A 115,343-nucleotide genomic window follows, 5' to 3' on the forward strand; every position below is an offset into this window, starting at 1 on the left:
AAATTATTTATTTCTGTCTCCTTTTAATCTCTGCTTCTATAGCAAACGCACAAACCAGCACAAGTGCTGCATTTTGAAAAGTTGCCTCGCTGGGAGATCAGCTCTTTGTAAAGCTTACGAAAAACAGGACACGGCGACTTTTTAACGGATTGCTAAAAGCGTTTTTGGAGAAATTCAACACTCTTGATACCACTGCCCGAAGTCGTATGCCCGTTACTATGCAAGTGCATATTACAGCGCGGCGTGTCACGTACGCTTTGATGAATAACAAGTCACAGGCACTGGCAAGTTTAGAAAAAGCAATTAAGGGTGGTTATACTAATTATGCCATATTCAGGAAGACGCTGACCTCAACAACATGCGGAGCGACAAAAATTCAAAGCTATTGTCGGACCGTTAAGAGAGGTGGGCGACTACATTTACATTTTGAAAAAAGCCGGGAAATACAACGAAATGACAATAAACCGCTACCGCAGTTACCTATCAAAAAATAGTAGCAACTCAATCTTATTGCCCTTCACAAAGCGTTTAATTTAGATAGCATAGCTGGCAGCGGTAACGAAGTGTCAAAATCCTAAACCTGTTGCATTGGATACATTACTCTCGTCCCCCACGGCGGTAATCACGACAACCCTACGGTAAAAATGCAATGAACATGATAGCTGTTTGCAAGCGTGACAAGCTGGTTTGAACTGCCGGGGATTGGCGGCTGTTTTAAATGAATGTTACTTGGCTTTGGGTTTCAAATCCGTTTTGTGACATGCCTACCGAAAGATAGCCTAAGCATTGACCCCGATTACCATGTTATCAATGCGGTATATTCTGAAGACGCGAAAAAAGTGGTTATGGATTGACCCAAGAAATGACGCCTATGTAATGAACGAAATAGGGGACTGTTAAGTATTGAAGAAGTTCGAGAACGAATGATTAATGACAAGCCGTTAATCTTGAACCCAGAAGCAAACTGGAACAGGCAGTTTTCAAAAAACCAAACAAAACTATTTGTAACATACATGGCTAAAAACCTGTACATGCTTCAGTGCAACGTTAACAGCGAGTATGACACCGAGACTTACGGCAACAACAAAATAATTACAACAATTACGCTTTTGCCATTAGAATATTTCAAGCAAACGCCTGACCGTTCAGAATATACCAATAAAGAAATCAACGACCTTTATACATTACAAGACTAACAACCCAACTCTGTTTTGGCAGGCACCGTGATAACAGCACGAACGCACAACAGGGGGTTTGCTGCCATGGCGGGGCGATGGAAGTAACTTCAGCTATGTGCAGGCATCAGCAGCAATTCCAGCGTGACGAATAACGCCAAGCAATAAAACTTATCTTCAACAATAAAACAAAATTGGGCTGCGGTTCGGGGCTGACATTCAATGAATGCCGCCACAGCAGCAAGCCTAGTCCGTTGGCAGCAAATTTAACTTAAAACAACAGGCATCGTATAAAACTAATTTTATTTACCATGAAGTCGCTTCTACTTTTTCTTATTCTACCGAACCTAGCCTTAACCCAGACATGGGCTCCAATTGGTGCAAAATGGACTTACACACAAGGTACAATCAATCCCAATTATACAACATTCACAACATTTGAGTCGGTTGCAGATACGGTTATAAATGGACAAAGTTGTAAGATCTTAACAATAATTGAACACTATGGACCTGGTTGGTCTGACACCACACAACAATACACATATTCGGATAACAACCGGGTTTATTTTTATAGTGGCACGAGCTGGTGTTTAATATATGACTTTAATGCACAACAAGGTGATACATTCGTACTGAATTGTTTTCATGGGGCACTCGTCCAGCCAGTAGTAAAAGTTTTATCTGTTGATACAATTACAATTAATGAGCATCAGCGAAAACGCTTTGATTATTTAGTATCCGACTTGCTTATTGGATTTTCTGGATTTGTAATTGAAGGAATCGGTAATACATATGGCATGTTTCCAGTTGTCCATCACACCTTAGGTATTGGACCTTTAAGATGCTATGAAGATAGTATCCTTGGTCTTTATAAAAACCAATATTACTATAGAAATAGGGATTCAGCATGGCACCAGGACTGCAATTTAATTATTACAGGTGTTGACGATCAGACTGCTTCTGAAAATTTGAAAGTGTTCCGAATCCTTTTTTTCGATAATCTTACATTCCAATTCTTAAACAACATACAAACAAGGGTTACTCTTTATGATTTAATGGGAAAGTGTGTTTTAGATCAATATTTACAAACTACGCTACAATAAATACGGAGCTTTTGCCGCGTAGTATCTACTTCTATGAGGTAAGGAGCAATAATGGAACACGAAAAACTGGAATGATTATCAAACAGTGAAAGCGGATAAAATCTGCTGCCAACATCGCATAGACTCTACAACGCCAAGCATCAAAAGTCATTCTCTTTTAATTTTTTTCCGCTAATGAGAAATTAATTTATTAGTTTTGGCTGCTATTGGTTTGGCGGTGCAGCGTCTATGTCAAATCCGTTAGCGGTCATTTATATACAATAATGAAGATTACTACATTTATATTATTTTTGTGCAATATCTGTATTGTAAATTCTCAGAGCACATTGCTTCCATTTGAGAAAAATGATTTATGGGGGTATAAGAATACGAACCACACCATTATCGTTAATCCGATATTTGATGAAGCTTACGCTATTTTTTTGAACGTGGAAGAGTTAAGATAAATGGAAAGTTTGGTTATATTAATTGTAAGGGTAAGGTTGTTATTAAACCTAGCTTTGAATTTGCAGAAGATTTTATCTTTGGTGTTGCTGAGGTAAAGGTGAAAAATAAGAAATTTTATATTAATCGAAACGGTAAAAAACTTAAATCAAGTGAATTAATTAGTTGTGTTCATACTCACCTTGATTCCCCATACTTAATACAAGATAGTCTGTCATTAGGTATTTTCAAGTCTATTTATGAGAAAACTATCGCAAAGCTTTTGCTTTCTGAAGTTGATTCATTATATTTAATTGGTCAAATATTAATAGCAAGGAAAAATAATAAATTTGCTGTGTATGATTTAATGATAAGAGATACAACTCCAATTGCTCATATTCGAAAAACAGAATTTAAATATGATTCTATCAAGTTCTTTAAATGTAATGATAATGATGGAAAACTTCAAGAAAATATTGCTTTAAAGGAAAATTCGTTTTGGGGAATGATACTTTTAAATTTTAAAAATGAAATAATAGAACCAAAATACTTATATATAAGTGGTATTAATGGGCACTACGCATTAGTTGAATTCGAAAACGGAAATTTTGGCTATATAGATATTTATGGAAAGGAATATTTTTATAGAAATGAAAACTTTAACGGCCACTAACATGAGATTAATTCAAGCAGAGCAATTTGGATTTTATGCAATAGAATGTCGTATATTTAGCTTGATATAATTGCTATTGGAAGTCTCTTTAAATGCTCTGCCTGAAATTATCTCAGAACCGTTGGGGTCATTAAAAAATAAATTAAACCATGAATCCAACCGAAAAAAGAAGAGCCGAAAATTTTAAATAATTTCTCATCAATGGGAAATATGGAAGCAAAACAATTTACTACATGGATATAATCAGAAGTAAATTGGCAATTACATTTGTCCAATTTGTTAAAGCATTTTTCACCGCAAGATTTAAATTAAAGCTATCCTAATCCTTTAACATTAGAAGATGCTCCTCCAAAATCATTGGGTGGAAAAGCAAATACATTAACCTGCAAAAAATGCAACAATACACTTGGTAGTCAAATAGATTCTCACCTCCATTACAGACTTAATGAATTGGACAAAAAGAAATTCTTACCAAACAAAGAGGCATAAGTGAAGGTAAAAATTGGCGATGATATTGTTCAAGGAACTGTTCGAGTTGACGAGAATGGAACTATGACGAGATTTCACAGCAATAAAAATAATCACAAAGAAAAATTGGAAGAATTCATAAAAAGAATAGACCCAAACTCAGAAAATCCATTTGTGACGATTGAATTTCCGACAGGAAAAGTAGATTTATTTAAGTTGAAATTCGCTCTATTAAAATCGGCATACCTGCTTGTTTTTGAGAGATTTGGATACCTTTTCATATTAGATATAGTTTTCGATAGATAGAGAAAACAACTGCTAAATCCAGATAGAATAATATACCCAACTAAGTTTTGGTTTGAGCCTCCATATCAAAAAATCACTGTGTGGAGTTCATTTCATCCTTAAAAAAGGGATGGAATCAATATTGGTTATCTTTCCATTAAAGACTGAAAATACAGAGCGGATAATAGCTACGATATTACCATTACCTTTTAATTCGATTGATGATATAATTGATGAATTGAATCGAAGGTTCTTGAAAGATAAAACCTTAAATTTTCAATGTGCAGCATTTGATCCAAAAGCGGATTATCTGACAGAAGCAGAACACATGAAACATACAGAAAATTATAAAGAAAAAGTAAAAATGTACTGCTAACACTGCATAAAACGGCAAGCTTGCCAATGCGACTGTCCTGCGTTCATGCGAAACCGTTACCGGACTACAGTGTTTCACATTACGAATTACCTTGCTCAATTACGAATTACAGAACCAATTGCGAATTTCCTATAAGTCGTTTGTCGGCATTTTTGGCAAACAATGATTATATTATCTTGCATTTGAGTTAGGCTTCAAATTTGAGAACCTGTTGCATTCTATGCTATTCAATAACATGCAAATCGAACAAGCAGCGTTTCTTCAATGAACCAGGTCTTTAAATAGTAGATAAATTTATTTTACTTTAAACTTATCAGGGTATATTATGAATGTAGGCGTAAAATATTCATTATTAGATGTTTAATTACTTAGGTTGTAATAATGAATGTATATTGTACTGGTGATTAACTTCTTTAATTGGTATGAAGATTAAAATATTTATAACTCTAATATTTTGCGCTTGGTCCAAATTATTTTATTGCCAGGAACTAATTCGCGCAATTAAATTTGGTGGTAATGAAACAGTACAAGGCAATTGTGTTGCTGTTGACGACCAAGATAATGTTTATTCTACTGGATTTTTACTGATACGGTTGATTTTGATCCTGGACCTTTGAAATATAATTTGATTGAAGGAAATAGCACTAGTTATAATTTATACATCTCTAAATTAGATTCTTCTGGCAAAGTTATTTGGGCTAAGTCGTTGTTTGCAACAGACCAAAGGAGCTCTTCTGATTTTCTCTCGGCACAGAAAATTTTAATTTCGAATGGATTTTTTATATATAGTAGGAAGATTTACTGGTTCAGTTGATTTTGATCCTGGACCTGGTACCTATTTACTTAATTCAACACTTTACTATCGTTATGATGGATATATTTTGAAGTTTGATCTGGATGGAAATTTTCAGTGGGTGAAACATCTTAAAGGACGTGAAAATAAATCCGTTAATTCTATTGATGCCGACTCAAAAGGAAATTTATATTGTACAGGATTTTTTCAGAAACTATAGATTTTGATTTTGGACCAGGTGTTGCTAATTTGAGACCAACTGATTATGATTCCTATATCTTAAAATTGGCTCCTAATGGAAATTTTATTTGGGTAAAGCAATTAAAAGGGGATCTCTTAGGCAATTCAAGTAGTGCTATAAAAATTGATAATTTAGATAATATTTATATTTTGGGACAATTCTATGGTACAATGGATTTTGATCCAGGTCCATCTTCCTTTAAGTTAAGTCCTAATGGAGATTTAGATGCATACCTAGTAAAACTGGATCCTTCTGGAAATTTTGTTTGGGCAAATACCATTGCCGGACCGGAATTCAGTTTAAGTGAGGACTTAGATATTGATGCCAGTGGATTTATATATTGTATCGGAGTTTTTTTCTGGTTCATTAGATTTTAATTTAGTTAACGGTACAAAAAGATTGAAATCATTTGGGGAACAAGATGTTTTTATTTGTAAATTTAATCCAGATGGAAAAGTATTATGGGCAGATAATTTTGGGAGTCCAATAAATGATTTCGTCAGCGGAATTGCTCTTGATTTGCAAAATGAAATTTTTATTTCAGGTAGCTTCCAAGATATTGCCGATTTTATTCAGCAACTGGGGGTAAATTGTTAAGTTCAAAAGGAACTTATGATTTATATTTATTAAAATTAGATTTTGATGGAAATTATTTATGTGCAAATAGTACCGGGAGTTCAAACTTGGACTTTGCAGGAGAAGTTATTATTGATAAGCAAAATAGTTTATACCTAACTGGAAGCTTTAACGACACTGTCGATTTTGATTTTGGGTTTGATGTTACAGAGCTTATTACAACAGGAAGATATCCAAATCCTGATGCTTTTCTATTAAAATATAAGAATTGTTTTAATAAATTTACTATTGATACCGTTTATGCTTGTGATTCATATACATGGCTAGACGGAGTAACTTATTTTTCTGATAACAATACTTCATTTAAGAATTTTAGAAAAACCACATGTTGTGACAGCACTGTCCAATTAAATCTCAAAATCTATAAATCCGATAGTTCTACCATTCAAAGAACTTCTTGTGATAGTTTTTATTGGAATGGGGTGAAACTTGAAAACTCAGGAAGGTATTACTATACAGGAAGTTCTGTTTTTGGATGTGATAGTGTTATCATATTAGATTTAACCATCTTGCAACCAATACAAACTATTGACAAAGTGAATGCTTGTGATAGTTATACCTGGAATGGGATTATGTATAATAGTTCTGGTAAATATAGTCATCGATTAACAACATCAGAAGGATGTGATTCCATAGCGCATTTAGAATTAGTCGTTAACCAATCTATGCGAGTAGAAATCGAGCATTTTAATTGTGGAACTTATCACTGGAATGGCAATACCTATTTAAAGAGTGGAGATTATCGTTATGATACCATCGGGATCAATGGTTGTGACAGCACAACTATTCTCCATCTGACCATCGACTCCATCATTCGACAACAAGAGAAGATCAGCACATGTAATAATTACAATTGGAATGGCATATTGATTACAACGGATGGAATTTATACTGACACATTCCCAAGTATTAATGGGTGTGACAGCATTATAACGCTCGATATTAAAATCAAACAAGCTACTCAATCAACAAACTATAGCACAAGTTGTGATAGCTTACTATGGAATGGAAATACCTATACACAAAGTGGAACATATAATTACAAAACTCAAAATGTAAATGGTTGCGATAGCGTCGCTACGCTAAACTTAATCATTAATCAATCAACTAATTCAACCACAACGATTACTACATGCGACAGCCTAATGTGGAATAATAAAGTATACAAACAAAGTGGAACTTATCAATATACAACATTGAATGCATCAGGGTGTGATAGCATTGCTGAATTGCAGTTAATCATCTATCCATCAAATCATATTCGCGTTCTACAAACTGCATGTAATTCATATAATTGGAATGGCACTATTTACACACAGTCTGGAACATATATTTATAAGACAATCAGTAGTAAAGGATGTGATAGTATAATCACCATGGATTTAACCATTATCCCATCAAGCATAAAAGATACTTCCATTACCATTTGTGACAGCATCACTTTCCTGAATAACACATTGAGTACAAGCGGAAATTATACATTCATTTTACAAAACACTCAAGGCTGTGATTCTCTAATCCATCTAAATCTGAATATCAATTCCCAACACTTTAGATCCAATGTATCTACTTGTGGATCGTATCAATGGGATGTCAATGGAATCACTTATGATAGTTCAGGAATTTATGTATCAAAATTCATCAATGGTTCAGCTTGTGATTCCATCTATCAATTGGATTTAACCATTCATAAGAATTACGAAATCAGAGAAAAAGCAGAAGTTTGTAAGGAATATTTATGGCCAGTCAATAAAGTATTATACACCCAATCCGGAGATTATATTTACCCTCTTAAAACTAATCATGGTTGCGATTCCATCATTAAATTAAATCTTCTCGTTAACCCTGAATTCCAACATACCGACACAGTAACTACAACTGATGCTTATACTTGGCCGGTCAACCTAAAAGCCTATCCCACATCAGGAACTTATAAAGAAATTTATCAAACACAGAACGGCTGCGATTCGATTCATTTACTTCTCTTATCTATCAGCAAGGATGTATCGATATATTACCCAAATATCATTCAACCCGGTGGAGTGAATACCTATTTTACAATTTATGTATACGGTACAACAGCAACAATTAAATCTTTATCTATCTATGATCGATGGGGCGAACGCATTTGGCAAAAACAGAATTTCCTGCCCAATGAATTACCACAAGGATGGGATGGCAAATACAAAGACCAGGATGTAATGCCGGGAGTTTATGTTTGGCATGCGGAGATTGTACTGCTTGATGGAAGTGTGATTATGGAGAAGGGGGATGTGACGGTGGTGAGGTAATTCAATTACAAATGTTCAATTACTGTTGTCCAATAAAGTTGAAAAACGATTCATAAAAAAATATAAGTAATTGATTATTAAACTAGACTTTTATCAATTTAAAAATATACCCCCTCATTCAAATAAAGTTGGAGCTCTATTTGGATTGAATAATTTCAAGTAATTCATCAATGCATGATCAGGCGATTCTAAAAATTTGAATAAATTAATGTATTGTAAGTTCAATTAATAAGTGCAATTTTTTCAAGTAGCTCTTGATTAGCAGTTACATAATTAAATTTTCTTATAGGTCTGTTGTTTAACATTTTTTCAACATAGCTGACCTGTTTATCGGTTACAAATATAAGATTTGTTTTCTTTGGAAAGTATCTCCTGATTACTCCTATTCTATTTTCGACTGTTCCCTTGTCTTGACTTGTATAGGGCCTAGTAAAATACGTAGACACATTAAACAATTTTGCAATTTCATGATGACGACTAAAAGCCAGGTCATTATCAAAAGTTAAGGTCCGTGGCTTGTACTTGTTTTTCTTTATGCATGATATAATACCTTTCATAACATTTATACTATCCTTACCAGATAACTTTTTTATTCGGGTATGTAAACTAGCCCTATCTGTTAGCACTAATAATGCGGCTTTATGATTTTTGCCCATCATAAGGTCTACTTCTAAGTCACCCAATCGCTTGCGTTTGGATACAATAGATGGCCGTTTTTCTAGTGGCATTCGATTTAGAATAACTCCTCTGTTGTCTTTCCTGTTACTTCGTTTGCGTCGTCTCTTGCAGTGTCTAAGATACTTGTATAGGTCTTTATATTGTCTGTTTTCCTTGGTATTTGAGTGCTTACATTCCCATATCCACCGATAAATTCGTTCATGGCTTACCGCAGTTATGTTGTTCAATTTTGCAGCATTACTTATTAATTCTGGACTCCACTTATCTATTTTAGCTGATTAGCTACTATTGATTTTATCTTATCCGTAAATATTATTCGTTTCGGTTTGTTTTGATGTCGCAATATTGTCTTTCTCTGTGCATTGTTAGCTTTGTAAGTGCCTGCAGTTTGACCTCTTTGGGCAATATTTCTCTTTAATTCTCGACACACCGTAGATGGATGGACATCAATTTTTTCGGCAATTAATTTTTGCTTCATTCCGGCTTCATATAAAGCCTCAATCTGGTATCTTTGCTCAAAGCTGAGCTGGTTGTAATTTTTTGACATAGACAATCCAAAGATTGCACTACTTGGTCAAAAGGAAAAAAGCCCTTAAAAGCTTTTTTTCCTTTTTTTTGGAAAAATTGCACTTATTTGTTGATCTCAGTTAATGATATATTGCAAAAAGGTTACGAGAGCCAAATGCCTGATAAGAATTTAGAATGGGTAACACTTAACGACTTGAATTACCTTTCCCCAAAATGGAAATCATCACCTCAAATTATTAATAAGTCTTATGACGAAAACTTAGGATGTGGGACGGAAAATTTTATACAATTTAAGTGTATGATAGAATCCGAATCAGTCTATTATATCAAAACAACAATTCGATCACAATCAAGTGGAAGTATTAGAAGTTTTTGTTTGTTTCTCTGGAACGATATTATTGAACTAGGGCATAATATGTGCTCGGGAGCATTTGAATTTACCCCTGGTTATAAATATGAGGTAGATTTTACAATTGTTGATTTAATTGGTCAACAAAGTAGATTAGAACAAACAATTGTATTTACAAGCCCCTAAAGAAAAAAATAAACGCACTGTAACAGACTATACACTCTACGCCGCCAGCAATTTTATGATTCTCTTTCAATTTATCTCAACAACGAAAATTATTTTTTACTTTTGGTTGCCAAGCTAATGGCGGTGCAACGTGTGTAGCCAATCCGTTAGCAAACATAAAAAAACAGAGAGCGTAGAGCATTTAGAAAATTTATTTAAATGAAAAGATTTAGTAGAAAAACTAATATTATCGATATGAGTGGCTTCAAGGAATTTATGAAGTCTGATTTTAATTATTTTCTGAGTTACTTCACTGATTGAGACATTTTTTCCATAAGCAAATGAATTTTGGAGAATTAATTAATTCTAATTCATGAAAATTTATATGAATCACAGGACAATATATTTTGGATAAATTTTAATTATCCCAGTTGAAATTTATGATTCGATTTCATTTGTTGAAAGCAAATAGATGTGGTGAAACTAACAAGCAAAGTGGATTTTCCAATTCTTTATTAGTTCAAACTTTTTAACTAAATGCAAACAGGGTGAATGAAAGCTTGGACAATTGAAATCATATCGTTATCAAGAGCTGATCTTGTTTTGAGATAAACTCCGAGACTCAAATGCTTACAACTTTTCTTATTCACATCAAAAATGAACTATCTTTGCAATTTATCTCGATAAAGGGTTTATTTATAAAAATGATACCAGCTAACTATGATATATTCAATTGAATCACCTGACAAAATTGATGCGAAAGAATCTGATTATTTGTATATAAAAGAATCACAAATACCAGACGCAGGTAAAGGCCTATTCACATCCATATTAATTTATAAAAATGAAATTATATCAGTTTTCAAGGGTGAAATATTATCGGTAGAAGAAACTGAAATTAGGGCAAAGAATGGAATGGACAGATATTTTATTAACATGTTGGATGGAACAATTATGGATTCGATGAAGGTAAAATGTTTTGCCAAATACGCAAATGATTCGAAGGGCTTAGTAAAAACAAATTTTAAAATTAATTCTACCATAACTTTGGATGATGATAATAATGTTTGTCTCGTTGCAATTCGCGATATAAATATTGAAGAAGAGATATTCTGTAGTTATGGAAATAAGTATTGGAGAAAATTCATAAAGTAACTCATGCCTGATTTCAACGTTATTACTTTAGACAATGTAAAGATTCCTAAGATAAATAATAGAGTGTTTAGTAAAAACTTTGACTGTGCTTCCACATTCACAAGAAATATTGAAATTAAATATAAAGAAGCGTTAAATCAACTTATTTATCAAATAATTCTTGTTAAGAATTGACAATGGTTAAATTAGTGGTTTAATTTAATTGTTACGAAAGAGTTTGGTAATTTTACAAGGATGACAAAATTATAAAAGGAATTAAAACGTTTGCCAACACAAGCCATAATCCCTTACGGCACATGGCCTAGACCGTTGTTGGCAAGCTTGAAAACAGACGTTTGAACATAATTATTTATAAGACAATTAATTTTCAAGAAATGACAAATAAGATATCAGAGAAAGCACTTTTGGTAATTGCGTTATTTGGATTAATTCCTATTGCCTTAGGGTATGGTTTAATGCCAGAAAAGACATTAACACCTCTTTATGGGTTCGGTGTTGACAACATAAACTTGACTCACATACTGCGAGCTGTTATGGGATTGTATTTCGGACAAGTAATTATTTGGGGGCTGGGAGTTTTTAAAGAGGAATTCAGACGGCCTGCTCTATACTGTTTAGTTGTGTTTATGTTAGGTCTTGCGACAGGCAGAGTTTTGAGTTTTATATTAGATGGAATTCCTCATTGGTTATTAGTTGTTTACTTTATATTAGAATTAATCTTTGGCTTTATAGGACTGAAATTAGTAACAAGGCGGAAAAATCAATAAAGCCAGTCGCTAACATCGCCGAGCCGACAAACGTCAGGTTATGAATAAATAATTGGAAATAAGTAGTAAATATCTTTGCTAGAAAAATACTGATTTGTATATTTATACATTGTGAATCATGTTACCGGAATGCCAAGATTGCAAATGCAAATGACTTCTTTAGAAGATTCAATTGGCCAAGAAAATCCAGTGAGATTTGTGGATACATTTGTTGAGCACTTAGATTTATTAAAGATAGGATTTGAAGTTAAGACTTTAAAGAAAGAAGGGCGTCCAAGTTTTGAATCATTCGTACTTCTAAAAATTTATTTGGTTATCTAAATGAATTGAGAAGAAGCCGTAGTTTAGAAAGTGAATGTTATCGCAACATCGTACATCAATGGTTAACATTATGATTGAGACCAAACTATGATACAATTGCTGATTTCAGAAAAGACAATCCAATAGCACTAAAGAGTGTATTCAAATTGTTTGTTTCATTTCTAAAGGATATAGATTTGATTAGTGGCCAAGTTATTGCAATCGATGGTACAAAGTCAAGAGCACACAACAGTAAAAAGAATAACTACAATCAGAAAAGGATTGATAGACACATAGCCTATATTGAAGAGAAGAGTACCGAGTACATGAATCTACTTGAACAAATCGATGTGAAAGATGATCTAATTCGAGTTTACGATATTCAACAAAAGATGGAGAGACTCAAGAAAAATAAAATTAAGTATGAAATACTACAAGACCAGCTGGTGTCTAATGACGAGCGTCAAATAAGTACTAAAGACCCAGACTCCAGAGCATTGCTAGTGCATGGTCAAGTTGTAGAAATTTGATATAATGTTCGAACTACGGTTGATGACCAACATAAATTAATAATTGCAACCCATACTATTAATCGCAATGACAGGAATGCTCTAACAGATATAGCACTTGAAGCCAAAGAAAATTTGAATGTAGAAAGTTTTGTAGCTGTTTTGGATAAAGGCTATCACATTGGAAGAGAACTACAGCAGTGCAAGGACGCTAATATTGTATCGATCGTTGCACCTTAAGAAATAGTTAATAGCAATTCACATGGAACAACACCAGATTATGTAATGACAAATTTTATTTTCAATCAAGATAGTGATTGCCATACATGTCCACAAGGAAAAACATTAAATACAACAGGTGCATGGTATAAAAATCCAGGGATAAAAATATTAGTTATCAATTTAAAAATTACAGAAGATCAGAATGTAAAACTTGTCCAGTAAAACATTTTTGCACTGGCAGAGCAAGCGGAGGAAGAGAAATAGAAAGAAGTGAATACGCAACAGCAATAGACACTAATAATGCACGCTATAAAGAAAATTCTGCATTGTATCGTAAACGACAGGAGATTAACGAGCATATTTTCGGGACAAAAAAAAAGAAAGTGGGGGTATTATTACACCAATCTGAAGGGACTGGAGAAAGTCAATGAAGAAAATAGTTTGATTATGCTTGTTTACAACATCAAACGAAGTTTTTCCATACTTGGTGTTCCAGAGCTGACCGAAAAGTTAAAAAATTGGGTATCTCCTTACAAGAAAGATTCTATTTTCATATTAAGTTGGCTTGATTTAAGACCTTTAGGCCATTTTATATTTTATCGGACTATTGCGCATTTTAAAAATGCTGCACTTATAACTCCTAAAACTGCATTACATGAGATTATACATCGCATCTTATTAAATTTTGAATGTAAAAAATGGTATTTTTACACTCTGGCGTTGTGGGCAAGCTTGAAAACAGTTGAAAAAAAATCAAAAATGATAAAAACTATATTATTAGTAATTGCAACTGCTGGACTTTTTTCTTGTAAGCAAGCGAATAAATCAACACCAGTAATTGTTGATATAGAAACTGTAAATTCGATAAGAAATTTTGAGTATGCTGATTCTATGGGTAAGCACCTAATCATACAAAACAGTTTGCCGAAAGGCGAAGGATATATTGCTCCAAATGGAAATCAATATTTTAAAGTTATATTTTGGACCAGAATAATTAACGAAACAGATAGCTCTCTTGAATTTAAGATTAACTTTCCTGCAGATTTTTATGAGGTTTCTGAATTGCCTGGTAATCATTACAAAGTATTTATTGCTGACGATACAATGACCATTGATAAAGAACCTTTGAGTAACTATGGTTTTACAGATTTAAAGTCTTTTTTAGATAATAATATTGACAAACCATCATCTTTAAAAAGAACGATAAATCCAAAAGCATCAAGTGGCTTTTATGTTGTAATTCTTAGCCATTCAGCAAACATTACATCTAGTGGTGCATTGAGAACAGGATTTTATTTGAAAGGACAAGATATAATTTATAAAATTTCACGATACGCTGGCAAACCAGAGTTTTCATTAATAAGCGAAAAAGAATTAAACTGTGGGAGTATTAATCTAAAAAATTTGGTACGACAGAAATAAAACAAAGCTAACGTGCAACACGAGGTACGGCGTTATTGGAGTTTGACGAACATTACCTCAAAATTTGATCACTATTGTGCTTCAGTTCGGGCTGGACGTTTTAAATTTGGCTTAAGAATAAAAAATCAGCAATATTGCAATTATTGGGCTTCGGTTATCGGCTGACGGAATTCTAATTCCCCAACAAACGCCAAGCCTTTTTCGTTTGCGGTAATTTATGACGTCACTTAAAAACATAAAAATAAAGCCGGTCGACAAAAGAAACTGGGCCGACTTTGAAGCACTCTTTCAGTCACAAGGTGGCCCCAGCTACTGTTGGTGTATGGCTTGGCGTATGACAAAGGAAGAGTTAAAAGAAAACACTTCGGCTAATAGAAAGAAGTTTATTCAACAGCGAGTAATGGATAAAACACCAATCGGACTTTTGGCATATATGAATACTGAGCCAATTGCATGGTGTTCTGTTGCGCCAAGAGAAACATATCAAAGACTTGGTGGTGATGAGAGTTTTGAAAATGTTTGGTCGATTGCCTGTTTTTATATAAAGAAAGAATTTAGAGATATGGGGCTAATTGACCTGCTAATTGAGAATGCAAAAAAATTCGCGAAAAAAAATGGGGCTAAATATCTGGAGGCTTATCCTGTCGACCCAGACTCTCCAAGTTATAGGTTTATGGGATTTGTAAAGACATTCGAAAAAGTTGATTTCACTTTTTTGAAAAGGGCAGGGACAAGAAGAAATGTAATGATATGCAAACTATAGACAAGAAAACAACGAACCGATAACACGGGTTTTGCGTTAATGGGCGGACAGTGGCAATATAAACATTTGAGCAATTAATGAACGTTGGCACTGGCAGACAGATTACGGTTTCAAAAGCCCACCAATGCAAAGCCCGAAACCGTCAGGTTGAGAAAAAACTCCTAACTAGACTTAATTTATTCGGATACCTCCTTAGAAATTTTCTTATATTGCATTCTAACAGCGTTGGATTTTGGTATTTTCACACTATGCCGTTAGCGGTAATTTTGAAAACTGAAATGAGCCACTTAGAAGAGCAAATAATCGATTATCTTTAATCACTAGAAAAAGCGGTTAACATTTTCGTTTTTCAAGCATGACAAGGATTTCAATCAAATGGTTTATACGTATTGGCCAGTTAAAGTTGTTTTAGGGCATCTTACTTTTTGGCATGAAAGTTTAGCTAGAAATCTAAAGGATGTTGTTTAAAACAGAAAACCTAATCCTCTTAAAGAGACACAATCAGATGTAAATAAAATGAGTGTTGACACAACACGAGATGTTCCTATAAAAGTTCTTTGCAAAGATTGCTTGAATCACAGAAAGTTATTGCAAAACATATTTTTAACACCACTGTTGATGAAATTCCTTATAAAAAAGAGGTTCAAGAAATTATTCACAATTAGAACATTTACAGGTTGTTAATTTGCACATTGAATATCATTTAAGAGATATCACTATTAAACAAAAAAAGGAACATGTCAAGACCAACAAACAAAAAAGACTTATTGACTTTGAGTCATAAGAACTATAAAAGTTTAAATGACTTTGTTGATTCATTCTCTGAAGATGACAAGGACAAAGAATTTCCAAAAGGAACAATGAATCGTAATTTTCGAGATGTACTTGCCCATTTGCATCATTGGCATTTAATGATGATAGAGTGGTACACAATAGGAATGAAGAGAGATAAACCTGAAATGCCAGCAGAAGGATACACATGGAAGACAACTCCTGAACTGAACAGAAAAATTTGGGAAACCTACAGGACAACAGATTTAAAAAAAGTTAGGAAATTGCTTGATAAATCTTTCAAAGATGTTCAGAGTATTATTGAAAAACATTCTAATGATGAGCTTTTTGAAAAGAAAAAATACAAATGGACAGGTACAACTTCTTTGGGAGCATATTTGGTTTCTGCTACCTCAAGTCATTACGATTGGGCGTTAAAACTTATGAAGAAAGCCAAGAATTAAAAACTACCTCTAGCAACAAGCCATGGCGCAATGCGGGCGGACCTGCAAGACTTTTGCAAATTTAAGGTCGCTTCACGAATTGACATTTTCATTTTACAAAGTCTAATAAACACATATCTTTATAAAAATGTTTCGGCAGACAGTGATTCATTAGCCGCAAGCGCAAGCTTGCAAAACGTAAATGGTCAGCTTAGACAAAGACAACCTAAATTAACATTAACAACAAAAAGTATATAAATATGGACAAGTTAAATACAGTGAAAAACACAGTTGACCAACTTCTCGGTCAAGGCAATTTTGATATAGTTGACTCGGTGTTTTCAGTTAACTATGTAGCGCATTCAGGTGACAAAAGCTACAATGGACATAAATTTATAAAGCAATTCGCAAAACAGGTTCGGACAGCCCTTCCCAATATTAAAATTTTAAATATTGAACTTTTATCGCAGACGGACAATGTTTTAACTTGGCAAAGGACATTTAGTGGTACACATAAAGCCGACTTGATGGGAATACCAGCTTCAAATAAAAAAGTAAAATGGTACGAAATTGTTGTTTCTCGTTTTGACAAGGACAAGATAGTTGAAGAGTGGCTAGTTTCTGATTTAGCATTTCAATTAATACTGAAACAGGACAAATAAAACTAAAAGCCGAGCTGCTAACAGCGGTCTTGCCCAATGGGGGCGGACGTGCAAGGCTTTTGCAAATTTATGGTGCGCTGAAGCGCATTTTGTTTTTCATTTTGCAAAAGACTAATAAACACATGTCTTTATATAAACGTTTCGGCAGACAGTGTTTCATTAGCCGCATTGGGCAAGGCCTTAAAACGTATACGACCATTAATTAAATCATAATGAAAGCCATTACAATAGTTCTAATAATTTTTTATCTAATCTCTTCATCTTGTAACAAAAACTCTGAAGAAAAATTTGAAAGTTACTATGAGATAATTGATGGCTTCGTAAGAATGGAAATTATCGATACCGATAGATTAATTGAATTAGTTTTAATAAAAGTAATTCAAGATACACTCGATTATGACAAATTAATAAGTGATAATAATGGTTTATTACCCCCCTCCGATGTCGCCGCCTAGACCTATTGGAGTTGTTTCGATCTCAAAGTTTACTTAAATCATTTTATTCAAATGAATTAATAGATAAAGTAGACATAGAATATATGTTTAATCAAATTGCAATTTTTAAAGACAGTCTTCTAAACACAAATAAAATAAATAGCAATATAATTAGGGCATCAACAAGTGATTCTGTTAGAAAGTATAGCACTGCGTATATTTTTTTGATATGCTTTAAAAAATCTATAAAGCACCTTCGTTAATTAAAGTTTCTATCCCCATCATTTCCTTAGATTGGAAAACTATGATATTTGACATGGAGTTATATTGAGGTGGTGAATGCGGATGGGGGCGAAGATATATAGTAAAAAAAAGAAAACAAAAAATGGAGAATCAAATACCAGAACCGTACTTGGATCAGTTGAAAATAACATCCTCCAACGCGGAATAGACTCTATACCACCTAGTGTCTTAAATCATTCTCTTATAATTTTTTCCGGTGATGTCAAATTATTTTATTAACAGTTGGCGGAGCAGCGTCTATGCCAAATCCGATGTTAAGCAATGATTATTATTCATGACAATATCTAATTTCATTTATTTACCATTTATAATTGATTACCACTTATTGTCAAGGATAGATAAAAAATTGAATGATTAAATTTAATGTATCCATCCCATAGCCTAGGTATGTGATTTCCGGCTTTCAATATTATGGCAACAATTCTGAGAAAAGATTAATGTGAGGATCGTTTATGTGGTTTAAAATATCTTTAATCCATACTTACGGATTGATTTGGTTAAATGGGATCTATTTTGAATTGACAGAATATTTTAACAATTATTTTTCATCTATTTTATGTTTCTTTCTATAAAGAATACTTCGCAATTTATTCCTCTGTATAATGCATGTTCATTGTGTCCAATGAATACCTAATTATTTTCTTTGGACTCTGTTTTTTATCTTAACTTTATGTCCACCTTTATAATGAAGTCTTTATTTCACAAAAATATTTAGCGAGAAGTGTTCACTTGATGAATAGTAATAGCTATTTTGTAATGTATATTTTTATGGAAGGGGATACGGAATATTTATTTCATAGATTCACTAAAAGAAAATGACTCACCTGAGCAAGTCACTTTCTTAAACAAATTAGAATAAAGAACTACAACAAATTGTTGCTTATTGGATTTTAATTTTTATTTTTTCCAAGGAAGTTGCAATACTTTGCGGGCACATAGAATTCCACAGAAATTTCCACTGTCGAAATCCATCCGGTAATGTACGCCAAGCGGCAATCTGCTGAAAGCATTTTCTATGGCAAGATCACGCAATGAGTTGAAAGATCTTGGCGTACCAAGGAAGTCTGTTCTGTTCTGATGACAGAAATCCGTGAATGGATAGCTGGAACCAACAAAGGCCTCAATTATACCCACACCTGAAAAAGCAAAGGTAGAATGTCCCGATGGGTAAGCTGGAAAGGGCGGTGTAAATCCGAGCCATGGTATGGTAAAGTTAGGATCTATCACTCTTCTGATGTAGGTAATGGGTCTTTCTACATTGAACTTATATTTGTTGTACCAGGCGATGACTGCAGCATCATTTAGTGCCATATTTAGTTGAGCATATAGTACACAAGTTTTTTCCAAATCAAATTTTTCTTTTTCTACGATCTGATCAGCAACAGCGACTAATCTGGCCGGTGGACTAAAAGTCCAACCAACACGGTCATCTGACCAGAACTCTGAAATGTGCTCCATTTCTCCTCTAGTATTACTTCTGGCTTGATTTGCCAATACATATGTTTCATAAGCTTGTGAATAGATCAAGGAATTTTTATCTGAATCACAACCATATGGCGCAACCAAGGCATCCATATCTGAGCGTGAAAGTCCAAATCTTCTTACTTCACCCCATTGGGAATACAATCCCTTGTCAGCATCTTGAGGGTCAGTAGGGATCCACTCACAGCCTTGTGCATTGACTGCTCTTGGGAACGGATTTAAATGTCCGTTATGTCCTACCTTATCTGTAGTCGAATAAACCCAAATTGCTTCCGCAACTGCTTTTCCATGTTCTTTGGAGCGTTTGATTAATTCATCTTCTTCTTCGAGATCGTAAGTGGCTTGTAATTCATACTCTTTAGCAGCAATATTGTTTAGAATCTCAACAGTACTGAGAATGTTTCCCGATTTATCTTTAAAAGTAACGTTTTCAAAAAATTTCTGCATGAGATAGCCATAAGATGCATTTATTACTTCCGGCCAATACAGATCTTTTTTTATTTCCGGTAAGCCGCTGATGACCAGTCTGTATCGGAGCGATTGATAATCGGGCATCCCGCCCAGACAAGCTTCATAGGCACTTAATGCCATGTATGCAAGAGCTCTTGGCGCCGGGCCAGGTCGGTAGAATGCAGCGTACCTATCTGTTTCCAGGAAAACATTGTTCCATTCGTGGTATACACTACTAGGATAACTTTGCAAGGTGAGCGAGGAAGAGTTATTGGTTTCCGTTTTGTTACATCCGGTATTTAGTCCCATTGTCAGGACAAAGACCATGAAGAGAATGCGCATAAGATTTTTCATGATGAAATAATTATAATGATTTAAAAATTGTTTTTCCGAATTTATTAATAGATGTTTTAATTTCTGATTTCAATTTGTAGATTTTTAGTGTGTATATCTTTTGCTTTAATTTTGGTGGAATCGTTTCTTAGATTTCCTAATGTTTTACAATTGTTGAAAACATTCTGAATATAAAATGGTCCTGAGTAACCTAGTTCTTCCAGAAATGAAGCCATTAACTGAACTGAATCGATTTCCAATAAATCCGAATGGTAAGTAGTCCTCACTTCAAACGGAATTCCTGCTTGTTTCAAAAGCTTAAAACATTGGACAAATTCATCAAACTTATTAATGGAGGTTACTTTTAAAAATAAATCTGCGGGCGCTTTGAAGTCGAGGGCAACATAGTCAAGCAGATTTTTTTGAAGTAATTTTTCTAAATTTTTTGGTTGTGATCCATTGGTATCCACTTTAATCTTAAGTCCTAACACTTTTATTTCCTGAATAAAATTTTCTAAATTATGATGCATCAGACACTCTCCTCCACTTAATACCACTCCGTCCAACAATTTATTTCTGGAGCTAAGAAAATCAAGCGCTTCATTAAAATTTATCTTTCCTTTACCCCTTACTACATCCACATTGTAACAATAACCACAGTTCATGTTACATCCTGCAAACCAGATAATACATGAAAGCATGTCAGGAAAATCCAACATACTGAAAGGGGTAATATGATAGATTGGTTTATTCATTCGTGTTTTCGACAAAATAAATTCTTTCTTTATGTTCTCCCTTTTTACCAAGGTTGAAACTTTCTACAGGTCTCAAATATCCCATGACTCTTGTGAAAACAAGACATTTGGTTCTTTTCATTTGATTTACTTCAAGAATTGAAATTTCCGGTTCTGGTAACATGATATAATAGTTTAATTGTTTTTTATTTCCATTAAAATATCCGCATCGCATTTGGGACAATATTCGTGCTCGCCATTTAGATACCCATGTTTTTCGCAAACACTGAAGACAGGAGTAATGGTTACATACGGGAGTCTGAATTGTGAAATGGTGCGTTTGATAAGTTTTTTACATGCTTCAGGCGAACTAATTTTTTCGCTCATGTAAAGATGCAGTACTGTGCCTCCTGTGTATTTGGTTTGGAGTTCGTCTTGTTGATACAATGCTTCAAATGGATCATCTGTATAATTTGCCGGCAGCTGCGAACTATTGGTATAGTAAATATTTTTTTCATTTCCTGCCTGGATGATGTCAGGGAATCTTTTTAAATCTTCTTTTGCAAATCTGTACGTGGTTCCTTCTGCAGGCGTTGCTTCCAGATTATATAGGTTTCCGGTTTCCTGTTGAAAAGTTGTGATTTTATTTCTAATAAATTCCAATATTCTTAAGGCGAAGTCTTTTCCATGTTCATCCGCAATGTTCATTTGATCATTTGAAAAATTTCTGATCATTTCATTCATACCGTTCACTCCAATAGTTGAGAAATGGTTTTGAAATCCCTTCAGGTATCTTTTAGAATATGGGTATAATCCTCGGGCGAACAGATCTGAAATAAATACTCGCTTTTTTTCCAGACTTGATTTTGCTATCTGCAACAATCTGTCTAGTTGGTTCATTAATTCAGTTTCATTTTCTTTGTACAGATATCCCAGTCGTGCCATGTTAATCGTTACTACGCCTATGCTGCCTGTTAATTCGGCACTCCCAAAAAGCCCATTCCCTCTTTTTAATAATTCTCTTAAATCCAGTTGCAACCTGCAGCACATGCTTCTGATCGCATTGGGTTTGTATGCATACGGGTTTTCTATTTTATTTCCGTTCTCATCATACATGTATTGGCTACCAATAAAATTTTGGAAATAGGACGAACCTATTTTGGCAGTATTTTCGAACAATTTATCGGTGTTGGGTCCATTCCAGTCAAAGGCCTCTGTAATATTCACCGTTGGAATGGGAAAGGTGAAAGGTTGACCATTTGCATCACCTTCCGTGAGAATGGTATAAAATACCTTGTTGATCAATTCCATTTCAGGTTGGAAATGTTTATAGGACATGTCTTCCGGATGATTGACTCCTCGTTCTTTGACTCTTTGAAGAAAATCAGGATGATTCATAGACCTGAAAAGATGAACATCGTTTTTTGTGGGAATTTGCCCTTTGAGGTCTTCCGGAACCACCCAGTCAAGAGTTACATTTGTGAATGGGGATTGCCCCCATCTTGCCGGTACATTAAGGTTGTATACAAAACTTCGGATGGCTTTAAGGATTTCATCATAGGTTAATCCATCTTTAAAAACATAAGGAGCCAGATAGGTATCAAAAGAACTAAATGCCTGGGCACCGGCCCATTCACTTTGCAGTATCCCTAGAAAATTGGCCATTTGTCCCAATGCTTCCCTTAGATGAGCGGGAGGCCTGCTGGCTACTCTGCCTCGAACACCGTTAAATCCTTCGTTGAGAAGCATTCGCAAACTCCATCCGGCACAATATCCTGTTAGGCAGTCGAGATCATGTATGTGGATGTCTGCATTTCGGTGGGCATATCCTTCCTCTTTGGAGTATACGCTGTCCAACCAATAGTTTGCGATCACTTTGCCCGCCACATTGTTGATCAATCCTGCACTTGAATAAGAGGTGTTTGCATTTGCATTGATTCTCCAATCAGATTTGTCGATGTATTCGTTCACTGAAAGACTACAATCTATATAGGTCGTATCTTCATTTAATCCGAGAATGTGTTCACGTTGCATTTTTCTGGTGTGGCGGTAAAGCATAAATGCTTTCATTACCCTGAAATGTCCGGCCTGATACAAACTTTCCTCTATTAGATCCTGAATTTCCTCTACCGCCCAAACTTCTTTTTCATTCAATTTATAGGCAATTTGGGAAGGTAGGTTTTTATCCATCTTTACAGATGAAGAGTCAAATGCCTTACAGATGGCATCTTCTATTTTGAAAAACTCAAATGGTTGGTATTGTCCGTTTCTTTTAATTACCCAAGAAGACATCCTGATTATTTTTTTTAAAGTGAATTGAATTTTTTATTTCCGCTGGTTTTTTCAATGTTGAACCTTTTCAATGTTTTTTGAAAAACATCACCGACACTGTCATTGTGTTCATTTTGTAAATAAGATAATAAAGTCTTAAATAGCATCAAAAAAAGGTTTTATCTAAATTCTCATTTTTCCTGTTTGCACTTTTTCCGCAAGGTGAGCTAAGGTTGTTTTTTGGAATTCCAACTTCATTTTACCCTTGACATCTTTCCAGAACATATGAACGGGGCAGGGTTCCCGCTCTCCACATCCCGGCAAACCCAGCATGCAAGTATCAAAGAAATCTTCACCCTCCAAAATGTTTATGACATCGATCAGGAATATTTTATTTACAGGTTTATTCAAGAAAATCCCTCCCGAAGGTCCTCTTAGGGATTCTAGAATGCCTCTCTGAGTCAGCAATTGGAAAGACTTGGCCAGGAAATGGAATGATATATCCAGATTCTCAGAAATTTCTCCAATGGTTACGGGTGTGTCCTTTGACTCTTTACCGGACATATATATGAGGGCCCTTAAGCTATAAATCGTTGCTTTGGAAAGAACTTTCAATGGATATAGAATTAATTAAGATAATTTAGTCTCAAATATAGAGTTATTTTTATATTTTCAAAAAAAATTACACTTTTTTCTTTTCTTCTCCATAAAATGATTGCCGGATTATTTGTGGAAAGCCTATGAAAATAAAAACCCCGAGGTCTTCTTTAAAAGTCCCCGGGGTTCATGATTTTGATTAGATACTATCTTAACTGCCGCATTGAAGACAACCGTCTTCCATGGTGCAGGTTTGTCCTTCCACGAAATCGTCCTGGCTGATGGCCTTGACAGAATCCATGAGGGATCCAACGATTTCTTTATTGTATGTTGAAGCAACAGAAATGGAAGATTCTTCTATAGTGACTACATCTTCTGTTATTTCATCGACAAATTTCCTTTGGTGTTTTTCACCCAGGGTGAATTTTATCGGATCCACTGCGGCTTTGGTCCTCAGGTAGTACATACCGGTCTTCAGACCTTGCTGCCATGCGTGAAAATGCATGGAAGAAAGTTTACCAAAAGTTGCATTTTCGAGGAACAGATTTAAGCTCTGGCTCTGGCAAATGTAGGCTCCGCGGTCAGCGCTCATGTCAATGATTGCTCTTTGACTTATTTCCCAAGCGGTTTTATAAAGCTCTTTCATTTCTGCCGGAATTCCTGGAATTCTTTGAATGGATCCATTGTGTGCCATCAGTGTTTCTTTCATTTCTGAATTCCACAGACCCATTTTTATAAGATCTTCAAGAAGATGTTTATTGACCACCATATACTCACCGCTTAGGGTACGTCTGGTATAGAAGTTTGAGGTGTATGGTTCAAAACATTCGTTATTTCCTAAAATTTGTGACGTGGAGGCAGTTGGCATTGGTGCAAGCAGAAGGCTATTGCGAACACCATGTTTCATTACTTCTGCTTTAAGTCCATTCCAATCGTATCTTTCTTGTGTAGGATTTACGTCCCACATATCAAACTGGAAGATGCCTTGAGAGATTGGGCTTCCTTTGAAAGTCTGGTAAGGTCCATCTACCTTTGCCAGTTCGCAGGATTCACTTACTGCAGCGTAATAAATGGTTTCAAAAATTTGTTTGTTTAGTTTTTTCGCACCTTCTGAATCAAATGGAAATCTCATCAGGATGAAAGCATCTGCAAGGCCCTGAACACCAATTCCAATAGGGCGGTGTCTGAAGTTAGAATTCTGTGCTTCCGGAATAGGGTAGTAATTGATGTCGATGATTCTGTTCAAATTCCTGGTAATTACCCTGGTAACTTCTTCTAATTTCTTAAAATCGAAAGTTTTGTTTTGTATAAACTTAGGTAGGGAGATGGAAGCGAGGTTACATACTGCAACTTCATCCGGTGCGGTATATTCAATGATTTCGGTACATAGATTTGAGGATCTGATGGTTCCGAGATTTTTTTGGTTGGATTTTTTATTTGCGGCATCCTTAAAGAGGATGTAAGGAGTTCCGGTTTCAATCTGAGATTCCAGGATGTTGAACCAGAGTTCCTGGGCTCTGATGACTTTTCTGGCCCGGCCTTCATTTTCATATTTATGATAGAGGGCTTCGAACTCACCTCCGTAAGTATCATACAAACCCGGTGCTTCGTTTGGACAGAAAAGGGACCAATCTCTATCTTCTTTCACCCTTTCCATAAAGAGGTCCGGAATCCACATGGCATAAAAGAGATCCCGTGCTCTGAGTTCTTCTTTGCCATGATTTTTTTTCAATTCCAGAAATTCCTCCACATCCGCATGCCATGGTTCCAGGTATACTGCAAAGGCTCCTTTTCTTTTACCACCGCCCTGATCCACGTATCGGGCAGTGTCGTTGAAAACTTTCAACATTGGGATGATCCCGTTGGAAGTTCCTCCTGTTCCTTTGATGTAGCTCCCTTTGGCACGTACATTGTGGATGCTCAAGCCAATTCCTCCGGCTGACTGGGAGATTTTGGCACAGCGGCTGAGTGTTTCGAAGATTCCTGTAATGGAATCATCTGTCATGCTCAACAAGAAGCAAGAAGAAAGTTGGGGTTTTGGGGTGCCTGCATTGAAAAGGGTAGGGGTTGCGTGCACAAACCACTTTTCAGACATGAGATTATAGGTTTCTATGGCCTTTTCGACAGCCTGGCCATGGATTCCTATAGAAGCTCTCATGAGCAAATGTTGTGGTCTTTCTACGACCTTTTTATTGGTGCGTAATGCGGCGGTTTCTGCGGCAAGATTATCGAGTTCTGATGTAGTTACACCATTGAAGAGTCCTAGGATAACTTTTTTGGATATTTCTATAGCATCCACAAAATTTGCATCAAGACCGTAACATAGTTTTTTAATTCTTGCGGTGATCTTGTCGAAACTTACGTCTTCGCGTTTGCCATTGCGTTTAATTACTTGCATAGTGAGCTTGAGTTGAAAAGGTTAAAGAATAGGTTTTTACTGTGAAAAATTCGTTTAGAACTCTTCGTCAATGGTGAATACCTTTTTTTCGTGCCCGGCGGTTACCCCGGCTTTTTGATAATCACCCACCCTCTTTTCAAAGAAATTGGTTTTACCTTGCATGGATATCAAATCCATCCACGCAAATGGATTGTCTTTAAAGTATACTTTTTCATTGCCCAGGGATACCAACAATCTGTCTGCAACAAATTCAATGTAATCACACATTAGATTTGCATTCATCCCGATGAGTGCAACAGGAATGGAATCGGTAACAAATATTTTTTCAATTTCCACCGCTTCAGTGATGATGTCACGGATGGTTTCTTTAGGAAATTTATTTTCAATATGTTGATTGTAAAGAAGACAAGCAAAATCACAATGCATGCCTTCATCCCGGGAAATCAGTTCATTGGAAAAACTTAAACCGGGCATTAATCCTCGTTTTTGAGCCAGAAAATTGAACAGAAAGATCCACTGAAGAAGATACCTTCCACTGCTGCGAATGCCACTAATTGTTCTACAAAATTGCCTTTGCTGATCCAACGGAGTGCCCAATCGGCTTTTTTGCGGACACAATCCAAATTGTCAATGGCATGGAAAGAAAATCTTTTTCTTTATTGTCTTTAATATACGTATCAATTAATAGAGAATATGTTTCCGAGTGGATGTTTTCCATCATGATTTGGAAGCCATAGAAGAATTTTGCTTCCGTGTATTGAACAGTACGCACCATATTTTCGGCAAGATTTTCATTGACGATACCATCGCTTGCTGCAAAAAAGGCTAGTACATGTTTGATGAAATGTTTTTCGTCATCGTTAAGTTTCGTTTCCCAATCAGTAAGGTCCGCTTGCAGGTCAATCTCTTCCGGAGTCCAAAAACAGGCCTCTGCATTTTTATAAAATTTCCAAATGTCATCGTGTTCAATTGGAAAAAGTACAAATCGGTTGGGATTTTCTTTGAGTAGCGGTTCTATATGATTGATCATGTATATTGATATTGATGTGGTTCTAACTGTTTTCTCAAAAGAGGGCTCAAAATTATCGAATCTCTCCTGAATATATATTAATAAATTAGATATATTTTTTTTTGTTATTTATTAGCTTCTGATTTTTAAAATTTAGGGGATCAAATTTGTTCAAATCAGGATAAAAAAAACATATTATTATTTATTATTATATCTTGAGTCAAAGATAATCCGCAGCCATACTATTTGTCTGATTACTTTTCCACATATTGTGGAAAACTTTAATAAGTGGAAGAGGTTTAATGCTTTACAAGCTGAAAAAAAAATGAAGATTGTGGAATACACATTTAATTGGCAAATATGTATAAAAATACAAATCCCTGTAAATTAGATATAAGTTAAAAAAAATATATAAATCTTGTATTTGGGCGAATCCGGAGCTATAAAAAACTAAAGCACATCTTTTACTTTAAAGAACCAGGCGAGGCCTAAGCTGAAGCTGATGGATAGAAAAAGGATGATGTAAAATGAGTAGGAGGAGTCTCCTAACCAAAAAGGTAGATGGACATTCATGCCAAAAAAGCTGGCTACCAAAGTTGGTACCATCAAAATGATTGTAATCACTGTGAGCCTGTTTACGAATTTGTTCAGGTTGTTGGAAATAATGGATGCGTAGGCTTCCATTGTTCCGTTGAGGATGTTGGTATAAAGTTGGGCAACCTCCCGGGCTTGGTTGTTGTCTACAATAATATCTTCAAAAAGATCTAACAGGTCTTCATTGTCTTTGATGCCAATGAAATCTGTGCGTCTCATTTTAATTTTGAGCAGTTCATTGGCATTCAGGGAATTGACAAAATAAACCAAGCTTTTTTCAATTCGTAAAAGGCTTTTTAGCTCCCCACTTCGGCTGGAGTGGTATAATTCTTCTTCTATAAGACTTCTGCGCAGATTAAGTTTTTTGAGGTAATCCAGGAAAAGCAGCACTGTTTGTTCGAATAACTGCAGAATGAACAAGCGTTCATTTCCGGGATCAAAACTTTTAATTTTGAAATTACAGAATTTCTCCAAAACCGGATTATCCCAGGCTGAAACGGTGATGATTTTATTTTGACAAAGTATGATGCCGACAGGGATAGTGATAAAAATGGGGTCATTCTCCTTTTCTGTCTCATTTACTACAGGTGTATGAAAGATAATACTGCGTGCTTCGTCGTATTTCTCATAACGAGCACGTTCTTCAATATCTAATGGGTCAGTAAGAAAGTCAGTGGAGATATTCAGGGTCGAAGCCAATTGTTCCAGCTCTCCCTCTTTATAAGGAGGAGAAAGATTAACCCAGGAGGAATCTTTCAACAGATCCAATTCCTGAAAAACACCATTGCTTACTCCAAAGTAACGGATCATCTTTTGTGTTTTCTGAAAGTAATTGAATCATAATATCAAAGGCATTAACTGCACAAGCAAAGTTACAAAAAGCAAGCCAATTTATACGTTCGAAAGATGATTTTATCCAACTAATTTTTAATTGGATCCATATGTGGTCAATCCGATGAAAATATTTATTTCATCTAATCCCATTAGGGAAAAAGAAAAAGACCCTGCTTCATTAAGCAAGGTCTTTTTCAATACTATAATAATCTTATGTCTTTTCCCGAAGGCCGGGAGTCAAAGGCTGGGATTATTCCAGGATGATCATTCGTTTAGTTGCAGTTTGGTTATCTGCATCTAATTGATAGTAGAACATTCCTGTACCGTTTAATTCTCCCCTGTTGATTTTAACAGTGTTCATACCTTTCTGAGCATTCAGATTGAATATGCGGTGAACTTTTCCGGTAACATCATAAACGGTTAGAGTGGCTTTAGAAGCCTTTGGCAAGCGGAAGTTTATTTCTGTAAACTGGTCAAATGGGTTTGGCGCATTTTGGTACAATTCAAATACACCTGCTGTGTTTTGACCATCCTTACTTCTCAGTTCAAGTTTCATTTCTTTTGCCTCCAATTTTTCATTGTATGCTTCGGCAAGCGTAATGTCACTGGTGATGTCAATAGCTCCGTTGATGGAACCATTTTTAAGCGCTTTGAAGGTTAAAGTGAACAATACTTCTTCTTTTCCAAAGCTCATTGCTTTATCCGCATTCCAACTTGTGGTCAACAAGCCTTTATCAATTGAAGTGGTTCCGAAGTTAGCATCGCTAACATTCAATACTCCGGACTCAAATCCTTCATAGCTCATCAATTTAGCATCAAAGTTGAGCGTGAACTGATAACCGCTGATGTTTTTGAAATCTGAAGATCTTACCTGAAGTTTATAATTATCTCCGGCAGTAAGATTAGCCTCGTCAATCACTAAGCTTAATTGACCTGCAGTTCTGGATTGTGCTTTTCCGTTTGCATTCGCTGCAGCAGAATTATTCACATCTCCCATTTTAATAGCAAGGAAGTTCATGTAATCTGTTGACTTGGTAAGTGACATGGTTTTTTCAGTCACATACTGCCAAGGATTTCTTGGATCTTCAAATTTGATTCCTTCTGGTAAGATTAACCAGCTTGGAGATTTGCTGAATTGAGTAGTTACGCCCAGGATCAGCTTTCTGATCTCAGACATGTCTGATGCGGTAACGCTGTTTGTTTTGTTCACATCCGCTGCGATGATCTTGAATGGTGATCCAAGTTCTTCGATGCCCAGAATGTGTTTTTGAATTTTAACAACGTCTGCAGTGGTCACACCATTTAACGGATTGTCGTTTCTGGTAGATTTTAACAAATAGTTTTGTGGAAAATCCAAATCTCTGAAGGCATAGAATCCATCCTGTTGGGTTAATTTGGAGTTAGCCAATTGTCCATTGTGGTAAAGATCTACGGTAACTTCCGCTGTGTTGTCACCATTCTCAGTCTTAAGGTTACCACTGATGGTTCCAAGATTAGAAGAATTAGGACAAATGTTTTGATTGTCCTGAACAATCACAATGGTAGAGCAGTAATCTCTGTTTCCTTCTTCATCCTCAACCCACATTTGGACTGGGACACGTAGTTCGTCATTTACTTTGTTGTTCACAAAATCACTGCAACAAACTCTGATTGAAGGTTTGTTACGGTCTCCGTCAAAGTAGAATTTTAATTTGCTCTTAGACGTACAGTTGTCATAACTGTTGAAATCCAAATCCTTAGCCCAAATGTCTACACATCCGGATGAAGGCATTGGTACAGTAATGATTCCGGTTAAGCAATATGGTGTTGGTGCTTTACAGTCTTTGATTTCAAAGAGTGTTTCACACTGGCCAACATTACCACAACCATCTTCTACATACCAGGTGATTTTGTGGATACCGATTGGGTAAACGCCACTTGCATCAAATGGATTTGAATTATCGTCTGCATAAGGATTATTTCTAACAGCAGGTTTTTCTCCTCCGGCATATTGTCTTCTGGTAAGAGATCCTACTGTAAAGTCAATACTTCCATTGTTGAATGCATCAATTTTATATTCATAATTCAACCAATCTACCGGAGTACAAGAATCTGATGCAGTTGCAGTAAGGCTTATGTGTCCTACACATACACCCAATTGTGCACTGATTACAGCTGGTTCGCATGCGCCTACGTTACAGGTAACAACAGGTTTCTTTTTGTCAAACACTTTAATTACCTGGGTAAATTCCCATCTACCTTCTGTTGCGCTGATGTTAGGATCGTATTGACACCAGTCAATAACCACCCATCTTCTAAGGATTTTAAAACATGCATCCGGTTCGATAGTAAATACTTCGTCGAAATTCTGAATCGCAATCAAGGCACAATTATCGTCTGCACCATTCAATATTCTTGGTTTTCCAATGACCTCAGGATCAGTATCTGCACCACAACCTTCAACAGTGGTACCTAATCCTTGACAATCTGGCCATGCAATATCATCCAAAGTACTGCAATAGTCTCTTCTGTCGATATAAAATGGATCGCAATCTACCACCCAGATAGTCTGTGTAGCAGAAACCAATACGCCACCAGGGCCTCTTGCGCTGATCGTTCTAAGGATACGTCCCTGGCCGCATTCACGTAAGTCGTTTACTTTGATTTCAGGTGTAACGCTGCAGGAAGAAAGTACATACCCATCAAATCCCCACAATAATTCATATTTATTGTCCGGGTGAGCAGGTGAAAAGAGCGTATTATAGTAATCGCAAGCTTTGTTAGAAGCTGGTTGTAAATGAGCTGGCAATCCGGAAATAAATCCAGGATATCCGGTAATCAAGTTTTGTGCACAGAATTGCTCACAAACTATATCCGTAGTTTTTACTTTAGCTCTCCAGGCAACATCACTTACTACTTTACCAAAAGTAGCATCTGTTGCATCAGTTATCTTAGTAATGTCAAACCAGAACATACAGCTTACCACGATATCTGGTGGTGCTACAACGGTAGGGATGCTTTTATCTTGTACATCCACTTCAACCATACAATCTGTATAATGTCCGAAGAGATTTCCTCCCGGATTCATGCGTGCAGGGCGAACAGGTCCAACGCCTGGGTCTGCATCAAACACTCTGAATACAACCATGATGGTTTTGTTGGCATCTGCACAACAGAATTTCACCTGGTCATCAAAGTATGTCTGAGAACCTGTAACTGAAGCATCATCATCTCCATTTGCTTTATTACAAACAGTAGATTCTTTGGTGCTTCCATTATTGGTACCATCCAATTCATCCATGCGGATCACTTTGTAGTACAAATGCTGAGCGCAATTGTCAAAGGAACAATCATCAAATGTTTCCGCAAATATTTTAGCTAAATTTTCTCCAGGAGAAAGATTACCAGTAATGGTAACAACTGTTTTTTGATCGCATACAGCTACAGGAGGAGTGTTGTCCTGTACATTTATTTTAAGCAGTTTTTCAGTTACATTACCACAACAGTCTTCAGCCACAATATAAGCGTTTTGGATACCAAGAGGAAGATTTACCACGATATAACCTGTATTTTCATTTCCCAATACAGTGCCATTCTCCACTCTTACAGTGTAATGGACTTCATTAGAACAATTGTCTTGTACCCAAGCCGGGGATACTTCCCATCTGCCTTCGCATTTCCATGCATCGGAACTTACGACAAGACTATCAGGATACAGTACACGTGGTCCTTCATTATCAATAACTTTAATAATTTGATTGTGCTCTCTTATGGAGCCGGTACACCAATCCAACATGGTCCAGGTTCTTAATAATTTATAACATCCCACAGGACCTGCATCGCAGCCTGGTTTGGAAATGTCAATTTTTAAATCCCTGAAAGTAACCGCAATGTTGTTACAACCTACTGCAGCTGGTTCGCCCGTTCCATGCCATTGGATTACCTGGTTGGCACCATAGCATCCGATTGCATCAGGATGAGCAGGATAGTAGATTGATTTCGGATTCGGGTGACCTGCATATGGACCGTTTTCGATAACGTTCCAACCAAGCGTCCTCGGTACACGTAATCCGGTTCCAAGAAGGATAGCCTGATCTACCAAATAATCATCTACACAAACCGGGAAAGGTTTGATGTGTGCAGAGATGTCTTTGCCTGCATCATATCTGTCCGCGCAGGATAATGCCGGAAGATTATTAGGCAAGGCAAGTCCTGTATAATCCGGTGGAGTAGCCACAGCACCAAGGTCACCTAAAAGAACAGTTATGGTTTGTACACAATAACTTTTATTTCCGGAAGCATCTTCTGCAGTCCATGTACGGGTTATAATTTTGTCGTAACCAAAAGGACATCCGCCAAGAGATACGACATCTTTGTAAGTAAGATTATATGCACTGCAATATTCACTTACAATTGGGGTACCAGTATTAATTGGAAGAATGGATTCTGTACAAGAAATCTCCAAACTTCGTGGACAGGTCATGATCGGAGCAAGTTTATCTTCAACCGTAGCAGATCCCCAGCAACTATTGCCGGTAAAAGGGTCTGTAACGGTAATCTTCAATTTTTACCGATTTGCGCAGCACCAATTTGTGGATAATGTGCAAAGGCATCCAGATCTATGATTTGATTCGTGTTCCAATCTCTTGCAACTACAGTATAGTCACCAGGGCAATCTGAATTGGTACCTCCTTCAAGGATCATATCAGGTTTGATGGTAGCACGACAGTTTTCATCCAAAGAAATCTGGATGTTATTGTTACAGGCAATAGCACCATTGTTTGCATCAATGCTGATACCAAATTCGCCAATGGCAAATCCGGCGGCATTTACTGCAACATCAATTCTAATGGTTGTCAATAAGCATGCAGAATTGTTGGTGTAAAAACCATAATAACGGGCACCGGCATTTCCAACTACAGGAACAGGTCCTGAAGTAGAACCATCGTTTGCAGTAGCAGTAATGTTAGCAGGCGCAAAATTGTTTCCTTCCACATAAAGGTAAAATGCTCTGGTATTGGCGGGAAGTGTAAGTGTAATGGTGGTTCCACTAGATACATACACATCTCCGTTATAACCATGACTCCAGGTTGCCCAACCAGCACCAATTCTTCGGTGGTTTAAAGGTCCTGAAAACAACAGACTGCTGGGACAGTCAAAAGCAGGGTTAACAAATGTTTCATCTACACCCAATGTCCTTGGGTCTAAAGGAAACGGGAATACTTGCAATCCGCCCAATGTATTTGGGGGAGCTGCAGTACCTGGGCTGCCATTAAATACGACTCCGCCATAACTCAAACTGGCGATCGCACTTAAAAGCAGGGACAGAAAGCCTGTTCGGGACTTTCTGAGAAAGCTTCGTAAGCGTAGTTCATTCATACAACTAAGATTTGATTTATAAAAATTTAACATCACAAAAAATTTGCTTCGGATTAAAACACTTTCCCCCCAGGTCTTTCCTTGCGGAAAAACTTGTTGAGAAAATGAGTTTTGTGAGTTTGAGTTAAATTGGTTATATGAAGACTGCGAGTACTAAGGGTCCAATTACCCTTATCATTTGGTTATTGCCTTGATCACTAAAAGAAGGTTGGTTAAATACCTTAAATCAGCTCACTTGGTTTGCAACAAAAACAGATGAAGACTCATTGTCGGTAGGACAAGAGTGAATCTAAAATACATCATGGTGTTGATGTACATCGGCTTCTGTTACGATGCAATGTTGATGCTTTTACTCGAAGCCGCCAAAATATTTTTTAAATATTTTAATTCATTATGCCTAAAAGGATTTCATTCAGGATGAAACATATTTTAGTCCCTCATTAAAATGTAATATGAAAAAAATTGATATAAGGGTGAACCACCATGTATGATCTACCCTGATGCAGGTAGAATTCAAAATAACTGTAGGGTGCCACTGAAACGTTATACGATTGCCGATGTACTTTGTCTCGTGTTCAGGAATCTTACTGAAAAAACTGTGCCAAATGATGCGTCAATACAGATTATCAACAGTCATTCCGTTACATATTTTATTTTAATTGTTTAATCAATCATTTATCCAAGGTTTATAATTGATTTAAATTTATAATATCATTTTTTTTTTTAATTTTAGGCCTTGCATGAAAAAACAGTTTATCCCTTTCCGGGAATACAAAGAGATATTTTCACTGGCCATCCCCATTATTATTGGGAACCTTTCTCAAATGATGTTGAATATCATTGATGCTATGATGGTAGGAAGATTGGGGTATAAGGAACTCGCCGCCTCCTCTCTTGTGAACAACATACTAAGCATACCTTTTGTGGCTTGCATAGGACTTACCACCGTAATTGCTCCAATGGTAGCCGAGTGCCGTGGAAAAAATAAAATCAGAGAAACAGGAATGCTCTTGTTTAATACCAAGCTTGTGGTGGCAGTGGTTACTTTTCTGATCATATTATTGTTGCTCATTTTTAGAAATGTAGTCTATCATCTGAATCAAGATCCTGAAGTAGTGACTTTAGGGATCCCATTTTTTAAATGGATGTGCTGGTCTATTTTTCCCATGATCATTTTTCTTAGTGTAAAACAGTTTTATGATGGTTTGGAGCGAACCAGGTTGCCAATGATTTTATCATTTTTATCCATAGGTATTAATGCATTACTGAATTATATCCTTGTATTTGGAAATTTTGGTTTTCCAAGATTGGAGTTGGAGGGTAGTGGTATGGCTACTTTTATTACCAGAGTTGTTATCATGTTGGTTTTGATCATTCATTTATTTTTTTCAGGAAGTTTTGCAGGTTATGGTTTGCATTTCAGAAAAATAAATTTTTATTTAATTCAAAAATTTCTCAAATTATCTATTCCATCCGCCTGGCAGTATGCTTCGGAAGTTGGGGCCTTTGCAGTTCTTGCAATCATTGTAGGATGGTTTGGGGCAGTGCAGTTGGCAGCGCATCATGTGGCCATTTCCATAGCTGCTTTTGCATTTATGTTTTCTATGGGATTGTCTTCTGCAGCAAGTATAAAAGTTGGCGAAGCATTGGGCAAGACCGATTTATCACTTGCGCGTCATTATGGTAGGATGATTGTCAATATTGCAATCGTTTATGGGATACTCGTTGCTATGATTTTTATTTTTTTCAGAGGGTTAATTCCATTGGCTTTCAACGAAAATGAAAAGGTTATTTTTCTTGCTAGTCAATTACTGTTGCTTGCTGCGGCATTCCAGGTTTCAGATGCCTTGCAGGCAGTTGGGATAGGCCTCTTAAGAGGATTACAAGACGTTCGTGTCCCCACCATATTGACCACCATATCTTATTGGTTTATAGGGATTCCATCAGGTTATATTTTAGCAACCTATTTTGAATTAAAAGCATTTGGGGTGTGGATTGGATTTGTCATTTGTCTGAGTTTTATGGCTTACTTTCTGATCCGAAGATTTTACCGGATTACAAGATTAAAAGATTCTTGAATTTATTAATTTTCTAGCTTATCTTTCTGTCCAGTTTAATGAGGAAGTCTAAAGGTTACCAATGAAACTCATAGTAAGATTGATATTATTAGTAATAATGAACCAGCTCAGCGCTCAGAGTGATTACTGGATAAAGACTTATATTATTAAGTTTAACAATAGATCTGATACTAATTATTATCCAAATTACTTTAGATCATTTGAAATTAGAAATGATTCAATATTTAGTTTCCTCTACTCAGCAGACACAACAAGTAAGTTAAGGTTTGGAACAGGCTTTGGAATATTAGATTTAGATGGTAATTTATTGCAGTATAGGTCAATTCCATATACGGGATTATATAATTACTTTTTTCCAGAGGAGATGATAACATTTGATTATCGCAATTTTTATACCTCAGTATTTATTAAAACCAATAATGAAGCCATTTTAAAGTATAATTATCTTACGGAGGAAACAAAAATCTATGACATTCGTAATAGTGTGTGTGATAGCTGTTTTTTAAGATTTGGAGGCATGGCCAAAGATCCTAATGGGTATCTAATTGTGGCGCATAACATATCAGTACCTAATCAGCAAGATTCATTCTATCGCAAAGTACAGGTAATTAAGATGGATCAACAAGGTAATAAGCTATGGACCAAAGTACTTGGGGGGGCTTCAACCAATGGAAATTCTAATACATGTAATTCAGCTTATGTTGACAGGGAAGGTTATTACTATATAGGAACTAGTTATGAGAATCAATTTGGATATTATCTTACCATTGTGTATAAATTGGATAGTCTTGGCAATGTAATAAATGAGTTCAAGAGTAAGAATAATCAACAGCTTGGTGCAGTTTATGATATCTGTCAATTAAGCAATGGAGACTTTTACTTGTCATCAGAACGATGCGATCTATATCAACGTAGATATAGTTTATCGACAGAAGGAGTTACCTTGTTAGGTCCGGATTTAAGTTTCAAGAAATCCAAAACTATTGGAAGCCATCTTTATGGATGGCAAGGATCACTTTATTATGAAAAGATAATCCCAGCCAATGACGAAGGAATATTGTTAAGTTATAATGGATATAACTATTTTAGCTATACACGATATGACAGTACTAAGATGAAACTTGATACCGTTAATACATCGATTCAGAAAGCTTCTCTAATTAAACTCAACAGCAATCTAGATAGCATCTGGAGAAGAAAGTATGTCCTGCGTGAAGGCATTGTAAAGCATTGGACAGATGCTGAAGAGAGTAAAATATTTGAACTTAAGGCCTTGCCTGATAAGTCTGGTTACTTGCTGGGAGGATATTCTTATCGGGATAATGCATATGAGAAGCTGAAAGAAGCTCCTTATATGCCATTGTTAATCAAGGTAGATAATGATGGGTGTATTATACCTGATTGTGGTAAAACTAATAATATTGATACCAAGGCAGAGGAAGGAAATAAGCTCTTTACAATCTATCCTAATCCATTTTCAGATAGGCTTATCATTCAGAATTATTCCAGCAATAAGTTACTATATCGGGTGCATGACATGCAAGGCAAGCTAATGACAGAATGGTATTGCGATGACCCTGAAGAAACCAATATCGTTCTAACTCATCATTGGCCTATTGGTGTGTATGTTGTCAATGCAGTAGATTCTGATGGGCTAGCACATTCAGAGTCAATCATTAAGCAATGATTATTACTCATTGAAAGATATCTTATTTAATTTATTCCCAATTATTATTGACTACCACTTATTATCAAGGATGGATAAAAAAGTAAATTATTTTAATTAATGTATCCGTCCCATAAACTACCTATGTGATTTCCGGCTTCCAATTTTGAGTCCATTAACTCAAGAACACATTAACTCATTAGCTCATTTTCAAATTTTCAAATTAAATTGACGCTGGGAAGCATCAAACAACCGCAACATTAACTCATTAGCTCATTTTCAAATTTTCTCATTCCATTTTCAGTGCATCCTGTCTCCTCGCGGCCCAAGTTTTGCGATAACATCGGCTTCGTAATCCAAATATTCCTTCCACCTCGCGCGAACTATTATTGGATCAAAATAATGATCTGCCAGATCCAGAAACATTCTGTAATGCCCGGCCTCGGAAACCATAAATTGATGATAAAAATTTCTGAGTTCTTCTTCCTCCAATCCAAGTGACAGTAATCGAAATCGCTCACAGCTTCTGGCTTCAATCAAGGCACAGGTAAGCAGCAAATCTAAAAGTCGGTCTTTCTTGCTGCCTCCTTTTTTGTGAAATTTTAAAAGATCAGAAACATATTCGTCTTTTCGCTGGAAGCCTAACTTAAGGCCGCGTTTTTTTAACTCTGCGACCACTTGTCTGAAATGTCCCCATTCTTCAGTAACTACCGGTGCAACATTGGTGACCAGTTCGTCATATTCCGGATATAATTGTATCAAGCTAATGCATGCACTGGCGGCTTTTTGTTCGCAGAATGCATGATCGGTGAGTATGTCTTCAAGTTTCATGCTTGCAAGATCAACCCATCGTGGATCTGTTGGAAGATGCAAGCCCAGTTTGGTAATTTCTCTTACTCTAGGCATTTGAATAATTTTTGGATTGCATCCACATGATAGATATCAAAATCTTCAAACCCTCCTTCCCAGAGGATGATTATTCTGTCCGGATTATTTTTCTTAAGCAACTTAATTTTATCATGTGAAAGAGGACATTGAATCTGATAGATGGTTGTGCCGGCTTTCTCATCTACGATACCACTGTTGCTTGCGTTTGCATTCAGATAAGTGTATGTGCCATCCAGCAAAATCAATTTTATAGGATTTCCGGCTTCAAACAAACCATAGGTTTTTTGTGCTTTCGAAGTATTGAAAACCAATCTGATTTCCATAAAATACTTTTTGCGGGATCGGAGCAATCGTATCTCTGATTCAACAAATTCGCGTTCTTTAAAATGCGCCTCCAAATTAGCCGGGGTATGGCTAAAAAATGGAATAAACCTGGTGGCTAAAATTTCCTGATCTTCAGATAAGGTAAGCCCACAATCAAAAGGCAAACTTTTAAAATAATTATCTGTTGGGAGGGTAAGAGGGGTCAGATCTTTTTTAAGATCATCTTTTGAAATTTTTGCTTGTTCGAAGAATCGGATTTTTTCATTTAGTATCTTTAATATTCCTTCTTGTTTATCTAATGGTTGGAAGCTGATTTGTCTGGTTTCTGTAAGGAAAAAATATTGTTTGCGCAATTTGAATTCAATGGCCAAAATTTCTAAATCTTTTTTTCTGATCTGTTCTTCTATTTTTTTTCTTTCCGATTTTTGAGATTGATACCTGGAATTTTCAGCATGTAGATATTCCAATTGATCTTGCAGGATGGCCAATGATTCCTTCAGTTGATGAATGTTTTTTTCAATGTCGGCAATGGTTATGTTTAGACTATCTGTATTTGTATACAAATCACAAAGCCGGGATTCATGACCTAATGAAATTCGATGTGCATTTAAATCTTCCGGTGTGCACAACCAGTTAAGCAGGAATAGTGACAATATTTGAATGGCTGGCATAGTTAAGATTGGACAAAAATAAGCCAATAGAAGGTTTTTTCTTACTTTTGGCGGCCTTTTGTTTTTCCGGCAAGTTAATCATAATGAAACGAATCTTATATTCAAGCCTTATTGCCTCTGTTATGACATTTTTATCCTGCAAGACTAATGACCCCGGTGCCGGATCCAATGATTTTCCAGACATTCCTTTGGCTTATGGCACCTTTGCAAAAGACAGCGTAAAAGATGATTATTTTGGAAACGAAGTACCGGATCCTTACCGCTGGCTGGAGGATGATAATTCTTCAGAAACCAAAGATTGGGTGTTGGCTCAAAATAAACTGACGTTTGATTACCTTGGGCATATTCCTTTCAGGCAGGCTCTAAAGACCAGAATTACAGATCTGATGAATTATGAAAAGCAGGGAGCCCCATTTAAAGAAGCCAATTCTTATTTTTTCTTTAGAAACGATGGACTGCAAAACCAGGATGTACTTTTCAGAAAGGCTGGTCCCGAAAAGCCGGCAAACCTGGTATTAGATCCAAATGCTTTCAGCAAAGAGGGTACAAGTTCCGTCAGTGGAATTACAGTTTCAAAGGATGGTCGTTATCTGGCTTTCCAACTTTCTGAAGCAGGATCCGATTGGAACAAAATTTTGGTGAAGGATTTAAATAACGGAAATTTTCTGAGTGATACGCTTGAATGGATAAAGTTTTCAAATATCAGTTGGCATAAAAATGGTTTTTATTACAGTCGTTATCCCGAACCTAAGGGCCAGACTGCTTTGTCAGGTAAAAATGAAAATCACGCAGTTTATTATCACAGAATAGGAACGCCACAGAAAGATGATCAGCTCATATATGAGGATAAAAAGCACCCTTTGCGAAATGTTGGTGCAACCATTACCCAGGATGAACAGTATTTAATTTTATCTATTTCGGAATCTACCAGTGGAAATGCACTTGCGATAAAAGATTTGACAACTGAACAAAATAATTGGACATGGCTGGTAACTGAATTTGATCAAGACTACAGCATCATTGGTAATGAAGGTAGTCAGATTTTTGTCCATACGAACGCAGGAGCAGCTAATTGGAAAGTTGTTTCGATTGATATGCTTAAATATTCACCCAAAAGCTGGCAGGATGTTCTAATGGAAGGGGAAGATGTGTTGCAACTTGTCTATTTATTAAATCACAAGTTGGTTACCGTCTATATGCACAATGCTTCCAGCGAAATCAAGATTTTTGATCTTCACGGTAATTTGCAAAAAAACATACAACTGCCTGAATTGGGAACTGTAGAAATGTTTAGTGGAAAGCAGGATGATTCAGAAGCATTTTATTCGTTTGTTTCTTACATCAGACCCACGAGTATTTTTCGTCTGGATTTGAATTCCTTCGAAGTTGAAAAATATTTTGAACCGAAACTTAATTTTGATCCTGATCTGTACACGACCGAACAAGTGTGGTACAACAGCAAAGATGGAACAAAAATACCCATGTTTTTGACCCATCGAAAAGGACTGCAAAAAGATGGACAAGCTCCAACCCTGTTGTATGGTTACGGAGGATTTGACATCTCTTATTTACCCACTTTTGCAGAAAGAAGAATTCCGATCCTTGAGTGCGGCGGAATTTTTGCAGTTGCCAACATACGAGGAGGAGGTGAATTTGGTAAAAAATGGCATGAAGCAGGCACCAAGGAGCGAAAGCAAAATGTATTTGATGATTTTATTGCAGCTGCTGATTATCTGGTTTCAGAAAAATATACCTCCAGAGACAAACTAGCCATTGAGGGCCGTTCCAATGGGGGGCTATTGGTAGGAGCCTGTATCACGCAGCGACCAGATTTGTGCAAAGTTGCCTTTCCCATTGTAGGAGTGCTTGATATGCTTCGTTATCATAAATTCACCATAGGTTGGGCATGGGCCACTGATTATGGCACCAGTGATACAGAAGAGGGGTTTAATTATTTAAAAAAATACTCTCCTGTGCACAATTGCAGACCTGCGGAATACCCATCTACCATGATTACGACTGCAGATCATGATGACCGGGTAGTTCCGGCCCATTCTTTTAAGTTTGCCTCCGCTTTACAGACAGCGCAACAAGGTAAAAACCCGGTACTCATTCGGGTAGATGTCGCTGCGGGTCATGGAGCCGGTAAACCGACCGGAAAAAAAATCGATGAGATCGCAGATATGCTCAGCTTTATGTTTTACAACATGAAAGTAAATCCGGTCGTACATTTACCCAAGAACTAAAAATTGTTAGATTAGATCCAAATTCTCAAAACTCCTAATGATTTCAAATGTTGATTAAATAATTATACTTTTTTCTCGTTAAAGCACTTTAAAATTTATTGTATGCATATTAATTATATCGAACAAAACAAACAAAGGTTTTTGGATGAGTTACTTGAATTGTTGAAGATTCCTTCTGTAAGTGCAGATTCAAACCATAATGCAGATACTGCCCGTTGTGCGGAGGCTGTGAAGCTGTCTTTATTAGCAGCAGGATGCGATAGAGCAGAAATTTGTCCTACCGGGGGTCACCCAATTGTTTTTGGCGAAAAAATTATTGATCCCAAACTTCCAACTGTCTTAACCTATGGGCATTATGATGTTCAGCCGCCTGATCCTCTTGAATTGTGGACCAGTGGACCTTTTGAGCCGGTGGTAAAGGATGGTAAAATTTATGCAAGGGGGGCGTGCGATGATAAAGGACAGGTTTTTATGCACGTAAAAGCCTTAGAGGCCATGGTTAAAACCAACACACTTCCATGTAATGTAAAATTTATTATCGAAGGAGAGGAGGAAGTAGGTTCTTCCAATTTGGGAGCCTTTCTCGAAGCAAATAAAGAAAAACTTAAGGCAGATATAGTTCTGGTGAGTGATACTTCTATGATCAGTATGGAGAATCCGTCCATTGAAACTGGTCTGAGAGGACTTGCCTACATGGAAGTTGAAGTGGTAGGACCCAACAGGGATTTGCATTCTGGAGTGTATGGTGGTGCGGTGGCAAATCCAATAACCATACTGGCCAAGATGATTGCCTCCATGCATGACGAAAACAACCATATTACCATTCCGGGATTTTATGATCAGGTGATGGAAATGACGCCGGCTGAAAGGGAAGAGTTGAATAAAGCTCCTTTTAGTCTGGAAGATTATAAATCGGATCTTAAAGTTGCTGAAGTGTGGGGCGAAAAAGGCTATACCACACTAGAACGTACTGGCATCCGTCCTACCTTGGAGTTGAATGGAATATGGGGTGGTTATATTGGAGAGGGTGCTAAAACTGTTTTGCCTTCCAAGGCCAACGCAAAAATATCCATGCGTCTGGTGCCTAATCAAAAGTCACACGACATAGCTCAGCTTTTTACCAAATACTTTGAATCCATTGCACCTCCTTATGTAAAAGTAAAGGTGACAGAACACCATGGTGGAGAGCCGGTGGTAACCCCAACTGACAGTGAGGCCTACCGTGCTGCTGCTTTGGCAATCGAGCAAAGTTTTGGAAAGAAGCCAATACCTACAAGAGGTGGTGGAAGTATCCCGATTATTGCTTTGTTCGAAAAAGTTTTAGGCTTGAAAACAGTACTGATGGGATTTGGACTGGATTCAGACAATATCCATTCGCCAAATGAGCACTATGGTCTTGCGAACTTTTACAAGGGCATCGAAACCATCCCTATGTTTTTCAAAAATTATGCAGCTTTTAAACAATCATAATATGAAAGGAAGTTCTTTAGGAATATTATTTTTTATCATCGGCAGCTTATCATTTACCACCCGGTCTGCTGCACAAAGCAATTATAAAATGGATTCTTTGAGTTACAGCATTGGTTTGTTATTTGGTAACAGTTTGAAACAACAAGGCATTGAAAAAATTTCTGCACCGGATGTGGTAGAAGCACTGGAGGAATTTATGTCCGGAGCTAAGACTAAAATCAGCATGCAGGAAGCTTCAGAAATTTACAGTCAGGCATTGTCAAAAATGGCAGAAAAAGCCAACAGCGGGGTCAAAGAGGAAGGTGAGAAATTTCTGGCAGAAAATGGTAAAAGAAAAGGTGTAACCACAACCGCAAGTGGCCTTCAATATGAGGTGATCAAAATGGGAGAAGGTCCCAAGCCAAAAGCTACCGATAAAGTGAATACACATTATCACGGAACACTTATTAATGGAAAAGTATTTGACAGTTCGGTATTGCGCAATGAGCCCATTTCTTTCCCATTAAACCAGGTGATCAAAGGATGGACTGAAGGTCTGCAGTTGATGCCTGTGGGATCTAAATTCAAGTTTTTCATTCCCTATTCACTGGCCTACGGAGAAAAGGGTGCAGGTGCGGACATTAAGCCTTTTGCTGCTTTGATATTTGAAGTAGAATTATTGGGGATAGAACAATAAATAAATACCCTTCATGAATGGAAGGGATACCAAAGAACCAAACAGTTTAGGATGAGAATTGACATCATTACAGTTCTGCCTGAATTGCTCAGGAGTCCGTTTGAACATTCTATTTTGAAGCGGGCTGCAGATAAAGGTTTGCTTGAAGTGCATCTTAATGATCTGCGCACATTTGGCAAGGGTGCTTACAAGCAAGTGGATGATTATGCTTTCGGTGGCGGTGCGGGAATGGTCATGATGATCGAGCCTCTTGTAGATTGCATTGAATCCTTGAAGTCCCAACGCAATTATGATGAAGTCATATACCTGACTCCTGATGGCCACACATTGAATCAAAAAATCGCCAACACACTCAGCCTTAAACAAAATTTGCTGCTCATCTGTGGGCATTACAAGGGAATTGATCAGCGCGTAAGGGACCATTGGGTGACCATGGAAATATCCATTGGGGATTATGTCCTGAGTGGTGGTGAATTGGCTGCAGCTGTTCTTGTGGATACACTCGGAAGATTAATTCCCGGGGTGTTGAATGATGAAACTTCTGCATTGACCGATTCATTTCAGGATGATTTACTCGCACCGCCAGTTTACACCAGGCCTGCAGATTTCAATGGACTCACTGTTCCGGAAGTTTTGCTAAGTGGACATGAAGCTAAAATTGAGGAGTGGCGATATGAACAATCCCTGGAAAGAACACGTACCAGACGACCCGATCTCCTGAAAGATAGTGATTTTTAAATGAACTCCTGATACCTATACTTGTTGATGTACAAAGTATGTTTATGAAATTGAATAGGTGGTCAGGTGTTTTTTTTTCTGCAATTTTATTATCAACGGTCATTTCGTGCACAGTTGATTCTAAACATTCTACTCCTCCAAGTTCGTCTGTAGAAGCTGTCAAAACACAAGATCAAAGTCTGAGTGATTATTGGTATCTAGGCAAAGCGGAGTTGAGCAGTTATGATTTGCAGCAGGTACGGTATGGCGAAGTAAGAAAAGGTGAGGGAGTATTGATTTTTGTCGCAGAAGATTTTTCGAAATCCAAGCAAGTTAAATTGGATGATCCCACCAATGCCGGTCAGGATAAATTACCTGTGTTGAAACTTAACTATTCTAAAAAATTCAATACAGGAATTTACCCCTACTCCATGTTGTTAAGTAGTTTTACTGAAGTTGGATCTGCAGTGAGTCCATATCCGGTTAAATTAAATGTAAGTGTGCAGGAATGGTGTGGTCATGTATTTACCCAGGTCAACAGAAAAGAGGGTCATTACGAGGTGCAACAGTTCTCCTATTTTGAAACAGAAGGAGATCAGCGATTCACCCGCAATCTGGTGTGGTCCGAAGATGCCATTTTTAACCAGATCAGGATCAATCCTGCACAACTTCCGACTGGAGATGTTGACATGTTGCCTGGCTTGTTTTATGTTCGGTTGAAACATAAACCCTACGAAGTTGTAAAGGTAAAGGCTACATTAATGGAGTCCTCATCAACAGAAAAAGTTTATGCTCTGGATTTTGTTTCATTGCAACGCAAACTCAATATTCGATTTTCGTCCACAGCACCCTATGAAATTTTAGGCTGGGAGGAATCATATCAGGAAGGGTCGACATCTATGACGACCACAGCAAAACTTAAGAAGAAAATTTTATTGGATTATTGGAATTTCAATCATGAAGCAGATGCTTCTTATCGTAAGGAATTGATGCTTGAGTTTTAAAAGATTCCGTCCAATTTGCGGTATCCTTCCAAGAGGGATAATTTATCTTCGAGCAATCCTTCCGGCTTGATTTTACGCATTAGTTTTGCTGCGCCTATACCAACTTCTTTGTCGGGAAAACCTTTGTCTCTGACCTCGTGAAGGAATTTCATCAGTCTAAAAGGATTGGCCCATCTGTTGAATCTTTTGACAAAAGCTTTTTCTCCGGAGGTATTTTTTTGAATCAAATCGAGCTCTTGCAAAAATCCCTGATCCAAAAGAGATTCTGCAAGTATGGGCGAAATCTCCTTCAATTTGTCCACTGCCGCCATGGAGTCTAAAGTATAGAATTCATGTAGCTGATGAAAAAAATTCATAAACAAATGAATGGCTTCCAGGGAATAGCTCAACTGGAAATTTTGGTCGAGATATTGCCCTATTGCCTTACCGGTACCAAATGGTACTCGATCAGATTTTCGAGCGGATGGATATACCAAGGCTTCATTTATTTCACCCAGTTGATCCAACACAGAAAATTTATGAAGAAAGTAGAAATCTTCACCCGCCTGTCTTTTATTCATACCACCTTGTGCGCAATAGGACTCAGCGGTTACGCCAAAACAGGAACCCAAAGTTTGCATGGCAAATGGATAATTAAAATATTTCTGGGCGTTGATGTAATAGCGGAGATGTAGTTCGTAATCAATGATGGCCTGACGTTGCTTTTCAGGAATATTGAGCAGTGGGTGTGCAAATCCAATGCTCACTGCCGGTTTTGCAGCGGGCATTTGATAATAATTAAAAATGCTTTGGAAATAATTTTCATGACAGATACAATCTGCATCAAAATTTAGAATGATTCCTTTGGGTTTTCTAATTTGGTGAAATCGCCGAACTGCTTCATCCATTCCTATTTTTCTGGCCAGGCCCACACCTGCATGTTTAGCAGGAAGCACTTGTATCGGCAGGCAATGGATTGTGAATCCTGGCCGGTTATTTTTTTCTGAATAGAGAAGAAGTTGTGCTCTCTGCTGTTCATGAAAATCTAGATATTGTGCTCCTTTATTTTCCGGATAGTTTAATACCGGTAATATTTCTACATTAATTCCTAAAGTATTTGCATGGACTAAAGAGTCCAGCGCAAGAAATAAATTATCCTCATAGAAGGCAGGAATTACCACTATGATATCCAGCGCCGGGTCTAGCTTGTCCTTTAACAAAACAGGATTTAAAATTTTATGAGATATATAGGAATTCAAAATGAGGGATTAACTAATACAAAGATGCTCAATCTTAAGGCAATATTTACATAAGTGTCTACATTAAGAAAGACTGTTTCTGATTAAATTACTCGAATGTTTAGCATCAAAGTATGTGTCTAAATCTTGAATTGAGCTTCCGCATTATTTTAACTGCTGTCCTGTAAACAAATTTTATTTGATGTATGATTAACCTGATTTAAGGACTGTGATTTATTGCTCAGGATAAATTGTTTAATTTTATACCATAAAGATCAGTCTACAATTTTACAAATGGGGCAAAATAAATTTTACCTTCGGAGTAAATTTTAACCCAATAGTATCCGGAAAGCATGTCGATAATGGAGAATCGGTTATTTCCTGTCGTATGAATAGGAAATTCCTGTCCTAAAGAATTGATTAAATATACCTTGTCTAGATTAATTTTTGTGTCTATCTCCACATACGTTGATGCTGGATTGGGTAAAATATTAAGAACTGGAAATTCACTGGAAGCAGATGAAGTATTGGTACTGGTTGCGTTTATACAACGGATGGGAAAAAATTTGGAATCAAGATTATCGGACCATTTAAGGAATTTTATAAAAGTTACTTCGATTTCTAATGCACCATTCCTCGGCTCTGGAGTTAACCAAAAATAGACTGTTCCCCAATCAATATTAGTAAAAAGTTTTGTTTTAGAATCATAAACTCCAGAAGGTAGAATGGACAATCCGGAATCATTATTTGGTGGAGGGAATGTAGTTATCCAACATGTATCTATTATATTACGTCCTATATTGTGAATAATTTCGTATTGGGAAAATAAACTCGTATCTGCTTTTAAATAAACTGCAAGATCAAACCAATCGTTGAAATTGGGAATTCTCCAACCATCCGGACATAATCCCTGAATTTTGGATCCAAATCCGTTGTATAAAGTCGCGGACCTGGTGTAAAGGTAACCATGTTTTTTAACAAGAGCTGAGTCGTGGTTGTATGCCACATATTGACTTTTTGCAATCGGGTTTCCATCCGGAAAGTGGGTGGATTTTAAATTTTGTTTTAACCATTGTTGGTTACCTATTTTGACTACCTCATAAAGATTGCCATCCAAGTCTTTGATTTGGGCATTAAGCAATGCATGAATATTCAAACTTGCAAGAGTGATTAGCCAGAAAAAAGATAATAATTTTTTCATGATCTTGGAATTAAATAATCTTTCAATTAGGACAAGCTGTAGTATAAAAAAGGGCATAACCTCCACCTCCGGTTACTCGATTAACCGTGGTGTTTTCCTGAAGTAATATAAAATCCGTGGCCCAAAATGGATTTTCTACGCCAATGTCAATTATTGTATTGCATCCGGATCCACCCATGGTATAACTTTTTCTCAATTTATTTGAACTAAGGCCATTGTAAGTGCAGATTGTTGATGCGGTATTGCAATCTAAGTCCAATTGCGATATTCTTAGGTAATCAGCTTTAAACTCAGCCGGAAAAACTGTTGCAGGCTTTGGGGTAAACCAAGGATCGATCGCAAAATTTATTAAAGTTTTTATGGAATGATTTGGGGTAAAAACAGGATCGTGAATTGTTTTAATTTGTTTATTGTCATAGAACCAAGTCAACCGGTTTGGTTCCCAAAGAACAGCATATTTATGAGGATCACTGATTAAGCCCACGTAGGTTTTAGTGATGCCGGCACTAAGACCAGAATCACAACTTATCGATGGGTCAACCCACACATAATTGAATCCGGTATGCAAGCCGGATTCACTAATTTCTCCACTTGGTTCATTAATGTCAATTTCATTCCACCAGCACTGAGATGCATTTGCACCAAAAACCCAAAAGGCTGGCCAAAAACCATAGCCGATTGGCATCTTGGCATTAATCTCCCAATAACCATATTTATAGGAAAATTTTGAATGAACGGCTCCACTTCGATAGTAGTACAGATTAGTATTACAAGTAATAGGATTTACAAGTTTTTCAGCCTTTAAAGTTAGCCAGCCACTTTGGCAAGTTACATTAGAATCTTTGTTGCATTCCAGCCCATTGTTAATATCACCCCAGTCATATCCATTCGTCCATTCAGTTACCTCGTTTAAGGAATTAAAGTCGTCAAATTTCTGAGTGAGCCATGTAGCATCATTTGTTTGAAAGTGTTGGGCGCGAATGCATGCAGGCAACAGACATAAGATATCAAGTAATAAGATGTAGATGACTTTCATGATATTATTTTTTAGGTCGATCTTGCAAATTATTACAACATTGGTCCAGTTGAGCCTCAAGTTGGATGATTTTGTTATTCAACTCATGTATGCTTTTTACCATAAATGGAATTAGTTCAATATAATTAATTCCAAGGGATTTTTCATTTTCTTTGTCAACCAAAGCAGGTAAAATTTCTTCCATTTCTTGTGCAAGGAATCCGAATCTTAATTTATTTGAAGTTGTCAACTCATCAATAAACTGGTATGAATAAGGCTTTAATTGAAGAATTTTTTCCAAGGAAGGTGGTAGGTCTGTAATATTGGTCTTCAAATTCTTATCCGACAAAAACACAGTAACTCCATCCCCTCTTATGTAGTATTTAGAAACCCCATTCAGTTGGATTTCCAATCCTTTACTTAGTGCTCTATTTACATTATTAATTTGGCAATATTGATAATCATTGATGTGGGATACACTTTTTAGGTAAAGTGATCCCCGTCCGATAGTGGGCGACGATCCTGACTCAACCTGCAGTCTGAAAATATTGTCTATTTCAGAAAGCGTTCCAACAGTTGTGTTACCACCGGAGAAAACTTTTACCTGAGCGATTAATGAATGAAAAGACAACAAGGTGAAAACTAATAATGCAAATTTGCCATGGTTAACTTTTCTAGAAATTAATTTCTTGAAAGTTGAAAGTTGAAAGTTGAAAGTTGTTTTCATAATTAATTTTTTCTAAATTAAGATTATTTTTTAATTTCTAATGATAAATTAACATAATGTTAACATATCTTTATATAAAAAAGAGTAAAAGGAATATGATCAAATAAATTATTTTTAAAATGATGATCTAATATTTCAAAATATAGACTATGCTTATGAATAACAGAATGTTTAATTTGGGAATTACAATAATGATTTCCCTCTTGTTTGCTTTTATCTACCGAAAATCCCAGAGCCATATAACATTGAATTTATTCTTTATCAGTTTTATTCTTTATTTTTTAGGCAATACGCTTTTGGGGTTGGCCATCATTTACATTTATAATCTGATACGTGGTTTTCCTACTCAAATGTTTTCAAAAAGCCACTTTATTATTATAGTATTTTTATTTTTATGTATGCTGATTGGATTTAAGGAGAATTAAGCAGCAGTCAAAAATACCGATACGCAATTGATCTCTAAAAATTTGGAAGAATGAAGGTCAACCTGAGTAATTTTTAACGGTTGATCTTTGTGAAGTAAATATTAGCAGGCTAAATATTTATTGCGCTAACTTTACCGGACATTTCCTGAAATTATGCATGTTCATTCTGTACTGATTCCCATTAGTGTTTTTACACCAATCGTATTATTGGCAGAATGTCTTGATCAAAATGTCCTCATTGAAACTTGTGAGCATTATCAGAAGAGAAGTTTTAGGAATCGATTTTTTTTACCTTCCGGAAATGTACTCCAAATGCTGAGCATACCGCTTCGAAAAGGGAAGAATGAATCATTGCCTATTCGACTGGTAGAAATTGCAAATGAATTACCCTGGAGGGAACAGCACATCAAGACTTTGCAGAGTATTTACGGAAGGAGCCCTTATTTTATTTTTTATAAAGATGAGCTGTTCGAACTGATTCAAAACGGCCCAAATTCCCTATATGATTTTGATTTGAAAAGTCTGAAATGGTTGTTGAATATGCTTAAACTAGACACTACTTTGTCAGAGACCCAATCTTATGAAAAGGAAACAAAAGAAGAGATTTTGGATTTAAGATCTGCACTAAAACCATCTTTATTCGAAGGAAAATATTTACCTTCCTATTGGGGAAGCGATCCCGTACCTGCCCAAAGTTCCGCGTTGGATCTACTTTTCCATATGGGACCTGATTCTTATTCCTATCTTGAAAGTATACAAGGCATTGATTTATTAACCAAGCTTTAAGATTCCTGATTTCTCTTGCGGCTGCTGATGTCGTAGCTTTGTTCTGAATATTTTTAGTCTCAGTAATGAAGTATCAGTTATTTATTTTGCTTTTGTGTTTGGGCTGCAAAGAGGTACAACCGGCAAAAATCAAAGATTCCACCTCCAGACCGGATCCACATAGTTTTTCCCGACCGGATGAAGCCAGGACTGTTCATTTGGATTTGGACATAGCGTGTGATTTTGAGTTGCAGCAAATAATCGGGGTGGCCTCTTACACCATTTCACATCAAAATGCACACAGGATTATTTTTGATAATCTGGGGCTCACCATCAGCAAGGTGGAGATTGAAGATGAACAGGGCCGGAAGCAACCAATTGGATTTACAAGTCCGGATTCTGATACCCTGCTTGGAAGCTCCATTGAAATCATCATAAAACCCGACACCAGAAAAGTACATCTGCATTATTCTACCAACAAAGACGCGATGGCTCTTCAATGGCTTGATTCTAACTTTACTTATTCACACAAGTTTCCATTCCTGTTTACGCAAAGCCAATCCATTTATGCGCGTAGCTGGATTCCGTGTCAGGATGGACCGGGTATCAGATTCAGCTATACTGCAAAGGTGAAAGTTCCCAAAGGAATGATGGCCGTAATGAGTGCAGAAAATAGCCAAATTGTTGACAGCAGTGGAATCTATTCCTTTAAAATGGATAAACCGGTGCCAGCCTATTTGATGGCCCTGGCAGTGGGGGATTTTAAATTTTTACCCTTAGGTAAGCGTACCGGCGTGTATGCAGAAGCAGAAATTATCCATAAAGCAGCTTATGAATTTGAAGATTTGGAGAAAATGGTCGAATCTGCAGAAAAACTGTACGGTCCTTATCCCTGGGGCAGATATGATGTCATTGTTCTTCCGACAGGATTTCCTTTTGGGGGCATGGAGAATCCCAGACTTACATTTTTGACCCCTACAGTCATTGCAGGAGACCGATCGCTCACCTCTTTATTGGCACATGAGCTGGCACATTCCTGGTCAGGGAATCTGGTGACCAACGCTACCTGGGAAGATTTTTGGTTGAATGAGGGTTTTACCACTTATTTTGAAAGCCGCATCATGGAGTCTTTGTACGGTAAGCCGTATGCAGATATGTTGAGTCTGCTCGGTTACCAGGATTTGCAAAAAACCATGCATGAAATGGGGGATACCAGCCCTTTTACCCGACTCAAATTAAATTTGAAAGATATAGATCCTGAAGAGGCACTCAGCGATATAGCTTATGAAAAGGGTAAGTTACTCCTGCGCTTTTTGGAAGAGAGATTGGGGAGGGATCGCTGGGATCCGTTTTTGAAATCTTATTTTGACGCCTTCCAATTCAAATCCAACACTTCCGAAGGATTTTTGAAGTTTTTCGATCAGGCATTTCCGTCCATTCCTAAAGATTTAAGGGATACCATCCAAAAATGGGTCTATGAGCCCGGATTAATTTCTTTCAAACCAGGGTGGGACAACAGCAATTTTGAGACTGTGGAGAGAAAGCTCACCTCATTTTTGAAAACCAATGATCCAATCAGCCTGGGCAGCGAATCATGGTCCACCCATGAGTGGCTTCATTTTATCAGAATGTTACCCCTGGATAAGAATGAAACCCGTATAAAGAACCTTGATGCAGCTTTTAAGCTTTCCGGATCCGGTAATTCTGAAATCGCGCATGCCTGGTTGCTTTTTATTATTAAATCCGGGATGGGGGCAAAATATTTGAATGAGTTAGAGCGATTCTTAGGCTCAGTGGGTAGAAGAAAATTTCTCACGCCATTGTATGAAGCCCTTGTAGAAAAGGGATTGGGACAACAGTCCAGGGAAATTTTTCAACGATCCAAGAAAATTTACCATCCTCTGACCATCAGCACCCTTGAAAAAGTCCTCTATCCCAAAATTTAATTTGCTTTGTTCGCGTTAGTTTATCTTTGCACGAATTTTTAAAAATATATTGGTCATGAAGAAAGTTTTTTATTCCCTGTTATTGATCGTCAGTTTTAACCTGACCGCTCAGGAAGACATGTCTACCCCAAAAAGATTCGATTTTGGAAAGATGTGGACATTTGAAAATCCGCCAAAGGATTGGTTTAAGGAGGCATATAATTTTACTCCGGATGATAAATGGTTTGATGATGTGCGCAAGTCTTCCTTAAGATTTGCAAGTTGGTGCTCCGCTTCTTTTGTTTCGCCCAACGGCTTGATCATGACCAATCACCACTGTTCGCGTGATGTGGCCCCTCAACTACAGAAAGAAGGGGAAGATTTTGACAAGAATGGATTTTACGCAGCTACGATGGCAGATGAGCGTAAATCCGAAGGTCTGTTTGTCGAGCAAATGATCATGGCTGCGGACATTTCCGACCGGGTACTTAAAATGATGGAAAAGGCGAAAGATGACACAGAGCGAAAACTTTTTCAGGACAGCGCACTCGCTCAGGTAACTCGGGAGTATCAGCAAATGGACGGATGGAAAGGATTACGGTTGCAGACCGTTACTTTTTACAGTGGAGGTAGATTCAGCATCTACGGATACAAAAGATACAATGATATTCGGTTGGTAATGATTCCTGAGACGGATCTAGGTTTCTTTGGAGGAGATCCGGACAATTTCACCTTTCCAAGATATACGCTCGATTGTACTTTTTGGCGCGCATACGACGAGAATGGCAATCCTGTCAACTCCAGTGCAAATTATTTTAAATTCAATGTGGATGGGGTAAAAGAAGGAGAGCCGGTGTTTGTCATTGGAAATCCGGGGACTACTGAGCGATACAGGACCACCAAACAATTGGAATATGACCGGGACTATCGTTACAATCTGCAATATGAAATGTTTACCAACCGCATAAAACTTTTAGAGAAGGAATATGCATCTGCGCCAAGTGTGGATTTGAAAAATGAAATTTTTGGATTGGCCAACAGCCAGAAGGTTTTTCAGGGAATTTATGGGGGACTTAGAAATCCGGATCTGATGGCCAGGAAGAAAAAAATGGAAGATGAAATCAGGAAGAAAACAAAATTAAAAGGCGAAGACTATTGGGATGAATTGGGTAAGGCGGTAGATGGCTTGAAGAAACATGCTGCTGTTGTCACTTTGGCGGGTCCAGGAGGCATCAAAGGAAATATAGTAAATCTACTTTTTGCTTTGGGCAAATATGAAAAGACCTTGGAAATGCCTAATAATGCAGCAGCTTTGGATAAACTCAGAATGGGCATTAAAGATTTGGTGAAAGTAATTGATCAGGATAAAGAGAAGGAATATTTTGCTACCTACCTGATGGAGTTACAGAAATATGAACATCCGGAAAATAAATTTATCGACAAAATTCTGGATGGAAAAACCCCGGAAGCCAGAACGGATAAAATGCTTAAGAAAACTGATTTTACGGATTTGGAAAAACTTGAAAAAATTTTGGCAAAAGATCCAGCAAAATTTAAAAAGTTTGAGGATCCTATTCTGGATGCGGCAAGAATTATTGTACCTAAATACAATGATGCAGTAACTGCATTTCAATCCAGTACCCCTCGAAGAAGAGCATTGGAGGCTAAAATTGCCAATGCAGTGTTTGGTGTTAAAGGGAATAATCTTCCACCCGATGCTACATTTACTTTAAGGTTATCGGATGGAAAAGTATCCGGATACAAATACAATGGAACGATCGCGCCATACAAAACCACCTTTTATGGATTATACGATCGCTATTATTCTTACAATGAGCAAGCACCATATGCTTTGCCATCTAAATGGCAAAATCCACCGGTGGAATTGTTGAAAGCACCGATGAATTTTGTTTCTACTAACGACATCATAGGTGGTAACTCCGGTTCTCCGATTGTCAACCGTAATAAAGAGGCTGTGGGTTTGATTTTTGATGGAAATATTGAATCGCTTCCGGGTAGTTTTATCTATGATGAAACTTCCAACAGGGCAGTATGTGTGCATGCAGGCGGTATGGTTGCTGCGCTTAAATATATATACCGCGCAGAGAGACTTACGAATGAACTATTAGGAAAATAATTTTAGATAAAAATAGATATGAAAAAACTCATCGTCTTATGTTCCGTCGCATTCCTCATTGCTTGTGGTGGAACCAACAACACCATTAAGGGTGTAAGCAATCTAACTACACGTCCGGATTGCAAGGGTCCTTGCGGCAAGGTAATGCCTTGTGAAGGAAAGACCATGACGCTTGAAGTTGAATTGCGGAATAATAATATTCTTCAGGGTGGGGCAGCGTTGTTCGTAAGAGATCCGGACAATTTTGATTATACGGTTAAAATCGAATTTGGAGAAAGTGTTCCGCCGGAAGTGTATGCCAATGCTAAGGATGCCCAAAATAAAAGATTGAGGGTAACAGGAGTAATTGAAGGGTATGATGTTTATGTGCATGAATTGTGTACAAGGTCCTATACTTTTAAAGTCAATGATGCTAAGAATTTTAGCTTGCTCAAAGATTAGCAAGATATAAATCATAAAAAAGCCCTGCAAATCTTGCGGGGCTTTTTTTATTACAGCTAATGCAGATCTTTATAAAATTAATCTTTCTCGACGTGCAAGATGTGCAACAACCTGTGAATGATTGGGGCAAAAAACACGGCAGTAATACTTAGGAAGGCTACGCCACTGTATAAAGCATAAAAGGAAGAAAATAACTTGGATGCTACGGTGGTCATTTCTGCAACTGGTCCCATTCCGGTGAGAATCATGGCGGACATGTGGAAACCATCCAGCCAGGAGAGATGGCAAATAAAATGATAGCCAAACGTTCCCAATGCCATGGAAAAAGTAATCAAGCTCAGGGCAAACAAATTATATCGCCAAAGTCTTAAGTAGAAATTGGGCATATTGATGACGTCCTCTTTCTTATGTTCCAGTTTCATATTTTTAGGAGTTGGGTCCAATGATCAGTTTTAGATTTTAGTTGTGGCTTTTAAATTTTCAATCCGGTAAAATGTTCCGATAAAATTAAAATTAAATTTTATTTCTCCAACAACCGGAGCCCTTCTCTTCTGGTAAGTGAAGAAAGTGCATTGGTTTCAATAAATTTTCTGACTGCACGTGGATTGGTTTTGGAATATTGCCGTAGCGCCCATCCGGATGCTTTTTGAATGAAAAATTCCTTACTGTCGGCGTGTTTTAAAATGAGTCTTTGCATCAGGTTGAAATCCGTTTTGTCGCGGTAAAACAATTGCAGAATGATGGCCGCCCGTTGATACCAGAAATTATCGCTTTCAATCCACTGAAGAGATTTTTCTCTAAAAACAGTTGGATGTTTTAGTAACATTTTGCCAAGGATGTTGGGCGCTATACAATCCACCGTATCCCACCAGGACTGATCCCCGATCAGTTCTTCAAAAAGAGGTAGAACCTCTAAACCAAGTTTGTTCTGAAATTTCTGTGTGTAATCCAGGGCAGCGTACTTCCATTCTCTTTGGTCTTCCGCCCAGCAACTGAGTACAAATTCTTCTACAGTTGGAAAATCATATTTGTTGTAATTGGCAAATACTTTTCGTTCTAATTCTTTACGTATAGGTGAAGCTATGCCAAAATATACGAACTGATGGCGCATATAAGCCTCCATGCCCTTTGCCCTGGTAGGATTCGCTGCAGATAGAAAGGAGTGTTTGAGATCTTGAAATAATTGTCCACTCATCGGACAAAGTTAAGCCATGAAATCAGAGAGGCAATTATTTTTGAATATAAATCGGAGTACTATCTACATAAAATCCGATGGTTTTTTATCTAAGCCATATCGGCTGAAAAAACATCGACGTAGATACCTAAAATCTGCATCCGACAAATTTTCTCCAAAAAAAAACATAACGCACATTAGAAAAAAAGCGTACACCTCTAACTTCAAGGGGTCCACTTATTTAAAGCCAATCAAAATTACTTCTTCCCCGTTGTATTCTTCTCCGCCTTAGGGCTGAATGCATTCACAACTGAATTACTGGTTTGCGAACTTTTGCTTTCAGACTTATAGCTGGAAACAGATTTGCCTTTGGATTTATCCGCCGGGGCTTTTTTTACGTTTTTAGTTCCTTTGTCCTTACTCATCTGAAATTGATTTTGACAGCAGACCATGAAACAGTCTGCTGTATATGGGAACGCTTGGTTTCATAGAATAGTTGCAGGAGTTGATTTTATAGCGGATTTATCTTTAAAGCCGAAAATTTTTTCTCATCCATTTTCTTCTGTGAATTTCCTTGGCAACAGGTCATAAAATCAAAAAGGGGATCAATCTATCAAATAGGTAAACTTAGAATTACTTGCGGTAAAGACTTATTTTGTAATCTATTGGTTGATTCTTCCATTGGTATTTGATACCGTCGATGTTTGCTTCGCTGAATAAACTATTGCCAAAATTGTAACAATCCCAAGCCAACAAACCTTTGCAGCCACAAGTATTTTTCTGATATTTTATATCAGTAAATCGGAATGACTGACTGACTGGAATTAATTTGATTTCCCAATCGAAACTATCGGACATTGGATATTCGGGAAATTCCACATAGAGGGTATCATGGTTTCGGTAAGAAGAAACCTCCTTGTTAAGGCTGCTGATTTTTTTTTCAAGTGTCTGGAAACCTGAACCCTTTGTGAATCCATTAAACACCACCGAGTCAATCTCTGCAGGTTGATATCCATGGAAAATTAGCGTGGGGGTATTCCGTGGACAAGTGTATTCATTGTTCACACAAGCATGCTGAATCAATGATAAAAATAACAAATAGAAGATAAAAGAGTAATGTGGGTTTTTCATATAGGGGTGTTTAGTATGCAATTATACTAAATCAATTTTAACAAGCCAATCATTTTAAAAATTATTCATAAAAAATATTTGCCGAGGCGTGACACTTTCGACATTAATACTTGTGGTGATGGTCACATTTTCCCTGAATCGATTATATTTGCAGCCTCCGTTTTATTGCCGAAGTGGTGAAATTGGTAGACATGCACGTTTCAGGGGCGTGTGCCCGAAAGGGCGTGTGGGTTCGAGTCCCACCTTCGGCACTTCCTCATTATCTGATCAGCGTCACCATCTTTTTTTCTATCCTGCCTTCTTTTCTGCTTTGTCTGTATTTGAGTTCGTAGACATAAGCACCTCCGGGAATATCTTTACCCGTATTGTTGTATTTTCCGTTCCAGCCTTTGTTTGGATCATTGGATTCGAATAATAATCCTCCCCAACGATCAAAAATTTTGAGGGAGAAATAATCTAAAGAATGAATTTCACCAACCGGCAGAAATTCTTCGTTCAGTCCATCACCGTTAGGGGTAAATGCATTGGGCATAAACAAGGAAAAGTCCCTAAAAATAAACAGTTCGAAGTCCACGGTGTCGGTGCATAAAAACGGTCATTAACGATCAACCTGATGTGGTGAATTCCGGTATCGGCAAAAGTGTAATCAAGATCTTTGTCAAAATAATATTTTGAACCATCAATGATCCAAGATCTACCAACGGTATTCTGTGTTTTGTCTTCCATCCGAAGGACCGGATTTTTAATATTTAAAAGTGTTTTGTCTATAGATCCCATAGCAATAGGAGGAGGGAATACATTTACCACATTGTTGAAAGCCGCTTCATTGAAGCAACCCAATGGTGAGGTTACCTGAAGCTTTAGATTATAGCTGCCGATGGAGTCAAATACTTTTTTTACCGAGAATCCACTTGCTTTGGTACTGTCGCTAAAAATCCAATTAAACTTATAACTGTTGTCCGTTGGGAAGGAGATGTTTTTGAATTGAACTTCGAGTGGTACACAACCTTCACGGATACTGGGTTCGAAGATAACTACATCAGGTGCGGGTTGCCAGACAATTCCTTTTTGGGTCTTGTTTTTACAACCAAAATTATCTGCGATTTCCAGGTAAACAGTATATCGGTCAGGATGTATGTATTGCAAAGTATAATCTTTTGTAAATCCTTTGAAACCATCACCAAAATCCCAATTCCAATTGTTGATGGTGCTGTATGCAGAAGTACTCAGATCTTTGAATTCAACCGGTCCGGCCTTGCAACTGTCAAAGTTTACGCTGAAGTCCGGCTGAATGGGAGGAATGACATTTACCTGAAATTGAACGGTGTCGCTGCAATTGGTTCCGGGGTTTAGAATAAATCTTCCATTATGAAGCCCACCTTCTTTGAAGTCAATCAATGGATGCCATCCGTTGTATGTTTCCATGATTCCACCGTTCTCATATTCCCAGACGGTATTGTTGATAAATTGTTGCTGATAGCTGCCGTTGCTCATTTGCAATTGGGTACTGTTGCAGAGGAGGATTTCATAATTTTTCTTACGTACCTCCACTCCATTGTTCAATCTGGCTACTACTGTTCCCTGACAACTGGCTACATTAAATTGGAAATCCCTTCTTAAAGTGGACAAGAGCACGCCATTTCTGTATTCGGATACACAAACACTCACTACGTATTGTCCGATGGTATTTGGTTCGCCGGTAATTTGACCGGTAAGAGAGTTAATGGTCACGGGTGGATTTCCGCCCATCGGAAAAAGATAAGTGTATTGCGGTGCTCTGAATGCTACCGGGGTAAAAGGAGGAGGGCAATCAGGCGTAGGTGTCACGGAATTGCAATTGCCGCCACCACCCCCGCGACCGCCACCTGCAAGGGGTTCACAAAAACTGTATACCAGCAGATCGCCTTCTTTATCATAAGCCGAGTGATCAAATTTCAGTGGATTGTTGACACAAACGACGGTAGGCGGAAAGTTGTTAAAAACGGGGCTACTGTTACAGGTCCTTTGCGCTTCCGGATGGATGCTGATGGTAAAAGTTGCACCGGTAGCTTCCGGAGCCTGAATGTTTGTTATGGTATTGTTACGACAACATCTTTGCCATACGATGACGTATTCTTCGTTTATTATGGGAAGATCAACCGTATAGACATAGGTTCCGCTTTCCACACAAATATCAGGAGGAAGGATGAGGCAAGGATATTCGGGTGGTTCGATGAAATTAGGCCCAAGGGTGAGTCTGGGAATACTGTATTCCCGATTGGGACCAAGGGCGTTGGTATAGCCGTTCGCATTTTTCCGGTAAATCGTGAAACCAAGAGGCTGGTCAAAATTGGCAGAATTCTGCTGTGGACGACAATCCCTGTAAAGCTTAATGATGATGTTATAAGTCCTTTTTGTTGAATCAAGTCCATTGCTAGAATAGCCCATACACTGATAATACATCTCACCTCCGATGATGTGAGCCCCAACCACGCGTTCTGAATAGGTTTCCAGCAGGGTAATTAATAAGAAAAGTCTTAAGTATGAATTCATGCTATCAACAAAGTGTAAATTTAGGTATTTCTCTTCTAAGCAAGTGTTAAATGTGTTTGTACTGCTTCAAGGACAAAAATCAATGTGCGAGGCAAGGAGGGTTCTGATAATTTTTTTCGAAAGCACAACAATGGATTTCTGAGGTGGTAAAAATGTTCTCTGCCACTGCCTTGTTGATCAAAGATTCCCGACTCCCGTTGATGATTACGGACATTGATCCGTCGTATTCTTCTACCTCCACGATTTCAATATGGTCTCCAATACTGATTCCAAGTTTGTCCATATAGCGAATGAATTTTTCGCTGTGGTCATTGACTGCCGTGATGCGGTAATCCTTTTTTGGTACTGCTTTATCCAGAGAAATAAAACATCGGCCTCGCATGTTACCCCTTCGGTCAGGTATAGGGTCTCCGTGCGGGTCAAACAAGGGATAACCCAACAGTTCATCAATCTTATCCACCAATTTTTCGGAGCGGATGTGTTCCAACTGCTCCGCCATTTCCCCGATCTCCTCCCAACCAAAATTCATTTTGCGAACCAGGTAAGTTTTCCAAAGCCTTTGTTTTCGGATGATCTGTAAGGCCAGACTCTTCCCTATGATGGTCAACTTAAGAGGTTGGTATTTTTCATAGGCGATGAGACCTTTTTCACTAAGCCTTTTAATGGTTTCAGTTACTGTCCCAGGTTTGAATTGTATCAACTGGGCCACTTCATTGGTACTGGTACTGGAATCCGGACTCTGTTCGCTGAGGGTATAAATGGCCTTCAGGTAGTTTTCTTCGGTTAGACTCAAAATGTGCGGATCCATGGTGCGAAAATAGGGAAGATTATGCCTAGGGAGGGAATGGGGGAAGGCTTAATTGAAGACTTACGTTTTTTTTGTGGTATGAACACAAAATCCATCCACGGAAGTCTTTGGATAAACATTCATCAAAAGTTGAATTTTTTATAAAACTAAATTTTTTGTGACATTTGAAAATTTAGGCTTAGATAGCTAATAATTTGCACTAAATTGAGGATGTAAAGGAGGGACACTTAATTTGCATTTAAGTTCCATTTCAGATCACTACATTTACTAAAAATCAAAAATGTTAAAATCAATCTTTGTTGGATTAGTTATTTTAGGATTTTCAACTGCTAATTTCGCCACCACCTGGCCTGTCGGCCCCGGTAAACTTTATAAAAAACCTAGCGCCGTCGCTTCGTTGGTTAAAAATGGAGACACCGTATTAATTGATGCGGGTGTTTATGCTCAGGACGTTTGTTTGTGGAGGGCCCATCATCTGTACTTGTCCGGAGTGGGTGGAAAGGCGCATCTGAAGGCTGAGGGGAAGGCTTATGGACAAAAGGCTATTTGGGTGATACAGGGTGATTCCACCATAGTGGAGAACATCGAATTTTCTGAATGCAGCGTGCCGGATAAAAATGGAGCAGGGATCAGGCTGGAAGCCACTCATCTGGTAGTGCGCTCATGCTATTTTCATGACAATGAAGATGGGATTCTCGCCGGAGACAATGTGAACAGCCATGTCCTAATTGAGTACTGTGAATTTGCCAGAAATGGTTTTGGCGATGGTCAATCACACAATCTGTACATCAATCATGTCAAATCCTTGACCTTTCAATTCAACAACAGCCATGACAGCAAGGTAGGGCATCTTCTTAAAAGCAGGGCTCATCAAAACATTATCCGGTACAATGTATTAAACACCGGCAATGCGGATGGTTCCTACGAAATAGATCTTCCACACGGAGGGCAGGCACTTATTTTGGGCAATACCATTCGGCAGGGACCCAATAGTCAAAACAGTAATTTGATTGCGTATGGACTGGAAGGGCTGAGTAATCCGGGATCGCACGAAATCATTCTGTCACATAACACGCTGATCAATGAAAAAGGCAGTGGAAATTTTGTGAACCTGAAGGATCAAACCAACAAACTCGTGCTTCTCAACAATGTTTTTGCAGGTGCCGGCAAACCATACAATGGACTTGCGACAAATGTTCTGGATCAGGGAAATCTTGCAAATGTTTCCAGGAATTATTTTTGTTTAATAATCCATCCTCAGCAGATTATCATCTGACCATTCAATCTCCCGCACTTAACTATTCCAAAATTGACTTCCGCAATTATCCGGATTGGAAACCTGAATGGGAATATGATCTGAACCAAAAGTCCAAAAGCGCGAAAAATGGAATTTTGGCCCGACCCCGGAGCATTTGAATTTCACGAATTGAATCTTTTTGAAAATCCAATACACGGAATTTATGGCAAGGATTACATCATCATAAATCATGTAGATCATTCTGTATCCGGTATCCGTGATTTGCAATGTCTAGACAAAACTTATGAAGGTCATCAGGGTACTGATTTTGCTTTGAGCGGATTCGAGCAAATGGATAAAGTGGTGGATGTTTTTTCTGTGGACTCCGGTACCGTGACTTCGATTGCTGATGGGCTGTTTGATAAAGAAACGGTATCTGATACTGCCAAACGCCTTGGAAATTACCTGGTGATACAGCATGGAGAAAACTGGCACTCTTATTATGCACATCTCAAGAAAAATTCTTTGCTGGTGAAACCCGGGGACAAAGTAAGACCGGGACAAAAAATCGCCTCCGTGGGTTGCAGTGGAAATTGCACTGACCCGCATTTGCATTTTGAATTATGGTATGACAGCACACAAGTCGTGGATCCTTTTGATGGTCCATGCGGCAATCAATTTAATTTCTGGAAAGATCCTGTTCCTTACGACAGCAGTTTCCATGTATGGAAGAGTGGTCTGATGTCCGGAGTAGCCTCTTTGGATTCCCTTCGATTTCATCAAAACAATCAAATCAAGTTTGATGTGAACAAAGATGCTTCTATAAGCTATTGGAATTTGCAATATGGCGTCCGAAAAGGAGATGAGCTTTCTGTCGAGTGGTTGGATCAAAATGGGGTAGAGAAATTTCAGTTTGATTATGTGGCAGATAAAAATTATTGGTATCAATATTTCTGGACCTATATGAGTACGACTGCATTGGGCATATGCGATGAATGTCGTTGCAGATATTTCAGAAATGGTCAAATGGTGGAAGAGTTTGTTTTTTCAATCAAGGGTAGTGTAGCGGTCAGTGATCCAAAAGAAGAATTTGTATTTAAAGTATCCGGATCAATTGTTTTAAATCAAACCGATGTTTTGCAAAAATTAAAAGTGTTAAACCTGTTGGGTCAAACCATTTTTGAAACTGAAATTGAACCCGGGGAAAGCATGCAATTAAACCACCTGTCGACCGGAACCTATATTTTGACCGGGGCCGGTGAGTTAAATAAATTCAAGGCGCTTCGGGTTTTTATTCCGTAGGATGCTATTTTTAAAAAATTGTTTGATTTCTTTTTTCAATTCGTCAGAAGCGCTTATTTTTGTTTAAACACTGTGGGCAATTTAGAACACTTTAAGCCTGAACACTTGCTTGATTTATTTTGATTGGCCAAAGAGTAGTCACTGATATTTTATTGAACACCTAAAACTAAATTTATGTTAAAGACAGCAACCAGTCTTTGTCTGATTTGTCAATCACCCTTGCATGGCAGAAGAGATAAAAGATTTTGCAACGATGGATGCAGGGCAATTTACCATCAACAGAACAAGCCGGAGTTACCCCTTGTAATCAAAAAAATTACGCAGATTCTAAAGTCAAACCGGGAAATTCTTATGGAACTTAATCCCGAAGGCAAGAGAACTGTGAGCAAGGAATTGCTCTTGCGGAAAGGTTTTGATCTTAAATACATGACACATCAGTTCAGGACAAAAACAGGCAACCATTATTATTTTTGTTTTGACCAGGGCTATGTCTTGTTAGATGATCAAAAAGTATTGCTGGTCCGACAAGAGGAATGATCGTAAGATTGTATTTTAGAAATTTCTTGCGTTTAGAGTTTTACGGCAGAAGCCTGAATCCAGGAATAGTAAAAGATGGTGTCCGGATTTTTGAAAGCTCCAGCATGTCTTTTTCTACTTGTGACCATTCTTCGCGTGTGATCATTCCTTGTTTGATCATATTCTCCGTGCAACTTTTCATCAGAGAAGTCCAATATTCCATGAATCTGCCACGTTGCTGGGTCTTGGTTTTGTCAAAGAATAATGGACATGAGATGGTTCTGATGTTGCGGTAACCCGCGTCCTTTAATAAATTGCCCAACTGCAATCCTATGTTGCCCTGACCTCCGCATTGAGTTTGGAAATCATTCATTTTTTCCCAGAAATTCCGAATGGACGGTCTTGAAGGGTAAAGGTCGAAAGAACGGTTGTACACCTCGGTAAGATGGATTCTTGCGTGGGTTTTAAGGTATTTTTTACAGGCTTCCAGCAATTTTCCGGGATCCGGGACATGTTCCAACACCCAGACAAGTATCACCGCATCAAACTTCTTAGCAGGTTCCGGAATGGCTTCCGGTTCGCCGAGCCATAAGTCATATTGCGCTTCATCAAACCCCGATGCGGCCAGATTTTCTTTTGCTTTCGCTATTTGAATTTCAGAAATATCCAGGCCGGTGACATGGATACCCGGATACAGCTTAAGGATTTCAATCATTTGGGCACCAACCCCACAGCCAATTTCCAACACCCGTTTGCATTTGGTAAGGTCCGTGTGGGCATAGATCATTGGACTCAGTACCTGATTCTGGTAAATCAGCCTGACTTGTTCTTCTGCAGTGAAACCATGAATGTATTCGGGAGGTTTGTTGCTGGCCATCGGTTTCTAATTATACGCAAATTTGCAAAAAAAAAGTGGCATTCTATTGCCAATCCTTTTATAGTCCCAAGGATAAGCTTTTAGCATACAATTTCTGGTGTGCACTAAACCATATTGCACTAATCATTGGTACAGATAAAACTCCATTAAACTACTGAAAATCCATTTTCACCCAATTGTGGAACTGGATTATTTATCCTCATTATATTATTAACCTAAATTAAGAAAAGCTTAAATATCACTTCGGAATGAAACATAATCCCTGTAATGGAGTTTATAAGCATTGAACTAAAAATTAAAAATTATGAAATTATTCTCTATTCTAAGCCTTACGGCATTACTTGTTTTGAATTCAGCATTTATTGGCGACACGGTTGTTAAAGTGGATGCATCCAAAAGTAAGATTACCTGGTTAGCTAAAAAAGTTACCGGACAACACACGGGTATGATTAAAGTTAAATCGGGTTCACTTAAAATGAACAAAGGTGCATTGTCCGGTGGAAGTTTTGAAATCGATATGAACTCTATTGAATGTACAGACCTTCAGGGGAGAGTATGCAGGTAAATTAGTAGGCCATTTGAAATCCGATGATTTTTTTAGCTCAAGCAGATTTCCGGTTGCAAAATTGGACATCACTAAAGTTGGTCGATCCAGTGCAGCAAACACTTACCTGGTTGACGCAAATTTGAACATCAAGGGTATTACTCAACCTATCAGTTTTGAAGCAGTGGTGAACGGAACAATGGCTACAGCAAAAATTATGGTAGACCGTACGCAATTTGGCATTAAATATGGTTCTGGAAGTTTCTTTGACAACCTGGGCGATAAAGCAATTGAAAATGAATTTACATTAGATGTGCAATTGGCACTGACGAGATAACATCAGACGGGATATAAAGAACAAGGAAAAGGCGGAATTTATTCCGCCTTTTTTATTTTATCCAATACTGAAGCAGGAATAAAAGCTGTTTATTTTCAAATCAATTGCTCATTAAAAGCCTCTAAAAAAATAGGAAAATTGGGATCATGATTAATGATCATTTAATTAAATTTTAAATGGAATAAAATTTAATTTTTCCATTGGTGTATAATAATAATTTGCAGGTTACTGAGGTAAATTTTCCATGAGACTCATGGATTTTTCAATCATCCGCATGATAATTTTCTCCGGATGTTCTGAGAAAGAGTTGTTGATTCGATTTGCCAGTATGGCATTTACCGACAGACATTTATGTCCCAGCGCTTTTCCCAGGTGGTATATTCCACTTGTCTCCATCTCCATATTTGTAAGTCTTCCTATACTTTTAAAATGTACGTTTTGTAATTTATGGATTAAATCCGGAACACTGTTTTTATTCTCGTGGTGCGGCCTTGAGGTCCGTAGAATCCAGGTGCCGTTAAGGTGTTTCCAACCAGAAAATCGTTTCCTTTGAAATGATCGAGTAGAGCGGCATCGCAACAGCTCAAATGAAAATTTAAGGATTCCAATCCAGCAGTTTTAAATGCAGTTCTGACTTCTTCCAAAACAGGATATTCTTCATGTTGGTAGTAATTCATCAGCGCATCTGTTCCTATGCTCCACTCTGTAATCAGGAGACTGTTCATCGGAATGTCTTCTTGTATGGCACCTGAAGTGCCAAGACGGATGATCGTACAGGAGGTAATATTTTCTTTGGGTTTTCCGGAAATCAAATCCACATTAAAAAGTGCATCAATTTCATTGAGCACAATGTCGATGTTGTCTGTGCCAATTCCGGTGGAGAGAATGCTTATTCTTTTGGTGCCGAGTCGGCCGGTGTGGCATACGAATTCACGTGAACTAATTTTGCATTCAATTGTATCCAATAAGTTGCTGATCAAGGCCACTCTGGAAGGGTCACCGACCGTGATGATCAGAGGGGCAATTTGTTCAGGTAAAAGATGCAGATGGTAGATAGAACCATCTTGATTGGTAATCCAGTTTGCTTTCAAAATACTACAAATGAAAAAGAGAAATAAAATTTACCACCTCACGAATTGTGGTACCTGCAAAAAAATTCTGGGCAGCCTCAATACAGAAGTTTGTGAGCTGCAAGATATCAAACAAAATGCGATTTCGGAGAAAGAATTGGATGATATGGCAGCCATGGCAGGATCTTACGAAGCACTTTTTTCGAGAAAGGCCATCAAGTACAAGACCCTTGGTTTGAAGGATAAAAAACTGACCGAAAAAGATATCCGCAAACTTATTTTAAGTGAATACACCTTTTTGAAGAGGCCTGTAATTGTAGTAGGCAAGAAAATATTTATTGGCAATGCAGCCAAGGAGGTGGATGGAGCGAGGGAGGCTTTAGCCTGACCTAACCCATCCCAAACCCTTCCCTTGAAAGGGAAGGGCTCGACCCATCCCAACCCTTCCCTTGAAAGGGAAGGGCTTATAAAGGAAAGGGAAAAGTGGAGAATTAATCTCCTTTGATTTCTTTAAATGCTTCGCCAAGGGTGTCAATGATGTCTCCTGCCAAAAGGCTTTCTTCAGATTCAAAATTAAGACTCAGATCGCCGGCGAGGCCATGAACCCAAACGCCAAGTCTGGCAGCATCCAGAGTGGGATAGCCCTGGGCAAGGATTCCGGTAAGGATGCCCGTAAGTACATCTCCGCTGCCTGCAGTGGCCATGCCGGGGTTGCCGGTGTGGTTGAAGAACACTTTTCCTTCCGGGCTAATACAAGCGGTGTACGGGCCTTTGATTACCAAATTAACTTTGTTGTCTCTGGCAAATCGAATTCCTTTTTCCAAAACCTCTAATTCATCTTTACAAGGTCCAGCCAATCTTGTAAATTCTCCTCGATGAGGAGTTAGAATTGAATTTTTCGGGATAAGATTTAAGAAATCGGATTTGGTTGAAAGGAAATTCAACGCATCGGCATCCAAAACCAGTGGGATGGACAGAGGCAAAGAGAACAGAATTTCAAAAGGAAACCGGGTTCCAAGTCCGGGACCTACTGCTATGGCTTGAAATTTCTCCAAAGCAAGCATGCTTAGTTCTGCCCGATCTAAACACATGATTTCCGGTCGGCTGGAATGAACTGTTGTGAAACAGTTAGGGTCAGTCATTAGCGTGACTAATCCGGCACCTGATCTCAGACATGCCGTTGCAGTTAAAAGTCCTGCGCCACACATTTCACGACTGCCTGCAAGGATTAAGGCATGTCCAAATAAGTTTTTATAAGAAAAGCGATTCCTTTCCCGGAGGATAAGACTAAGGTCTTCTTTGGTGCTCAGGTAAAAAGGTGTATTCTCTTTTTTTATGGCTTCCGGATCTAATCCAATGGATTTTATGGTCCAGTTTTTTATTCTGAATTTGTTTTCAGGAAGTAGAAATGCCAATTTTACAAATTCAAAACTCAGGACCTCATCCGCACGAATCACTTCGCCTTCTGTAATTCCATGACAAATCATCCCGGAAGGAATATCTACAGATACTACTAAATTTTCCAGACTGTTAATTTTTTAAAAAGAATGGCCCATGAATCACTGACAGGGCGATTGGTACCGGTTCCTAATATGGCGTCAATTATGGTGTCTTGTGGTTCCACAATTTCCAGATCAACGGGTTCTCTAATTTGAAAAGTTTCAATCCCTTTATCGGATGGGAGACGACTCTTGTTTAAAAAAAATCTTCAGAAGCTTGTTGGCTGCTGGTAACGAAGCCAATTTTTACTTTATAAAATTGCTCACTGAGTAATCTTGCAATGACCAACCCATCTCCTCCATTATTACCTTGTCCGCAAAGGATAAAAACCGAATGGGATTCAGGCTTCAATTCCGACGTGAACCATTCAGTAAATGCATTTCCTGCCCGTTCCATAAGTTCGTGGGATGGGATGTTTTGTTTTACCATAGTGAGTTCTTCTATGGCTTTAATCTGGGGAGGACTGAATATTTTATATGGCATAGATGCTGGAATAGACATTCAAAAGTAGATAGAAATGAAATAACGCCCAGCTCTTTTTGTGTCCCCCCTTAGTAAGGCAAGAAATCAAGCAACTTTAGAAACTATCATCCAGGTGTAATAAAAAAGGAATTTCAAAATAGATTTAAGCGATCTAATAAACATTTTTTAACTTTAATCAAAATTAATGGTCATGAAAAAATTAAAATTTTTCTGCATCTAAGCCTCCTTTTAATCTTGTCACAATCCTGCCACTTGCTTAGCTCGTCTAATGAGGTATGCCACCATTTTAAAGCTTCCATAAATTGGAATGAACACGCTAACAAACTAACTGTGGTTACCAAGGGTGGTGATCCGCCATTTTTCTATAAATGGTCCACCAGCGTTCATAATCTATAAGAAATTACAGTCACCGGCTCCTGAACTTACAGTGTAACGGTCACTGATTTAGGGGGATGTAAAGCCTATGCTATTTTTACCACCAAATAGATTTTGCAAGATATTTTGCCTCAATATTTATTATGCAAAGTAGAAAATATTGATTTCAATATTTTTACAGTTTCTTGTTAAAAGAGCTACTTGTATTCGGAAAATTAATCAAATTCCTTTAATCATTTTAATTCTGAAATATTAATATTTTCAAATGAATCCATCTTCAAAAATTCTCCTGGTGGGCGGATCGGGTACATTGGGTAAACCTACTGCACAACTGTTGGTTAATGCTGGTTACCCCTTACGTCTGATGACCCGATATCCTGAGAAAGTGGGTAATTTTCGGAGTCCGGAAATGGAAATTGTAAAAGGAGATCTGATCGATCCCGATTCCTTGAAAATTGCATGCGAGGGTATGGATCTTGTCATCGCAATGGCACATTCATTGTTGGGAGTTGGGAAGTATAGATCAGCAAAAGTGGATGTAAAAGGACACAAATCACTAATAGATATTGCAAAAAGTGCTGGCGTAAAATCTTTCGTTTATATTTCAGTGGTTGGTGCCGACGCTAATCAAACTATTGATTTTTGGCGCAATAAATTTGAGGTAGAACAATATCTCCAAAAGAGTGGATTGAATTTTATCAACATCAGATCTACTGCTTTTATGGAAACCCATATCCATGAATTAATGGGAAAGGGAATTCTTAAAAACGGGAAGGCGATGATCATGGGGAAATGTAATAATCCATTAAACTTTGTTTCAGTGGTGGATGTAGCACAAATCATACTTAAATCATTGGAGCAACCCGAGGCATTGAATTCAATTATAGAAATCGGAGGTCCCGATAATTTAAGCAGAAATGAAATTGTTTCACTCTACGAAAAGTATTCCGGGAAGCAGGTTAAATGCACGTATCTCAGTATTGGATTTTTAAATGTGATGTCCAGATTATTCAAACCTTTTCATCAGGGGATTTCCAGGGTGATGGCACTTGGTGAAGTGCTGGACCAAACGGATCAGACTTTTGATCCTACGCGCACCCTTCAAAAATTCCCCATCAAACTTACCACAATTGATCATTTCATACAGCAGCAATGCAAATGAATTATCCAGAAAGCTGATAATTTAGTATTGACCTAAGGTAATCTCCTTCTGATTGGAATTCATTATTTTCCTTCAACGGATTTTCCGATCAATTTTGGCAGAAATCGCCCGGTGTTTTTTTGGTATGCTGCATATTCAGGATATTTTTCAGCTGAAATGGCTTCACTAAAATCGGAACTTCCCTGAAAGAGCACCAACAACAACATACATCCTGCAACAGACCAATTAACCCATTCTCCAGTTGCATTGGCCCCCAATAAATAGAAACAAATCCAAATGGCCTGTTCTGCAAAATAATTCGGATGTCGCATGTATTTCCAAAGTCCGGTATGGGTAAAACCTTTGCTAAAGATGCCTTCAGCTATTCCGGTTAATTTAATTTGGCGATGTTTTTCATTTTGAAAATTCCATTGTTGTTGATCCGCAATGGTTTCTAAAACCACAAAACCAATAAACAGTAAAGCCAAAACATAATCTGTAATGCCAAGAGGACTGGCTCCTTCATTTACGGTCACCAAAATCGGCAGTGTAAAAAGAAGTATTAAGCCATTCTGATACAATGAAATAAAAAATAAGTTAAACAAGGTCCATTTTAATTTTCCGGAAAGCTCCGGTTTTTTTCTCAAGACCGCCCAACGATAATCTTCCTCTCCATCCCAGAATTTCCAACTGTAAGCTCCTCGCCGTGAAAAATTATAGGTTAGTCTGATACCCCAGATACTGACTAATATGGCCATAAGAATCATGCGATCACTCCAAGCTCCTGCATAGGCGATGTACCAGGCATAAACTATTGGGATTATGCTCCATATTTTATCTACCTGACTACAGTTGCCTGTGAGCTCACTCAAAGTGAAACAAGCAAGTGCTGTAAACAAAAATATATATATGCAATTCCACAAAATTTCATGTTGCAAAGGACTTAATGGTGTACCAAATCTATAAGAAATAAATGGAACAACGATTATCGTAAGGATGAGAATGACAATGGTTTTGATCATTTTACTGGGTACAGTTTATTATTCAGGATAAAGGTATTAAAATAAAATCTGTCTCGTGGAGAATACTAATTATTGGTATATAAAATTAATTGTCACTTTTGAGAATAACATGGTAATTAATTCATGATTACGAAAGTTGCAGTCAAGCCTTGTGCAAGATTTTTTATTGGATAACCAAGTCTTTCAAATACTACTCCAACTAATGGATTATAAATAATTGCAATACCTACATTAGCTGTGCTTCTTTAAATGGTAAATTTCTTTTGGAGTTCTTCACCATGGATATTAAGATTATTTAAGCCTTGTACTTATATGCAATTTTTATCGATGTTTATGCAGCAGAAGGACTACAAAATTAGTCCACCGCTGAATTCAATTCACTGATTTAGGGTATATAGGATAATGTTTTTTTTATGTATTCTGGATGTATTAACCATAAATTTTTATTAATTTTGCACGCTTGGTGTCGGAAAATCCCAAATTTGCTAAGGATTGAACTTTCTGGTAGCCGGGCCCATCGAAAATACAATGGAAAGTAAAAGCAAAATTGAAATCATTAAATGTCTAGTTTGTGGGACTGAAGACTATGGTCAATTTTGCTCCTCATGTGGAAATCCGTTGAAAAGAAAACGAATATCAATTGCGAGTTTGCTCGGAAGCCTGCTCGATTTTTTCTATAACCTTGAAACCAAATATGTCCATACTTTTTGGTCTCTGGTCACAAGACCTGCAAATTTTATAGAGAAATATATTCATGGAGAGCGAGAGTCCTATTATATCCCTTTCAAATACTTTCTTTTAAATTTAAGTATTAATCTATTTATATATAATCAATTCAATATTGAAAAAATCACAGAAGAAGATGCTGATTTATTCGATGAACCTCTTTTTCAATTAAGAAGTGAAGAGGTTTTTGAAAAATTGATCAATAATTTTGGAAGCTTTTTTTCCTTGCTGATCATTCCGGTTTTTGTGGTTTGTGCAAGACTATTGTTTACCAGGGTAAAGTACAATCTTGCAGAGATTGCTACCTCGATAACTTTCATGCTTGGTCAATTGATGCTCGTTGAAATTTTACTAAATTTGGGTTGTGCGATATTTCCATCGTTTTATGAAAGTTCGCGTTTGTTCATCATGATTGCTGAAGTTGGTATGATATTCATTCTTGCGCACAAGCTATTTTTAGAAAAATGGTACCATGCAGCATGGAAATCTGCTTTTATATTTATAGCTTTATTTTTTTCCCTGAAGCTTGTTTTAATAGCTACTCAGGAGGTTTTAACTTTAATTTACGATTAATTCATTGAAGGAAATTATGAAATCATTTTCACCAAATTTTATTATACTGATATTAATATTGCTGACTTCTTGTGTTCCAGCTAAAAAATATAAAGCTTCAGAATTTCGATTTTTAAATTTACAAGAAAAATATCAGGATAGAAGTGTAAATCTTGACAGCTGCCGTATATGGAATGCCATTCTTAGAGAAGAGCTGGAAAAATCCAAAGGACAAAGTATTCTGTTCTCAGAAAAGATTGAAGCCTTAAAAAGAGAATCCAAAATAAAAGATGACAAATTGAAAATAATGGAAGATCATCTTTCCTTGGCTAGAAAATCCAATCAGGATCTTTCCAACCAGGTAGATCAATTGCATCATGCCAACCAATCCAATGCTGAATTGATGCAGAAGATGCTGGAAGAAATGGAATTAAAAAATCTTAAAGTTTTAAACCTTTCCCTTGCATTGCAGCAGCAAGATTCCATGAATATCCATTTGGTTAAGAAAACAAGGAGCAAAATCAGTGAGAAGAAATTAAGAAAGTCTTTGGAAAAACTTGGTTTTGTTTTTTATTAACCCATTCTATGCATTAGAATTTCTATTTCTAGGTGATTTATTTGACTAAGGTAACATCACCATACAGCTGTTTTAATTCTCCATCTACAAAACGCACAGTAGCTACATAGACAAACACTGCGGGATTCAATTCATTGTTACGGAAAGTGCCGTCCCACCCATGGGCTGGATTGTTGGGTGGAAAGTCGTGTCCTTCAAAAACCAATTCACCCCACCGATCATAAATTTGTAAAACTTCAATTTCTTCGAGCGCAGGATTTCCGTAAATGGTAAATTTATCATTGACATCATCTCCATTGTGTGAAAACACATTTGGCACCCATACCTTTTTTTCAATTCGGATATTTATATTAATGTAGGCTGTGTGGGTACAGCCGAATTCATCGATTACCATTACTTCATACCGTGTGTTTTCTTTTGGTGAAACAACCACTGCACTGCAGGAATCACAGGAAATAAATTGCGCCGGACTCCACAAGAATTTAGGATTGGCAGCATTCGTTGATGCCGACAATCGAACCGAACTGCCGTATAAAATCGTAGAGTCGGTTATGTTCAGATTAATGTCCGGATCCGGTAATTGATCTACCTGCAAAATGGTATCTACCCAACAATTGTTTGCATCTAAAATTCTTAATTTATAAAAGCCACTTTTTAGTGAGCGAATGGTGTCCGATGATTGTCCATTGTCCCAGATAAAACGATAGGGTTTGACTCCGCCGTCTGAACTTCCAAATGCAATTCCACCATGCAGGTCATCACAACCCGCAGGACTGGCACCACCATCCATCCGCATTGGAGGTGGCTCATTCAGAAATATGGAATCCACTATCGGACAATTATTTTTATCCCGCACCTCCACTTTTATCCAACCCTTGCCAAGACTTTGTGCGGTGTCACTGCTTCCTCCATTTTTCCAATAGTATGAGTAAGCAGGTGTGCCTCCCTTTACTTCAATTTTAACTGCGCCATCTTTGGCACCGTAACAACTGATCGCGTAGCCGTTGTAATCTAAAATAATGGAAGCCAGAGAAGATAATGAATCCGGCTGGGTAATTACAATGCTGTCTGTTGCTACACATCCAAATGGATCACTGAGTTGCACCCAATAAGTTCCAATGCCGAGTCCGGATAATTTTGCGCTTGTATCCGCAGAGTTTTGCCAACGGTAGGACCAATAAGGAGCAGAACCTATGCCTTTGGCTTCTATGGAGGCATTGGCGTCTCCATGACATTTGATGCTGTCCAGCATCTTTAAATCTGCATCCAGCCGATACAATTCCACAAATACGGTATCATAAAATGCACAGGACTGATATTTTTCAACTTTGAGCAACAGCGTATCCCAGACAGTTTTACCGGTAGTGACATTTCCGGGAAATTGATATTGTGAAAAGGATGAATTCAAAGAAGATAACCGATCAGGATGCAACCATTGATATTTGTAGGAGCCAATGGAATCAAAACCAACTTGTATGTTTCGGTCATAGCAAATTCTATGGATCTGGCTTTCACCAAAAATTTTGGCAGGACTTAACAAAAGGGTATCTCCATTGCACAGACAAGGATTGTCAAGGGGATGGATGGCGGCGATCATTCTGCATGAATAATTACCCGGCACTTCATATTTCCAATGTATCCAAATGCTGTCGCTCGATGTGATGCGGGCTCCGGGAATTTTATCAGAAGAGATGAATACATCGGATGAATCCAACACCCCATTGTTGTTTTGATCAAAATAGAATTTAATCAGGTAGTCAATTTTTCCGGTGAAAGGTGATTTATTTTGAATGAGATAATCCACTTCCAATTGTTCGTTTCCTCCAGGTAGAAATTGAGCACGCACATCTGATTGCAAAATGTATAAAATAGGACTGAGCGGAATGTTTTTATAATTCCATTCCTGAACATGTAGCAACTGGTCGCACTCACCACCGGACGCCTGAGAGCAGCTTACTTTCTTCGGTGAATTGAGAATTAATTTGAAATCCGTAGTCTTGCAATGTTCGATGCAAGTGCGCTCCAGTTCCAATTCAAACACCATAGAATCTCCTTTTGCTACTGGACCTTTTATAGGCACCTCTACTGATTCCATTCCATCGAGATAATAGAATCCTGCTCCGGTAGCAGGCACATGTCGGATGGCTTTAAAACTACCAGGAAGAAAACTCAATTCTTTTGCATACACAAAGTATACTTTTTGAGGAAGAGAATTGACGATTGCATCTTTTGAATACAATACCACCCTGGTTTTAAATTTGTCTCCACAGGCGCTGTCTGCATCAAAGCTGATGCTCGCATCATACAAGTCTTGCAGCGTTTGTCCTTGCGGATTGAAGCGGAAGGGTGTGGAACTCACTACCGGTGATTTATTGTACTCATTACAGACATTGGTGTGGAAACTGTAGAAGCTCAAGGATTGTCCATCTTCCAATGCACAATCACCGGTAAAATCCAAATGCACGAGGTATTGATTTTGGTTAATGCGATAAAAACCCGGGAATCCCAGAGGAAATAATTTATCGGACATTTCCCAATAATATTCATTGGCATTGGCGGTCGATAGTGGCGGTGGAAGTAATCGGAAACTGTCCTTCGGATATTCAAGGTATGCTTGTTGTAAATTCAGTCCATTCGGTTTTGTAAAATGAAATCGATTGTTAAAACTATGCCCCAATCCCGAATTATACACCAACACAGAATAATTAAAACTGTCGCAAGCCTGCGAAAAAGTATCCAGGGGTTGTTTAATTAATTCCAATCTGATACTGGCATCTTCAGGTTCATAATTCAGCACGGATCGATGGACATATTCTTTGCAGGTACCTGAAATATTTAAAAAGTCCATTGGATATCCGGCGCAAGAATTTCCCGAATAGATAATCAGTGAATCAGCCTGGCAATCATTGAATCGTGTAAATAATTTGAAGGATCTTGCACTGTAAATGGTATCCAATTTGAATACTATATTCTGTGAATTGAGCACAGTCGGAATGTGTTTAAAAGCGGTGCCCAAACTGTCGTATTCTATCAGACTGTCCACCAATATTTGTCCGGAAGAATTTTCTACCAACAGCCAGAGGTTTTGATAGGTAAAATAATTGGATGGTTTGGCAGTAGTGGTTTTGGAACTCAGATTGAACGGCCAGATGATCAGAGTGTCTTTTAGAATTTGTTTGCGAATTTCTGTAAATGCAGGCTCTACTCCTGAAATGTTAATGGCATATTTTGTTTCATTGTATAAATCTTTGTGTAGGTTCTGATCGGGAAGATGAAGATTGTATTTGAATTTTTTAAAAATACGAATGGTGTCTACAAGAGAAACATAACATTCCGGTTGTAAATCAAACCACAGTTGGTGCTGAAACAATTCAAAGTCCTGATTCAAATTGAATTGATCAAACTGAATCATGGTATAGCCTGCACTGTCCCAAACAAATGGTGCTAAATAACTTGTATCATAAGCAAAGTTTAATGGTGAGGGTACTCTGAAAACTTTAGCATAATTGGGGACATTGTTCAGGAATTTGAAAAAAGGCGGAATAACGATCTTAACTTGATCAATAAGATAGGTATTTCTGAACTCATTGATGAAGGGGTCCGGATTTTCAGGATAATTTCCATAAGTATCCAGGGAAGTTTCTAAACGGAAGTTACCACAGACAGATAGGTATGGCGAACTGCCTTTGAAATTTGGATCTTTGTAGTAATCTTGTCGAAGGAACGTGCTGCCCACAGATGGTTTGCCCGAAAAAGTATTGATGGTGGCGGCCTTTCTAACTTGCATGTTGCAACCATCCTGTGCGTAAGTGAGATCTCCATAGATGGTTGATTTTAACCACTGCGTAATTTCAAATGGATTGATCACACCCTTGAGCACAAATACCATGGAATCTCTGGTGGTCAGTGTACCATTTAGACAAGTTCCGAACAAGGCAGACATATTCAGTTGTCGTAAAAAATAATGATAATAATTATTGGTCGCCTGGCTATAAAAATCTGCACCAAGTGGATTGATGCATGTGGACCAGCGATTGGTTTCACCGTCAAAGTATTTTAAGGTATCTGTGAGCCAGGTAACTTGTTTTACAGTATCGTACTTTCCGTTGACGTAATAAATCAGCGGGGCAATGGCTAATTTAAAGAGTATATTTGAAAAATTAGCATTGCACAAAACATCCACCGGAATATACATGAGGAAAGTGTCGTTGGTGAATAGATAATTATGGTTAATAGAATCTGTTTCCGGATTAACTTTAAATGCTTTGGTGGAATCGGTATACCCTACGGTTAGCCTTTTGAATGAAATGTCACCGATGGACAATTGTCCCGGAGAATTCGTACCAATAACCGTTGTATCACATATTACTGGAAAAGCCGGAGTGGAACCACAGTATAAAGGAATTTTCTGATAACAGCCATCTCCACAAAAATAATCGGCTTCAATCCGGATGTTGTATCTGGGACCTCCACTTCCAAGGCAAAAAGTGCAATTCGTATTTACGCCACCCGAACCAGACGAAGGATCACAATGAAATTTCAATGGAATACCGACAATAAAATTACTCGTGTCCGCAGTCAAATAAATGACATTTGCATTTTTTCTATAAGGGGTAGGATTTCCATTGATGGTGATGATGGTTCCCGGTAATAATTCGACGGATGGAGGAAGCGTTATTCTGACGCTTGCACTGTCACGGGCACATTCATCTAAAAAATGATATTGATTTTTATAAAGATAAAATTGGATGGTGTCCTTCTCTTCATCTACATAAACACTCTGAAATCTTAAAGTAGAAACACTTGGCTGATTCCAATAATAACTTTGATTGTAAACATAGCCTTCGTAAGTTCCTGGTTTGTCGCAATAATTATTAAATCCTGCTTCCAACTTCATCGTGCGACGATCAAATACCTGACCATCACAATCAAAATTTAAGCAGGAAAGATCTAATGTATATTTTATTTTTAAATCCAGCGTGTCATTTGGTCTCAGGTCATCATAATATCCATCCCCGTCAAGATCGTCTAATCCTTTGGGGCCATCTGGATCTGTTGTAAGTCTTCTGAAGTCAAGACCATATCCCGTGAATCCAATTTGTGAGATGGGGATCAGTCTTCCCGAAATTCTTATCTCCGTAATTTTGAGACAATCATCTTTAAGCGGAGCAGTGTATTGACCATTTTGAATAAGTGACCAACCCAGATTAATATAAAGATCAAACATACTATTTCCCAATTCAAATGAACCTTTGTTGGAATAGTTGGATATACGGAGATTTGCTTCACCACGTTTGCAAGGGGTTGCGAATATTTGAGTATCCTGAACGACTACCAGGGTCGGTGTTCCGACCGGGACCAGCAAGTTGACATTTTCCTGCACTGAAAATTCGCATTTCAATTTGCCACAGGAAACTAAAAATTTATGATTGATTTTGAATTCTGTTTCACAGGCATTAAGGTTTACTTCCTGAATGATTACCATGGATTCTCCACGCTCAAAAAATTCATTGAAATTTCCAATTTGTGTAAAATCTGCCGGATTAAAAAATAAGGTATCGCCGGATGGACTAAGCTTTCCAAGATTTGAATTCAAAATGCTCATTTTGTCATTTCCCACCACAAAAATGGTGAAGGAATCCAGTGCAACCTGACCTATGTTCACAATAGAGTATTTCTTCTTAAATTTTTTATCCACTTCATCATAATACAATCCAAGATTGGCAATGCTGATTTGCGGACTATAGATCTGGGTAAACTGTTTGTTGGTTACTAAATTGATGCCATTCCAGTTGAATTGGGTGTAAAAGCTGTCGGCATGACTTTTTGCGGAACAGACATGATCCATCCAAAATTGAAAACTGGTGGTTTCACATATGTCCAGGAAGCCTAATTGAAATTGTGGACCTGAGGGGTGATTTGGGTTTTTTGTGGACACCTGACTTCCGGTCAAACTGTTGGACCGGAAAGTGAGATGATTTCCGGTAAAAAATTGAATATCTGCATTTCTTACAGGTGTTTTACCCTCGTTCGTGATGCGGATTTCTACCGGGAGACCCTGGCATTGTTCTGTGTTCAGGGGCAGCGACATGCTAATGGAAATCTGACCGGAGAGATTAAGCCAGAAAACGGAAAGAAAGAGACTTAAATAAAGGCTTTTGTACATGGCATGTAAAATTAATACAATTATGCCATGCATCTTCTTTTATTGAGGTTGTTGCATTAGAAACTACATTCAATTAAATCCAATCTTTTCCATTGATCCATAAAACATAAACCGCCGGATCCATAATGTGGCCATACGCAGAGTCCGGCACTAAAGTAAGTAAGTATTTATTTCTTTTGTGCTTCAATCCAGCGATTCACTTTATTTTCCAGCACTTTAATCGGCAGACAACCGGCATCCAGAATCTGATTGTGGAAACTTTTAAAGTCAAACTTAGTTCCTAATTCGTTTTGTGCTTTTTGTCTGAGTTCGATGATCTTCAGCTGACCTATTTTGTAGGCGAGAGCCTGTCCGGGAATGGCCATGTAGCGCTCTATTTCCGCGATGATGCTTTCTTCAGGTTCGGCTTCATTGGATTTAGAATATTCTATTGCTTGTTCTCTGGTCCAGCCTTTCATATGTAATCCTACATCTACCACCAGACGGATGGCCCGATGCATTTCGCTGCTCAGCATGCCGAAATATTGGTAGGGATCTGTGTACAGTCCCAGTTCTTTACCCAGACTTTCACAATACAAAGCCCAGCCTTCTCCATAAGCACCATACCAGGAAAATTTTCTAAAATCAGGGAGCATTGAATTTTCTTGTTGAAGTGATATCTGATAGTGGTGTCCGGGAATAGCCTCGTGCAGAAAAAGAGCTTCTCCACCTAAAACATTGTAAGTGGCCGCATTGGGAATTGGGACATAAAATATACCCGGTCTGCTCCCGTCGGCAGTGCCCTGTTGATATTCTGCACTGGCTGATGCTTCTCTGAAAGCTTCTGTGCGTCTGATTTCAAAGCTGGATTTTGGCACCAAATCAAACATATTTTTAAGTTGCGGTTGCATCACTTTTTCCAAACCCGCATACCATGAAATCACTTCCTCTGGTTTTTGGAATGGCATAAACTTTTTATCCGTCCGCATAAAATCAAAGAACGCATTCAGGTCCCCTTTAAATCCAACATCCGTTTTAACTTTTTCCATTTCACTGCGAATGCGGGCTACCTCCTTTTCCCCCAAGGCAAAAATCTCCTCCGCAGTCATATCCGTCGTGGTCCAATATTTAATCAATTGTTGGTAACGTTCTTTTCCTCCCGGAATTTCTGAATAACCGGAAGTGCTTCTACCTTTTGGTAAGTATTCGTTCTCGTAGAAATCAGCCATTTTACTGAATGCCGGAACTAATTTTTCCATGATGGCTTTCTTAAAGTCTTCCTTAATTCTAGTCTGTTCTTCTGCTGTAAAAGAGGAAGGCATATTTTTAACAGGACCGTAGTAAATACTTTGCTCAGGGTCCGTTACCACAAGTTCTTTAAACTGTGGGATGATTTTTTGGATCAGGGATTTTGGCAATACATAACCTTTCTCCATTCCTGTGCGTGTAGAAACAAGGGCGGAATCACACCACATAACGAATCGATCGATTCGGTGCAACCAGTTGTTATAATCTTTGACGGATTTAAACGGTTGCGTGCCGCTACCGGAACCAAACTGGCCAAAAGTCAATGGAAGGCTCCAGAATTGATTGACCGGCATGTAATGATCGGGAAATTCAAGACCGGATAATCTGATGTCACATTCCCAATTGAGTATATCGTAACTGATGCGATCATTGGCATCCATTTTTTCAGGATCGAAGGTTCCTAATTTTTCTTTTAATGAAACAAAATAGTTCTTCAGATCTCTACGGAATCCTTCCGTAACATCCATGGTCAACAAATCATTAAAACCCTCAGCTCCCTGTATGGTAGCCTCCATTGGAAAAAATATATGAAGGTCCTGATGATATTGAGCCAACAGGTCCTTGAAGGGTAGGGCAGATGTGTCATTTTGTTTTTCCTTGGGCCCACAGGCCAAAAATGAAGTCAATATGCAAGTCAAAAGAATGTGTTTCATTTTAAATAAAATTGTTGAGGCTTGAAAATAGAAAGTATTCGAATGGATATCATTTAATACAATCGTACAAATCTACGAATAATTTCGTACTTAGAGACTGTCTCTTTTATAAAATATTTATTTAAAAAAAATTGCCGGTAGTGAAGTTAGCAATAGATTAAAATTTAGAATACTAATCCTGCTGTAATTTTAATGGTTGCCAAAAAAAGTATAGTGGAAATTTCTAGACGCGTCTATTAAAATACTTCATTGAGAAACTGGATCATGTGCATCCAGCTTCTTTTATCAGCTTTTTCATTGTAGGCAGCTCCTCCTGTAGGGTCATTTCCGGCTGCAGGATCAGTGAAGGCATGCACGGCATCGGCATAATAAATCATTTGCCAGTCAGCCTTGGCTTGCTTCATTTCGTTCTGGAAGGCAGCAATATCTGCATCCGGTATGTAAAAATCATTGGCCCCATGACAAACCAATACCTTCGGATTAATCTGTTGTACTTTTCTAGTGGTATCTCTTCCAAGGCCGCCATGAAAACTTACCACACCTTTGATGTTCATATTTTCCCTGGCTGCATTTAAGGCGCCGGTTCCTCCGAAGCAATAACCCATTACTACAATTTTTGATGGGTCAGCTCCGGATTTAATCAATTGTTCCAATGCCAGTTTTATCCGATGATTGTAGGCATCTGTATTGTTTTTGTAAAAAGTTGCTTGGGTACTTGCCTCACTTCTGTTTTTCGGATAATTACCCTCTCCGTAAATATCTGCAATAAAGCTATAGTAACCCATGTCGCTTAGTTTGAGGGCCGTTTCTCTGGCATGTTTATCTATTCCCATCCAGGCGGGAAGAATCAGGATTCCGGCTTTTTGCTTGCTTTGTTTTTTTGGACGGGAAGAAAAGCCGTTTAGTGTTTGATTTTCATCTTTATATTTTATCGGTTTTAATTGGCCAAATGAGTCAAGGACAAGAAACAGCATTAGAATAGTTACTGAAATTAATTTCACGATTTTCAAGATGTCTTTTACATTGAACATAACGCTTGTTCAAAATAAAAAAAAAATGAGTATTGTCAATTTTATCCTTAAAATAATGTCAGAATAAAGACAAATTTAGATGTAATAATAAGCCAATTAATTCAAATCCTTGCATTTCTAAATAAATAGAATTTTAAATCAGTTGTGAGGAAGTATATTTTGGACACCTATGGTGGCAATGTTTTTTTGCAACTATCAGGTTCTACCTTATTAGAGAGACTGCAAGTAGACTACTTACAAATTAAGTCATTGAGGTATTTATAAATCCCCCATAAGGTCTTCCATTTGCTATGTAAATCAGACAAGAAGTTACGAAATCTGTCAGGATTTAAAATTTGAATTATTAACAGGATGGAACTTGGCTTTTATAAAGCAAGTCAATAATCTAATAAACTAAAGTGTCAAATCATTCTACTTGATTCTTACCTAATTTTATTGAGTCTATCGAACAGTGATTGTGCTAAATTCAGGTGAGGCTAGGGTCCCGAATATTTGTTTAAAAATGATCTTTATATGCATTGTAAATTTTGGTAACAGTCCAACTTAAAGGTACTTTTTGACAAAATTCACTTGTGTTAGTAATCTTATGGATTTCTTGCAAACCAACAACTTGGGTTAGAATTTTTCCTAAATCTTAACTAAATCTAGTCCTGAAATTGCAAATCACTTAAAACTAATCAGGTTGTAAATAAAATTCAAAAGAAATTTCTTTTAAGATAAAAATTTTATTTATCTTTGAAAATTATAAATTTACCATTTGTAATAGTTTGAAAATTCAAATTGTACAAATGTAAAGGGGGCATATTGCGTACATTATACCCCGTAGAGTGAGTTTGTAATTTTGAATGTTTTTTAAGCCTTGGCATTTCAATTTTGAAAAGTTGAGTTTTTTTTGGAGTTGATGCAGACTTTTAGGGTGAAAGACGAAATAAAGTGCGGATATGCGTTAAAGATTAAAATTAAACCACTTGCCGCGTATTTTGAAAATTTGAATTAACCATGGAGGAATTGCAAGAAGAGCGACTGTAGAAGGCGGAATTTATAGTGAAGAAATAAATTGTTTTGGTAAAAATTGGTTTGGTTTTGATTTTTGACCTTGTTGAGCAAATATCCAGTGGTTTAGTTATTTTCGTAATAAAAAATCTAATATGGGGAACTTAATTTAAAATCCAATTGATTTATGAGTTATTATATGTTATTCTTGAATGTGCAAATAATCAAATCTGTATAAGTTTAAATAATTAGTCCGAAATGAAACATCTTTTGTTGCTACATATACTTGTTATTTTTAGTATTTACAATAATATTTTTTGCCAAAATCTGGTAATCATTCCAGATACTTTAAGTGGCAGTTTGATTAATCTGACTTTGGCTACTGGAATCAGAGAATTTTACAGTGGTAGTTTGACTAAAACATTAGGCTATAATGGTTCTTACCTTGGTAAAACTTTAATTTTATACAAAGGTCAAAAAGTAAAATTGAATGTATTTAATGGATTGCAAGAACCAACTTCTACTCATTGGCATGGTTTACATGTTGCACCTCATAATGATGGGTCACCTCATACTGTTATTGATCCAGGAACTTCATGGACTCCTGAGTTTACTGTAATGGATAAGGCAGGTACCTACTGGTATCACCCTCATTTACATGGAAGAACTCTAAAACAAGTGGTAAAAGGAGCTGCTGGTATGATTATTGTTAGGGATGAAGAAGAAGCCAATTTGGGTCTACCACGTACCTATGGGCTGGATGATATTCCTCTTATTTTCCAGTTTCAAACTTTTGACTTTGACAAGCAAATAGTAGAGAGTGATGCTGTAGACAATGCTATTTTAGTTAACGGAACCTTAAATGGCGAAATAGTTTGTCCGGCCCAAATGGTTAGGCTAAGATTGCTCAACGCTTCTAGCCATCGGATCTTCAGATTTGGTTTTGAGAATAATATGCCTTTCAGTCAAATTGCATCAGATGCGGGCTTACTTAATGTGCCTGTACAAATGACCAGGTTAAATCTTGGTTCGGGGGAACGAGCTGAAATAATTCTTGATTTGAGTGCACATCTGGGTAAGTCTATTAAATTGAAAACATTTGGCAATGAATTAAATGTAGGCTATCCCGGAGGACCAAATTTAATGGGGATGCAAGCAGGTCCACTGGATAATAAAACGAATGATATTCTTACAATAGTAGTTAGAGAGAAATTGGCAAATGCTATAACAACTATACCTCAACAACTTACGACTAACGAAATTTTGTCTCAAACAAATTCATCAAACCGGTCAATTAACTTTACTGCCCAACCTATGATGAGCATGGATAATTTTTATATTAACAATGCTAAATTTGATGCAGGTGTTATTAATTTTAAAACAAAACTTAATAATACAGAAATATGGACTATTTCCAATCAAACGATGATGGCACATCCATTTCATATTCATGGCAATCATTTTTACATATTATCTATTAACGGCCAACCACCACCCGAAAATATGAAAGGAAGAAAAGACGTTGTACTAGTGCCACCATTTAATGGGATTGTTAAGCTGATTACAATGTTCAAAGATTTTAGTGATGATATGATACCCTATATGTATCATTGTCATATCTTAAGTCATGAGGATAATGGAATGATGGGTCAATTTTTAGTCACTGATGTGCTTAGTAGGACAAATGAAGATAAGATAAACCAAAAAATTGGATTTGAAATTAGACCAAATCCTGCTTCTGAGATAATTTATTTAACCTCTAAAATTGAAACCGTGGCAAATGGGCATATTGTTGTTTTTAATAGCCAGGGTAAAATTGTTTATGACAAACCACATACTTTATTACCTGCAAAGATTATTAAAATAGACATAAATAATTGGGAAATAGGTAGTTATATTGTGTCCTTTAATTTCCAAAACCTAAAAGAAAGTATTGTGTTTATAAAGAAGTGAAAGATGTTATTTAGAATATGTGCCTAATTACTATATTATAATGATATTTCACAATATTCAGTATTCACCTTACGTTGCAACTTAACAGGCAATATGATTTTTAGAATTTTACATATCTACTTGGCTTTTAATCTGCTACTTTCATCCGTAGGAATATTAGGCTTTGAGCATATTTGTCAAAAAAAGGGAACATCTGTAGCTTTTATTTTTAATTCCCAAAGTTGTTGTTCCAAGAAAATACAATCAGTCTGTTGTGTAACGGATTGCACTCAAGGAAAGGCACTTCCTGAATGCTCCTTTAAAAAGAAGCCATGTTGTGAAGATAGAACACTCTTCAATAAACTTAAAGAAAATGCAATAACTCTAGCAAAGGTCAACTTATGTAAAGTTAAAATTCTTATTTTTAACGTTTCTGAAAGGCCCAATCCGCATAGAAATAGCTATATCGAATTAAAAATAAAAACTTTCAAATTTTATCTCCTTAATTCACTATTTCTCCCCTTGTCTGATCTAAGAGTCCTGTATATGTCTTTTCTTTGTTAGACTCTCTTATTCAACTGTGTCTGCTGATTTTTATATTGTTTACAATTTATTGTTGTATTGTATCACAATAAATTGGCGTAAACGCCTAATTGTACCTCTACCTTTTTTAAGTATTGTTTTATAAGTTTAAATGATAGGTTTATCAATAATGATATTATCATGGTTTTAAACTTAAAAAGTTAACTGACTTAATTAAGATTCAGATAAAGGCTACTTAAGATTGATGGTATATACAGCTTATCTGACCTAAAAAAGACAGGTAGAAAATTAGTATTGAATACTAAATAAACATTACTATAACTAGTGGTATAAGTTAAGATATGACTTCTACTGCTTAGATTTTTCTAACGTTAATAAGAGTTAATATTTCACTTTTAAAAATTAATCTAAATGAATATTGTAATTAAAAGTATAATAGTAGTTTTCTTCACACTATTTACTACTCAAATAGGTACTGCGCAAATTGAAAATTTTCAAATATTATTGTTCAAAGTTCACGGCAATTGTGGCATGTGCAAAAAGACTATTGAAAAAGCAGGAAATGTAAAAGGGGTCTCCAAAACTGAGTGGAATGTTGAAACTAAAGTGGCAACAATAACCATTGACACTACCAAAATTAGTTTTGGTGAAATTTTACAACGGATCGCAAATGCAGGTTATGACAATGATAAATTCCGGGCACCAGACGCTATTTATGGAAAACTTCCTGCTTGTTGCCAATATCCCAGGTTGTCAAAAAATGAATGAATTTGTTTGAAAATATTCATGGGTATACTATACATTTTACCTTTATTTTTCCTGTTGCAGATTGATGTATTACTTACAAATTTAATTGCCATTTTTCTCTTACAATTAAAATTAATACAAATTGAATTTTTGTGTTCATTATGTAAATTGGGAAGAGGAAAGATCCTTAGAAGTAAAGTTTCTTGCCATTTTTTCTTACCAATAAGTAGCGGAAAATTAATTGAGACATTAGGCGCTCAGGGAAATTGAATAGGAAGAAAAATGGTGAATGTGGAAAATACATCTAAATCAGTTACTGGAATGATTTATAGAGCAAGCATTGTAATTGGAGATGCAACACTCCAATGGTATTTTGAAATGTTTAAAAGACAGACCACTTATATGAAAATTGGATTGCCAAGATATCAATTATCACATTTGTATCTTCTTACTTTTTTGATAGTATTTAAGTCAGAATGTTTACTATTACTCAAACCTTCAATTAACAAGTCATGCGAGAGGTTATAAATCTAATTAATGCCGACGACAAAATATTTCGTCAAAGTAATGGTATTTCGATTCGTACTAACATAAAACATGTAAATATTGATCTTAATGAAGTCTTAAATTGTTTTTCACTAATGATTGATCAAAAGCAAACATTTATTTGGTCTGAAAGGCTTAAATCTCTTTTAACATATCTTTTTTTATTATTACCCATAAAATTCTGGAATTATTAAATTGTTCACCTGGTATAATTGCATAAGGAATGTAGACACTGAAATTGCAAAGGATAGATATCTGGCAGACATGCTACGTTTGATCTAAATAAAATATATTAATGAAAATTTTATAAATAAATCTATTATGAATAAATTAAAATTGCATGTAGTATTCAATTTAATATTAGCTGCAACATTATTGAGTTGTACTAAAATGAACGACTGCTGTCTTATATCAGCACGATTAGTCATTGAAAATTCATTATCATCACCTCTGGCTATTCCTATGGTAATGAATGCAACAAATGCTTCTTTTGCAGCGAAATCTAACATCGTGACTATTGGTGGGAACAAATTGAAAACCCTTTCTTATGGAAGTGGTGAAATATTAGGTCCGACCCTCACGATAAATCAAGGGGAAGAATTGAATATTGCATTTGAAAATCAGTTAACAGAGGCAACTAACATACATTGGCACGGTCTAGAGGTCCCTGCCGCGCAAGATGGATATCCTACCGATCTTATACAGGCAGGAAATTCATTTTCCTATAATTTTCGTATTACTAACAGGCCCGGTACATATTGGTATCATCCACACCCTGAAATGGCAACTGCAAGTCAGGCATATCAAGGATTAGCCGGTTTTTTTATTGTCACATCACCAGAAGAGCGAGCATTAAATTTACCTGGTGGAATCTATGACGTGCCATTAGTTATTCAAGATAAAAGATTGGCAGAAGGACTCAATTATAATCCTATTTCTGACGACCGGTCAATTGGTTTTTTTGGCGAATCAATTCTAGTCAATGGTACACCGAATCCAATGATGGAGGTAGAAACACAAACTTACAGACTCAGATTGTTAAATGGTTCTAATGCAAGAATATACAATTTTACTTTATCTAATGGGATGAAATTTAAGCTCATAGGAAGTGATGGCGGATTATTGGATGCTCCTGAGGAAGTATCAAATATCTTACTTTCACCCGGGGAGAGAGCAGAAGTACTAATAGGCTTTGGAAACTTGCCCATTGATTCTGAAATTTTTCTTGAGAGTGCAACTTTCGCAGGATCTGTTTCACAAGGTAGCCAAAGTTTTAAAATCATGAAATTTAAAATTACGAAAGTTGTTGACGACAATTTTATTGTTAAGCCATCATTAATGCAAATCCAAAAAATATCTGAATCATTGTCTGTTGCTTCCCGCAAATTTAATATTGGACACATGATGGCCCATGGTAATCATGGTGGGGTTAATCATCCGATAGATGGAAAGACTTTCAATCCAGGCCGAAGAGATGAGGTAGTCAAAAGTGGAAGTGTGGAAGTTTGGGAGTTTGACAATACAACAGGAACAGAAGTTCATCCGATGCATTTGCATGGACTTCAGTTTCAGGTTTTGAAAAGGACTGGAGGCAGAGGACAAATTCAGCCATGGGAGAAAGGATGGAAAGATACTGTGCTTGCCTTTCCAGGTGAAAAAGTAAGTATCATTATTCGTTTTCCTCAAAACAAGGGCAAATTTGTATTTCATTGCCATAATCTAGAACACTCTGATGCGGGAATGATGCTGAACTTTGAAATTCAATAACCATATTATTTTATATTTAAAATTATTTTAAAATGATTCAATTAAAATCTTTTATGTCGTTTCTTCTAATTGTCAGCTTGACTTTTACTTTCTGTAAAAAGGATGAGGAAACAGCCGTGGAAAATCTGACTGCAGAATGGAGCTCAACAGTAATTAAAATTGATGGAGTAGTGGCTCCATCGACAATTACAATTCTTTTGCATTTGCAGAGTACAAATCAGTATGAAATCTCTACAAATATTTCACCATTTACGCATCCTAAATCAGGTTCGTGGTCAGTGAATATAGCAGGTGACAAGTTGACCCTTGAGGGAAATGTCTGGACAATTCATCATCTTGATGGAAGCACAATGCGGATTTCGTCTGAGGTAGATGGTAGAGAAATCGAAATTGATTTTGCCAAATAATCAAGTTTTGCTGCCTAAAAAATTATTTTTTAGGCAGCAAATTAAATTGATAAATGCAACATTTTATAAGAAAAAATTAGATGAGCAAAAAAGAATTTTTAAAGAAAAGTGAAAATGTGAAATCTCATTGCTGCCAAATTGATATTTATATATTCTGTATTGATTCCATCTTAATTTTCAAAAATCTTAAAGGTGATACTTGTTGAATGATTACAGAAGCATTTATGTTTAAGAATATTAATATTAGAAATAAATAGTGTTGACTTTAAGTATTGAAAGGTCAGTCATGAATTCAAAAAGTGTACAAAACAAAGAAGGTAGTTAAGTAGAGTATAAATTTGATTGACTCAGAGCAAGTATGTAATATATAATAAAACTAGGTTCATAAAAATATCGGACTACAAAAGTGATAAAAGGTAAAATGAAGTGAATTTTAAACTAAAGACATAAGATAATGAATCGAAGCACCAAAAAAAATTGAAAAAATTGAGTTATCATTTAACATTGGAATTAAAGACTCAGAATAGATGCCAAGATTTGAAGCCAAATTCTGACGACACACTTTTTAATAATAATAATATAAATATTTTTAGAAATAGAAAAATTTGTATTATTGAAAATTATTTGATATCGTTTCTTTAAATTGATATTGATGATCCATTCCAACAATGGAGTTAAAATATATAGATCAAAAAAATGAAAAATAATAATAAAGTTCCATTTGTTCCTGCATTGGGTTATAGTTTTCTCAATTCATATTATGATTTAACTATAAAATTAACAATGCCGGAGAAAATATTCAGGACAAAACTAATTGAATATATTAATCCAATAGAGACTGACAATATTTTGGAGTTTGGATGCGGAACGGGTCAAAACTTAATTTATTTAAATTCTAAGGAACCGAAGGCCTTGGTATATGGTGTGGACATAGATTCTAATATTTTAAAAATTGCTGATTTAAAATTGCTAAAACTAAATATTTCAATACCATTGCTTTTATATGATGGAGTTAAATTACCATTTAGTGATAAATCCTTTGATAAAGTTTTTAGCTCTTTAGTTTTTCATCAGATAGATGCCGAAACTAAGATGCATTGTCTCAATGAATTGTATCGTGTACTAAAACCAAACGGCAAACTAGTCATTGGCGATTGGGGCATGCCAAAATCAAAATGGATGCGATTTTCATTTTTTGCAGTTCAATTATTGGATGGTTTCAAGACCACCAAAGATAATATAAACGGCTTAATGCCTCAATTCATTTCTGATGCTGGGTTCCAGAATGTTTCGGAAGTTGATTTCATCAATACAAACATTGGAACATACAGTTATTACTCAGCAGTTAAATCATCTAAACAATGAAAACATTTAATGCTTGTCTTACGATACCAGCTCAAAATTATTTAGCTCAGTAAAAAAAAATAAATTCAATGAAAATATTAATTCTGTTTTTTTCTCTTGCATTCACCTTTACAAGTACTTCTGTTAAGTCACAATTTTCAATAAGCGGAAATGTAACCTCTCAGTCGCTGTCCATTGTGAATGCACGTGTGACATTATTTAACACTGACACTTCATTTTTCAGAGAAGATAGAACCTTATCTTCAGGAAATTATCTTTTTTCAAATATCCCCACAGGTGCTTATACCCTCGGTGTTGCCAAACTAGATCATGAGTATTTTGATACGTTAATTTCACTGACCGCGTCGGTTGCAAATCTCCACATTACCTTATCCTCAGAATCAAATAAAGGGATGTGGGATGTAATTATGAACTCTCCAGAACGATTAGGTGGAACTGATTTAGGGATTTTGATGCCTAACGGAAACATTTATTATTGTCATGATACTGAAGACCCTTTCTATTTTGATCCAACGGCCAATGATACCATCTCAGTGGCAGGAGATACTGCTGTTCAAGGATGTGTTGGTCCAATATTATGCAATAATGGAGATTTATGGTTTTTTGGAGGAACTCTTCAAAATGTTTATGGACCTGGAACAAAGAAAGTCAAATCGTTTAACCCAAAGAATGCTAATTGGAAAATTCAAAAAAATATGTTTGATTATCGTTGGTATCCATCAGTTTCGCCTTTGCCTAATGGTAATATTTTAATTGCAGGTGGTGGAGGATTGAGTAATCCTTTACGTGTAAAAACATCTGAAGTTTACAATACACAAACAAGCACTTTTACACGCATAGATGATATTGCAATTGGAAATGAAGTTTCACCAATTCTGCCTTTACACAATGGCAAAACATTGATGACCCATCGCCCACCTCAGCTATTTGATCCAGTTACGAATGAATGGGATTTGGCAGGAGATTTTGTTCAAAGTAATCGCATGAGCAATGGTGATCATAGTGACCATGAGTTGGTTTTATTGTCAAACGGTAGTGTTTTGGCAATTGGATTCAAACCTTTCAATAACCCTCTCGGAACATTTGTTGAAATATATGATCCTTCATTAAATCAGTGGTCCTTGAAAAGCAGCATAAATCCGATTCGTTCACGTGCCAAAGCAGTAATTCTTCCTGATAAAAGAATTTTGGTGGCAAATGGTCAAAAGGAAGATGGCAGTAATCATACCCCTGTGAATCAATGGGGTTACATGAAACGAACTGATTTGTATAACTCAAATACAGATACTTGGAGGAATGTAGCAGATATGAATTATTTTCGTGAATATCATGCTATCATTACGTTGGTTCCAGATGGTAGATTAATTGCAGTGGGTGGCGAAGGACAGCCAGGTAATGAACCACCATTAAGCATTATTGAAGCATACAAACCTCCCTACTTGTTCAGAGGAGTACGTCCCGAAATTCATAACCTCAACAACACAGAATTTCCAAGAGGTGGCAAGATAAATTTTAATATTGCCAAAACTGACAGTATTACCGGTGTTCACTTGATGTCAAATGCAGTAAACACGCATTTTATGAATAGCAGCAGCAATCGATTTTTGGAACTTGCTTTTACGCAAAATGGCGGTAGCATTTCCGCATCTTTACCATCGGACAGTTTGTTGGTTCATGCCGGATTTTACATGCTCTTTGCTATGGTGGATGATATACCTTCTATGGCTAATATCATTCAGGTATTGGATAGCACCACCACAGTATTTACTGGTATGGAAGAGAATATAATTGAAAACACCTTAAGAATTTACCCCAATCCATTCGGTGAATTTATTTCAATTCAATCCACCATTCCGGTTGTAAAGGCAAAAATCACCAATATAACAGGAAGAGTGTTGCTGGCAATTGCTGCACAAAATATTCAACACATCAAAACTGAAAATTTAGACACCGGCTATTATTTATTGTCGGTGCAATTTGAAAACGGACAATCAACAACACGAAAAATAGTGAGGCATCAAAAATGAAATCAACATTTAATGCACGTAGAATTTTCAGAAAAATACTCCGATGGTTATTTTTAAAAAATTGCTGTCGCTAACCATTCAAGAAATGATAAAATTAATTACCTTATACTGCCTTTTTGCATCTGTCAACCTCATGGCACAGCAAATTCCCCCTTGTTGGTTTGATACCTACCAAAGGCAAAACCAAACCTTCATCCAATATGCCGAAAGCATTTTGCGTAATGCAATTAAATATCCTGTTAATCTAAATCGTACAGAAAACGCGATTAAATTAATTCCGGTGGTGGTTCATATTATTCATAACGGTGGAACAGAAAATATTTCCGACACTCAAGTTCAAAGTCAGATTGATGTATTGAATGAAGATTTCAAAAAATTGGCAGGAACTAACGGTGATGGAAATGGCGTTGACACCGAAATAGAATTTTGCCTCGCAAAAATGTCACCAGATGGAAATTGCACGAATGGTATTGTGCGGGTTCAATCCACTCTTACCAATCATCTTACCTATCAAAGAACCTTGCTTAAGCAATTAAGTTTTTGGGATAATACTCGTTACTTGAATATTTATGTGGTTAGATCCATAAATGGCGGCAGTGGAATTGCTGGCTACTCGTCTTTTCCGGGCGGTCCTGCAAGTGAAGATGGAATTGTTGTTCGCTACAATTACTTTGGAAGAACCGGAACCATAACAAACGGCACAAACGGCAGAACCACCACTCATGAAATTGCGCATTGGATGGGCTTGTATCACACTTTTAATAATGGTTGCGGCATCGACACTTGTACCGATGGCGATTATATATGTGATACACCACCTGCCGCAAATCCAAATTTTGGTTGCCCAATTGTAAACAGTTGCTCCAACGACTTTCCGGATGTAAACGACCAAATTGGTAACTACTGTGACTACTCCGATGATGGCTGCAAAAATATGTTTTCTGCCGGGCAAAAAGCAAAAATGGATGCAACCCTTAATACATTCAGAATGCAAATATGGAATTCTGCAAACATTACCTCAACCGGATGTGACTCCATTTTTAATCCGCCACCTACCTGTCCTCCTGTGGCTGATTTTACTACGCTCACTGAAAATATTTGTGTTGGTAGCAGCATTACATTTTACAATCGCTCACTGAATAATCCAACTGCATTTAACTGGAGCTTTCCGGGAGGAACACCTACTTCATCAACTGTTGCCAACCCTGTTGTTGTATATTCTTCGGCAGGTACTTATGATGTTAGTTTGATTGTTTCTGACGCCAAAGGTACCGATACATTGGTTTTGTTCAACTATGTCAATGTAACAACACCTTTAGTCGGATTGACATCATCATGGGGTGATGACTTTGAAAAAGGGATTTTCCCAAACAACGCATTAACCATTGACAATCCTGATGGAGGAATTTCCTGGGAGCGCACTACTGATGCATCTTTTGAAGGATTAGCATCTGCACGAATTCAAAATTTAATCAATACAAATTACGGTCAGTCTGATGCACTACAGCTTCCGCGTATTGATTGTACAACATTAGCTACACCAATAAAGCTTGGTTTCAAATGGGCGTATGCCCGTAGTGATGCTAATTATAGCGATGAACTCATTGTGCTTGTTTCCAGCGATTGTGGGACCACTTGGACGCAAAAATTTTACCGCACCGGAAATTCATTGGCATCAGGTCCTACCCAAAAAACTTTGTTTATTCCCACTAAATCTCAATGGAAGACTGCAAACATTGATCTTTCAAGTTACTCATCTTTCAGACATATTGACGTTAAAATTGTAAACGTGACCGATGGAGGAAATGCCCTTTACATCGATAGTTTAAAATTAGGTAATTTTGATTTTGGGACGCTCTCCAGTTCTATAATAGAAAGCAAAAAAATACCCAGTGTATTTATATTTCCAAATCCTGTAAATAATACCCTTATCGTAAGAATTGAAGATGACAAAGAGAAGAACTTTAGTGAAATTGAAATTGTTAATCTTCTCGGCAGTAAAATGTTACAATTTAGCAATCTTAACACATCTAATTTCTCAATTAATACAACTCAGCTTCCAACCGGTGTGTATATCCTTACTGCTAAATTTGGTAATAAATATTCTCAACTGAAATTTGTCAAAAAATGAATATGAAAAAATTAATCGTGATTATGTATTGTTGTATTGCTTTTATTATTTTTATTGCGAGTTCAACTTTAGTACAATCTCCCTGCGACAGCCCTTTAGTAGGTGGTCATACAGGAGCACCAGGAGAATACGGCTGTAATGGCTGTCATTCAGGAATCGTCAATACTGGCAAAGCAATTATTGATTTTAACATTGATGCAACCACCTATACTCCCGGACAAACCTATAAGGTTTTTGTCAGAATTCAGCATCCGAATTTTAATAAATCTGGTTTCTCGTGCCTTGCTTTAAAAAATACCAACAACACCACGATCGGTACATTTAATTTGATTGAGACTCAAAGAACGCGCATCTATTCAGATGGAAATAGAAATTACTTGAGTCATACACCTTGTGGGGCTGACAGTTTAGACAGTAATAGTTGGACTTTTAGTTGGACTGCGCCAAATACATATGTGGATACTATTACATTGTATATTGGCGCGTTAGTTGCCAATCATAATCACGCTACATCAGGCGATTTTAGCTATACGCGAAAACTTGTTCTGCCTTATCAGGCCGTAAATACTTTATCTGAAAATAGTAAATTTAAAGTGGGTATATTTCCAAATCCAATGTCAGATAAGCTTATTGTACAACCTACAGAAACAAATTCTACTTGCGATTTTCACATTATCACCCTTACTGGAAAATTAGTAATGAAGAAGAATAATTTTTCAGGAGGGGCGATTGATGTTTCACATTTATCGACTGGTACCTATTTAATTTATGTAAATTCTGGTAACAAATCTTTTTCATTTAAATTTATAAAACAATAGTCAATTATTTTAAACTTTAAAAACATATAATATGAAAAATCAAATGATTGCAATCGCAACAATTTTGTTAACAACTATTTTCATTGCTTCTTGCGGTAGTAAAGGATCTGAAAGCAAAAATCCTACAACCGAACAAACCGCCAACGCCATGTATCAATGTCCCATGAAATGCGAGGGTGAAAAAGTGTATGACAAAACTGGTCAATGCCCTGTATGCAACATGGAGTTGGAAAAAGTTGTAGGAAACCATGATCATCACAAACACGACAGTCTAAACTAAAATCACTAATTGGTGACAAATGGAACATACAGATCATTACATAGGGAAAAGCCAACCCCATGACAAACAAAGCAATCAAGTTAAAAGTGGCCATGACAAACATTTAGGACATAATGTATCTGATTTTTTGAGCCGGTTTATTGTTTGTTCCATAGTTTCTATTCCAGTGCTTGCCTTGTCGCACATGTTACAGGAGTGGATTGGATTTGAATTTGCTTTTGCAGGTGACAAGTTTGTGTTGGCAGTTCTCTCCACATTTATTTTTATTTATGGTGGTTTCCCTTTTCTGAAAGGGTTGTATGTCGAAGTAAAAGACAAAGCCATTGGTATGATGACACTAATTGGTGTTGCTATTTCTGTTGCATGGGTTTACAGTGTTGCTATCACTTTTGGTTTGCAGGGTTTGGACTTTTATTGGGAAATGGCAACTCTGATAGACATAATGCTCATTGGGCATTACTTTGAAATGAAATCGGTCATGGGTGTTTCCCGTTCGCTTGAATTGCTTGTAAAAATGATGCCTTCCACCGCACACCATTTAGTAAACGGACAAATACATGATATGCCTATCAGTCATTTGAAAGTGGATAATATGATACTGGTGAAGCCGGGCGAAAAAGTTCCAGTAGATGGAATTGTTACCGAAGGAGAAAGCTATGTTGATGAAAGTATGCTTACTGGTGAGAGCAAACCTGTAAAAAAAGAAAAGGAGAGCAAAGTGATTGGCGGGGCTATAAACAGCAATGGTTCACTTATTATAAAAGTTACAAGTACAGGAAAAGAAAGCTATCTAAACAAAGTAGTGAAATTGGTAGAAGATGCACAAAAAGTAAAATCCAAAACACAAAATTTTGCCGACCGTGCCGCAAGGGTTTTAACTTTTGTAGCTTTGGTTGGCGGACTCATCACACTGGTTGTTTGGCTTCTCTTGGGTTTCCCTTTTGTATTTGCATTGGAAAGGATGGTCACAGTTATGGTTATTTCTTGTCCTCATGCTCTGGGTTTAGCAGTTCCATTAGTTGTGGCAATTTCAACCTCGATTTCTGCACAAAAAGGATTACTCATTCGCAACAGAACAGCTTTTGAAAATGCGCGGCTGATTACTACCATCATTTTTGACAAGACTGGAACACTAACAAAAGGTTCACATGAATTACAGGAAACAAAAGTGCTGAACCCAAGATTTGATGATAAAGAATTACTGCGTTTGGCATCAGGCATTGAACAACATTCTGAGCATTATATCGCAGCAGGTTTGTTGAGAAAGATTAAAGAATTGAGCATTGTTATTCCAAAATCCGAAAATTTCAATTACCTGCCGGGTAAAGGGTTAGAGGGCATTGTGGAAGGAAAAGATATTAAAATAGTAGGTCCGAATTACCTGAAAGAACAAAACATCAAGATTGTTGAAACGATTGATGATTTTACAGGCACAGTTGTTTATATTATGATTGACAAAAATGTTGCGGGGTACTTTACTTTCTCAGATCAGATAAGAGAAAGTTCTTTTGAAGCTATTCAAATACTTAAAAAAGCAGGAATTAAAAATTTACTGCTTACAGGCGACAACGAAAAAGTAGCCAAGAAAGTAAGCGATGAATTAAACATGGACGGCTTCTTTGCCAATGTATTGCCACATGATAAATTAGAGAAAGTAAAATCACTTCAAGAGAAAGGTGAAAATGTTGCCATGACGGGTGATGGCGTAAATGATGCACCTGCCCTTGCACAAGCGGATGTTGGTATTGCTGTTGGTTCAGGCACAGACGTGGCAGCCGAAACAGCAGATATTATTTTGGTGAATTCTGACCCTAAAGATATTGCCAATTTGATTTTATTTGGCAAAGCCACCTATAATAAAATGATACAAAACCTTTGGTGGGCAGTTGGCTATAACATTATCGTAATTCCATTGGCAGCAGGTGTTTTGTATCAATGGGACATCATGCTAAGCCCGTCAATGGGGGCTGTGCTTATGAGTGTAAGCACTATTGTGGTTGCCATAAATGCACAACTTTTAAAAAGGAAATTGAAATGATTGAAAAAATAATTTCTTGGTCAACACACAACCGTTTCTTTGTATGGATTGGTATTTTGCTAATCGTAGTTGGTGGTTTGTATTCGGTGATAAACACTCCCGTTGATGCCATTCCCGACCTCTCAGAAAACCAGGTGATTGTTTATACCGAATGGATGGGGCGCAACCCGAAAATTATGGAAGACCAGATTACCTACCCCTTGGTTTCAAATTTGCAGGGCATCCCCAACATCAAAGCCATTCGTGCGGCATCCATGTTTGGCATGAGTTTCATCTTTGTCATATTTAATGATGATGCAGAAATTTATTGGGCAAGAACTCGCGTGTTAGAACGATTGAGCTTCGCTCAAAAAGCATTACCGCAAGGGGTAACTCCTTCACTTGGTCCCGATGGAACAGGTGTCGGGCACGTATTTTGGTATACACTACAAGGTGATGGTTACGATTTGGGAGAACTTCGAGCCGTGCAGGATTGGTATGTAAAATTTGCTTTGCAGAATGTAGAAGGAGTGAGTGAAGTTGCCTCTTTCGGTGGCTTTCAAAAACAATATCAGGTCAGCATCAATCCAAACAAACTGATTTACTACAACATATCGGCAATGGATGTAGCAAACGCCATAAAAGCAAATAATCGCGATGTAGGCGGTAGCATTTACGAAATGAACCGTATGGGTTACATGCTTCGCGGCTTGGGTTATATAAAGAATATTAAAGACATCGAAGAAATTTCTGTTGGCGCATACAAGTCAACGCCCATAAAACTGAAAGATGTGGCTGATGTGCAAATGAGCAGCGACATCCGTTTGGGTATTGTTGAAGAAAACGGAGAAGGCGAAGTGGTAGGTGGTGTGGTGGTTGCCCGATATGGTGAAAATGCCAAAGAAGTGATTGACCGTGTGAAAGAACGGTTAGGAGATGTAGAAAAAGGTTTACCCCCAGGTGTAAAAATTCAAGTTGCTTACGATCGCAGCGATTTGATTGAAGCTGCCATCGCCACGCTCAATGAAGCATTGATTGAAGAAATTATTGTCGTTTCCCTTGTGGTGTTATTGTTTCTCTTTCATTTGCGCAGTGCAGTAGTAGCTATCATCACCATTCCCTTATCGGTGCTTATTGGTTTTATGGTAGTAAAACTTTTTGGCATTTCACTCAACATTATGTCATTGGGTGGTATTGCATTAGCAATTGGTGATTTGGTAGATGCCGGAATTGTAATGACTGAAAACGCTTATAAAAGTTTGGTGAAGGCAGTTCTAAAAACAGACGAATAATGGAAAATCAAAGAATAGGAAATACAAAAGAACTCAACGAAGAAGAGCGCATCAAAATAATTGAACGCTCTTCACGCACCGTAGGAAGAGCCGTTTTCTTTTCCATACTGGTAACACTCATTTCATTCGCGCCTATCCTGTTTCTTGAAGGGCAGGAAAAGAAATTGTTTTCGCCATTGGTATGGACAAAAACCTTTACCATGATTGGTTCTGCCATAGTTGCCCTGTTTATTGTACCGATGTTGCTTCGTTCATTAATGAAAGGCAAACTCATTCCAGAAAGTAGAAATCCTGTTGCCAATTTCTTCATTAAAATTTACAGTCCTGTTTTGCGCTTGTGTCAGCGTTGGAAAAAAACAGTCATTGCCATTTCTGTTTTAATTGTACTAGGCAGCATTCCTTTTGTTCTGCGTTTGGGTTCAGAATTTATGCCTCCTTTAGATGAAGGTTCGCTGTTGTTTATGCCTGTTACATTGCCCGATGTTTCCAACAACGAAGCAAAACGAATTTTGCAGGTGCAGGACAAACTTATCATGTCCGTTCCCGAAGTGCAAAATGTTTTGGGCAAAGCAGGTCGCGCTTACACCGCTACTGACAACGCGCCCATGAGTATGATTGAAAGCATCATTTTGTTAAAACCAAAATCAGAATGGCGCGAAGGCATGACCACCGAAAAACTCATTACTGAATTAAACGAGAAAGTGCAAATTCCCGGTGTTACCAGTGGTTGGACCCAGCCCATCATAAACCGGATTAACATGCTTTCAACAGGGGTTCGCACAGACATCGGCATTAAAATTTACGGTCAGGAATTAGATACCATTTACAACATCGCAAGGCAAATTGAAAAGTCCTTGCAGGGTATTGAAGGGCTTGCAGATTTATATGTAGAGCAACTCACAGGCGGCAAATATCTTGATGTGAAAATTAAACGTGAAGAAATTGCCCGATACAATCTTTCTGTTGAAGAAGTAAACATGCTCATTGAAATGGCTTTGGGCGGAATGCCCGTTACCAACACTGTGGAAGGCAGACAGCGTTTCAGCGTGTCCATGCGTTTGGCGCAAGATTTCAGGAGTGATTTGGAAGAAATAAAACGAACGCCTCTTCAAACATCGGGCTACGGAGTTATCCCGCTTTCAGCGGTGGCTGATTTAGAAATTACTGAAGGTCCGCCAATGATTAGTTCCGAAAACGCCATGTTGAGAGGAACAGTTCTGTTTAATGTGCGCGGTAGAGATATGGGTAGCGTTGTTAGTGATGCTAAAAAGAAAATTGAAGCCGACTTTAAAAATTTACCCAAAGGTTATTTCATCAATTGGAGCGGACAATATGAAAGTAAAGTTCGTGCCGAAAAGCGTTTGAAAATTATCATTCCCATTACACTATTGATTATTGCTTTTGTTCTCTATTTCACTTTTCATTCGATTAAAGAAATGACAATTGTCCTTTCCAGTATTCCCATTGCGCTTATTGGTGGCGTGTATTCCATGTTTTTTTTTGAAGTGAATTTTTCTGTGGCTGTTGCAGTTGGGTTCATTGCATTATTTGGCATTGCAGTAGAAACAGGAGTTTTGATGATTGTTTATATGAATGAAGCTATACGCGATGTCATAGAAAAAAATGGCAGCGCAGAACTTTCACAGGAAGAAGTGCAGGCAGCCGTTTTTTCAGGGGCGGTAATGCGTGTCCGTCCAAAATTGATGACTGTAATGGCAGATATGATTGGACTGATGCCCATTCTCTTTGCGTCAGGCGTGGGCAGCGATGTTATGAAGCCCATCACCATTCCTTTCGTATTTGGGCTGATTACCTCCACTCTTTTTGTGTTAATTGTATTGCCTGTGGTATATCAGCTAGTGAAAGAATATGAATTGAAAAAGCATGGCAAAGTGGACAGTCTTGAAATAGAAGAATAATGAAAACAATAAGCAACTATACAATTCCTATCATGAAACTTATCACCGAATTTGGGAGTGATAAAGAAAAGGGATTGAGTTTAGTTGAAGCAACAAATCGGATTGAAAAATTCGGAAGCAATATAATTCAATCAGATAAAGGAAAACATCCTTTGAAATTAGTTCTGTCGCAGATTAATAACCTCTTGGTATATCTACTGTTGTTTGCAGCAGGAATGTCGTTTTGGTTTCAGGAGTATTTGGATGCTACTGCAATTCTACTTGTTATATTCCTTAATGTGAGCATTGGCTTTTGGATGGAGTTACAGGCAGAACGCTCCATGAATGCGCTGAAAAAAATGGCAAGTGTTCCGGCAAAAGTGTTCAGAGATGGTAAGTTATCTGAAATACCTTCCGAAGAATTAGTTCCGGGCGATATTCTGTTTGTAGAAGCAGGCGATATGATTACCTCAGACGCAAGAATTGTTTCTGCTACACAACTTTCCGTAAATGAATCATCGCTTACAGGCGAAGCTATGCCTGTTGAAAAAATTCCATCCGAGCTTTCTGGCAATGTTCCACTTGCTGACCGAACTAATATGTTGCACAAAGGAACTTTCGTAACTAACGGAAACTCCACTGCCCTTGTGGTAGCAACAGGAATGCAAACTGAATTAGGAAAAATTGCACATCTCGTTCAGAGTGCTGAGCAATCAGCCACACCACTTGAAAAGAAATTGCAGGTTTTCAGCCGCAAACTCATTTACTTAACGGTTGTCTTGGTAGTGCTGATTTTCATTGTTGGCATGTTCACACATGGGAATTATATTGAATTGCTAGAAACGTCCATTGCTCTTGCAGTAGCCGCCATACCCGAAGGGCTTCCTATTGTAGCGACCCTTGCACTGGCACAAGGCATGTTGAAGATGGCAAGGCATAATGTGATAGTTAAAAAACTTTCTGCAGTAGAAACTTTAGGGGGCACTACAGTAATTTGCACCGATAAAACAGGAACGCTTACTCAAAATAAAATTGAGGTTACAGATGTAATCACAGCAGACGATAACGCTGAAAACAATAAGCAGATAATGCAACAAATCGCTGTTTTATGCAACACCGCATACATTCAGATTTTAGAAAACGACATAAAAGAAATTGGCGACCCTTTGGAAACGGGTTTATTGAAATATGCACTTAAGAACGGAAGTAACATAGAACTAATACGGCAGCAGTTTCCGAAAATAAATGAGGTCCCGTTTTCATCGGAAACAAAAATGATGGCAACGCTACATAGTAGGCAAAACGATTTTACTGTTTATGCCAAAGGCGCAGCAGAAGAAATATTCAAACAGTGCAGCCACATTCTTATAGGTTCTGAAATTCAACCATGGAATGATGAAACAAGAAAGCAATGGAAAGAAAAATCGGAGCAATTAGCAGTATCTGGGTTACGGGTAATAGCCGGAGCATTTCGAGAAAATTCTCAAAATGATGCTTTTTTTACAAGCGATTTGACTTTTGCAGGGCTTTATGGTATGATGGATCCGCCTGCGGAAGATGTTTTGGATGCCATCAATGAATGTAAAGAGGCAGGAATTAAAGTAGTGATGATTACAGGCGACCACCCCTCCACTGCCAATTATATAGCCCGTCAGTTAGGTATTACAGAAAACGACAACCCAATTGTCGGAAAAGAAATGAACCCTTTTTCACAACTCAGCGAAAATGAAAAACAGAAGTGGATCAACACTTCTGTTTTCGCTAGAGTTACGCCCACGCAAAAGCTCGATTTGGTTACCGTGTTGCAGGAGAAAGGAAATATCGTAGGTATGACTGGCGATGGCGTAAACGATGCTCCAGCTTTAAAAAAAGCGGACATCGGCATAGCAATGGGAAAGCGTGGAACACAGGTGGCGCAGGAAGTGTCAGACATGGTATTGAAAGACGATAAGTTTTCGTCAATTGTTCATGCAATTAAGCAAGGTCGCGTCATTTTTAATAACATTCAGGAGTTCGTTATTTACTTGCTTTCCTGCAACATGAGCGAGTTGTTTGTAGTGTCTTTGGCCGCTTTATCCAACCTGCACTTTCAATTAGTCCCTTTGCAAATTCTTTTCATCAATCTGGTAACCGATGTATTGCCAGCTCTTGCTTTAGGGGTAAGTAAAGGCAATTCATTTGTGATGAAACACAAACCCCGCAATCCGGCTGAACCGCTTTTGAAAACGAAACAATGGTATGCAGTTTGGCTCTATGCGGCAATAATTTCTATATGCACATTGGGGGCGGTCTTCATAAGTCATTTTGTTCTGCATACCGGAGAACGATTTGACCCGAAACTGTGCAACAACATTTTGTTCTTCACGCTCATTTTTTGCCAGTTGTTCCATGTGTTTAATATGGCATCGGTTAAAACATCCTTTACACATTCCGAAGTGTTCCGCAATAAGTATGTGTGGTATGCACTGCTATTAAGCGTAATAATAGTGATTGCTGTCTTTTTCATTCCTTCGGCTCTTGAAGCATTGGTAGTTCAGCCCCTTAAAGTGGAAGACTGGTTGGTTGTCGTTGCTTCTGCTGCCCTTTCGCTCTTGGTTATTCAATTTTTAAAACGTACAAACCTTATTCACGATGAAGATTAACGCTGAAAATATAAACATTACCAAGGCATCGGGCGAGAAAGTACCTTTCAATATAGGGAAATTGAAGCAATCCCTTTTGCATTCAGGTGCAAGTTCCAACCAGGCAAATGAAATTTCTAATGAAGTAATTGAAATGCTTGTAGAAGGCATGTCCACTCGCAAGATTTACAAAACAGCATTTCGTTTACTAAGAAATGTTTCCCGCCCGATAGCTGCAAAATATAAATTGAAGCATGCAATTATGGAATTGGGACCGTCCGGCTTTCCATTTGAACTATTTATTGCAGAAATTTTAAAACAAAGAGGATACAAAACGCAAGTGGGAGTGGTTGTAAAAGGACACTGTGTAACCCACGAAATTGATGTAATTGCCGAAAGGGACAATCACCATTTTATGATTGAGTGCAAATTTCACAATCGGCAGGGTTACTCGTCCGATGTTAAAATCCCACTCTATATTCAGTCACGCTTTTTAGATGTGGAAAGACAATGGAAACAGTTAGATGGTCATGCCGAAAAATTTCATCAGGGCTGGGTAGTCACTAATTCGCGTTTTTCAGACGATGCCACTCAATACGGCAGATGTATGAATATGAACCTTATTAGTTGGGATTACCCTAAGCACAATGGCTTAAAAGACTGGATTGATGGATCAGGTTTACATCCTGTAACTTGCCTGACTACACTGTCCCAAAAAGAAAAACAACAACTGTTAGACAAAAAAATAGTGTTGTGTAAGACCATGCACAACAATCACAGTGTATTGCAGAGCATAGGTGTAAAACCACCTCGCCTTCAAAAAGTAATGGAAGAATGCTCGGCTTTATGCGAAATATATGTTCAAACTAACCATCAGCACGATAAATAAGATGCACGATATTTTTAACAACTTACTTTCCCCATTCTTACTAAGTCTATTGGTATCAGTTGGTGTAGGTGTAATTATTGAGCTTGAACGCGAGTTTGATACTTTATCTGGCAACGAACATTTTGCAGGTTTAAGAACATTTGTTTTGGTGGGAATTCTTTGTTGCGTTATAACATATTTGACGACCGAGTTTGATTATAATATTTTATTGGTTACTGTTCCTTCCATTTTCTTTCTGATAAGTGCATTTCACTTTTCTAAATTCAAAAGGGAGCATTTAGGTCTTGTAACCGAATTTTCTCTTGTCTTAGTGTTTTTTTTGGGAGTCCTTTCCGGTTCGCATTTATTTAAGGAAACACTCTCTGTTGTTGTTGTTGTTGTTGTTGTTGTTTCCTCATTACTGACTTTTATAGCTAAACGCCGATCAACCGTAAAGCAAATTACACAAGAAGAATTGTGCGCTTTCATTCGGTTTGAAATCATATCATTTCTCTTTCTGACATATTTACCTAATGAAAATTTCGGTCCGTCAGAACTGATAAATCCACAAAGCATAGGTATTGTTATAGTCATTGTGTCTTCACTAAGTTTTGTTGGTTATTTTATCATAAAATTCATTGGCGCAGATAGGGTTATTCTATTTACCGCATTTTTCGGTGGAACATTTTCGAGTACAGCAGTTACCTGGATTTTTAGCACCAAAAGCATGGAGAATACAAGCCAATCGTTGTATTATGCAAAAGGAATACTTGTTGCTTGTGCTGTAATGTTTGTAAAAGTATCACTTTTAGCCGCTTCATTTAATATACAAATGTTTAAGTGGCTTCTAATATCTTGGTTATTGATGACAATAAGTGCAGTAAGTTACACTTACTTTAATATAAAAAAGAAAACATCTAAATCTGACATTGTAAACGAAAGCATTCAATTAGGAAATCCACTCGAACTGATAAACGCTTCATTATTCGGGCTTCAATAAATTGTTGTATCAATATCCGAAATCAAAAACATGAAAAATTTGAAGATTAGCGAAATTAAAACCTCCTCCCCGAAAGAGGTGAAAAAGAAAAAAACAAAAAGTGAGTTTCTGAACTTACAACGGGATATTTATTCCCTACAACATATGTTTTATGCAGCTCATTCCAAAAGTCTGTTAATTATATTTCAAGGTATTGATACGTCAGGAAAAGATGGTGTAATACGCAAGGTTTTTAATTGCGTTAATCCCTTGGGTGTTCATGCTAGCTCATTTATAGCACCATGCGACAAGGAGCGTGAACATGATTATATGTGGCGTATTTACCAAAAACTGCCTGAAAATGGAATGATACATATTTTCAATCGCTCATATTATGAAGATATTATTGTTCCAACCATCCAGAAATCGTTGTCAAAAAGTAAAATAGATAAGCGATACGACTTTATCAATGCTTTTGAAGAGCACCTTATAGAAAACGGCACAGAAATAATCAAATTTTATCTGCACATCAGCCCCGAAGAACAAAAAAGTAGGATAGTAGAACGGCTAAAGGACCCTCTTAAAAAATGGAAATATTCAGAAGAGGATAAAAAGTCATCAGAAAAATGGAATGATTATACGGCAGTATATGAAAGCATCATAAAACGATGCAATCAAGTCCCCTGGGTAATAATACCTTCTGACGACAAATGGTATAGAGACTATTTGGTTGCATCAGTAATAAAGGAAAAGTTGAAATCCATGCACTTAAAGTTTCCAGGACAAATTATTGTATCGTAAATGATAAAGTCAAAGAAATAAAATAATTAAGATAAATTAATCAAATTTTATGAGCATTATCAAAATCCAATTCTTAGGCGCTTCAGGGACGGTAACTGGTTCAAAATTCCTTATTACAGCATTCAGTAAAAAAATACTGATCGACTGCGGTTTGTTTCAGGGTTTAAAAGAGCTCCGGCAACTCAATTGGCAGCCATTGGCTGTTTCAGCAAAGACTATTGATATAGTCTTATTAACACACGCCCACTTAGACCATACAGGTTACCTTCCATTATTAGTGAAACATGGTTTTGAGGGAACAATCAACGGAACCTCCCCAACTATACAGATTGCTGAAATAATTTTAAAAGACAGCGCAAAAATTCAGGAAGAAGATGCCATAAGAGCTAACAAATTCCGCTACTCAAAGCACAAACCCGCTTTGCCGCTTTATGGCTTGCCGGAAGTGGAAAATACTTTACCGCTTTTTCAAAAGCAACTACTCAATGAATGGATAGACATTAACGAGCATATCCGATACCGCTTTCGATATAACGGACATATCATTGGTGCTACATTTATTGAATTGCAAGTTGGTGATAAAACATTGGTCTTTAGCGGTGATATTGGCAGAGAAATAGACCCTCTTTTATATCCCCCCGAAAAACCTGAGAAAGCAGACATTCTATTTATTGAAGCTACGTATGGCAATCGCCTTCATCCTGCAGAACCTGCCAGCAACAGCTTGGAAAAACTCATCAATTGTTGCGTAGCAAGAAGCGGAACTATCATCATACCGAGTTTTGCGGTAGAGAGGACTCAATTGCTCATGTATCTTTTCTGGCAGTTAAAAAAGACCCATAAAATTCCCGACATCCCTGTTTATATGGATAGCCCTATGGGAAGAAATGTGTTAGAGGTATTTCATCATGATACCGAATGGCATAAACTATCCACTGATGAATGTTCAGAAATGTGCAATACCATCAGGCGGATTAAAAGTGTAGATGAAACTTATGATCTTGCAGAAGACAAAACACCTAAGATAATTATAGCAGGTAGCGGAATGGCGGCTGGGGGCAGAGTGCTTACTTATTTTGAAAAATACTTAGGTGATGAAAATGCAACCATCCTGTTGGTAGGTTTTCAGGCGGAAGGAACAAGAGGAAGGGCATTGCTGGAAGGAGCAAAAGAAATCAAAATGAGAGGTAAATTTTATTCTGTTAAAGCACACATTGAAAATATTGAAGGCTTGTCTGGTCATGCAGACCAAAATGGATTGATTGACTGGATGAGCAAACTGAAATCCAAGCCCGATAGAATATTCATTGTCCATAGTGAGGCGGATGGGGCAAAAGGATTACAGGAAAAAGTAAAAGAAATCTTTGGGTGGATTGCTAATATTCCCCAATTGAACGAAACCATACAAATTTAATCGGTTGAAAGTATGCATAATCATAAGGCACTAACGATAAAAAAACTTGGTATAGACACCTACAGGGAAAACATCATCTATATGCGTTCGGACTGCAATGTATGTCTTTCAGAAGGATTTACAGCCCTTACACGAGTTGTAGTGCATTTTGGCAATGAGAGTATCATTGCTACACTTAATGTTGTTTACAATGAACTGTTGAAACATGGAGAAGCCGGACTTTCAATAGTGGCTGCACAGAGATTAGGCGTAAGTGATGGGGATTCTATTATGGTATCTCACTTGCAACCCATCGCATCTATGGGATTGGTAAGGTCAAAAATGTATGGAAACGAATTAAACGAGGCTGAACTGAACCAAATTATTTACGATATTTCAACAGGACAATATTCCAACATAGAACTCGCCGCATTTATTACTGCTACGTCTGGCAATCATCTTTCCTTAAATGAAATAAAAGGTCTTACCAGTGCAATGGTTCGTTCCGGTAAAAATTTAGAATGGAACAATCAACTCATTTTTGATAAGCATTGCATTGGCGGTTTGCCGGGTAACCGGACAACTCCTATTGTAATAAGCATTGTTGCAGCAGCAGGTCTGACTATTCCTAAAACTTCTTCCCGTGCCATTACATCCCCGGCAGGAACGGCAGATACAATGGAAGTGATGACCAACGTAGAACTTTCAATTGATCAAATGAAAGAAGTAGTAAGCAAGGAAAACGGATGTTTGGTTTGGGGTGGTTCGGTTAGTCTAAGTCCTGCTGACGATGTTCTTATTTCTGTTGAAAAAGCACTGGATATTGACAGCGAAGGGCAGATGATTGCTTCAGTTCTTTCAAAGAAAAAAGCGGCTGGTGCTACACATGTGGTTATTGACATTCCGGTGGGTTCAACTGCAAAAGTCAGAACAAAAGAAAATGCCTACAAATTAATATCATACTTTGAAGACGTGGCTGATGTCATAGGTCTTCATGTAAAATGCGTGATTACTAATGGTTCACAACCAGTTGGCAAGGGAATTGGCCCGGCATTAGAGGCTATGGATGTGTTAAGCGTTCTGCGAAATGAAAACAATGCACCAGAAGATTTAAAACAAAGAGCTTTACTACTTGCGGGGGAGCTATTAGAATTATCTGAAAATGTTGAAAAAGGTAAAGGCATTAGCAAAGCAATAAAAATACTGGAAAATGGAAGTGCCTATAAAAAATTGATTTCCATTTGTGAAGCACAAGGGCGTTTTACCGAGCCTGAATTTGCTGCATTCAGTTTGGATGTTTTAGCAGTACAAAGCGGGATTGTCAATGAAATTGATTGCAGAAAATTAGCAAAAATAGCTAAGCTGTCAGGTGCTCCAAAATCGCATAAAGCAGGTATTTTGTTTCATTCTCATTTAGGTAAGCAGATTAATAATGGGGATGTTCTGTTCACCATATATGCAGAAGCTCAGGGAGAATTAAACTATGCCCTGAACTATTATAAAACTCAAAACAATATTATACGGATAAAATGAAAAAACACGAAATAATACTATTTGCGTTGCCGGGGAATGAATCCATGGTTGACACAATGGCAAAGCGATATAATGTCAGTAAAGGCGAAGCAACTATTCGCAATTTCCCGGATGGTGAAACTTATATCCGCATTCATTCAGATGTGAAGGGAAAAAAGGTTGTCATGGTTTGCACTTTAGACCACCCAGATACAAAACTCTTGCCCTTATACTTTCTATCTAATACTGCTATGGAGCTTGGGGCTAAATGCACTTGCCTTATTGCTCCCTATCTGGCATATATGCGACAGGATAAGCAATTTCATTCAGGAGAGGGAATTACTTCAAAATACTTTGCTTCGTTCATTTCAAACTTTGCAGAAACTATCACCACAGTTGACCCGCACTTGCACAGGTATAGCACTTTATCTGAAATATATTCGGTTCCTGCTACTGTAGTTCAGGCAGCAAATCAAATATCAGAATGGATAAAGAACAATATTCAAAATCCGTTATTGATTGGCCCTGACAGTGAAAGCGAGCAGTGGGTTTCTGAGGTAGCCAATAATGCACATGCCGCTTATATCATATTAGAAAAAGTTAGGCATGGTGACAAAAACGTGAAGGTTTCAATTCCTCAAATAGACCAATATATGAATCATAAACCCGTTTTGGTGGATGATATTATTTCCACTGCCCGAACAATGATTGAGACGGTTCGTCATCTGAAAAATGCTGGAATGAACGCACCTGTTTGCATTGGTATTCATGCCATATTTGCAGGCAATGCCTACCGGGACTTATTAAATGCCGGAGCTGAAATGGTGATTACATCCAACACCATTTCACATGAGAGTAACAGAATTGATATAAGTGAATTATTCAAATCAGTGTTCAATGACGAAAAGTGAAATTCGATGAATTCAAAATTAAGTAAATGAAAAAATTAATAATGATTATACCCCTGCTGTGTCTTCATACGGTACATTTAAAGGCGCAGGACACCACCCACATTTCATTGGAAAAACTGTTGCAGCGGGTGGAAACCAATTACCCGTCCATTATTCAGTATCAATACAGCATGCAGTCTATTCAGGCAAGGGCAGACGGCGCAAATTCATGGATGCCGCCCACTTTTTCTACTGGAATCATGCGCTTCCCTTACGACTTTTCCATGCTCAAAGAAAAAAACGACCCAATGAACCAGGCGGGAGTTGCTCTTTCCATTGAACAAATGATCCCCAACAAAAGCAAGCTGAAGGCTAAGAAAAGTTATATCAACTCGCTGACTGAAATCGAAAAATCAAAAAGCGAATGGACAAAAAACGAACTGAGGCGTGAAGCAAAAATCTTGTATTACAACCGCTATATAACCGAGAAAAAACAAATCATTCTGAAAGAAAGCGAAGAAATTCTCCAATTGCTCATTTCAGCAACAGAAGCCAAATTCAGTAGCAACCAGTCCCAACTGCAAACCATTTACAAAGCCAAAGCCCGTTTGGCAGAACTAAATAATATGCTGCTAATGCTTGAAGGAGCAATTGCTGAAAGCAACATCGGTTTAAACATTCTCTTGGTGCGAGATGTGAACACAATCTTTAAGATTGATACGCTCATAGTACCGATTAATTATTCATTCACCTTTGTCGACACAACAAATGTTTTAAACCGTAGCGACATTACTGCACTCAACAATTACATTCATTCAATGAAGTTGGAACAGAAAATTATGAAAATTGGTGTGCGCCCCGACTTTGGTGTTCGTGCCGAACACATGCAGATGTTCGGTATGCCAAATCAATGGTCGGTCATGGGTATGATGACATTTCCCATGGTGCCTTGGGCTTCAAAAATGTATCGCTCCGAGACAAAATCCATCGGCTTTCAAATTCAATCAATGGAACAGGAAAAGCAAACCATGCAACTAATGGCAAAAAAAATGTCGGCCGAAAAAAATACCATGCTCAATTACGAAAGCGCCCAGTATCAGAGTTTCATCAAAAATATCATTCCAGCTTACGAAAACAACCTGCAAGCCAATTTACTTGCCTTCAAGCAAAACACAGGCGATTTTTTTGTGTTGTTGGATGCGTGGGAAATGTTGTTGATGAAAAAATTAGAATCGTATGACAAGTTGTTAAACATCTTAAAATTAGAAGCTGAATATGAATACGAGATGGAAATTAAATAGTGAACTAAACGTCATCCTCTTTTTGCTTCTGGTGTCAGTTTTTTTATCGTGCAAAAAAGAACACAGCGAACAGGGGCATGAAAATCATATTCAGGATGAAGGCGATTACATCTGCTCTATGCGTTGCGAAGGCGAAAAAACCTATCCGCAGCCCGGCAAATGCCCCGTTTGCAAAATGACATTGGAGCTAGTGGCGGAAGAATTAGTGCAAACGGTTTCACCCAACAAACAGGTATTATCCCGTCAGGCAACCGTTAAACTGCAAACTGCAAATGAGTCGCAATTTATAAAAGCACAAGGTTTTATTGATTATGACCGCAACCGAAATCAAGATGTATCAGCACGGTTTGGTGGAAGAATTGAAAAACTTTTTGTGAAATATAACTTGCAGTTCGTGAATCAAGGCGACAAAATTTTGGAACTCTACAGCCCTGAACTAAACACCATTCAGGAGCATCATTTGTTTCTACTGAAAACCGAAATAGGAAAATCGCTTATTGAACAATCGCGTAAAAAATTAGAGCTGTTGGGAATTACCGAACAACAAATTTCTCAGTTGGAAAATAAAGGTACATTTGCACAATCCATTTCTGTTTACAGCCCAACAAGTGGCTACATTCTATTTAATTCCGAATCGCAATCCAATACAGGTACAGAAGCAAAGCAGCAAACATCTATGAATAACATGGGCATGAAGGCAAATACTTCTGTTACACAAACATCGGGTTCGGCAGGTGTGCAAATCAGAGAAGGCATGTATATCAATAAGGGAGAAACACTTTTCAGTATAAACAATTTACAAACCGTTTGGGCAATCATATCAATTCCCTCTGAATTTCATTCATCTGTTCAACCAAACATACTAATCAATGTCGTATCAGAATTATTTTCCAATAAAAATTTCAAGGGAAAAATATTACTAACGGAAAAAACATTTGAAGAAAAACAACAACGCTTCGTCAGGGTAAGAATTGAATTGCCCAATCCGAAAGCTGCTTTGAAAATAAATTCACTCGTTCAGGCCGAATTTCCACTTGAAATAAAAACGGGTTTACAAATCCCAACATCAGCAGTTTATCGCACAGGCTTAAATGCCTTTGTTTGGGTAAAAACAGGAACTACTAAAAAGGGAACAGGAATTTTTGAATTGCGAAAAGTTACCACAGGCGCAGTAAGCAACGCAACTATCACCATAGTAAACGGTCTTACCCCTAATGAAGAAATTGCTTTACACGCAGGAACATTAACCGACAGCGAAACATTTTTAAACAGAAACTGACATGATTCAAAAAATATTTTACCTTTCAATAGCTATTCTTCTCGTATTGGCAGCTTGCAAAAGCAAAAATGGTCAACACGCAGGGCATGATAGTGGAACATACTATACATGCCCCATGCACCCAACCGTAAAAAGCAACAGCACGGGTTCTTGCCCAGTGTGTAATATGTCTTTAATCAAAGTGGAAAAACAACACAGGGAACACACAAAACAAGAAGGCAATTTTATCACTATTGAAAAACGACAACAGCAATTAGCAGGTATAAAAACCGACACGGTAAAATTTCAAACCATTGTTACCGCTTCAACCATTTTAGGAACAGTTGCCATTGACGAAGAACAGGTAACAACCATTAGCAGCCGAGTCAAAGGCAGAATAGACAAACTCTACATCAAAACATCAGGAGAATACATCAGAAAAGGAAATCCCGTTTACGCCATTTACAGCGAACAACTATTTGCAGATGAAAATGAATTTCTCACACTTTCTGAAAAACGAAAGAGCAACACTACTGAAATTAAATTGTTGGAAGATATGCTTTCAGCATCCAAAAACAAATTACAGCTATGGGGGCTTTCAGAAAAACAAATTGATGAATTAGGAAAAAATAAATCCGCTTCACCTCAAATTATCTTTTATGCACAAACCGAAGGTTATGTTACCGAAATTCTTGTAAAAGAAGGGGCGTATGTAGAAGCTGGAACTCTGCTTACCAAATTAACCGAATTAAATCAGGTTTGGATTGATGCCCAGGTTTACTCCAATGAAATACAAAAAATAAACGGTAGTAGTTCCTTTCTGGTTTTTTCCGAAACCTATCACGATGAAGTTTACACAGGTCGGCTTGTGTTCAGCAATCCAAGTGTGGAAGATGGTCGCAAAGTGCAATTGTTGCGCCTTAGAATTGATAACGCAAAAAGCAAACTCATTCCGGGCATGATGGTTTATGTAAGTCCAAAACAAAATTCAAAACCTGTTTTAGCCGTTCCGAAATCAGCCGTATTGTTGGAGAAAATGAAAACCGTTTGGGTATTGTCACACGACAACACATTTGAACAACGCATGGTTAAAACAGGCACAGAAAATAAATTTTGGATTGAAATTGTATCTGGCTTAAAAGAAGGTGAAATAGTGGTTACGGAAGGCGCATACTTAATCAGCAGTGAATTTATCCTTAAAGGTGCAATAGGACAAAGGCATGTGCATTAACTAAAATACTTTTACCTATTTCGCAAAAGATTGGCTGTTTTGGATAAAAACACTAAGGCGATTAAAAAGTAGTCAGATAATATTTGACGAATTTTATACACTCTGGATTTAGTGGTTCACTTTATTTCGGATTATGCACTTAGGCACCTGGCATTACTTTTTTTTAAGAAAATGGAGTAATAGACATTTTTCAGGATAAAAAATAGATGTTGGTCTCTAATAGACAAATTTCAGGCTGTTTATTTTTGGCAATTTAAGGTTCGCATGGTTTTATGCGTTTTCTTTGCAAAACTTATTTAAACGGAAGCGTGCTCTGCTGGAGAGCAACATGCCAGTGATAAAGTAAGTGACCGACAAAAATGTCAAGCAATGGGTTGTGTTTAGTGCGCAGCCCATTGATATTTTTAGAGGTCGTCATACCTTTAAAAACTCATTAATAAACTTACGTTTGCGATTTTCAGAGAGCCCATTGTGATTGCATAGTTTGTTTTTTAACTCAGCAAAATGTCCGTCAATTGAGTTTGTTGTATTAGGTATACCAATTTCAATTTTGTCATACCATGTAAAAAGCCAAGGAAGATTATTTTTCAAGCTTCGTGCTGCGCTGCGCAGTCTTTTATGGGTATAAAATGTTTTGCCTGTAGCGGAGTTTGTGCTGCGCTCATCTAAGAACCATTGCCATTTATCAAACCACATTTGTAATGCACCCATGAATGATTCTTTGTCTGTTTGCTTCATTAAATCTGCCACTTCCATAAGCTCTCGTACAGATTGTAACTTTGGCCTTTTTGTCTAGTATCTGCGTAAGTTAGCTGCTTGATGAAATTGACACATTTGTACTGGTATTTCATGGAAAGATTGTGTCAACCCTTTACGCCCATCACAAACAATCGCTAGTATCGCAAATCCCTTATCTTTAAGTTCATTTATTCCCTGCTGATATACTGCATTGGTTTCATACTTCACATAGTACTTGAGCAAATTTTGTCCACTAATGGAATCCTTAAAGAGCATTACTCCAAAGCCTTTCCCCCAATAGGTCGTATCCATTAAAACTATGACTTCTCTAGCCTTAGGAGCTGTAAATGAAACCACGT

At 37.4% G+C, this 115,343-nt stretch carries 88 protein-coding genes, 1 tRNA gene and 5 pseudogenes (1 of these 94 running past the window's edge); 60 read left to right on the forward strand and 34 right to left on the reverse strand.

Annotation, left to right across the window (positions count from 1 at the left end; genetic code table 11):
• The first annotated feature begins 1,031 nt into the window (after window positions 1-1,031).
• The 10 genes from IPJ83_08645 to IPJ83_08690 all read left to right on the forward strand — a co-directional run bounded on the left by IPJ83_08645 (window position 1,032) and on the right by IPJ83_08690 (window position 8,464).
• The gene (locus tag IPJ83_08645) at window positions 1,032-1,196 is read left to right on the forward strand and encodes a hypothetical protein (protein MBK7880607.1); all 165 of its coding nucleotides are present in this window, start codon (window positions 1,032-1,034) and stop codon (window positions 1,194-1,196) included.
• A gap of 290 nt (window positions 1,197-1,486) precedes the next feature.
• The gene (locus tag IPJ83_08650) at window positions 1,487-2,278 is read left to right on the forward strand and encodes a hypothetical protein (protein ID MBK7880608.1); all 792 of its coding nucleotides are present in this window, start codon (window positions 1,487-1,489) and stop codon (window positions 2,276-2,278) included.
• 442 nt (window positions 2,279-2,720) lie between these two features.
• Complete coding sequence (locus tag IPJ83_08655; GenBank protein MBK7880609.1) at window positions 2,721-3,374, forward strand: WG repeat-containing protein; 654 nt, start codon at window positions 2,721-2,723, stop codon at window positions 3,372-3,374.
• 357 nt (window positions 3,375-3,731) lie between these two features.
• The gene (locus IPJ83_08660) at window positions 3,732-3,863 is read left to right on the forward strand and encodes a hypothetical protein (protein MBK7880610.1); all 132 of its coding nucleotides are present in this window, start codon (window positions 3,732-3,734) and stop codon (window positions 3,861-3,863) included.
• Window positions 3,864-4,148: a hypothetical protein gene (locus IPJ83_08665; GenBank protein MBK7880611.1), complete on the forward strand. Its 285-nt coding sequence runs from the start codon at window positions 3,864-3,866 to the stop codon at window positions 4,146-4,148.
• A gap of 109 nt (window positions 4,149-4,257) precedes the next feature.
• Window positions 4,258-4,503: a hypothetical protein gene (locus IPJ83_08670; protein MBK7880612.1), complete on the forward strand. Its 246-nt coding sequence runs from the start codon at window positions 4,258-4,260 to the stop codon at window positions 4,501-4,503.
• A gap of 770 nt (window positions 4,504-5,273) precedes the next feature.
• Complete coding sequence (locus IPJ83_08675; GenBank protein ID MBK7880613.1) at window positions 5,274-5,516, forward strand: hypothetical protein; 243 nt, start codon at window positions 5,274-5,276, stop codon at window positions 5,514-5,516.
• Complete coding sequence (locus IPJ83_08680; protein ID MBK7880614.1) at window positions 5,489-5,914, forward strand: hypothetical protein; 426 nt, start codon at window positions 5,489-5,491, stop codon at window positions 5,912-5,914. Before IPJ83_08675 ends, IPJ83_08680 begins: the two co-directional genes overlap by 28 nt.
• A complete protein-coding gene (locus tag IPJ83_08685; GenBank protein MBK7880615.1) occupies window positions 5,865-6,134 on the forward strand; it encodes a hypothetical protein in 270 nt (89 codons plus the stop codon). The genes IPJ83_08680 and IPJ83_08685 overlap by 50 nt, the downstream gene beginning before the upstream one ends.
• Window positions 6,128-8,464 (forward strand): gliding motility-associated C-terminal domain-containing protein, encoded by a 2,337-nt coding sequence (locus IPJ83_08690; GenBank protein ID MBK7880616.1) that lies wholly within the window; start codon window positions 6,128-6,130, stop codon window positions 8,462-8,464. The genes IPJ83_08685 and IPJ83_08690 overlap by 7 nt, the downstream gene beginning before the upstream one ends.
• Before the next feature lie 221 nt (window positions 8,465-8,685).
• Here IPJ83_08690 and IPJ83_08695 read toward each other — a convergent pair whose 3' ends face one another.
• Entirely contained in the window at window positions 8,686-9,369 is a 684-nt protein-coding gene (locus tag IPJ83_08695; GenBank protein ID MBK7880617.1) for an IS30 family transposase, read from the reverse strand.
• 38 nt (window positions 9,370-9,407) lie between these two features.
• Entirely contained in the window at window positions 9,408-9,689 is a 282-nt protein-coding gene (locus IPJ83_08700) for a helix-turn-helix domain-containing protein (GenBank protein MBK7880618.1), read from the reverse strand.
• An 87-nt stretch (window positions 9,690-9,776) separates the two neighbouring features.
• Here IPJ83_08700 and IPJ83_08705 point away from each other — a divergent pair, with 87 nt between their 5' ends.
• From IPJ83_08705 to IPJ83_08740, 8 genes and pseudogenes are all read left to right on the forward strand, one after another.
• Complete coding sequence (locus IPJ83_08705; protein MBK7880619.1) at window positions 9,777-10,205, forward strand: hypothetical protein; 429 nt, start codon at window positions 9,777-9,779, stop codon at window positions 10,203-10,205.
• Window positions 10,206-10,904: 699 nt separating this feature from the next.
• The gene (locus tag IPJ83_08710; protein MBK7880620.1) at window positions 10,905-11,339 is read left to right on the forward strand and encodes an SET domain-containing protein; all 435 of its coding nucleotides are present in this window, start codon (window positions 10,905-10,907) and stop codon (window positions 11,337-11,339) included.
• Window positions 11,340-11,713: 374 nt separating this feature from the next.
• Window positions 11,714-12,106, forward strand: a complete 393-nt coding sequence (locus tag IPJ83_08715) for a DUF4345 domain-containing protein (GenBank protein MBK7880621.1) — start codon at window positions 11,714-11,716, stop codon at window positions 12,104-12,106.
• A 111-nt stretch (window positions 12,107-12,217) separates the two neighbouring features.
• A pseudogene (locus IPJ83_08720) lies at window positions 12,218-13,689 on the forward strand (transposase).
• Window positions 13,690-14,776: 1,087 nt separating this feature from the next.
• A complete protein-coding gene (locus IPJ83_08725) occupies window positions 14,777-15,322 on the forward strand; it encodes a GNAT family N-acetyltransferase (GenBank protein MBK7880622.1) in 546 nt (181 codons plus the stop codon).
• Window positions 15,323-16,059: 737 nt separating this feature from the next.
• A complete protein-coding gene (locus IPJ83_08730; GenBank protein MBK7880623.1) occupies window positions 16,060-16,557 on the forward strand; it encodes a ClbS/DfsB family four-helix bundle protein in 498 nt (165 codons plus the stop codon).
• Between the two features lie 239 nt (window positions 16,558-16,796).
• Complete coding sequence (locus IPJ83_08735; protein MBK7880624.1) at window positions 16,797-17,198, forward strand: ester cyclase; 402 nt, start codon at window positions 16,797-16,799, stop codon at window positions 17,196-17,198.
• 212 nt (window positions 17,199-17,410) lie between these two features.
• Window positions 17,411-17,653, forward strand: coding sequence for a hypothetical protein (locus IPJ83_08740; protein ID MBK7880625.1), 243 nt, complete (start codon window positions 17,411-17,413; stop codon window positions 17,651-17,653).
• A gap of 1,179 nt (window positions 17,654-18,832) precedes the next feature.
• Here IPJ83_08740 and IPJ83_08745 read toward each other — a convergent pair.
• The 10 genes and pseudogenes from IPJ83_08745 to IPJ83_08790 form a co-directional block, all read right to left on the reverse strand.
• Entirely contained in the window at window positions 18,833-20,221 is a 1,389-nt protein-coding gene (locus IPJ83_08745; protein MBK7880626.1) for a vanadium-dependent haloperoxidase, read from the reverse strand.
• A gap of 56 nt (window positions 20,222-20,277) precedes the next feature.
• Window positions 20,278-20,955 (reverse strand): anaerobic ribonucleoside-triphosphate reductase activating protein, encoded by a 678-nt coding sequence (locus tag IPJ83_08750; protein ID MBK7880627.1) that lies wholly within the window; start codon window positions 20,953-20,955, stop codon window positions 20,278-20,280.
• Window positions 20,948-21,118 carry a hypothetical protein gene (locus IPJ83_08755; protein MBK7880628.1) on the reverse strand — a complete coding sequence of 57 codons (171 nt, stop codon included), beginning with the start codon at window positions 21,116-21,118 and terminating at the stop codon, window positions 20,948-20,950. The genes IPJ83_08750 and IPJ83_08755 overlap by 8 nt, the downstream gene beginning before the upstream one ends.
• A gap of 11 nt (window positions 21,119-21,129) precedes the next feature.
• Window positions 21,130-23,226: a ribonucleoside triphosphate reductase gene (locus IPJ83_08760; protein MBK7880629.1), complete on the reverse strand. Its 2,097-nt coding sequence runs from the start codon at window positions 23,224-23,226 to the stop codon at window positions 21,130-21,132.
• A 162-nt stretch (window positions 23,227-23,388) separates the two neighbouring features.
• The gene (locus IPJ83_08765; GenBank protein MBK7880630.1) at window positions 23,389-23,820 is read right to left on the reverse strand and encodes an Rrf2 family transcriptional regulator; all 432 of its coding nucleotides are present in this window, start codon (window positions 23,818-23,820) and stop codon (window positions 23,389-23,391) included.
• A 193-nt stretch (window positions 23,821-24,013) separates the two neighbouring features.
• The gene (locus IPJ83_08770; protein MBK7880631.1) at window positions 24,014-26,200 is read right to left on the reverse strand and encodes a ribonucleoside-diphosphate reductase subunit alpha; all 2,187 of its coding nucleotides are present in this window, start codon (window positions 26,198-26,200) and stop codon (window positions 24,014-24,016) included.
• Window positions 26,201-26,254: 54 nt separating this feature from the next.
• Window positions 26,255-27,230, reverse strand: a pseudogene (locus IPJ83_08775) (ribonucleotide-diphosphate reductase subunit beta).
• 429 nt (window positions 27,231-27,659) lie between these two features.
• On the reverse strand, window positions 27,660-28,613 hold the full coding sequence (locus tag IPJ83_08780) for a magnesium transporter CorA family protein (protein ID MBK7880632.1): 954 nt from the start codon (window positions 28,611-28,613) through the stop codon (window positions 27,660-27,662).
• A gap of 274 nt (window positions 28,614-28,887) precedes the next feature.
• Window positions 28,888-33,180: a T9SS type A sorting domain-containing protein gene (locus IPJ83_08785; GenBank protein ID MBK7880633.1), complete on the reverse strand. Its 4,293-nt coding sequence runs from the start codon at window positions 33,178-33,180 to the stop codon at window positions 28,888-28,890.
• On the reverse strand, window positions 33,177-33,995 hold the full coding sequence (locus IPJ83_08790) for a hypothetical protein (GenBank protein ID MBK7880634.1): 819 nt from the start codon (window positions 33,993-33,995) through the stop codon (window positions 33,177-33,179). Before IPJ83_08790 ends, IPJ83_08785 begins: the two co-directional genes overlap by 4 nt.
• Before the next feature lie 740 nt (window positions 33,996-34,735).
• Here IPJ83_08790 and IPJ83_08795 point away from each other — a divergent pair.
• Together IPJ83_08795 and IPJ83_08800 are read left to right on the forward strand one after the other, a co-directional pair.
• Window positions 34,736-36,073 carry an MATE family efflux transporter gene (locus tag IPJ83_08795; protein MBK7880635.1) on the forward strand — a complete coding sequence of 446 codons (1,338 nt, stop codon included), beginning with the start codon at window positions 34,736-34,738 and terminating at the stop codon, window positions 36,071-36,073.
• A gap of 61 nt (window positions 36,074-36,134) precedes the next feature.
• The gene (locus IPJ83_08800) at window positions 36,135-37,760 is read left to right on the forward strand and encodes a T9SS type A sorting domain-containing protein (GenBank protein MBK7880636.1); all 1,626 of its coding nucleotides are present in this window, start codon (window positions 36,135-36,137) and stop codon (window positions 37,758-37,760) included.
• A gap of 279 nt (window positions 37,761-38,039) precedes the next feature.
• Here the strand turns inward: IPJ83_08800 and IPJ83_08805 are convergent, their stop codons facing one another.
• Both IPJ83_08805 and IPJ83_08810 read right to left on the reverse strand, forming a co-directional pair.
• Window positions 38,040-38,645, reverse strand: a complete 606-nt coding sequence (locus IPJ83_08805; GenBank protein MBK7880637.1) for a tRNA-(ms[2]io[6]A)-hydroxylase — start codon at window positions 38,643-38,645, stop codon at window positions 38,040-38,042.
• On the reverse strand, window positions 38,633-39,622 hold the full coding sequence (locus IPJ83_08810) for a hypothetical protein (GenBank protein ID MBK7880638.1): 990 nt from the start codon (window positions 39,620-39,622) through the stop codon (window positions 38,633-38,635). The genes IPJ83_08805 and IPJ83_08810 overlap by 13 nt, the downstream gene beginning before the upstream one ends.
• Before the next feature lie 83 nt (window positions 39,623-39,705).
• Between IPJ83_08810 and IPJ83_08815 the strand changes: the two genes are divergently transcribed.
• From IPJ83_08815 to IPJ83_08835, 5 genes are all read left to right on the forward strand, one after another.
• A complete protein-coding gene (locus IPJ83_08815; protein MBK7880639.1) occupies window positions 39,706-41,868 on the forward strand; it encodes a S9 family peptidase in 2,163 nt (720 codons plus the stop codon).
• A gap of 102 nt (window positions 41,869-41,970) precedes the next feature.
• Entirely contained in the window at window positions 41,971-43,338 is a 1,368-nt protein-coding gene (locus IPJ83_08820) for a dipeptidase (protein ID MBK7880640.1), read from the forward strand.
• 88 nt (window positions 43,339-43,426) lie between these two features.
• Complete coding sequence (locus IPJ83_08825; protein MBK7880641.1) at window positions 43,427-44,014, forward strand: FKBP-type peptidyl-prolyl cis-trans isomerase; 588 nt, start codon at window positions 43,427-43,429, stop codon at window positions 44,012-44,014.
• Between the two features lie 51 nt (window positions 44,015-44,065).
• A complete protein-coding gene (trmD, locus tag IPJ83_08830; protein ID MBK7880642.1) occupies window positions 44,066-44,752 on the forward strand; it encodes a tRNA (guanosine(37)-N1)-methyltransferase TrmD in 687 nt (228 codons plus the stop codon).
• 44 nt (window positions 44,753-44,796) lie between these two features.
• The gene (locus IPJ83_08835; protein MBK7880643.1) at window positions 44,797-45,735 is read left to right on the forward strand and encodes a hypothetical protein; all 939 of its coding nucleotides are present in this window, start codon (window positions 44,797-44,799) and stop codon (window positions 45,733-45,735) included.
• Here IPJ83_08835 and IPJ83_08840 read toward each other — a convergent pair.
• The 4 genes from IPJ83_08840 to IPJ83_08855 all read right to left on the reverse strand — a co-directional run bounded on the left by IPJ83_08840 (window position 45,732) and on the right by IPJ83_08855 (window position 49,895).
• Window positions 45,732-46,973: a glycosyltransferase family 2 protein gene (locus tag IPJ83_08840; protein MBK7880644.1), complete on the reverse strand. Its 1,242-nt coding sequence runs from the start codon at window positions 46,971-46,973 to the stop codon at window positions 45,732-45,734. The genes IPJ83_08835 and IPJ83_08840 overlap by 4 nt on opposite strands.
• Before the next feature lie 259 nt (window positions 46,974-47,232).
• Window positions 47,233-48,153, reverse strand: coding sequence for a T9SS type A sorting domain-containing protein (locus IPJ83_08845; protein MBK7880645.1), 921 nt, complete (start codon window positions 48,151-48,153; stop codon window positions 47,233-47,235).
• 22 nt (window positions 48,154-48,175) lie between these two features.
• Window positions 48,176-49,189, reverse strand: a complete 1,014-nt coding sequence (locus tag IPJ83_08850) for a glycoside hydrolase family 16 protein (protein MBK7880646.1) — start codon at window positions 49,187-49,189, stop codon at window positions 48,176-48,178.
• Between the two features lie 4 nt (window positions 49,190-49,193).
• Window positions 49,194-49,895: a tail fiber domain-containing protein gene (locus IPJ83_08855; GenBank protein ID MBK7880647.1), complete on the reverse strand. Its 702-nt coding sequence runs from the start codon at window positions 49,893-49,895 to the stop codon at window positions 49,194-49,196.
• Between the two features lie 578 nt (window positions 49,896-50,473).
• Here IPJ83_08855 and IPJ83_08860 point away from each other — a divergent pair.
• From IPJ83_08860 to IPJ83_08875, 4 genes are all read left to right on the forward strand, one after another.
• The gene (locus tag IPJ83_08860; protein ID MBK7880648.1) at window positions 50,474-51,106 is read left to right on the forward strand and encodes a WbqC family protein; all 633 of its coding nucleotides are present in this window, start codon (window positions 50,474-50,476) and stop codon (window positions 51,104-51,106) included.
• A gap of 65 nt (window positions 51,107-51,171) precedes the next feature.
• A complete protein-coding gene (locus tag IPJ83_08865) occupies window positions 51,172-53,031 on the forward strand; it encodes a M1 family metallopeptidase (protein MBK7880649.1) in 1,860 nt (619 codons plus the stop codon).
• 55 nt (window positions 53,032-53,086) lie between these two features.
• The gene (locus tag IPJ83_08870; protein ID MBK7880650.1) at window positions 53,087-55,147 is read left to right on the forward strand and encodes a S46 family peptidase; all 2,061 of its coding nucleotides are present in this window, start codon (window positions 53,087-53,089) and stop codon (window positions 55,145-55,147) included.
• Window positions 55,148-55,165: 18 nt separating this feature from the next.
• Window positions 55,166-55,588, forward strand: coding sequence for a hypothetical protein (locus tag IPJ83_08875; protein ID MBK7880651.1), 423 nt, complete (start codon window positions 55,166-55,168; stop codon window positions 55,586-55,588).
• 77 nt (window positions 55,589-55,665) lie between these two features.
• On the opposite strand, the gene IPJ83_08880 is transcribed toward IPJ83_08875, so the two are convergent.
• The 4 genes from IPJ83_08880 to IPJ83_08895 all read right to left on the reverse strand — a co-directional run bounded on the left by IPJ83_08880 (window position 55,666) and on the right by IPJ83_08895 (window position 57,893).
• Window positions 55,666-56,010 carry a hypothetical protein gene (locus IPJ83_08880; protein ID MBK7880652.1) on the reverse strand — a complete coding sequence of 115 codons (345 nt, stop codon included), beginning with the start codon at window positions 56,008-56,010 and terminating at the stop codon, window positions 55,666-55,668.
• A 98-nt stretch (window positions 56,011-56,108) separates the two neighbouring features.
• Window positions 56,109-56,783, reverse strand: a complete 675-nt coding sequence (locus tag IPJ83_08885; GenBank protein MBK7880653.1) for a DNA alkylation repair protein — start codon at window positions 56,781-56,783, stop codon at window positions 56,109-56,111.
• Between the two features lie 236 nt (window positions 56,784-57,019).
• Complete coding sequence (locus IPJ83_08890; protein MBK7880654.1) at window positions 57,020-57,187, reverse strand: hypothetical protein; 168 nt, start codon at window positions 57,185-57,187, stop codon at window positions 57,020-57,022.
• Window positions 57,188-57,395: 208 nt separating this feature from the next.
• Window positions 57,396-57,893 carry a hypothetical protein gene (locus IPJ83_08895; protein MBK7880655.1) on the reverse strand — a complete coding sequence of 166 codons (498 nt, stop codon included), beginning with the start codon at window positions 57,891-57,893 and terminating at the stop codon, window positions 57,396-57,398.
• 167 nt (window positions 57,894-58,060) lie between these two features.
• On the opposite strand from IPJ83_08895, the gene IPJ83_08900 reads away from it, so the two are divergent.
• A tRNA-Leu gene (locus IPJ83_08900) sits at window positions 58,061-58,144 on the forward strand.
• Between the two features lie 8 nt (window positions 58,145-58,152).
• On the opposite strand, the gene IPJ83_08905 is transcribed toward IPJ83_08900, so the two are convergent.
• The 3 genes from IPJ83_08905 to IPJ83_08915 form a co-directional block, all read right to left on the reverse strand.
• Window positions 58,153-58,425, reverse strand: coding sequence for a gliding motility-associated C-terminal domain-containing protein (locus tag IPJ83_08905; protein ID MBK7880656.1), 273 nt, complete (start codon window positions 58,423-58,425; stop codon window positions 58,153-58,155).
• A complete protein-coding gene (locus IPJ83_08910; GenBank protein ID MBK7880657.1) occupies window positions 58,389-60,425 on the reverse strand; it encodes a hypothetical protein in 2,037 nt (678 codons plus the stop codon). Before IPJ83_08910 ends, IPJ83_08905 begins: the two co-directional genes overlap by 37 nt.
• A gap of 79 nt (window positions 60,426-60,504) precedes the next feature.
• Window positions 60,505-61,233, reverse strand: coding sequence for a metal-dependent transcriptional regulator (locus IPJ83_08915; protein MBK7880658.1), 729 nt, complete (start codon window positions 61,231-61,233; stop codon window positions 60,505-60,507).
• 280 nt (window positions 61,234-61,513) lie between these two features.
• Here IPJ83_08915 and IPJ83_08920 point away from each other — a divergent pair, with 280 nt between their 5' ends.
• The 3 genes from IPJ83_08920 (at window position 61,514) to IPJ83_08930 (ending at window position 64,309) form a co-directional block, all read left to right on the forward strand.
• Entirely contained in the window at window positions 61,514-62,509 is a 996-nt protein-coding gene (locus IPJ83_08920) for a right-handed parallel beta-helix repeat-containing protein (GenBank protein MBK7880659.1), read from the forward strand.
• 108 nt (window positions 62,510-62,617) lie between these two features.
• A complete protein-coding gene (locus IPJ83_08925; protein MBK7880660.1) occupies window positions 62,618-63,772 on the forward strand; it encodes a peptidoglycan DD-metalloendopeptidase family protein in 1,155 nt (384 codons plus the stop codon).
• Between the two features lie 174 nt (window positions 63,773-63,946).
• Window positions 63,947-64,309 carry a hypothetical protein gene (locus tag IPJ83_08930; protein MBK7880661.1) on the forward strand — a complete coding sequence of 121 codons (363 nt, stop codon included), beginning with the start codon at window positions 63,947-63,949 and terminating at the stop codon, window positions 64,307-64,309.
• A gap of 40 nt (window positions 64,310-64,349) precedes the next feature.
• Here IPJ83_08930 and IPJ83_08935 read toward each other — a convergent pair whose 3' ends face one another.
• Window positions 64,350-65,165, reverse strand: a complete 816-nt coding sequence (locus tag IPJ83_08935; protein MBK7880662.1) for a class I SAM-dependent methyltransferase — start codon at window positions 65,163-65,165, stop codon at window positions 64,350-64,352.
• Between the two features lie 304 nt (window positions 65,166-65,469).
• Here IPJ83_08935 and IPJ83_08940 point away from each other — a divergent pair.
• A pseudogene (locus IPJ83_08940) lies at window positions 65,470-66,046 on the forward strand (YceI family protein).
• A gap of 225 nt (window positions 66,047-66,271) precedes the next feature.
• Here the strand turns inward: IPJ83_08940 and IPJ83_08945 are convergent.
• A pseudogene (locus IPJ83_08945) lies at window positions 66,272-67,140 on the reverse strand (nucleoside phosphorylase).
• 7 nt (window positions 67,141-67,147) lie between these two features.
• On the opposite strand from IPJ83_08945, the gene IPJ83_08950 reads away from it, so the two are divergent.
• Window positions 67,148-67,504 carry a hypothetical protein gene (locus tag IPJ83_08950; protein MBK7880663.1) on the forward strand — a complete coding sequence of 119 codons (357 nt, stop codon included), beginning with the start codon at window positions 67,148-67,150 and terminating at the stop codon, window positions 67,502-67,504.
• A 103-nt stretch (window positions 67,505-67,607) separates the two neighbouring features.
• Here IPJ83_08950 and IPJ83_08955 read toward each other — a convergent pair whose 3' ends face one another.
• Together IPJ83_08955 and IPJ83_08960 are read right to left on the reverse strand one after the other, a co-directional pair.
• A complete protein-coding gene (locus IPJ83_08955; protein ID MBK7880664.1) occupies window positions 67,608-68,603 on the reverse strand; it encodes an NAD(P)H-hydrate dehydratase in 996 nt (331 codons plus the stop codon).
• Between the two features lie 208 nt (window positions 68,604-68,811).
• Window positions 68,812-69,099 carry a hypothetical protein gene (locus IPJ83_08960; GenBank protein ID MBK7880665.1) on the reverse strand — a complete coding sequence of 96 codons (288 nt, stop codon included), beginning with the start codon at window positions 69,097-69,099 and terminating at the stop codon, window positions 68,812-68,814.
• A 640-nt stretch (window positions 69,100-69,739) separates the two neighbouring features.
• Between IPJ83_08960 and IPJ83_08965 the strand changes: the two genes are divergently transcribed.
• Window positions 69,740-70,636 (forward strand): SDR family oxidoreductase, encoded by an 897-nt coding sequence (locus tag IPJ83_08965; GenBank protein MBK7880666.1) that lies wholly within the window; start codon window positions 69,740-69,742, stop codon window positions 70,634-70,636.
• A 62-nt stretch (window positions 70,637-70,698) separates the two neighbouring features.
• On the opposite strand, the gene IPJ83_08970 is transcribed toward IPJ83_08965, so the two are convergent.
• On the reverse strand, window positions 70,699-71,637 hold the full coding sequence (locus IPJ83_08970) for a DUF1295 domain-containing protein (GenBank protein MBK7880667.1): 939 nt from the start codon (window positions 71,635-71,637) through the stop codon (window positions 70,699-70,701).
• Between the two features lie 492 nt (window positions 71,638-72,129).
• Between IPJ83_08970 and IPJ83_08975 the strand changes: the two genes are divergently transcribed.
• A complete protein-coding gene (locus IPJ83_08975) occupies window positions 72,130-72,936 on the forward strand; it encodes a DUF3667 domain-containing protein (protein MBK7880668.1) in 807 nt (268 codons plus the stop codon).
• 16 nt (window positions 72,937-72,952) lie between these two features.
• A complete protein-coding gene (locus tag IPJ83_08980) occupies window positions 72,953-73,492 on the forward strand; it encodes a hypothetical protein (protein MBK7880669.1) in 540 nt (179 codons plus the stop codon).
• A gap of 37 nt (window positions 73,493-73,529) precedes the next feature.
• Here the strand turns inward: IPJ83_08980 and IPJ83_08985 are convergent, their stop codons facing one another.
• The 3 genes from IPJ83_08985 to IPJ83_08995 form a co-directional block, all read right to left on the reverse strand.
• Window positions 73,530-79,658 carry a gliding motility-associated C-terminal domain-containing protein gene (locus tag IPJ83_08985; protein ID MBK7880670.1) on the reverse strand — a complete coding sequence of 2,043 codons (6,129 nt, stop codon included), beginning with the start codon at window positions 79,656-79,658 and terminating at the stop codon, window positions 73,530-73,532.
• Window positions 79,659-79,825: 167 nt separating this feature from the next.
• Entirely contained in the window at window positions 79,826-81,598 is a 1,773-nt protein-coding gene (locus tag IPJ83_08990) for a DUF885 domain-containing protein (GenBank protein MBK7880671.1), read from the reverse strand.
• Window positions 81,599-81,834: 236 nt separating this feature from the next.
• Complete coding sequence (locus IPJ83_08995) at window positions 81,835-82,629, reverse strand: dienelactone hydrolase family protein (protein ID MBK7880672.1); 795 nt, start codon at window positions 82,627-82,629, stop codon at window positions 81,835-81,837.
• 1,404 nt (window positions 82,630-84,033) lie between these two features.
• Here IPJ83_08995 and IPJ83_09000 point away from each other — a divergent pair.
• From IPJ83_09000 to IPJ83_09105, 22 genes are all read left to right on the forward strand, one after another.
• The gene (locus IPJ83_09000; protein ID MBK7880673.1) at window positions 84,034-85,575 is read left to right on the forward strand and encodes a multicopper oxidase domain-containing protein; all 1,542 of its coding nucleotides are present in this window, start codon (window positions 84,034-84,036) and stop codon (window positions 85,573-85,575) included.
• A gap of 933 nt (window positions 85,576-86,508) precedes the next feature.
• Window positions 86,509-86,865 (forward strand): heavy-metal-associated domain-containing protein, encoded by a 357-nt coding sequence (locus IPJ83_09005; protein MBK7880674.1) that lies wholly within the window; start codon window positions 86,509-86,511, stop codon window positions 86,863-86,865.
• 846 nt (window positions 86,866-87,711) lie between these two features.
• Entirely contained in the window at window positions 87,712-89,157 is a 1,446-nt protein-coding gene (locus IPJ83_09010; GenBank protein MBK7880675.1) for a multicopper oxidase domain-containing protein, read from the forward strand.
• A 53-nt stretch (window positions 89,158-89,210) separates the two neighbouring features.
• On the forward strand, window positions 89,211-89,564 hold the full coding sequence (locus IPJ83_09015) for a hypothetical protein (GenBank protein MBK7880676.1): 354 nt from the start codon (window positions 89,211-89,213) through the stop codon (window positions 89,562-89,564).
• Between the two features lie 696 nt (window positions 89,565-90,260).
• Window positions 90,261-90,929: a class I SAM-dependent methyltransferase gene (locus IPJ83_09020; protein ID MBK7880677.1), complete on the forward strand. Its 669-nt coding sequence runs from the start codon at window positions 90,261-90,263 to the stop codon at window positions 90,927-90,929.
• A 68-nt stretch (window positions 90,930-90,997) separates the two neighbouring features.
• A complete protein-coding gene (locus tag IPJ83_09025) occupies window positions 90,998-92,956 on the forward strand; it encodes a DUF1929 domain-containing protein (protein ID MBK7880678.1) in 1,959 nt (652 codons plus the stop codon).
• 85 nt (window positions 92,957-93,041) lie between these two features.
• Window positions 93,042-95,087 (forward strand): T9SS type A sorting domain-containing protein, encoded by a 2,046-nt coding sequence (locus IPJ83_09030; protein MBK7880679.1) that lies wholly within the window; start codon window positions 93,042-93,044, stop codon window positions 95,085-95,087.
• Between the two features lie 2 nt (window positions 95,088-95,089).
• Window positions 95,090-95,905, forward strand: coding sequence for a T9SS type A sorting domain-containing protein (locus IPJ83_09035; GenBank protein ID MBK7880680.1), 816 nt, complete (start codon window positions 95,090-95,092; stop codon window positions 95,903-95,905).
• A gap of 31 nt (window positions 95,906-95,936) precedes the next feature.
• Window positions 95,937-96,185 (forward strand): hypothetical protein, encoded by a 249-nt coding sequence (locus IPJ83_09040; protein ID MBK7880681.1) that lies wholly within the window; start codon window positions 95,937-95,939, stop codon window positions 96,183-96,185.
• A gap of 19 nt (window positions 96,186-96,204) precedes the next feature.
• Window positions 96,205-98,223, forward strand: a complete 2,019-nt coding sequence (gene cadA, locus IPJ83_09045; GenBank protein ID MBK7880682.1) for a cadmium-translocating P-type ATPase — start codon at window positions 96,205-96,207, stop codon at window positions 98,221-98,223.
• Window positions 98,220-99,494 carry an efflux RND transporter permease subunit gene (locus IPJ83_09050; protein MBK7880683.1) on the forward strand — a complete coding sequence of 425 codons (1,275 nt, stop codon included), beginning with the start codon at window positions 98,220-98,222 and terminating at the stop codon, window positions 99,492-99,494. Before cadA ends, IPJ83_09050 begins: the two co-directional genes overlap by 4 nt.
• The gene (locus tag IPJ83_09055) at window positions 99,494-101,413 is read left to right on the forward strand and encodes an efflux RND transporter permease subunit (protein ID MBK7880684.1); all 1,920 of its coding nucleotides are present in this window, start codon (window positions 99,494-99,496) and stop codon (window positions 101,411-101,413) included. The genes IPJ83_09050 and IPJ83_09055 overlap by 1 nt, the downstream gene beginning before the upstream one ends.
• Window positions 101,413-104,034: a cation-translocating P-type ATPase gene (locus tag IPJ83_09060; protein MBK7880685.1), complete on the forward strand. Its 2,622-nt coding sequence runs from the start codon at window positions 101,413-101,415 to the stop codon at window positions 104,032-104,034. Before IPJ83_09055 ends, IPJ83_09060 begins: the two co-directional genes overlap by 1 nt.
• Window positions 104,024-104,902: a restriction endonuclease gene (locus IPJ83_09065; protein ID MBK7880686.1), complete on the forward strand. Its 879-nt coding sequence runs from the start codon at window positions 104,024-104,026 to the stop codon at window positions 104,900-104,902. Before IPJ83_09060 ends, IPJ83_09065 begins: the two co-directional genes overlap by 11 nt.
• Complete coding sequence (locus tag IPJ83_09070; protein MBK7880687.1) at window positions 104,871-105,881, forward strand: MgtC/SapB family protein; 1,011 nt, start codon at window positions 104,871-104,873, stop codon at window positions 105,879-105,881. Before IPJ83_09065 ends, IPJ83_09070 begins: the two co-directional genes overlap by 32 nt.
• Window positions 105,882-105,911: 30 nt before the next feature.
• A complete protein-coding gene (locus IPJ83_09075) occupies window positions 105,912-106,661 on the forward strand; it encodes a polyphosphate kinase (protein ID MBK7880688.1) in 750 nt (249 codons plus the stop codon).
• A gap of 49 nt (window positions 106,662-106,710) precedes the next feature.
• Window positions 106,711-108,075 carry an MBL fold metallo-hydrolase gene (locus IPJ83_09080; GenBank protein MBK7880689.1) on the forward strand — a complete coding sequence of 455 codons (1,365 nt, stop codon included), beginning with the start codon at window positions 106,711-106,713 and terminating at the stop codon, window positions 108,073-108,075.
• Between the two features lie 12 nt (window positions 108,076-108,087).
• Window positions 108,088-109,587 carry a thymidine phosphorylase family protein gene (locus IPJ83_09085; protein MBK7880690.1) on the forward strand — a complete coding sequence of 500 codons (1,500 nt, stop codon included), beginning with the start codon at window positions 108,088-108,090 and terminating at the stop codon, window positions 109,585-109,587.
• The gene (locus IPJ83_09090; protein ID MBK7880691.1) at window positions 109,584-110,477 is read left to right on the forward strand and encodes a ribose-phosphate pyrophosphokinase; all 894 of its coding nucleotides are present in this window, start codon (window positions 109,584-109,586) and stop codon (window positions 110,475-110,477) included. The genes IPJ83_09085 and IPJ83_09090 overlap by 4 nt, the downstream gene beginning before the upstream one ends.
• A 26-nt stretch (window positions 110,478-110,503) precedes the next feature.
• Window positions 110,504-111,757: a TolC family protein gene (locus IPJ83_09095; protein MBK7880692.1), complete on the forward strand. Its 1,254-nt coding sequence runs from the start codon at window positions 110,504-110,506 to the stop codon at window positions 111,755-111,757.
• Window positions 111,732-113,036 (forward strand): efflux RND transporter periplasmic adaptor subunit, encoded by a 1,305-nt coding sequence (locus tag IPJ83_09100; protein ID MBK7880693.1) that lies wholly within the window; start codon window positions 111,732-111,734, stop codon window positions 113,034-113,036. The genes IPJ83_09095 and IPJ83_09100 overlap by 26 nt, the downstream gene beginning before the upstream one ends.
• A gap of 1 nt (window position 113,037) precedes the next feature.
• Window positions 113,038-114,246, forward strand: a complete 1,209-nt coding sequence (locus IPJ83_09105) for an efflux RND transporter periplasmic adaptor subunit (protein MBK7880694.1) — start codon at window positions 113,038-113,040, stop codon at window positions 114,244-114,246.
• Window positions 114,247-114,660: 414 nt separating this feature from the next.
• Here the strand turns inward: IPJ83_09105 and IPJ83_09110 are convergent.
• Window positions 114,661-115,343, reverse strand: a pseudogene (locus IPJ83_09110) (transposase); it runs 61 nt beyond the window's last position.

The organism is Candidatus Vicinibacter proximus (assembly GCA_016713905.1).
Taxonomy (GTDB): domain Bacteria; phylum Bacteroidota; class Bacteroidia; order Chitinophagales; family Saprospiraceae; genus Vicinibacter; species Vicinibacter proximus.

Coding starts and splice junctions, on each gene's coding strand:
- IPJ83_08645 (MBK7880607.1), top strand. CDS start 1,032: ATGCTTCAGTGCAACGTTAACAGCGAGTATGACACCGAGACTTACGGC.
- IPJ83_08650 (MBK7880608.1), top strand. CDS start 1,487: ATGAAGTCGCTTCTACTTTTTCTTATTCTACCGAACCTAGCCTTAACC.
- IPJ83_08670 (MBK7880612.1), top strand. CDS start 4,258: ATGGAATCAATATTGGTTATCTTTCCATTAAAGACTGAAAATACAGAG.
- IPJ83_08675 (MBK7880613.1), top strand. CDS start 5,274: ATGGATTTTTTATATATAGTAGGAAGATTTACTGGTTCAGTTGATTTT.
- IPJ83_08700 (MBK7880618.1), bottom strand. CDS start 9,689: ATGTCAAAAAATTACAACCAGCTCAGCTTTGAGCAAAGATACCAGATT.
- IPJ83_08710 (MBK7880620.1), top strand. CDS start 10,905: ATGATATATTCAATTGAATCACCTGACAAAATTGATGCGAAAGAATCT.
- IPJ83_08715 (MBK7880621.1), top strand. CDS start 11,714: ATGACAAATAAGATATCAGAGAAAGCACTTTTGGTAATTGCGTTATTT.
- IPJ83_08725 (MBK7880622.1), top strand. CDS start 14,777: ATGACGTCACTTAAAAACATAAAAATAAAGCCGGTCGACAAAAGAAAC.
- IPJ83_08730 (MBK7880623.1), top strand. CDS start 16,060: ATGTCAAGACCAACAAACAAAAAAGACTTATTGACTTTGAGTCATAAG.
- IPJ83_08735 (MBK7880624.1), top strand. CDS start 16,797: ATGGACAAGTTAAATACAGTGAAAAACACAGTTGACCAACTTCTCGGT.
- IPJ83_08740 (MBK7880625.1), top strand. CDS start 17,411: ATGAAAGCCATTACAATAGTTCTAATAATTTTTTATCTAATCTCTTCA.
- IPJ83_08745 (MBK7880626.1), bottom strand. CDS start 20,221: ATGAAAAATCTTATGCGCATTCTCTTCATGGTCTTTGTCCTGACAATG.
- IPJ83_08750 (MBK7880627.1), bottom strand. CDS start 20,955: ATGAATAAACCAATCTATCATATTACCCCTTTCAGTATGTTGGATTTT.
- IPJ83_08755 (MBK7880628.1), bottom strand. CDS start 21,118: ATGTTACCAGAACCGGAAATTTCAATTCTTGAAGTAAATCAAATGAAA.
- IPJ83_08760 (MBK7880629.1), bottom strand. CDS start 23,226: ATGTCTTCTTGGGTAATTAAAAGAAACGGACAATACCAACCATTTGAG.
- IPJ83_08770 (MBK7880631.1), bottom strand. CDS start 26,200: ATGCAAGTAATTAAACGCAATGGCAAACGCGAAGACGTAAGTTTCGAC.
- IPJ83_08780 (MBK7880632.1), bottom strand. CDS start 28,613: ATGATCCGTTACTTTGGAGTAAGCAATGGTGTTTTTCAGGAATTGGAT.
- IPJ83_08790 (MBK7880634.1), bottom strand. CDS start 33,995: ATGAATGAACTACGCTTACGAAGCTTTCTCAGAAAGTCCCGAACAGGC.
- IPJ83_08795 (MBK7880635.1), top strand. CDS start 34,736: ATGAAAAAACAGTTTATCCCTTTCCGGGAATACAAAGAGATATTTTCA.
- IPJ83_08800 (MBK7880636.1), top strand. CDS start 36,135: ATGAAACTCATAGTAAGATTGATATTATTAGTAATAATGAACCAGCTC.
- IPJ83_08805 (MBK7880637.1), bottom strand. CDS start 38,645: ATGCCTAGAGTAAGAGAAATTACCAAACTGGGCTTGCATCTTCCAACA.
- IPJ83_08810 (MBK7880638.1), bottom strand. CDS start 39,622: ATGCCAGCCATTCAAATATTGTCACTATTCCTGCTTAACTGGTTGTGC.
- IPJ83_08815 (MBK7880639.1), top strand. CDS start 39,706: ATGAAACGAATCTTATATTCAAGCCTTATTGCCTCTGTTATGACATTT.
- IPJ83_08820 (MBK7880640.1), top strand. CDS start 41,971: ATGCATATTAATTATATCGAACAAAACAAACAAAGGTTTTTGGATGAG.
- IPJ83_08825 (MBK7880641.1), top strand. CDS start 43,427: ATGGATTCTTTGAGTTACAGCATTGGTTTGTTATTTGGTAACAGTTTG.
- trmD (MBK7880642.1), top strand. CDS start 44,066: ATGAGAATTGACATCATTACAGTTCTGCCTGAATTGCTCAGGAGTCCG.
- IPJ83_08835 (MBK7880643.1), top strand. CDS start 44,797: ATGAAATTGAATAGGTGGTCAGGTGTTTTTTTTTCTGCAATTTTATTA.
- IPJ83_08845 (MBK7880645.1), bottom strand. CDS start 48,153: ATGAAAAAATTATTATCTTTTTTCTGGCTAATCACTCTTGCAAGTTTG.
- IPJ83_08850 (MBK7880646.1), bottom strand. CDS start 49,189: ATGAAAGTCATCTACATCTTATTACTTGATATCTTATGTCTGTTGCCT.
- IPJ83_08855 (MBK7880647.1), bottom strand. CDS start 49,895: ATGAAAACAACTTTCAACTTTCAACTTTCAACTTTCAAGAAATTAATT.
- IPJ83_08860 (MBK7880648.1), top strand. CDS start 50,474: ATGCATGTTCATTCTGTACTGATTCCCATTAGTGTTTTTACACCAATC.
- IPJ83_08865 (MBK7880649.1), top strand. CDS start 51,172: ATGAAGTATCAGTTATTTATTTTGCTTTTGTGTTTGGGCTGCAAAGAG.
- IPJ83_08870 (MBK7880650.1), top strand. CDS start 53,087: ATGAAGAAAGTTTTTTATTCCCTGTTATTGATCGTCAGTTTTAACCTG.
- IPJ83_08875 (MBK7880651.1), top strand. CDS start 55,166: ATGAAAAAACTCATCGTCTTATGTTCCGTCGCATTCCTCATTGCTTGT.
- IPJ83_08880 (MBK7880652.1), bottom strand. CDS start 56,010: ATGAAACTGGAACATAAGAAAGAGGACGTCATCAATATGCCCAATTTC.
- IPJ83_08885 (MBK7880653.1), bottom strand. CDS start 56,783: ATGAGTGGACAATTATTTCAAGATCTCAAACACTCCTTTCTATCTGCA.
- IPJ83_08890 (MBK7880654.1), bottom strand. CDS start 57,187: ATGAGTAAGGACAAAGGAACTAAAAACGTAAAAAAAGCCCCGGCGGAT.
- IPJ83_08895 (MBK7880655.1), bottom strand. CDS start 57,893: ATGAAAAACCCACATTACTCTTTTATCTTCTATTTGTTATTTTTATCA.
- IPJ83_08905 (MBK7880656.1), bottom strand. CDS start 58,425: ATGCCCAATGCATTTACCCCTAACGGTGATGGACTGAACGAAGAATTT.
- IPJ83_08910 (MBK7880657.1), bottom strand. CDS start 60,425: ATGAATTCATACTTAAGACTTTTCTTATTAATTACCCTGCTGGAAACC.
- IPJ83_08915 (MBK7880658.1), bottom strand. CDS start 61,233: ATGGATCCGCACATTTTGAGTCTAACCGAAGAAAACTACCTGAAGGCC.
- IPJ83_08920 (MBK7880659.1), top strand. CDS start 61,514: ATGTTAAAATCAATCTTTGTTGGATTAGTTATTTTAGGATTTTCAACT.
- IPJ83_08925 (MBK7880660.1), top strand. CDS start 62,618: ATGGAATTTTGGCCCGACCCCGGAGCATTTGAATTTCACGAATTGAAT.
- IPJ83_08930 (MBK7880661.1), top strand. CDS start 63,947: ATGTTAAAGACAGCAACCAGTCTTTGTCTGATTTGTCAATCACCCTTG.
- IPJ83_08935 (MBK7880662.1), bottom strand. CDS start 65,165: ATGGCCAGCAACAAACCTCCCGAATACATTCATGGTTTCACTGCAGAA.
- IPJ83_08950 (MBK7880663.1), top strand. CDS start 67,148: ATGAAAAAGAGAAATAAAATTTACCACCTCACGAATTGTGGTACCTGC.
- IPJ83_08955 (MBK7880664.1), bottom strand. CDS start 68,603: ATGATTTGTCATGGAATTACAGAAGGCGAAGTGATTCGTGCGGATGAG.
- IPJ83_08960 (MBK7880665.1), bottom strand. CDS start 69,099: ATGCCATATAAAATATTCAGTCCTCCCCAGATTAAAGCCATAGAAGAA.
- IPJ83_08965 (MBK7880666.1), top strand. CDS start 69,740: ATGAATCCATCTTCAAAAATTCTCCTGGTGGGCGGATCGGGTACATTG.
- IPJ83_08970 (MBK7880667.1), bottom strand. CDS start 71,637: ATGATCAAAACCATTGTCATTCTCATCCTTACGATAATCGTTGTTCCA.
- IPJ83_08980 (MBK7880669.1), top strand. CDS start 72,953: ATGAAATCATTTTCACCAAATTTTATTATACTGATATTAATATTGCTG.
- IPJ83_08985 (MBK7880670.1), bottom strand. CDS start 79,658: ATGTACAAAAGCCTTTATTTAAGTCTCTTTCTTTCCGTTTTCTGGCTT.
- IPJ83_08990 (MBK7880671.1), bottom strand. CDS start 81,598: ATGAAACACATTCTTTTGACTTGCATATTGACTTCATTTTTGGCCTGT.
- IPJ83_08995 (MBK7880672.1), bottom strand. CDS start 82,629: ATGTTCAATGTAAAAGACATCTTGAAAATCGTGAAATTAATTTCAGTA.
- IPJ83_09005 (MBK7880674.1), top strand. CDS start 86,509: ATGAATATTGTAATTAAAAGTATAATAGTAGTTTTCTTCACACTATTT.
- IPJ83_09010 (MBK7880675.1), top strand. CDS start 87,712: ATGAATAAATTAAAATTGCATGTAGTATTCAATTTAATATTAGCTGCA.
- IPJ83_09015 (MBK7880676.1), top strand. CDS start 89,211: ATGTCGTTTCTTCTAATTGTCAGCTTGACTTTTACTTTCTGTAAAAAG.
- IPJ83_09020 (MBK7880677.1), top strand. CDS start 90,261: ATGAAAAATAATAATAAAGTTCCATTTGTTCCTGCATTGGGTTATAGT.
- IPJ83_09025 (MBK7880678.1), top strand. CDS start 90,998: ATGAAAATATTAATTCTGTTTTTTTCTCTTGCATTCACCTTTACAAGT.
- IPJ83_09030 (MBK7880679.1), top strand. CDS start 93,042: ATGATAAAATTAATTACCTTATACTGCCTTTTTGCATCTGTCAACCTC.
- IPJ83_09035 (MBK7880680.1), top strand. CDS start 95,090: ATGAAAAAATTAATCGTGATTATGTATTGTTGTATTGCTTTTATTATT.
- IPJ83_09040 (MBK7880681.1), top strand. CDS start 95,937: ATGAAAAATCAAATGATTGCAATCGCAACAATTTTGTTAACAACTATT.
- cadA (MBK7880682.1), top strand. CDS start 96,205: ATGGAACATACAGATCATTACATAGGGAAAAGCCAACCCCATGACAAA.
- IPJ83_09050 (MBK7880683.1), top strand. CDS start 98,220: ATGATTGAAAAAATAATTTCTTGGTCAACACACAACCGTTTCTTTGTA.
- IPJ83_09055 (MBK7880684.1), top strand. CDS start 99,494: ATGGAAAATCAAAGAATAGGAAATACAAAAGAACTCAACGAAGAAGAG.
- IPJ83_09060 (MBK7880685.1), top strand. CDS start 101,413: ATGAAAACAATAAGCAACTATACAATTCCTATCATGAAACTTATCACC.
- IPJ83_09065 (MBK7880686.1), top strand. CDS start 104,024: ATGAAGATTAACGCTGAAAATATAAACATTACCAAGGCATCGGGCGAG.
- IPJ83_09070 (MBK7880687.1), top strand. CDS start 104,871: ATGTTCAAACTAACCATCAGCACGATAAATAAGATGCACGATATTTTT.
- IPJ83_09075 (MBK7880688.1), top strand. CDS start 105,912: ATGAAAAATTTGAAGATTAGCGAAATTAAAACCTCCTCCCCGAAAGAG.
- IPJ83_09080 (MBK7880689.1), top strand. CDS start 106,711: ATGAGCATTATCAAAATCCAATTCTTAGGCGCTTCAGGGACGGTAACT.
- IPJ83_09085 (MBK7880690.1), top strand. CDS start 108,088: ATGCATAATCATAAGGCACTAACGATAAAAAAACTTGGTATAGACACC.
- IPJ83_09090 (MBK7880691.1), top strand. CDS start 109,584: ATGAAAAAACACGAAATAATACTATTTGCGTTGCCGGGGAATGAATCC.
- IPJ83_09095 (MBK7880692.1), top strand. CDS start 110,504: ATGAAAAAATTAATAATGATTATACCCCTGCTGTGTCTTCATACGGTA.
- IPJ83_09100 (MBK7880693.1), top strand. CDS start 111,732: ATGAATACGAGATGGAAATTAAATAGTGAACTAAACGTCATCCTCTTT.
- IPJ83_09105 (MBK7880694.1), top strand. CDS start 113,038: ATGATTCAAAAAATATTTTACCTTTCAATAGCTATTCTTCTCGTATTG.